At 55.9% G+C, this 115,343-nt stretch carries 95 protein-coding genes, 2 tRNA genes and 1 pseudogene (2 of these 98 cut by a window edge); 24 read left to right on the plus strand and 74 right to left on the minus strand.

The features are described from left to right. Positions 1 to 801: the 3' portion of a citrate synthase gene (gene gltA, locus G565_RS0103900; RefSeq protein ID WP_028669788.1), read on the plus strand. Its footprint begins 477 nt before the window's first position; 801 of the gene's 1,278 nt are visible here — the last part of the coding sequence; its start codon lies beyond the left edge, outside the window; its stop codon occupies positions 799 to 801. Positions 802 to 911: 110 nt separating this feature from the next. On the opposite strand, the gene topA is transcribed toward gltA, so the two are convergent. Further along, the gene (topA, locus tag G565_RS0103905; protein WP_028669789.1) at positions 912 to 3,560 is read right to left on the minus strand and encodes a type I DNA topoisomerase; all 2,649 of its coding nucleotides are present in this window, start codon (positions 3,558 to 3,560) and stop codon (positions 912 to 914) included. A gap of 220 nt (positions 3,561 to 3,780) precedes the next feature. Here topA and G565_RS0103910 point away from each other — a divergent pair, with 220 nt between their 5' ends. Beyond that, positions 3,781 to 4,563, plus strand: coding sequence for a hypothetical protein (locus G565_RS0103910; RefSeq protein WP_157599993.1), 783 nt, complete (start codon positions 3,781 to 3,783; stop codon positions 4,561 to 4,563). Here G565_RS0103910 and G565_RS26285 read toward each other — a convergent pair. Beyond that, a complete protein-coding gene (locus G565_RS26285) occupies positions 4,494 to 4,769 on the minus strand; it encodes a DUF1653 domain-containing protein (protein ID WP_084649212.1) in 276 nt (91 codons plus the stop codon). The genes G565_RS0103910 and G565_RS26285 overlap by 70 nt on opposite strands. A 218-nt stretch (positions 4,770 to 4,987) precedes the next feature. Between G565_RS26285 and G565_RS25770 the strand changes: the two genes are divergently transcribed. Beyond that, positions 4,988 to 5,656 (plus strand): COG3904 family protein, encoded by a 669-nt coding sequence (locus tag G565_RS25770; RefSeq protein WP_157599994.1) that lies wholly within the window; start codon positions 4,988 to 4,990, stop codon positions 5,654 to 5,656. Between the two features lie 121 nt (positions 5,657 to 5,777). Here the strand turns inward: G565_RS25770 and fadA are convergent, their stop codons facing one another. The 5 genes from fadA to G565_RS0103945 all read right to left on the minus strand — a co-directional run bounded on the left by fadA (position 5,778) and on the right by G565_RS0103945 (position 12,509). Beyond that, entirely contained in the window at positions 5,778 to 6,953 is a 1,176-nt protein-coding gene (fadA, locus tag G565_RS0103925) for an acetyl-CoA C-acyltransferase FadA (RefSeq protein ID WP_028669792.1), read from the minus strand. Between the two features lie 18 nt (positions 6,954 to 6,971). Beyond that, complete coding sequence (gene fadB / locus G565_RS0103930; protein WP_028669793.1) at positions 6,972 to 9,116, minus strand: fatty acid oxidation complex subunit alpha FadB; 2,145 nt, start codon at positions 9,114 to 9,116, stop codon at positions 6,972 to 6,974. Between the two features lie 202 nt (positions 9,117 to 9,318). Further along, complete coding sequence (locus tag G565_RS0103935) at positions 9,319 to 9,816, minus strand: hypothetical protein (protein WP_028669794.1); 498 nt, start codon at positions 9,814 to 9,816, stop codon at positions 9,319 to 9,321. Then, positions 9,806 to 10,534 carry a DUF6901 family protein gene (locus tag G565_RS0103940; RefSeq protein WP_028669795.1) on the minus strand — a complete coding sequence of 243 codons (729 nt, stop codon included), beginning with the start codon at positions 10,532 to 10,534 and terminating at the stop codon, positions 9,806 to 9,808. Before G565_RS0103940 ends, G565_RS0103935 begins: the two co-directional genes overlap by 11 nt. A 73-nt stretch (positions 10,535 to 10,607) precedes the next feature. Beyond that, complete coding sequence (locus G565_RS0103945; RefSeq protein ID WP_028669796.1) at positions 10,608 to 12,509, minus strand: ATP-binding cassette domain-containing protein; 1,902 nt, start codon at positions 12,507 to 12,509, stop codon at positions 10,608 to 10,610. A 124-nt stretch (positions 12,510 to 12,633) separates the two neighbouring features. Between G565_RS0103945 and G565_RS22875 the strand changes: the two genes are divergently transcribed. The 3 genes from G565_RS22875 (at position 12,634) to G565_RS0103960 (ending at position 19,133) form a co-directional block, all read left to right on the plus strand. Continuing rightward, the gene (locus G565_RS22875) at positions 12,634 to 13,728 is read left to right on the plus strand and encodes an efflux RND transporter periplasmic adaptor subunit (RefSeq protein WP_157599995.1); all 1,095 of its coding nucleotides are present in this window, start codon (positions 12,634 to 12,636) and stop codon (positions 13,726 to 13,728) included. A 12-nt stretch (positions 13,729 to 13,740) separates the two neighbouring features. Continuing rightward, positions 13,741 to 16,920, plus strand: coding sequence for an efflux RND transporter permease subunit (locus G565_RS22880; protein ID WP_084649213.1), 3,180 nt, complete (start codon positions 13,741 to 13,743; stop codon positions 16,918 to 16,920). Positions 16,921 to 17,207: 287 nt separating this feature from the next. Continuing rightward, positions 17,208 to 19,133, plus strand: a complete 1,926-nt coding sequence (locus G565_RS0103960; protein ID WP_028669797.1) for a lytic transglycosylase domain-containing protein — start codon at positions 17,208 to 17,210, stop codon at positions 19,131 to 19,133. 165 nt (positions 19,134 to 19,298) lie between these two features. Here the strand turns inward: G565_RS0103960 and G565_RS0103965 are convergent, their stop codons facing one another. From G565_RS0103965 to G565_RS0103990, 6 genes are all read right to left on the minus strand, one after another. Further along, positions 19,299 to 20,111: an MOSC domain-containing protein gene (locus G565_RS0103965; protein ID WP_028669798.1), complete on the minus strand. Its 813-nt coding sequence runs from the start codon at positions 20,109 to 20,111 to the stop codon at positions 19,299 to 19,301. A 48-nt stretch (positions 20,112 to 20,159) separates the two neighbouring features. Beyond that, positions 20,160 to 21,092 carry a chemotaxis protein gene (locus tag G565_RS0103970; RefSeq protein WP_028669799.1) on the minus strand — a complete coding sequence of 311 codons (933 nt, stop codon included), beginning with the start codon at positions 21,090 to 21,092 and terminating at the stop codon, positions 20,160 to 20,162. A 78-nt stretch (positions 21,093 to 21,170) separates the two neighbouring features. Beyond that, the gene (locus tag G565_RS0103975) at positions 21,171 to 21,749 is read right to left on the minus strand and encodes a DUF6436 domain-containing protein (protein WP_028669800.1); all 579 of its coding nucleotides are present in this window, start codon (positions 21,747 to 21,749) and stop codon (positions 21,171 to 21,173) included. A 7-nt stretch (positions 21,750 to 21,756) separates the two neighbouring features. Further along, positions 21,757 to 22,461 carry a hypothetical protein gene (locus G565_RS0103980; protein ID WP_028669801.1) on the minus strand — a complete coding sequence of 235 codons (705 nt, stop codon included), beginning with the start codon at positions 22,459 to 22,461 and terminating at the stop codon, positions 21,757 to 21,759. 145 nt (positions 22,462 to 22,606) lie between these two features. Next, on the minus strand, positions 22,607 to 22,873 hold the full coding sequence (locus G565_RS0103985) for a glutaredoxin family protein (RefSeq protein WP_051207280.1): 267 nt from the start codon (positions 22,871 to 22,873) through the stop codon (positions 22,607 to 22,609). Between the two features lie 121 nt (positions 22,874 to 22,994). Further along, positions 22,995 to 24,083, minus strand: a complete 1,089-nt coding sequence (locus tag G565_RS0103990) for a DUF5610 domain-containing protein (RefSeq protein ID WP_028669803.1) — start codon at positions 24,081 to 24,083, stop codon at positions 22,995 to 22,997. A gap of 277 nt (positions 24,084 to 24,360) precedes the next feature. On the opposite strand from G565_RS0103990, the gene G565_RS0103995 reads away from it, so the two are divergent. Beyond that, a complete protein-coding gene (locus G565_RS0103995; RefSeq protein WP_028669804.1) occupies positions 24,361 to 25,269 on the plus strand; it encodes a LysR family transcriptional regulator in 909 nt (302 codons plus the stop codon). 65 nt (positions 25,270 to 25,334) lie between these two features. Here the strand turns inward: G565_RS0103995 and G565_RS0104000 are convergent, their stop codons facing one another. Both G565_RS0104000 and yaaA read right to left on the minus strand, forming a co-directional pair. Next, positions 25,335 to 25,919 (minus strand): YajG family lipoprotein, encoded by a 585-nt coding sequence (locus tag G565_RS0104000; RefSeq protein ID WP_028669805.1) that lies wholly within the window; start codon positions 25,917 to 25,919, stop codon positions 25,335 to 25,337. Between the two features lie 45 nt (positions 25,920 to 25,964). Beyond that, complete coding sequence (yaaA, locus tag G565_RS0104005) at positions 25,965 to 26,759, minus strand: peroxide stress protein YaaA (RefSeq protein ID WP_342662966.1); 795 nt, start codon at positions 26,757 to 26,759, stop codon at positions 25,965 to 25,967. 179 nt (positions 26,760 to 26,938) lie between these two features. Here yaaA and G565_RS0104010 point away from each other — a divergent pair, with 179 nt between their 5' ends. Both G565_RS0104010 and G565_RS0104015 read left to right on the plus strand, forming a co-directional pair. Next, entirely contained in the window at positions 26,939 to 27,712 is a 774-nt protein-coding gene (locus G565_RS0104010) for an MBL fold metallo-hydrolase (RefSeq protein ID WP_028669807.1), read from the plus strand. Then, a complete protein-coding gene (locus tag G565_RS0104015; RefSeq protein WP_028669808.1) occupies positions 27,709 to 27,981 on the plus strand; it encodes a PilZ domain-containing protein in 273 nt (90 codons plus the stop codon). The genes G565_RS0104010 and G565_RS0104015 overlap by 4 nt, the downstream gene beginning before the upstream one ends. Before the next feature lie 92 nt (positions 27,982 to 28,073). Here G565_RS0104015 and G565_RS0104020 read toward each other — a convergent pair whose 3' ends face one another. Further along, a complete protein-coding gene (locus G565_RS0104020; protein WP_028669809.1) occupies positions 28,074 to 29,111 on the minus strand; it encodes an NADP(H)-dependent aldo-keto reductase in 1,038 nt (345 codons plus the stop codon). Positions 29,112 to 29,193: 82 nt separating this feature from the next. On the opposite strand from G565_RS0104020, the gene G565_RS0104025 reads away from it, so the two are divergent. From G565_RS0104025 to G565_RS0104035, 3 genes are read left to right on the plus strand one after another with little or no spacing between them, the layout of a single operon-like run. Beyond that, positions 29,194 to 29,535, plus strand: a complete 342-nt coding sequence (locus G565_RS0104025) for a hypothetical protein (protein ID WP_028669810.1) — start codon at positions 29,194 to 29,196, stop codon at positions 29,533 to 29,535. Between the two features lie 3 nt (positions 29,536 to 29,538). Next, positions 29,539 to 30,105, plus strand: coding sequence for a hypothetical protein (locus tag G565_RS0104030; protein WP_028669811.1), 567 nt, complete (start codon positions 29,539 to 29,541; stop codon positions 30,103 to 30,105). After that, positions 30,102 to 30,845 carry a heparan-alpha-glucosaminide N-acetyltransferase gene (locus tag G565_RS0104035; RefSeq protein WP_157599996.1) on the plus strand — a complete coding sequence of 248 codons (744 nt, stop codon included), beginning with the start codon at positions 30,102 to 30,104 and terminating at the stop codon, positions 30,843 to 30,845. Before G565_RS0104030 ends, G565_RS0104035 begins: the two co-directional genes overlap by 4 nt. Before the next feature lie 8 nt (positions 30,846 to 30,853). Here G565_RS0104035 and G565_RS0104040 read toward each other — a convergent pair whose 3' ends face one another. Further along, positions 30,854 to 31,135: a hypothetical protein gene (locus G565_RS0104040; RefSeq protein ID WP_028669813.1), complete on the minus strand. Its 282-nt coding sequence runs from the start codon at positions 31,133 to 31,135 to the stop codon at positions 30,854 to 30,856. 263 nt (positions 31,136 to 31,398) lie between these two features. Continuing rightward, entirely contained in the window at positions 31,399 to 33,075 is a 1,677-nt protein-coding gene (locus G565_RS0104045; RefSeq protein WP_028669814.1) for an AMP-binding protein, read from the minus strand. Between the two features lie 268 nt (positions 33,076 to 33,343). Between G565_RS0104045 and G565_RS25775 the strand changes: the two genes are divergently transcribed. Beyond that, positions 33,344 to 34,339: an OmpA/MotB family protein gene (locus G565_RS25775; protein WP_051207283.1), complete on the plus strand. Its 996-nt coding sequence runs from the start codon at positions 33,344 to 33,346 to the stop codon at positions 34,337 to 34,339. Between the two features lie 182 nt (positions 34,340 to 34,521). On the opposite strand, the gene G565_RS0104055 is transcribed toward G565_RS25775, so the two are convergent. The 5 genes from G565_RS0104055 to G565_RS0104075 form a co-directional block, all read right to left on the minus strand. Then, a tRNA-Ala gene (locus tag G565_RS0104055) sits at positions 34,522 to 34,597 on the minus strand. A gap of 113 nt (positions 34,598 to 34,710) precedes the next feature. Next, a complete protein-coding gene (pepN, locus tag G565_RS0104060) occupies positions 34,711 to 37,344 on the minus strand; it encodes an aminopeptidase N (protein ID WP_028669815.1) in 2,634 nt (877 codons plus the stop codon). Between the two features lie 138 nt (positions 37,345 to 37,482). Continuing rightward, the gene (locus tag G565_RS0104065; RefSeq protein ID WP_051207285.1) at positions 37,483 to 38,343 is read right to left on the minus strand and encodes a DUF2797 domain-containing protein; all 861 of its coding nucleotides are present in this window, start codon (positions 38,341 to 38,343) and stop codon (positions 37,483 to 37,485) included. Continuing rightward, complete coding sequence (locus tag G565_RS22890; RefSeq protein WP_084649216.1) at positions 38,340 to 38,618, minus strand: YeaC family protein; 279 nt, start codon at positions 38,616 to 38,618, stop codon at positions 38,340 to 38,342. The genes G565_RS0104065 and G565_RS22890 overlap by 4 nt, the downstream gene beginning before the upstream one ends. A 75-nt stretch (positions 38,619 to 38,693) precedes the next feature. Then, positions 38,694 to 39,593, minus strand: a complete 900-nt coding sequence (locus G565_RS0104075) for an NAD(+) kinase (protein ID WP_028669817.1) — start codon at positions 39,591 to 39,593, stop codon at positions 38,694 to 38,696. A gap of 54 nt (positions 39,594 to 39,647) precedes the next feature. Here G565_RS0104075 and G565_RS25780 point away from each other — a divergent pair, with 54 nt between their 5' ends. From G565_RS25780 to G565_RS22900, 3 genes are read left to right on the plus strand one after another with little or no spacing between them, the layout of a single operon-like run. Continuing rightward, positions 39,648 to 40,541 (plus strand): DUF1853 family protein, encoded by an 894-nt coding sequence (locus G565_RS25780; protein WP_028669818.1) that lies wholly within the window; start codon positions 39,648 to 39,650, stop codon positions 40,539 to 40,541. Continuing rightward, positions 40,538 to 41,428 carry a D-hexose-6-phosphate mutarotase gene (locus tag G565_RS0104085; protein ID WP_051207287.1) on the plus strand — a complete coding sequence of 297 codons (891 nt, stop codon included), beginning with the start codon at positions 40,538 to 40,540 and terminating at the stop codon, positions 41,426 to 41,428. Before G565_RS25780 ends, G565_RS0104085 begins: the two co-directional genes overlap by 4 nt. 1 nt (position 41,429) lies before the next feature. Further along, complete coding sequence (locus tag G565_RS22900) at positions 41,430 to 42,014, plus strand: DNA-J related domain-containing protein (protein WP_169579610.1); 585 nt, start codon at positions 41,430 to 41,432, stop codon at positions 42,012 to 42,014. 93 nt (positions 42,015 to 42,107) lie between these two features. On the opposite strand, the gene nfuA is transcribed toward G565_RS22900, so the two are convergent. Then, complete coding sequence (nfuA, locus tag G565_RS0104095; protein WP_028669820.1) at positions 42,108 to 42,698, minus strand: Fe-S biogenesis protein NfuA; 591 nt, start codon at positions 42,696 to 42,698, stop codon at positions 42,108 to 42,110. A 695-nt stretch (positions 42,699 to 43,393) separates the two neighbouring features. Here nfuA and metH point away from each other — a divergent pair. Together metH and G565_RS0104110 are read left to right on the plus strand one after the other, a co-directional pair. Then, positions 43,394 to 47,129, plus strand: a pseudogene (gene metH / locus G565_RS0104105) (methionine synthase). A 69-nt stretch (positions 47,130 to 47,198) separates the two neighbouring features. Continuing rightward, the gene (locus G565_RS0104110) at positions 47,199 to 48,521 is read left to right on the plus strand and encodes a YihY/virulence factor BrkB family protein (RefSeq protein WP_028669823.1); all 1,323 of its coding nucleotides are present in this window, start codon (positions 47,199 to 47,201) and stop codon (positions 48,519 to 48,521) included. 7 nt (positions 48,522 to 48,528) lie between these two features. On the opposite strand, the gene G565_RS0104115 is transcribed toward G565_RS0104110, so the two are convergent. From G565_RS0104115 to G565_RS22935, 23 genes are all read right to left on the minus strand, one after another. After that, positions 48,529 to 49,737, minus strand: coding sequence for an EAL and HDOD domain-containing protein (locus G565_RS0104115; protein WP_028669824.1), 1,209 nt, complete (start codon positions 49,735 to 49,737; stop codon positions 48,529 to 48,531). A 107-nt stretch (positions 49,738 to 49,844) separates the two neighbouring features. Further along, complete coding sequence (locus tag G565_RS0104120; RefSeq protein ID WP_028669825.1) at positions 49,845 to 50,987, minus strand: trans-sulfuration enzyme family protein; 1,143 nt, start codon at positions 50,985 to 50,987, stop codon at positions 49,845 to 49,847. Between the two features lie 55 nt (positions 50,988 to 51,042). Then, positions 51,043 to 51,738, minus strand: coding sequence for a putative 2OG-Fe(II) oxygenase (locus tag G565_RS0104125; protein WP_028669826.1), 696 nt, complete (start codon positions 51,736 to 51,738; stop codon positions 51,043 to 51,045). Positions 51,739 to 51,762: 24 nt separating this feature from the next. Beyond that, positions 51,763 to 52,173, minus strand: a complete 411-nt coding sequence (gene sufU, locus G565_RS22905) for a Fe-S cluster assembly sulfur transfer protein SufU (RefSeq protein ID WP_169579611.1) — start codon at positions 52,171 to 52,173, stop codon at positions 51,763 to 51,765. A 14-nt stretch (positions 52,174 to 52,187) separates the two neighbouring features. After that, on the minus strand, positions 52,188 to 53,414 hold the full coding sequence (locus G565_RS0104135; protein WP_037337636.1) for an aminotransferase class V-fold PLP-dependent enzyme: 1,227 nt from the start codon (positions 53,412 to 53,414) through the stop codon (positions 52,188 to 52,190). Beyond that, entirely contained in the window at positions 53,411 to 54,262 is an 852-nt protein-coding gene (locus G565_RS22910) for an XdhC family protein (RefSeq protein WP_051207295.1), read from the minus strand. Before G565_RS22910 ends, G565_RS0104135 begins: the two co-directional genes overlap by 4 nt. Beyond that, a complete protein-coding gene (locus G565_RS22915) occupies positions 54,243 to 54,917 on the minus strand; it encodes a nucleotidyltransferase family protein (RefSeq protein ID WP_051207298.1) in 675 nt (224 codons plus the stop codon). Before G565_RS22915 ends, G565_RS22910 begins: the two co-directional genes overlap by 20 nt. After that, entirely contained in the window at positions 54,917 to 55,918 is a 1,002-nt protein-coding gene (locus tag G565_RS22920) for an XdhC family protein (RefSeq protein ID WP_051207302.1), read from the minus strand. The genes G565_RS22915 and G565_RS22920 overlap by 1 nt, the downstream gene beginning before the upstream one ends. 74 nt (positions 55,919 to 55,992) lie before the next feature. Then, entirely contained in the window at positions 55,993 to 57,171 is a 1,179-nt protein-coding gene (locus G565_RS22925) for a vWA domain-containing protein (protein ID WP_037337639.1), read from the minus strand. Continuing rightward, positions 57,171 to 58,058: an AAA family ATPase gene (locus G565_RS0104160; protein WP_051207304.1), complete on the minus strand. Its 888-nt coding sequence runs from the start codon at positions 58,056 to 58,058 to the stop codon at positions 57,171 to 57,173. Before G565_RS0104160 ends, G565_RS22925 begins: the two co-directional genes overlap by 1 nt. 24 nt (positions 58,059 to 58,082) lie before the next feature. Continuing rightward, positions 58,083 to 58,667, minus strand: coding sequence for an SRPBCC family protein (locus G565_RS0104165; protein WP_028669829.1), 585 nt, complete (start codon positions 58,665 to 58,667; stop codon positions 58,083 to 58,085). A gap of 123 nt (positions 58,668 to 58,790) precedes the next feature. Further along, positions 58,791 to 61,190 (minus strand): aerobic carbon-monoxide dehydrogenase large subunit, encoded by a 2,400-nt coding sequence (locus G565_RS0104170; protein WP_028669830.1) that lies wholly within the window; start codon positions 61,188 to 61,190, stop codon positions 58,791 to 58,793. A gap of 14 nt (positions 61,191 to 61,204) precedes the next feature. After that, positions 61,205 to 61,681 (minus strand): (2Fe-2S)-binding protein, encoded by a 477-nt coding sequence (locus tag G565_RS0104175; RefSeq protein ID WP_028669831.1) that lies wholly within the window; start codon positions 61,679 to 61,681, stop codon positions 61,205 to 61,207. Between the two features lie 2 nt (positions 61,682 to 61,683). Next, entirely contained in the window at positions 61,684 to 62,556 is an 873-nt protein-coding gene (locus G565_RS0104180; RefSeq protein ID WP_028669832.1) for an FAD binding domain-containing protein, read from the minus strand. Positions 62,557 to 62,855: 299 nt separating this feature from the next. After that, positions 62,856 to 63,581, minus strand: a complete 726-nt coding sequence (locus G565_RS0104190; RefSeq protein ID WP_028669833.1) for a LytTR family DNA-binding domain-containing protein — start codon at positions 63,579 to 63,581, stop codon at positions 62,856 to 62,858. A 376-nt stretch (positions 63,582 to 63,957) separates the two neighbouring features. Beyond that, positions 63,958 to 65,928, minus strand: a complete 1,971-nt coding sequence (locus G565_RS0104195; RefSeq protein WP_051207306.1) for a hypothetical protein — start codon at positions 65,926 to 65,928, stop codon at positions 63,958 to 63,960. 145 nt (positions 65,929 to 66,073) lie between these two features. Beyond that, a complete protein-coding gene (locus G565_RS0104200; RefSeq protein ID WP_028669835.1) occupies positions 66,074 to 67,300 on the minus strand; it encodes a carboxylate--amine ligase in 1,227 nt (408 codons plus the stop codon). Between the two features lie 256 nt (positions 67,301 to 67,556). Beyond that, positions 67,557 to 68,363 carry an ABC transporter permease gene (locus tag G565_RS0104205; RefSeq protein WP_028669836.1) on the minus strand — a complete coding sequence of 269 codons (807 nt, stop codon included), beginning with the start codon at positions 68,361 to 68,363 and terminating at the stop codon, positions 67,557 to 67,559. Beyond that, the gene (locus G565_RS0104210) at positions 68,360 to 69,247 is read right to left on the minus strand and encodes an ABC transporter permease (protein ID WP_028669837.1); all 888 of its coding nucleotides are present in this window, start codon (positions 69,245 to 69,247) and stop codon (positions 68,360 to 68,362) included. Before G565_RS0104210 ends, G565_RS0104205 begins: the two co-directional genes overlap by 4 nt. Beyond that, positions 69,240 to 70,340, minus strand: a complete 1,101-nt coding sequence (locus tag G565_RS0104215) for an ABC transporter ATP-binding protein (protein ID WP_028669838.1) — start codon at positions 70,338 to 70,340, stop codon at positions 69,240 to 69,242. The genes G565_RS0104210 and G565_RS0104215 overlap by 8 nt, the downstream gene beginning before the upstream one ends. A 128-nt stretch (positions 70,341 to 70,468) precedes the next feature. Further along, positions 70,469 to 71,581 (minus strand): extracellular solute-binding protein, encoded by a 1,113-nt coding sequence (locus tag G565_RS0104220; RefSeq protein WP_028669839.1) that lies wholly within the window; start codon positions 71,579 to 71,581, stop codon positions 70,469 to 70,471. 267 nt (positions 71,582 to 71,848) lie between these two features. Beyond that, the gene (locus G565_RS26290; RefSeq protein WP_084649219.1) at positions 71,849 to 73,750 is read right to left on the minus strand and encodes a patatin-like phospholipase family protein; all 1,902 of its coding nucleotides are present in this window, start codon (positions 73,748 to 73,750) and stop codon (positions 71,849 to 71,851) included. 355 nt (positions 73,751 to 74,105) lie between these two features. After that, positions 74,106 to 74,945 carry a hypothetical protein gene (locus G565_RS22935; RefSeq protein ID WP_037337643.1) on the minus strand — a complete coding sequence of 280 codons (840 nt, stop codon included), beginning with the start codon at positions 74,943 to 74,945 and terminating at the stop codon, positions 74,106 to 74,108. Positions 74,946 to 75,107: 162 nt separating this feature from the next. Here G565_RS22935 and G565_RS0104235 point away from each other — a divergent pair, with 162 nt between their 5' ends. Beyond that, the gene (locus G565_RS0104235) at positions 75,108 to 76,913 is read left to right on the plus strand and encodes a glycerophosphodiester phosphodiesterase family protein (protein WP_037337646.1); all 1,806 of its coding nucleotides are present in this window, start codon (positions 75,108 to 75,110) and stop codon (positions 76,911 to 76,913) included. A 640-nt stretch (positions 76,914 to 77,553) separates the two neighbouring features. Here G565_RS0104235 and G565_RS0104240 read toward each other — a convergent pair. Further along, positions 77,554 to 77,629: transfer RNA gene (locus tag G565_RS0104240), tRNA-Ala, on the minus strand. A gap of 117 nt (positions 77,630 to 77,746) precedes the next feature. Continuing rightward, on the minus strand, positions 77,747 to 79,228 hold the full coding sequence (gene gltX, locus G565_RS0104245; RefSeq protein ID WP_028669841.1) for a glutamate--tRNA ligase: 1,482 nt from the start codon (positions 79,226 to 79,228) through the stop codon (positions 77,747 to 77,749). 172 nt (positions 79,229 to 79,400) lie between these two features. Here gltX and G565_RS22940 point away from each other — a divergent pair, with 172 nt between their 5' ends. After that, on the plus strand, positions 79,401 to 82,085 hold the full coding sequence (locus G565_RS22940; protein ID WP_051207308.1) for a DUF2339 domain-containing protein: 2,685 nt from the start codon (positions 79,401 to 79,403) through the stop codon (positions 82,083 to 82,085). 134 nt (positions 82,086 to 82,219) lie between these two features. Here the strand turns inward: G565_RS22940 and G565_RS0104255 are convergent, their stop codons facing one another. Beyond that, complete coding sequence (locus G565_RS0104255) at positions 82,220 to 83,680, minus strand: glyceraldehyde-3-phosphate dehydrogenase (protein ID WP_028669842.1); 1,461 nt, start codon at positions 83,678 to 83,680, stop codon at positions 82,220 to 82,222. Positions 83,681 to 84,220: 540 nt separating this feature from the next. On the opposite strand from G565_RS0104255, the gene G565_RS0104260 reads away from it, so the two are divergent. Continuing rightward, positions 84,221 to 85,144, plus strand: a complete 924-nt coding sequence (locus G565_RS0104260; RefSeq protein ID WP_028669843.1) for a DegV family protein — start codon at positions 84,221 to 84,223, stop codon at positions 85,142 to 85,144. Between the two features lie 32 nt (positions 85,145 to 85,176). Here G565_RS0104260 and G565_RS0104265 read toward each other — a convergent pair whose 3' ends face one another. The 19 genes from G565_RS0104265 to leuC all read right to left on the minus strand — a co-directional run bounded on the left by G565_RS0104265 (position 85,177) and on the right by leuC (position 108,459). Next, entirely contained in the window at positions 85,177 to 86,784 is a 1,608-nt protein-coding gene (locus G565_RS0104265) for a GGDEF domain-containing response regulator (protein ID WP_028669844.1), read from the minus strand. 135 nt (positions 86,785 to 86,919) lie between these two features. After that, positions 86,920 to 88,905, minus strand: coding sequence for a transglutaminase TgpA family protein (locus tag G565_RS0104270; RefSeq protein ID WP_028669845.1), 1,986 nt, complete (start codon positions 88,903 to 88,905; stop codon positions 86,920 to 86,922). After that, on the minus strand, positions 88,902 to 89,861 hold the full coding sequence (locus G565_RS0104275; protein WP_028669846.1) for a DUF58 domain-containing protein: 960 nt from the start codon (positions 89,859 to 89,861) through the stop codon (positions 88,902 to 88,904). The genes G565_RS0104270 and G565_RS0104275 overlap by 4 nt, the downstream gene beginning before the upstream one ends. 12 nt (positions 89,862 to 89,873) lie before the next feature. Then, a complete protein-coding gene (locus G565_RS0104280) occupies positions 89,874 to 90,797 on the minus strand; it encodes an AAA family ATPase (protein ID WP_051207310.1) in 924 nt (307 codons plus the stop codon). Positions 90,798 to 90,914: 117 nt separating this feature from the next. Next, on the minus strand, positions 90,915 to 92,129 hold the full coding sequence (locus G565_RS0104285) for an O-succinylhomoserine sulfhydrylase (protein WP_051207315.1): 1,215 nt from the start codon (positions 92,127 to 92,129) through the stop codon (positions 90,915 to 90,917). Between the two features lie 95 nt (positions 92,130 to 92,224). Then, entirely contained in the window at positions 92,225 to 93,745 is a 1,521-nt protein-coding gene (gene purF, locus G565_RS0104290) for an amidophosphoribosyltransferase (protein ID WP_028669849.1), read from the minus strand. Positions 93,746 to 93,748: 3 nt separating this feature from the next. Then, entirely contained in the window at positions 93,749 to 94,240 is a 492-nt protein-coding gene (locus G565_RS0104295; RefSeq protein ID WP_028669850.1) for a CvpA family protein, read from the minus strand. A 90-nt stretch (positions 94,241 to 94,330) separates the two neighbouring features. Then, entirely contained in the window at positions 94,331 to 94,897 is a 567-nt protein-coding gene (locus tag G565_RS0104300; RefSeq protein WP_028669851.1) for an SPOR domain-containing protein, read from the minus strand. 28 nt (positions 94,898 to 94,925) lie between these two features. Further along, positions 94,926 to 96,197 carry a bifunctional tetrahydrofolate synthase/dihydrofolate synthase gene (folC, locus tag G565_RS0104305; RefSeq protein ID WP_028669852.1) on the minus strand — a complete coding sequence of 424 codons (1,272 nt, stop codon included), beginning with the start codon at positions 96,195 to 96,197 and terminating at the stop codon, positions 94,926 to 94,928. Continuing rightward, a complete protein-coding gene (gene accD, locus G565_RS0104310; RefSeq protein WP_028669853.1) occupies positions 96,181 to 97,044 on the minus strand; it encodes an acetyl-CoA carboxylase, carboxyltransferase subunit beta in 864 nt (287 codons plus the stop codon). Before accD ends, folC begins: the two co-directional genes overlap by 17 nt. 33 nt (positions 97,045 to 97,077) lie before the next feature. Further along, positions 97,078 to 97,887, minus strand: a complete 810-nt coding sequence (gene trpA / locus G565_RS0104315; RefSeq protein WP_028669854.1) for a tryptophan synthase subunit alpha — start codon at positions 97,885 to 97,887, stop codon at positions 97,078 to 97,080. 59 nt (positions 97,888 to 97,946) lie between these two features. Continuing rightward, the gene (gene trpB / locus G565_RS0104320) at positions 97,947 to 99,161 is read right to left on the minus strand and encodes a tryptophan synthase subunit beta (protein WP_028669855.1); all 1,215 of its coding nucleotides are present in this window, start codon (positions 99,159 to 99,161) and stop codon (positions 97,947 to 97,949) included. Continuing rightward, the gene (locus G565_RS0104325) at positions 99,158 to 99,832 is read right to left on the minus strand and encodes a phosphoribosylanthranilate isomerase (protein WP_051207317.1); all 675 of its coding nucleotides are present in this window, start codon (positions 99,830 to 99,832) and stop codon (positions 99,158 to 99,160) included. The genes trpB and G565_RS0104325 overlap by 4 nt, the downstream gene beginning before the upstream one ends. Before the next feature lie 165 nt (positions 99,833 to 99,997). After that, positions 99,998 to 100,843 (minus strand): tRNA pseudouridine(38-40) synthase TruA, encoded by an 846-nt coding sequence (truA, locus tag G565_RS0104330; RefSeq protein WP_028669857.1) that lies wholly within the window; start codon positions 100,841 to 100,843, stop codon positions 99,998 to 100,000. 81 nt (positions 100,844 to 100,924) lie between these two features. Continuing rightward, entirely contained in the window at positions 100,925 to 103,669 is a 2,745-nt protein-coding gene (locus G565_RS0104335; RefSeq protein WP_028669858.1) for a motility hub landmark protein FimV, read from the minus strand. Between the two features lie 371 nt (positions 103,670 to 104,040). Next, positions 104,041 to 105,153, minus strand: coding sequence for an aspartate-semialdehyde dehydrogenase (gene asd / locus G565_RS0104340; RefSeq protein WP_028669859.1), 1,113 nt, complete (start codon positions 105,151 to 105,153; stop codon positions 104,041 to 104,043). Positions 105,154 to 105,277: 124 nt separating this feature from the next. Next, positions 105,278 to 106,372 (minus strand): 3-isopropylmalate dehydrogenase, encoded by a 1,095-nt coding sequence (gene leuB, locus G565_RS0104345; protein WP_028669860.1) that lies wholly within the window; start codon positions 106,370 to 106,372, stop codon positions 105,278 to 105,280. Positions 106,373 to 106,381: 9 nt separating this feature from the next. Beyond that, on the minus strand, positions 106,382 to 107,029 hold the full coding sequence (gene leuD / locus G565_RS0104350; protein ID WP_028669861.1) for a 3-isopropylmalate dehydratase small subunit: 648 nt from the start codon (positions 107,027 to 107,029) through the stop codon (positions 106,382 to 106,384). Beyond that, positions 107,026 to 108,459: a 3-isopropylmalate dehydratase large subunit gene (leuC, locus tag G565_RS0104355; RefSeq protein ID WP_028669862.1), complete on the minus strand. Its 1,434-nt coding sequence runs from the start codon at positions 108,457 to 108,459 to the stop codon at positions 107,026 to 107,028. The genes leuD and leuC overlap by 4 nt, the downstream gene beginning before the upstream one ends. 351 nt (positions 108,460 to 108,810) lie before the next feature. Between leuC and G565_RS0104360 the strand changes: the two genes are divergently transcribed. Continuing rightward, complete coding sequence (locus G565_RS0104360; RefSeq protein ID WP_028669863.1) at positions 108,811 to 109,704, plus strand: LysR family transcriptional regulator; 894 nt, start codon at positions 108,811 to 108,813, stop codon at positions 109,702 to 109,704. Here G565_RS0104360 and rrtA read toward each other — a convergent pair. Beyond that, entirely contained in the window at positions 109,654 to 110,262 is a 609-nt protein-coding gene (gene rrtA / locus G565_RS0104365; RefSeq protein WP_028669864.1) for a rhombosortase, read from the minus strand. The genes G565_RS0104360 and rrtA overlap by 51 nt on opposite strands. Positions 110,263 to 110,399: 137 nt before the next feature. Between rrtA and G565_RS0104370 the strand changes: the two genes are divergently transcribed. After that, on the plus strand, positions 110,400 to 111,287 hold the full coding sequence (locus G565_RS0104370; protein ID WP_028669865.1) for a recombination-associated protein RdgC: 888 nt from the start codon (positions 110,400 to 110,402) through the stop codon (positions 111,285 to 111,287). A 398-nt stretch (positions 111,288 to 111,685) separates the two neighbouring features. Beyond that, a complete protein-coding gene (locus G565_RS0104375) occupies positions 111,686 to 112,162 on the plus strand; it encodes a DUF11 domain-containing protein (RefSeq protein WP_169579612.1) in 477 nt (158 codons plus the stop codon). An 80-nt stretch (positions 112,163 to 112,242) separates the two neighbouring features. Here the strand turns inward: G565_RS0104375 and G565_RS25785 are convergent, their stop codons facing one another. The 4 genes from G565_RS25785 to ligA form a co-directional block, all read right to left on the minus strand. Beyond that, a complete protein-coding gene (locus tag G565_RS25785) occupies positions 112,243 to 112,722 on the minus strand; it encodes a DUF2489 domain-containing protein (protein WP_051207319.1) in 480 nt (159 codons plus the stop codon). An 89-nt stretch (positions 112,723 to 112,811) separates the two neighbouring features. Further along, entirely contained in the window at positions 112,812 to 113,108 is a 297-nt protein-coding gene (locus G565_RS22950) for a YheU family protein (RefSeq protein WP_051207321.1), read from the minus strand. Next, positions 113,105 to 113,542: a hypothetical protein gene (locus G565_RS0104390; protein ID WP_028669867.1), complete on the minus strand. Its 438-nt coding sequence runs from the start codon at positions 113,540 to 113,542 to the stop codon at positions 113,105 to 113,107. Before G565_RS0104390 ends, G565_RS22950 begins: the two co-directional genes overlap by 4 nt. A gap of 51 nt (positions 113,543 to 113,593) precedes the next feature. Next, on the minus strand, positions 113,594 to 115,343 hold the 3' portion of the coding sequence (gene ligA / locus G565_RS0104395) for an NAD-dependent DNA ligase LigA (protein WP_028669868.1). Its footprint extends 290 nt past the window's final position; only the last 1,750 of its 2,040 coding nucleotides appear in the window; its start codon lies off the right edge, out of view; its stop codon occupies positions 113,594 to 113,596.

The raw sequence follows: 115,343 nt of genomic DNA on the forward strand, positions 1-115,343 counted from the left end.
GTCGCAGCCCACCGTCTGATCTCCAAAATGCCGACCCTGGCTGCCATGACCTATAAGTACTCAATGGGTCAGCCCTTCATGTACCCGCGGAACGATCTGTCCTACGGTGGCAACTTCCTGCACATGATGTTCAGCACCCCGGCCGAGGAATATACGGTTAATCCGGTGCTGGCACGTGCCATGGACAAGATTTTCACGCTCCATGCCGACCACGAACAGAACGCGTCCACGTCGACTGTTCGGCTGGCGGGCTCTTCGGGCGCCAACCCCTTTGCTTGCATTGCAGCCGGCATAGCGGCTCTGTGGGGCCCCGCTCATGGCGGCGCCAACGAAGCCGTACTGAACATGCTGGAAGAAATCGGTGACGAAGCCAATATCGAAGAGTTCATCAAGCGCGCCAAGGACAAGGACGATCCGTTCCGGCTGATGGGCTTTGGCCACCGCGTTTATAAGAACTACGACCCGCGCGCCAAGGTGATGAAAGCCACGTGCGATGAAGTACTGGGCGAGTTGGGCATCAACAACGATCCGTTGCTGAAAATCGCCATGCGACTGGAAAAAATCGCGCTTGAAGACCCCTACTTCGTCGAGAAAAAGCTGTATCCCAACGTCGATTTCTATTCAGGCATTATCTTCAAGGCGCTCGGCATCCCGAACGACATGTTTACCGTTCTGTTCGCCGTCGGCCGCACGCCGGGCTGGATCGCCCACTGGAAAGAAATGATCAGCGGCAGCTACCGCATCGGCCGGCCACGCCAGCTCTATAAGGGTCACACCCAGCGGGACTTCCCCAGCAACTGAATGTTCCCTCAGTGGAACACAGCGATAAAAAAACCGGCAACTGCCGGTTTTTTTTTGGATTACTTGAAGTCCTGCAACCCAGCCACTCAAGGCCGGGTTGAGGGCCCGATTCAGGCCTTGGCCGCTTTGCCAGCCTTTTCTTCAACCACCCAGCGCTTACCCTGGTAAAAAGCCTTCCACCCAGAGGCCTTGCCATCCTCATTTTCAGTCATGACATACTGCTCTTTGGTCTTGCGACTGAAACGAATAACCGTGGATCGGCCTTCCCCGTCCTTTTTCGGGGCTTTGGTCAGATAGGCGTATTTCTCCGGCAATTCATCAGCATGGGCAACCAACTCTTTCACCAGTGGCGGTCGGGTTTCCCGGTTTTTCGGAAATTGACTCGCCGCCAGAAACAACCCTGCAGCGCCATCACGCAGCACATAGGTATCATCCACTTTCAGGCACTTCAATTCCGGCATCGGAATCGGATCCATCTTCGGTGGCGCGGCTTCACCATTGCGCAGTAACTTGCGGGTGTTTTTGCAGTCTTCGTTGGTGCAACCGAAGTATTTACCGAAACGACCACTTTTTAGCTGCATTTCCGAGCCACACTTGTCGCATTCCAGTGTGGGGCCATCGTACCCTTTAATCTTGTACTGGCCTTTTTCGACCTTAAAGCCGGTACAGTCCGGGTTATTGCCACAAATATGCAGCTTGCGCCCCTCATCGATCAGATAACTGTCCATGGCGGTGCCGCATTTATCACATCGCTCTTTGTGGCGCAGTGCCTGAGCTTCGGCTTCATCGTCATCTTCCAGATCAAGCACTTCTTCGCCGGGAATCAGGTTCAGCGTACCCTTGCAACGTTCCTTGGGGGGCAGGCTGTAGCCTGAACAGCCAAGAAACACGCCCGTGGTTCCGGTACGAATCATCATGGGACGACCACATTTGGGGCATTCAATGTCCGTCAGGGTCGGTTCATTGGACCGCATTCCGTCCTGATCAGACTCGGCCTGATCCAGTTGACGGGTAAAATCGTCATAAAAACTGTCAAGTACCTGCTTCCAGGTACGCTCACCGGTGGCAATATCGTCCAGGTACTCTTCCAGACGTGCCGTGAACTGATACTGCATCAGATCCTTGAACGACTCAGTCAACCGATCGGTCACAATGTCGCCAATCTTTTCTGCAAAGAAACGGCGACTGACCAGGCGCACATACCCGCGTTCCTGGATCGTTGAAATAATGGACGCATAGGTGGATGGTCGGCCAATACCCTGCTTCTCAAGCTCTTTGACCAGCGATGCTTCCGTGAAGCGCGCAGGGGGCTTGGTAAAGTGCTGCCGGGGTTCCAGCGCAATCAGCGCCAATGCATCGTTTACCTTCAAATCCGGCAGCTCAATGGCGTCATCACCCTTGGTGACCTGAGTCATGACCCGGGTATAGCCGTCGAATACCAGCACCCTGCCCTTGGCTCTGAGCTCATAGTCACCTGTAGCGACTGTTAACACCGTGCTCTTGTACTTGGCCGGCATCATCTGGCAAGCCACAAAACGTTGCCAGATCAACTCATAGAGCCGCTGAGCGTCGCGTTCCATATCAGACAGGTCAGCACTCTTGCGAGCCACATAGGACGGTCGAATCGCTTCGTGCGCTTCCTGAGCGCCTTCACGACTGCCATAGGTTACGGGCTTTTCAGGCAAATACTGTTCGCCATACTGATCCGCGATGTAATCGCGTGCCGACGCGACCGCCTCCTGACTCAGGTTGGTGGAGTCGGTACGCATGTAGGTAATGTGTCCGGCTTCATAGAGACGCTGCGCCATCGTCATCGTCTTTTTCACCGTATAACCCAGGCGCGTACTGGCCGCTTGCTGCAACGTTGAGGTTATAAAGGGCGGAGCTGCTTTCGACGATGTCGGCTTGTCTTCCCGGTCGGTGATGCGCAGCGCTGCATCGCGCAAGCGCTCAACGTGCTCATCGCTCTGGCTTTTGTTGACCGGGCGGTACTTGTCGCCCAAATAACGGGCCACTTCAAAGCGAACCTCAGCGTCGTTGGCAGACCGGGTCTGAACGTGCAGATCCCAGAACTCTTCCGGGTTAAACGCCCGAATTTCCCGTTCCCGCTCAACAATCAGACGCACCGCAACCGACTGAACCCGACCTGCGCTCAGGCCTCTCGCTACCTTGGCCCAAAGCAGGGGCGACACCATAAAACCCACGACGCGATCGAGAAAGCGTCGTGCCTGTTGCGCGTTAACGCGATTCAGGTCGAGCTCGCCCGGGCGCTCAAAGGCCTCATTAATGGCTTTTTTGGTGATTTCGTTAAAAACCACACGACGGTATTTTTCAGGAGCCAGACCGATACTTTCCTGCAAATGCCAGGCGATGGCCTCCCCCTCGCGGTCCAAATCCGTCGCGAGATAGACGGTATCGGCGGTTTTGGCCAGCCGGCGCAGTTCGTCAACGACCTTTTCCTTACCAGGAAGCACCTGATACTGAGCAGCCCAGCCGTTACCCGGATCGATGCCCATGCGAGCGACAAGTTGCTCTTTGGCTTTCTGTTTTTTATGTATCGCTTTCTTTTCAGGCGACATTTTGCGTGTTTCAGCTGCCTGACGGGCACGCGCCTTGGCGTCTACCGGCTTGGCCTGGCCACTGGTGGGCAGGTCACGGATGTGCCCGACCGAGGACTTGACGATAAAGTCATTTCCCAGATATTTATTGATCGTTTTGGCTTTTGCGGGTGATTCGACAATGACCAGAGATTTACCCATGCGCTATAATTCCGCCTGTTGCTTCCTTTTATATACTTAGCTTACGAACCCGGGGGAACGCAAGCGGCGCAGACGTATAAACTGTTTGACCCCTTAAGGTCAAGTCTCAGCTGCGCAGCGAGGAACCGGTGCCTGCAGGGTTCACCAGGTGAACTCCACTGCCCATTCAGCGCCGTACTATGCACGAAGCCGGCCACAGCGTACAGGCCGGAAAGTGTCATTGACCGTTGTCATTCGACCACAGTATACCGTTCAGGAGCGTTTCAGAGTGTCGTTATTCGCCGTATTATTCATGCTACTGATGATCGCACTGATCGTTGGTGGCCTGTACATGAGCCGGGTTGCTACCCAGAGAGAACAGGAAGCTCTGGCAATAAAAGCTCGACTTCGTCAACTTCGCGCCCAGCAAACGCAGTATGAAGAACTCTTTTCAACGCTGATGATCTATGATCGCGACCCGGATTTACTGTACCTGATCCAACAGAACCTGGCGGAGGAGTCGGAGAATCTGCTGGCTATAGACCCTACCAATCAGGACTCTCAGAGAGACGTGGCCTATTACCAGTCGCTGGCTGAGGACATCGGTAGCCTGGGCGACAAAGCTCATCAGCCGGAAATTCCGTCCAGCGACCGGCAAATCAACCTGATGAAACGACACTTTGGCAGGGCAATGAAATGGGTCAGAACGTTGAATGCCCGCGGATTGATTTCCGAGATCGACAGTCATGAACATCTGGCTCGTCTGAACCGAAACAGCCTGATGTTGGAGGTAGAAGCCTATAAACGCCAGGGGCTAGAGGCCCGTGATCAAAACGACCTGTCCGCCGCATCGTCCTTCTACAAACACGCAAAGGACTTGCTGATCCACAGCGACATTCAGATCAACGACAAATCACAGCAGATCAAAAAGATCTCCCGGTTAATCTCAGGCCTTTACGATTCAACAATGGGGGAAGACACTTCCGCAGCCAGTGACAGCCAGTCGGCCTCAACCAGGGATTGAATCCGCTCAAAACGTGGCAACTCTTCGCCATCGATCGTAACGGTTTCCAAAAACATCGCCAACGGTCGCACCCAGAGACTGTGGTCTCCGTATAAACACTGGTAGACCACAAGATGTTCATCGGTTTCACTGTGCCGGCTTACACCGATAACGCGATAGCGGTTACCCTTGTAGTGCCGATAGATGCCCGCTGTGGGGTATTTCATTGTGCTCTCCTGCTGGTGGCAGACGCAAAAGACGACCGGGCCGACAAGCAACCAGCGTTGCCTTGCGCGTCGGCCACATCTTTTCTATATTTCCATCAGACTGATAATCGTTTCAAATCAGACACTCACTGGCTACCGACTGTTCAATGATTGCATTCATTCAGGCCCTGGCGACACAGTCAGTGTACCGCGGTCGCCATCCAACCAGGTGGATTCTCATGAACGACCGCCCCTGGCAAGACAATCGACTTCACTGGCTGGTAATACCCATCGTCACCACCCTGGTCGGCCTGGTATGTTTCGCGTTGCTGGCCGCCGTCGCTGCCAACGCCCTCAAAGGCAACTCGCCCGATGACGAGCGGCTTCCCAGATATGACCTGGCGTTGTCGCACAGCGGCAAACTCATCCACCTGACAGGGTACATAGATTTTGGCGTCACTCAAGCGCTCGCCACCCTCCTGGCACAAGAGGATCAGGCCACGCACCTTCGATTGCAAAGCCAGGGCGGGCTAATTGCCGAGGCAAGAGGCCTGGTCAGGCTTGTTGAAGAATTCGGTCTGACTACCTCGGCTTCCGGTGATTGCGCGTCAGCGTGCACCCTGGTCTTCATCGCAGGCCAAACACGATATCTGGAGCCTGAAGCCCGCCTTGGCTTTCACCGGTACGCACAGCAGTCACCGGTCATGGAGTTCCTGATGAAACAAGACCCGGTAGTGGAGCAGCAAAGAGATCTGAATCTGTTTCGGCGCGTTGACGTGGACGAAGCGTTTCTGGCTCGAATCATGGAAACCTCACACCAGCAAATGTGGTATCCGACCATCAGTGAGCTGTTTTCTTCGGGCGTTGTCAATGCTCTCGGATTGCCCGATGCGACGCTGGGCCCCTAACCGGTTAAACCACAATCACAAAAAAACCGGCTTGATTTTCACCAAGCCGGCTCTTAACACATCAGCGTCAGTTACCTCGACCTGCCCGTCAACAAAGCGACGACAGGCTTCAGACGTTTACTTAGACGCGTTCAATGACCGTACTGATACCCTGCCCCAGACCAATACACATGGTCGACAAGCCAAACTGACCATCGTTCTGTTCCATCACGTTCAGCAAGGTGCCGGTAATACGCGCACCGGAACAACCGAACGGGTGACCCAGCGCGATCGCACCACCGTGTAAGTTGACTTTGTCATCCATTTTCTCGAGCAGTTTCAGGTCTTTCAGGACCGGCAATGCCTGGGCGGCAAAGGCTTCATTGAGCTCGACATAATCAATGTCTTCAATGGTCATGCCCAGTTTCTTCAACACTTTCTTGGTTGCCGGTACCGGTCCGTAACCCATGATCGACGGATCCACACCGGCCAGGCTCATGCCCCGGACCACGGCTCGCGGCTTAAGCCCCAATGCCTTGGCTTTGCGATAAGACATCACCACCATTGCAGACGCACCATCAGTGATCTGGCTCGAAGTACCCGCAGTCACTGTCCCTGCTTTGGGATCAAAAGCCGGGCGCAATGATGCCAAGCCTTCCAGTGTTGTCTCCGGACGAATGGTTTCATCATGCTTCATCAGGTAGGGGTTGCCATCGGCATCGTGCGCTGTGCGGGCCAGGATTTCATTGTCGAAATTGCCCGCCTGGGTAGCTTCGTGCGCCTTCATGTGCGACCGCAGACCAAACTGGTCCTGCTGTTCACGGCCGATGCCATGCATCTTTGACAGCAATTCGGCGGTTAGCCCCATCATGCCTGATGCCTTTGCCGCTTTTTGCGACAACATCGGGTTAGGGTCAACACCGTGCATCATGTCGACGTGGCCCATGTGCTCAACACCACCGATGACATAGATGTCGCCGTTGTCAGACTGGATATTGGCCGTCGCAATGTGCAACGCCGACATCGATGACCCACACAAACGACTGACCGTTTGCGCCGGTACCGTATGCGGAATATCGGTCAGCAATTGCATCATGCGGGCCACGTTCCAGCCCTGCTCTTTGGTCTGGTTCACACAGCCCCAGATAATGTCATCGATGTCGGCCGGGTTAAGGGCTTCATTGCGCGCAAGCAAACCGTTTACCAGATCGGCACTCAGGTTTTCCGCACGGGTAAAACGGTGACTGCCACCTTTGCTACGGCCCATGGGGGTGCGCGCGAAGTCGACGATTACTGCATCATTGTCTCGAATAGTCATGGTTGCTGTTCTCCCGTCTTAACCGTAAAAGGTCTGGCCATTTTTAGCCATGTCGCGCAGTTTGTCAGTCGGCTCGTAGAGCTTGCCCAAGTCCGAATAGCGATCACACATTTCAACAAAAGCGGCGACACCGATGTCATCAATGTATTGCAAGGCGCCGCCGCGGAACGGTGGGAAACCAATACCGTAAACCAAGCCCATATCCGCCTCAGCGGCGGTATTGACGATACCATCTTCAAGGCATCGCACCGTTTCCAGACACATCGGTATCATCAACCGGTTAATCATGTCGTCTTCCGAAATATCATTCTCGGAGGCACGCACACTGGCCACCAGTTCATGGGCTTTTTCGTCTGAGACTTTCTTCGGCTTGCCTTTCTTGTCGATTTCGTAGCGGTAAAAACCAACGCCGTTTTTCTGACCAAAACGCTCTTCGGCGTACATAACATCCATGGCCGACTTGAAGTCCTGCTTCATGCGTTCCGGGAAGCCATCGGCCATCACGGCCTGGGCGTGAACACCGGTGTCAATACCAACGACGTCCATCAGATAAGCCGGGCCCATCGGCCAGCCGAACTTTTCCATGACCTTATCGACGTCTTCAAAATTCGCACCGTCACGCAGCATCATGGCAAAACCGCCGAAATACGGAAACAGAATGCGGTTTACCAGAAAGCCCGGGCAGTCATTAACGACAATGGGGGTTTTGCCCATCTTTTGCGCGTAAGCGACAACCGTCGCAATGGTCTCATCGCTGGTCTTTTCACCGCGAATCACCTCAACCAGTGGCATACGATGCACCGGGTTGAAAAAGTGCATACCGCAAAACTGTTCCGGCTTTTTCAGTGCGGTTGCCAATTCGGTAATGGAGATGGTCGATGTGTTCGACGCGAGAATGGCATCATCCCGCAATTGACCTTCTGCCTCCGCAAGTACCGCTTTTTTGACCTTGACGTTTTCGACGACCGCTTCAACAACAACATCAACGTCACCGAAATCACCGTATGACAAGGTCGGACGAATGCGATTGAGCGTCTGCGCCATTCCCCGGACATCCAGCTTCTTGCGCTCCACCTGCTTGCTGAGCAGTTTGGCGGCCTCATCAAGACCCAGCTGAAGACCAGACTCGGCGATGTCTTTCATCATAATCGGAGTGCCTTTACTGGCGCTCTGATAGGCAATACCACCGCCCATGATACCTGCGCCCAGAACACCGGCCTTGCTGACGTCCTTGGACTGTTTAATATGGTCTTTGGCGATCTTCTTGATTTTCTGATCGTTCAAAAACAAGCCGATCAGGTTTTTGGCCACTGGCGTTTTTGCCATCTTGGCAAACCCTTTTGCCTCAATGGCAATGGCCTTGTCGCGGTCAAAATTGGCGTGCTTCTGGATGGTCTTCACAGCTTCAACCGGTGCCGGATAATGTCGACCGGCCTTGCCAGCGATAAAGCCTTTGGCCGTTTCAAACACCATCATGCTCTCGATGTTATTCAACTGCAGCTTGCCTTGTTTGGCCTGGCGACGGTTCTGGTAATCGACCTCACCAGAGATCAGGCGTTCAAGCAGTGCCAGGGCGGTATCGTGCAGGGCATCCGGCTCGGTGACGACATCTACCGCTCCATCAGTCAATGCTGCATCCGGGCGTTTTTCACTGCCTGATGCGATCCACTCAATGGCGTTATCGGCACCGATGATCCGCGACAGTCGAACCGTACCGCCAAATCCCGGGAAAATACCGAGTTTGACTTCTGGCAGGCCGACCTTGGCTTTGGTCGACATGACGCGATAATCCGCCGACAAACACATTTCAAAGCCGCCACCGAGCGCGAGGCCGTTAATGGCCACAACGGTGGGCATAGCCAGGTCTTCAAAGGCACTGAAAATCTCATTTGCGGCAAGAATGTCGCCGATAATGCCGTCTTCGTCCTTATCGAACCATTGCAGGAATTCGGTGATGTCTGCACCAACGATAAAGCTGTCTTTGGCACTGCTGACCAAGACCCCTTTGGCATCACTGGCGGCAATGGCAGCGGTCGCCTCAGCCAGTTCCTTTAACGTGGCCTGATCGAACTTGTTGACCGACTCACCCTGCAAATCGAAGACGAGTTCGGCGACGCCGTTCTGCAATGCCTCGACGGTTATGCCTTTACCCTGATAAATCATGGAAGCTCTCCGTTTTTTGTCTCGAATAGGGCCAAAAACCCACCCGTATCGCTGTCTACTGTATTTGAATTATGGGCCTGAATCGCTTGAATCAAACACAAGTTTCAAACGACTGTTTGATTGTGGCTCATACGATAGACACTGGCGACAAGATGTCAACTGGCAACGTTAGCGACCCGGGCTGATGAGAGGATTATTGCGCTCAGACAGAGAGTTGTGCGATCAGGCGCTCCAGCGTTTCCCGAATCGCAGGTAATGCAGAGGCATCGGCGCGTTCATCCCAGACCAGGCCGACACCGTCTGGCTGGGCATCCAGGACCAGGTAGGCTTCCGGCAGGGTTAGGAGCAGGTCGTGTAAAACCTGTGTAACGGCCTCGCCGGGACGATACTGGTCGGCCCACTTCCAGCCATCGGGCAAAAAAGCACTCGACACTCCGGTTGTACGCTGCACAGTGAACCGGGGCGCCTTAGCTTTATCGAAACGGTGCAACTGTCGGTAAAGAGTGATCAGTGTCGACTTCTCAGCCAACCGACCTTCTATGCTGGTATCGGGTATGCGGATGCTATCGAGTTTGAAACCGGCCGAGAGGGCGGCCGTACGCAAAGTGTTGAGGTGACGGTCCCGGGGCGAAGGCTTTAACCACATAAAAGCGCCTGCCAAAATCAGTATTGCGCCAATCAGTGCGATATTAGCGAACATGGGTATTAGTCTCACTCTGTTCAAAGGGTTGCAGACTGCCGGTATCAGCCATAAAGGCCGGACGCAGCTTGAGCAACTGACTTTCCAGCGAGTATGACACGCTCGACGACAGTGTGAAGAAGCTAAGCAGAGCCTTCAGGTTAGAGTCACCTTCACAGGCTGTGTGCACCCGTTGCCACAGCGCCTGGTTGACCATTTGAAGCTCCCGGTTGAGAGTCACCAGGCCTTCCAGATCCCAGTCCCCTTCGTCGCCATCGTGGCTTTTGTAATACTGACGCAGTAAATAGGTGCCCACGGAACGGACGATAAACTCCTCCTGGGTGGCAAATGGCAAATGCGTGTAAGCCATGGGCTTCAGATTCTTTAATATCGGGCACTGGCTGTTGGCCATAACCAGGCCCATCAACGAACGTAACCCCTCTTCCAGCCCGGTCGTTTTGCGGTACTGACGCTCCTGGGTAGTGACCACAACATCGGCTTTTTTGAATCCCGGGAGGCTGCGAAAATCCTCGACAATCGGCTGCATGTCAACGGCGGCCGGGCAGTACTCGACCTCTTTTTTGGACAATGGACAATTTGAACACTGACAATAGTCAAGCCGCGTCCAGCTTGCGTTCTTTTGGGTACTGGCATCGGCTACCCTGTCCCGGGTGGCCTGAGTCTCGACGATCAGTTGTGTCCCGTCTTCCGGAAAATTAAACTCGTACCGAATGCTCATGGTCTGCGTCCTGTTTCTTTATTGGGCAAAGGCGGGAAGATCCCTAGCGCAGAATCTACCCGCAACATTGTTATCAATTGTGTTTTTCTTCCAGCTCGGCCCAACGCTCAAATCGTACTTCCAGTGATTGCTGCGCTGTCGTCAAAGCCTGCAACACCGGCTGGGTTTTGTCTGAAGGTTGTTCATAAAACCCGGGTTGATTGATGTCAGCTTCCAATCGTCCAATCTCTTGCTCCAGGGCTTCGATATCGGCCGGTAACTGATCAAACTCGCGCTGCTCTTTGAACGACAGTTTTTTCGCGGGTTTGTTAACTGATCCGGGGGTGCTTACAGCCGGTTCTTTGCTCTGCTGCCCCGGTGCTGCCTTAGGCGTCTGCTGGCTAGTATCTGGCCACTGACCTCCCTGTATTTTCCAATCCTCATAGCCACCGGCGTATTGGCGCAGGGCGCCATTGCCTTCGAATGCCCAGGTTCGGGTCGCCAGTTGATCAATGAAGTAGCGGTCGTGACTGACCAACAACAAGGTGCCGTCAAACTCACTGAGCCGGTCCACCAGCATCTCCAGCGTTTCGATATCAAGGTCGTTGGTTGGCTCATCGAGCACCAGAAAGTTGGCAGGCTGACTGAATAGCCGCGCCAGCAACAATCTATTGGTTTCGCCACCGGATAGCTGCTTCACCTTCATACGAGCTCGCTCAGGGGCGAACAGAAAATCCTCAAGGTAGCTGATCACATGGCGCCGACGCCCCCCCAGCTCGAGGAATTCACGACCTTCGGCGACCGCATCCATAACGGTTTTTTCCGGGTCCATGCGGGCTCTGGCCTGATCGAAATAAGCCACTTCCAGCTTGGTGCCCTGCTCCACTACCCCCTGAGTCGGCTTAATCTGTTGCAACATCAACTGGATAAGGGTGCTCTTACCGATCCCGTTCGGACCGAGCAACGCAATGCGATCGCCCCGGTTGATCAGGCCAGTGAAATTATCGACTAGCCGGTTGTCACCATAACCAAAGGTCACGTGTTCAAGCACAACGACCTGCTTGCCACTGCGATCGGCCGCTTCAATGTCAAAGTCACTCTGACCGGTCTGCCCACGCCGCTGACTGACTTCCTTACGCAATGCCTGCAAGGCTCTAACCCGGCCCTCATTGCGGGTACGACGCGCCTTAATGCCCTGACGAATCCACACCTCTTCATCGGCCAGCTTTTTATCCATATGACGCCGATGAATTTCCTCTTCAGCCAGACGCGCGTCTTTGGCCTCCAGATAGGCATCATAGGGCGCCGGAAAGGTGTTCAGGTGACCCCGGTCCAGCTCGACGATGCGGGTGGCGACCCGGTCGATGAAGCGCCGATCGTGTGACACGAATACGATGGCGCCGGGGTAGTCCAGCAGAAACCCTTCAAGCCATTCCACCATGGCGATATCAAGGTGGTTGGTCGGTTCGTCGAGTATCAGGATATCGGGGCGGCTGATAAGAGCCCTCGCCAATAGCACACGCCGGCGCCAGCCACCCGACAATGTCTTAAATGCGACCTCGCCATCAAGCTTCAATCGAGTCAGTATCGCAGCCAGCGTCGCGTGTATTTGCCAGCCGTCGCCCAGTTCAATGGTGTGTTGCAGGGATTCCAGACGAGACAGGTTGGGGTCGGGTTGCAGACTTTCGTGATCATAGGCTGCCAGCGCGCGACCCAGCTCTCCCAGGCCTTCAAGCACCACGTCACTGACCAGGCGATCGTCCCCTTCGGGCAGATCTTGTTGAAGTTGCGCCAGGGTAACACCCTGACGCACCCGAATCTGACCGTCATCGGGTGTGCGCTGCCCGTTCAGCAAACTCAGCAGTGTCGATTTACCGGCACCGTTCTTGCCTACCAGACAGAGACGTTCACCTGGCTCTATAATCAGCGACGCTTCATCCAGCAACGGCGCAGCACCCAGTGCGAAGGTAACGCGGTCAAAAACAACCAGACTCATTCATGATCCTTATTAACAGTAGGGGCGTAGAGTAGCGCCTGACCGGTGCCGACTTACTTTTGGCACTGTCAGGGCTATTGCGACTCTTCTATGGTGGGCGAGATTTTCCCAGAGGTATACATTCGTGGCAAAACATATTCCAACCGGCCCTATTATCGCAGTTCTTATGGTGATTGGCGCGGGGGCATGGCTATATACCGGCAACAGTGACGAGGTCGCTGCCGAAACTCCAGAACAATCGGCAACGGAGCGCAGTCTGGTGCCCAAAGTTCAGGCCACCGTTCTGAACGAGGCGGAGGTGCGGCGCACACTGCAACTCAACGGGGTAACCCAGCCGGCCCGCACCGTTTCGGTAACCAGTGAGGCTACCGGGCGGGTTATTGAAGTCCTCAAGGCCAAAGGAGATCGGGTAAGCGCTAATGAAGTCATTGCCCGGCTTGATCCGCAAGACCTGGAAGCCCGCCTGCGTCAGGCCCGGGCTTATCAGGAGCAAACCCGACTTGAATATGAAGGCGCCCAGCGTCTGCGCAACGAAGGCCTGCAAAACCGGGCTCAGGCCGCGGCCACCCTGACTCAATATGAGCAGGCCCGGGCTGAGCTTGAATCGCTGGAACGTTCGTTCGCCAACACCTCTATTCGCGCGCCCTTTGCTGGCATTATGGACAGCAGCGGCATCGAGATTGGCACCTACGTGCGCCCGGGTGATGCCATTGCCGAACTCTATGATTTTTCTGAACTGAAAGTCATCGGCAATGTTCCGGAAGCCGATGTCGGCCCGCTTCGTCTTGGTCAGGAAGCGACTGTGACGTTGCTCACCGGTGAAACCATGAATGGCACCATCGACTACATCGGGGCCGTCGCGAACCCCGCGACTCGAACTTTCAAGGTAGAAATCGTCATTGAAGAAAGCCCGAAGCAGGTTGCTGGCGCAACCGCTACGGCCATCGTCAGTCTGGATCAGGTACCCGCACACTACATCAGTCCGGCCCTGCTCAATATCAATGAAGCCGGGAGGCTGGGTGTGAAAACACTGGCGGAAAACAACATCGTGCAATTCAGTGAGTTGAGCATAGTGCGCTCTGATACCGGCGGCGTCTGGGTATCCGGCATTCCCGACCAGGCCAGACTGATCGTTGTCGGGCAAGGCTTTGTCAATATCGGCGAACAGGTCGACCCGGTCATGGTCGAACAGGAAGACAATCTGGCTGCGGGCCTGTAACAGGAGAACACCATGCTCAGCATCATCCATGCAGCGCTGAACCGGGTTCGGACCGTTCTGCTGTTTTTTGCCCTGATTTTCATTGCCGGGCTGGTCGCGTTACAAACCATTCCGAAAGAAGCTCAGCCCGACGTGACCATCCCTTATGTCTACGTCGGCACAGGCCTGGAAGGTATTTCTCCGGAAGACGCCGACCGATTGCTGGTCAGACCCCTGGAGCAAGAGCTTCAGGGCCTGGAAGGCATGAAAGAACTGGTCAGCACTGCCAGTGAAGGCCGCGCTACCCTGACCCTGGAATTCGACATAGGCGTCGATATCGATGAAGCCCTCACCGATGTACGCGACCGCGTCGACAAGGCGAAAAACAACCTGCCCGGTGAAGCCGACGAGCCCTCGGTTCAGGAGATCAACCTGTCCCTGTTTCCCGTCATCAATGTGTCTCTGTCCGGCGATGTTGATGAGCGCATTCTGTTTACGGTCGCGGAAGATCTGAAAGACCGGATCGAAGCGGTTCGTGGGGTGCTGGAATCGCCCATCAGCGGTAAACGTGAAGAAGTGGCGGAAATCATCATCGACCCGGCGCTTATGGCCAGCTACAACATCTCTCACGGGGAGCTGGCTCAACTGGTCAGCCGCAACAACCAGCTTATTGCCGCCGGAAACCTCGATACAGGTGCCGGTCGTTTTTCCGTGAAAGTTCCAGGTCTGATAGAGACCGAAGAGGACATTCTGAACCTGCCGGTCAAGGTAGACGGTGACACCGTCGTGCGTTTTCGCGACATCGCCGTTGGTCAGCGCACCTATAAGGACGCTGACAATATTTCTCGGGTAAACGGTCAACCGGCCGTAACACTGGAAGTAACCAAGCGTGCCGGCGAAAACATCATTGAGACCATTGCTCAGGTCAAGTCAGTTATTGATGAGGTTCGGCCAAACTGGCCAGAAGGCATTCAGGTCAACTATACCCAGGATCAGTCAGTAATGATCATTCAGCAGTTGGATGATCTGTTCAACTCGGTTCTACTGGCCACCTTGCTGGTATTTGTGGTGATCGTCTGGGCTCTGGGCGTACGCAGCGCAATCCTGGTTGGCCTGGCGATTCCGTCAAGCTTCCTGGCCGCCATTCTCGTGCTGAATATGCTGGGCATCACGCTGAACATTGTAGTGCTGTTCGCATTAATCCTCAGTGTCGGCATGCTGGTCGATGGCGCCATTGTCGTCACCGAGTACGCCGACCGGCGCATGTCAGAGGGCGCCAACCGCCGCAGTGCCTACCGTGAAGCCGCTACCCGCATGGCGTGGCCGATTACAGCCTCAACCGCCACCACCCTGGCGGTGTTCATGCCATTGTTGTTCTGGCCGGGTATTGCAGGCGAGTTCATGGGCTACCTGCCCAAAACCGTCCTGATCACGCTGACCGCGTCACTGGTTATGGCGCTGATCGCGGTTCCAGCCTTTGGCACCTTATTTGGCAAACCAGCCCGAGTCTCGGAAAGCAAGCGACTGGCCATGGATGCCATTGACCATGGCAAACTGGATGACATACGAGGGGGCCTGGGCGTCTACATTCGATTCCTGAAACCCTTGCTGGTTCGGCCCTGGCTGGCTCTGGTGCTCATTGGCATTATTATCGCCGTGATCGTCACCCTGTTCTCGGCACGCTCGACCAATGTCGAATTCTTCCCTGAAGTTGATTCGGACTTCGGCAGCCTGGTCGTTCGGGCCCGAGGCAACCTGTCGCTGCAGGAACGCAATGCGCTGGTACGACAGGTGGAAGAGCGGCTGGTTGAGCAGGATGCCATCAAGACGGTGACGTCCAAGGTCACCGCTATTCCCCTTCGCGATTATCCGGAAGACGCCATCGGCGTGCTGATGCTGGAGTTCGTTGACTGGACCCTGCGGCCGGGATCCGACACCGTGATGAACCAGGCGGTTAACGTCGCTTCAGACATCCCCGGTATTTTGGTAGAGGCCCAGCAGGCGCAGATGGGGCCAACCACAGGCATCGACATTCAACTGCAATTCTTCTCCGACAACATGGAAGCCCTGTACGCTACTGTTGAACAGGTTGTCGGTCAGATTCGGCAGTATGACCAGATCCAGGACGTCAGTGATAACCGCCCACTGCCCGGTCTTGAATGGCTGGTGCAAGTCGACCGGGAGCAAGCCAGCCGCTTTGGCGTGGACCTGGGTACTGTCGGATCGTCCATCCAGATGATCACCAATGGCCTGAATGTCGGCAGTTATCGCCCCAACGATGCAGATGACGAACTCGATATTCGTATTCGCTACCCCTTCGACGGTCGCGAACTGGATCAGATCGACCGGCTGACAGTCACGTCCCGAGGCGAACAGGTGCCCATTAGCAACTTTATAGAGCGCTCGGCGCAAAACAAACAAGGTGACATTTTCCGAACCGACGGCAAGCTGACCCTTAGTGTAGAAGCCAATGTCAACCCGGGCGAACGGGTTGACCTCACTATCGCCGCCATTGAGGAACAGCTGGAGGCTGCTTACGCCTCGGGCGAACTGCCGTCTGTGGTGTCTTACCGGTTCGTCGGCGACCAGCAGGAACAGGCGGAAACGATGGCGTTCCTGGGTAAAGCGTTTGGGGTCGCGATCTTCATTATGGTCATCATCCTGGTCACTCAGTTCAACAGCTTTCTGCAAACCGGGTTGATTCTAACGGCAATCGTATTATCAACAGTTGGGGTGATGGTGGGCATCATCATCACCGGTGCCAGCTTCGGCATTGTGATGAGCGGGGTGGGTATCATTGCGCTGGCCGGCATAGTGGTGAACAACAACATCGTATTGATTGACACTTACAATATGATCCGCTCTCAGGGCGTACCGCCGATCGATGCAGCGCTGACAACCTGTGCGCAGCGCTTACGGCCGGTTTTGCTGACGACCATCACCACCATTCTCGGGCTTCTGCCGATGGTGTACCAGCTCACCATCGACCTGTTCGACCGCCAATGGTCGATCGGTGCACCTTCTTCACAGTGGTGGACACAGCTGTCAACGACCATTGCCGGGGGGCTGATTTTTGCTACCCTGTTAACGTTGATTTTCACCCCTGCCATGCTGATTCTGATCGAACAAGCTAGAACCCTGGGCGGTAACCTGAAACGGCGCCTGTCGCGGCCATCGAAACGCAAAGCGCGACTGAGCGAATCAGACGCCTGATGCATTCACCACAAGAACCCCGGCACATGCCGGGGTTTTTATATTGAACGCATTTGAGTTCGCGACAACCTAAGTATCGGTTGTTGGGTTCGCCTTCCCGTCACCCGGGAAAGACTCCCGACTGCATTAAAAACTGTGCACTGAAACCCAGGTTGCCCCGGACCAAAACCGCCCCCCTTTACACTCCATGCCTTGCGTTACCCGTGCGTTTGGTTAGCCTTTGGTAAGGCGGCTTTCCTTTCCGCAGACGCTCCCTCGTCCTGTCCACTGCAAAGGCTTTCTATAGCATGCGAAACCGGTTTAGTTGCTCCCTGATCGTCGGGTTGTGTCTGGCGCCCTGGGTGGCAGTCAACGCCCAAACAAATGACGTCAATGCCATGGCTTATGCATCCTGGCTAAGCAGCATTGAGGAAAACGCATTCTCGTTTGCCCAGTTGCAACAACAGCAGGGACACCCGCTTTACCCTCACCTGGCGACTCACTGGGTCGAACACAATCTTGAACAAACCGATGCTGCATGGTTTCAGGGGTTCCTGACAGAACCCGAGCATCAACCAGCGGCCTGGACGACGCGTCGTCCCTGGTTGAATGAACTGGCCCGCCGGGAAGCCTGGTCACCCTATCTGAACACACTGGCAGCGAGTGGTGAAACTGGCTCTAATTGCCAGCCCTGGCGCGCGCGCGAAGCATTGGGAGACAGAGTCCCGGTCGCTGAAATCAGGACAGCCTGGCTTGTGGGCTACGGCCTTGCCGATGCATGCAGTCCCTTTCTTGACCGACTGCCCGAGCTCGATGATTTCAACGAGCTGGTCTGGCAACGCCAACTGCTGGCCTTTGCGGCACGCAGCGGCAATCTGATTGGCTACCTGAACACACGGTACACCGAGCCGGAATGGCAAGCTCGTGGCGACTGGCTGGTAGAGGTCTACAATGACCCGACGCGCATTGCCTCCCAGCTTTACCACCCGGAAAAAGCCTGGCATCGGGACCTGGCGCTGGCAGCGGTAGACCGAATGGCCTACCTGAATCCCGAAAACACCTCAAACCTCTGGGTTGACCTGATACGCAGCACCCCATCTTTCTCCCAGGCACAGGTTCGGGACGTCTCCGAACACCTGGGCATCGCCATGGCAAAACTGGCTTTGCCCCAGGCAGATTACTGGCTGACCATTGCCGACCCGCGTCGCCAATCCAACGAGGTGCAGCACTGGCGTCTGCAACTGGCGCTGGCAAGGAGCGACTGGCAAGGGGTCCTGGATCTGCATCAGGCGTTGCCGGATTCCCTGAAGAACAGAGACCAATGGCAATACTGGTCGGCTAAGGCGCTGTACCATACCGAAGAAAAAACAGCCGCCCGGTTGCGGTTCGAGACACTATCACAGCAACGCTCTTACTATGGGTTCCTGGCAGCCAGCCAGATAGGACGCCCTGCCGCCCTGAACCCCGCCAACAGCGTGCGCCTGGACGACATAGAAGATCAGCTGTCTGAAATGCCTGCCTTGCAGCGTGCCAGACTGTTGTTTTTAGCCGGAGACATTGAACGAGCGCAAATCGAATGGAACCTGGCCGTTAGGCCTATGGAGCCAGACCAGCACTTTGCTGCCGCGCATCTGGCGGCTGAATGGCAATGGCACCACAAGGCATCGCAAACCGTCGGCTGGAGTGGCCGCTTTGACGAACTGGACCTGCGCTACCCCACGCCCTGGAATGACCTTGTAACCCGGGTATCAGAACAGCATCAGGTACCGCCCTACTGGATCTATGGCGTTATACGACAGGAAAGTGGTTACATGACCCGGGCTGTATCATCGGCCGGTGCCATGGGTCTTATGCAACTGATGCCCTATACCGCACAACATTTGTCAGACACCGATGGACTGGGTCTGACGGTGTCGTCGGACATTACGGAACCGATCATCAATCTGGATCTGGGCACGCGGTATCTCGCTCGTATGATGGTCCGCTACGACAATCCGGTTTATGCCACAGCCGCTTACAATGCCGGGCCGTCACGGGTGGATCGATGGAAGGAGCGCTACCCCAGTGATCTCAGCATTTGGATTGAATCGATTCCATTTGATGAAACACGGGGCTATGTCAAATCGGTACTGACCTACGCCCAGATATACGCAGACCGGGATCAGCAAGACTGGACACTGGCGCGGTGGTTGCAACCTGAGCAGCTCGCTGATCTTGGTAGTTCTGGACACTAACAGGCAGCTGACACTCCAAGAACTTCAGTTGCCTGTTACCACCGGAATATGGGCGGTCCTTAAACATTGTTGACTGCTAAGCCATTGATTTTTCGAGGTAACGAATAATCAGATGTTTGGGTTATCGTGTGTTGAAAAAGACCGGAAGCCTTTTTCAACAACCGGCTACAGTGGAACCCAGCGGCCGGTGTCGCCCGGTCGCAGGCTGCGGACGCCTCGAGCAACGGCGTTGACCCCAAAGACTGTACGCCCATCAAAGCGACAGGCCGATTTCAGCTGGGCCGCCGTCGCTTTCTGGTATTGTCCGGACTCTGGGTCGATCGCCGGAATGTTGCAGCGCTCACAGACTTTAAGCAGCACCAGGGTACCCTCCTTGAAATGCCATTCGCCCAGGGCAAGCTCCTGATCCGGCGGCAACCCGTCCACCACTACATTGGGTCGGAAGCGACGCTGTTCGAGCTCTATACCGGTAGTATCAACGAGTTTGTCGATACTGGCCTGGTTGCACACCAGCAACGGATAACCATCGGCAAACCCCACACGCTCAGAGTCACTGGCCCTGGCATCTGACACGCGGCGCTCACTGGCATTACCCAGCCAGACCAGTCGCACCGGCATACCAAGCTCGACTGAAAACCATTCGGAAGCGTCGCGGTCTACCTCATAGCCGGTCAGCTCATCTTTCCAGACGGTGACGGTTATTTCCGGGTACAACTGCAAAGACTGGGGTTCAGGCAACAATAACGTGCGTCCGCTGGGAGCGATTATTTGAATACGTCCATCGAGCTCGGTTAGGCGATACCGGGCCATCGACATCTGACTGCGCTGGGTTACAAAACGACCGCGCTCATCAACGAGCATCCAACGTCGGTCCCCCACGGGACCGCTGGCGTCAAATTGAAGTGCTTCGACCCGAAGACCAGCCAATGATTTGACAGGATAAACCCATAGTTCCCTGACGGATACCTGATAAGACATGGACGCTGCTCCTGAACACTGATTGGTTCTATTGGAGCAGAGACGGCCTCACTCTTCCAGCGCTTCAATGCGTTCTTTCACCAGATTGGCTAACTGCTCGGGATGAAATTTTGACAGAAAGGCGTCACAGCCGACTTTTTCGACCATGGCCTTGTTGAATTGCCCACTCAGGGAGGTGTGCAGTGCTATATAGAGATTTTTCAATTTTGGATCGCTGCGAATTTCAGTCGTCATCCGATAGCCGTCCATGCGGGGCATTTCCGCATCGGTTACCAGCATCAACAACCGTTTTTCCAGCGGTGTATCGGATTCATCGGCCAGACGCCGCAGCAAGGCCAACCCTTCGACCCCATCCATCGCCCGGTGAACAATCAAACCCAATGATTCAAACGTCGTCGATGCCTGAGTAAGCGCCGTATGAGAATCATCGACCATGACGATCTCGCGACCCTGAGCTTTAGCGACAAAGGCTCCCTGCATAATTTCATCAGGCAATTTGGCATTCATAGGCGCAATTTCAGCCAGCACTTTTTCCACGTCGATGATTTCTACAATGCGGTCTTCATGGTGGGTAATGGCGGTTAGATAATGATGACGCCCCGCCCCTGACGGCGGCGGCAGAATTTCTTCCCAGTTCAGGTTTACTATGCGATCGATCTGACCGACCAGGAACGCCTGAACGGTACTGTTGTATTCAGTAACGATGATCGTCGAATCTTCCGTTTCCGGCGTGGCCCGCATACCGATCGCAAGACTCAGGTCCATAACCGGAATAGCGCGTCCGCGCAAATAGACCACGCCGATAACAGCACGATGACGCTGGGGCATGCGCGTTACCCTGGGCAGTGCCATCACTTCCTGAACTTTGAACACGTTTATCGCGTAGGTTTGCTGTCCGTTCAAACGAAACATCAGGATTTCAAGACGGTTTTGTCCGACCAGATTGGTGCGACTATCGACACTGCTGAGTACACCCGCCATCTGACTCTCCCGGCTTAGTAAAAGGCTACTGCTCCTGTATCGGCTCAGTTTAGTAGAGCTGGAGCGAAAACACGATGATTAACCACCGGCCGCTGCAGGCGCAAAGCCTGAGCACTGGCAGCTATTGGCGTCTACTTGCAATACCTGGCCCAACCGAGTCAACGGCAGCCAGTCGTCAACCAGGCTATTAGCCGTGGTACAGCGCAACCCATCGCTGTATGGCCCCAGATAACGAATCTGCCCGTCTACACCTGTCAAAGCCAGCATAGGGCCCGGGGATTGGGGGAATGAACGGGTGTGTAATGGAACGGCGAGTGCTTCGGAGAGGAAATTATCCCCGGCCTGATAGCGATGGTAGCCTAGGGTGTCAGCCCGGGCACTGAGTTCGGCGGCGTGCCCGGCTGTAAAAAACCGACACAGACACCCACCCGGCATCAGATGAACCAATGCCGGGTGCTCTATGGGTTGCTGGTCCAGCCAATCCTGCCAGTCGGCACCCCAGTTAGCGACATTGGAAACCGACTCGCCAAACCAGCCAAGATAGTGCGCTCGAAATCCCAGCGTAACCGCTGCCAGAATCAACCCGGCAGCCACTAGCCCGCCTACCGACAACCACACCCGACTGTGGTGCCGTTCACGCACACGCCCCGACATCATCTCTGGTCTATCGACGGGTATCGCACCGCCCCCACTCACATTGCATCAATACATAGCTGCTGTCGCTGCAAACGGCGTCATAGACTTCCAGCGGCCATTCATTACGCAGTATGGAAATCTGCGGCTGGTTACACCCTTGCGCCTGAAGTTTTTGTTCAACAACGAACAAAGATCGACCGTAGCGACGGTAACGGGCGTTAATAACCCGAGCCTGATCAACATCAGCCATTTGTTGTTTTTCATCATTTTGCAATGCTACCAGCGTTTCAAAATGATCGGAATTACGACTCAGGTCGCGTTCACCATTCTGGAAAGCAGCCAGTTCCCTGGCACAATTGCGCTCCGGCCGGTCGTCCAGCCAGTTCGCGACTTGCTCACGGGCGTCCGCCTGAACCATTTCGATGACCTGCATCGACAGGTAAGCCCGCTGATCTTCTATCGGTGCTGTCTCCTGTTCCCAGTTTAATTGCAGCAAGCCATAGTCGGCCGCACTGACAGCTGCACCATTGCGACGCCACCAGTCACGTTGCGTCTGGCTAGCCTGAGAGTCAAGCTGTGGGCTAAGCGATTGGCACTGGCTTGCCAGTTCACGCAGACTGGCATCGGTTGTCATCGCATAGTGAATCGCTTCACTGCGTGGGGTGGGCAGGCTGGCACAGCCTGCCAAAACAGTGGCAGCGACGGCTACCAGGGTGCAGGTTCGAACGACCATCTATAACTCCAAAACACTATGAATCAACACTGAGGGCGCGAGTATAACGCCCGGCATTGCCGACGTCTCGACTGAAGCAAGCGTCACGTTTAAAAAACAACGTTTAAACGGCATAAAAAGGGGTTATCTGTCTGATTTCCGCTGGTTAGGTAGGATGAGCCAGCGTCTTGAATTGTGCGAGGTAATGAAGTACATCATCAGCGGAAAATGGCCAGCCTACATCGTAGTCCGCACCCTCGAGTCTAATTACCGGAATGCGAATACCATAGCGCTCTATCAGGTCATCCTGACTGGCAATGTCCACTTTTTTCCAGGTCAGTTCTGGCTCCGTTAGTACGACGTCTTCTAGAACCGTTTCAGCGTATTCACACAAATGGCATCCATCGGTCGTATACATCGTCAGGTTCAACACACTAAGCTCCCGCTCTGATTGAACCTTTATTGTAGAAGTGCACGCGACCAATACCAGTGAGAATGTCCGAATTATGTGATCCGATCAACCGGATTAATAAACACCGGTATCCACGGGCAGCTCACTCACCTCCAAGCAAGGATCGCGTGAACGCTTCAAGACGGCCGTCATTCAACGGATGATTTTTCATGACCTCCGGCAAAGCACCCCGCCTGTTGAAGCTGTCGATCCATTGCTGTTGAGCTGCCATCATGTCCCGGGCATAGTCACGAAGCGACTCAAGACCCCGCGGCAGTTGTGTATCGGTATTGGCCGACTGATAGGCCGCCACCCCCTTCGCCTCCACTTCCCGCATGCGCAAATCCATTGAGGCGAGGCTGGTTCCATCGATGCTCAGGGCCTGGGCTTGCTCCCATGCCAGCGCCATATCGCCATCGTAAAACTCATTGGCCAAATCGTTTACATCGGCCAGCAAAGCATTCAGATCGGCTCGCTCAGTATCATTCAAGTCACCTTCAATGCTCAGTTGGAAATCATTGCTGCTTGAGCGCCCCCAACTCAGAGACTCACCGCCCCCATTACGTTGAAAATCGGCACCGGCTTCCTGGGTGTTACGTACCTGAATTCGAATCGAATCGCCCTCAACGGTTTTGAGGTTAAGCGAGAAAGACTGCTCCTGATACTGATACAAGCTGATGCGCCGATTCTCAGAGGATGTTGCTTCACGCTCAGGTGACTCAGTAACCGGCGCTTGCGCAGATACATCCCGGGCTTCCAGGATATCGGTCAACCCCTGAAAAGCGCTGTCGATTTTGGCGTCCAGATTTTCATCCATCTTGTTCATGGCCTGGAGTACTTCCCGGGCTTCTCCAAAACCTTGCTTCAGCCCTTTTTCCGCAGCTTGCCACATTTTCTCCATCTCAGCATCAGATGCACCCGACGCCTCAGCCTGAGCCAACCGCCCCTGCATGAAACTCCACAGGTTTTTAACCAGCCCATCGACATCAAATTGTTTGTCCGTGGCCGGTGCTGCCTGGTCAGACCGTTCAACACCGCGATTCTGACCAGGTGCAGTCGCAAGCCCCTCACCAACCCCTCGCCCGGGTCCATCAAACCCAGAGCGGGCCGACTGGCCGCCCTCCTGAGACGGACGACTTTGGCTGGACAGTGATTGTGGTAGCGGACTCCATTGACCAATGGCGCTGTTCATAATGTTCCCCTGACGATTCGGTAATGCGGTGACTGATTACGGCATCTCATTGACGTTAACGGCGCACCATCGTGCATCTTTAATCGCTTTACCCGATTAATTGAATAGTAAAGTTACGGATTGCAACCCGATGTAACGACCATCAGAAATGGGAGTGGGATTATCAAAATTTAATCATCAATACGGTTGGATTATTGATGAAGTGCGATTATTATCACTTTCAGCGCGCTAATACGGCGTATAAACACCGTTTCATGAAACCAAGCAGGGTAATGCCATGGCACGACTCGACTCACTGATCATTTTTACCACCGTCGTGAAAGCCAACAACTTCACTAACGCTGCGCACCAGTTGGGCCTGACTCCCTCGGCGGTGAGCAAGCAAATCAGCTTGCTGGAAGACAAGCTCGGCGTGCGGTTGCTCAACCGGACCACCCGCTCGGTCAGCCCCACCGAGGCAGGCCAGTTGTTCTTCAACCGTTGCAGCAGGATCCTCGAAGACCTCGAAGAAGCCGAGCACATGGTCAAGGACCTGGAAACATCTCCCCGGGGCACCCTCAGAATCACGGCCACCCCTACCTTCGGCCGCTCCATGCTGATGAAGATTTTCTCCAAGTTTCTGGAACAATACCCCCACGTGAATTTTGATCTCATTCTGGCTGACAAAGGCCTGGATCTGGTTCGTGAAGGGATCGACCTGGCCATTCATCTGGGCTCGCTGCAAGATAGCCGCCTGGTCGCCAGACCCGTAGCCAAGCAAAAGGTGATTCTGACCGGCACTCGCAAATACCTGGATGAGCACGGTCACCCGAAAAAGCTCGGTGATTTGTACGAACACCATATCCTGATGGTATCAGGCATCGATTTTGCCGAACCACGCTGGATTAAACGCTTTCTCAAAGAAGCCGGACTTCAAAACAAAGACCGGCGCTTTACCGTGAACGACCTCGACACCCTGTGCGAAGCGACCATGAACGACATGGGGATTACTGCCCTGCCCTACTATATGGTGCGTGATGAATTAGCCAGTGGGAAAATGGTGCACTTACTGCCGGAAATCATTTTCCCCAGTCGCACGATTCATGTTGTTTATCCGGAGAATCGGTATCTGTCGGCAAAGAGCCGGGCTTTTGTTGATTTCATGGCGGCCTATTTCGAGGAGCACGATCTCGATAAAACCGGTTGAGCAATAAAAAAGGCCGCTTCTACTAGTTAGTAGTAGCGGCCTGCCAAGTCCCTGACCAAACGACCCTATTGCTGGTTAAGGAAAGATTCCAAACCCGGGTCTGCATACATCCGCTCCAGAGCAGCATCGAAAACGTAGTTCATAAGGTCGGCGTTTTCCTCTTCGCTCGGGTAACGTAGCGTCTCTATCATTCGCTGCGCCCGAAAGCTGTTGGAGTATACCGCCCCATCGGCTACCGCCTGAACCGAGAAGCGTGCGGCACCCGTCGCTTCTTTGCGTGCAGCATCAACGCTGGTCACCCGATAGGTCAGCTCTTCCAGAGCAAAGGTCAATTCCACATCAGCATCCATTTCAACCAACTGATAGCCAGCCTGAGTCATGACTTTTTCAGACAGTTGTTGCAAATCAGCACGCAAATCGCCACGAGCGGAAATAACGCTGCTGTCAGTATAAGCTCCCCCTCGCACCCCGATCTGATTGCTGGAGCGCCGATCTTCGGTAAACACGTAGACCGACGCCCCGTTTCCGGATGGCAGGCTGCCAGCATCAAGCGACGGCTGAAATTGAATTTGTTGCGGTGAGAACTGGGCGCAACCTGCCAATAGCAAGGCCGCACTGCCCAGCCAGAGTCCGCGAATAGTTGTCGACATGACACACTCCTGAATCCATGGGTAAATTGACTGTCAAAGCAAGCATCAGCTCCCTTCCGGTACCTCATCGCGCAAAAACTGCCAGCGATCGGTGGTAGAGCGTTCAGCATCGAACCGGTAGCCCGCCCAATTGAACGCCTTGAGGTCTTCAACCGAGTCCACATCGTGTTCAAGCATGTACCGGACCATCAATCCGCGAGCCTTTTTGGCGTAGAACGAGATGATTTTATACTGCCCGTTTTTGAGATCCCGAAATTCTGGCGTCACTACCGGTACCGGCAACTGTTTAGGCCTGACCGCTTTAAAGTATTCGTTTGAAGCCAGATTGACCAGTGTTTTGGCACCGGATTTACGAACGTCATTGGCCAGAGCACTGGTCAGTGAGTCACCCCACCAATCGTACAGTGTTCGCCCGCGGGCATTAGACAGCCGGGTACCCATTTCCAGCCGATAAGGCAATATCCGGTCAAGCGGCCTTAGCAGACCGTACAGGCCCGAGAGGATGCGCAGTTGCGCTTGCGCTCGCTCAACTTGCAATGGTGTGAGCGTTGTCGCTTCAAGGCCCTGGTACACGTCCCCGACAAACGCATACATCGCTTGCTTGCTCTGAGCCGGGTCCATCGGTAACTGCCATCGGCTGAACCGGTCAACATTGAGGCTCGCCAGTGATTCGCTGAGTGACATCAGGCCCTGCAAATCGCCCACAGTACAGGTGCGCAATACATCGACCAGTTCGGCTGCATCCTGGTTGAAACGCCCTTCAGTCACCGTATTGACCGGTGCGGGCGTTTCGAAATCCAGTTTCTTGGCGGGTGAAATGACCGACATCACGGCTGGCATCGTTAACGGTTCCTCCTAAATTGATCGTTTGCAGCGACTTACCTGGCTCACAGAGCTGGTTCGAATGCACACTGACGGGCCATGGCTCTGCCTGACAAGCAGAGAATTCCATGACAACATCATTGTTTCAAACGGGATTTTTGCATAGGGTTAATAGAAATAATGCCAGTGAGTATACCATGAGAGTCATTCGAACATTTGTTCCAAACTCTTTACAGAACTTCAACCATTTGGTGGTGTGCGAACACAGCCAGGCTACAGCCGCCGTGGACCCTTACGATGCAGAGCACTTGCTGGCCCTCGCTGAAGAACAAGGGTTGCGCATAACCGACATCTGGATCACCCATGAACACGGCGACCACATTCGACACCTGGAACAACTGAAAGCCAAAACCGGCGCCCGGGTCAGAGCTCCGGCGTCGTGTCAGGGGCGCTTCCAGGCTGATCACTGGTTGCAGGACTGCGATGAACTGACTCTGGGCCAGTCGACAGCGCAATTCTGGGCATCACCCGGCCATACACCAGGCCACGGTGTGTTTTACCTGTCTGAGCCGGAGCCAGCGCTGATCTGTGGCGACACGCTGTTCAACGCGGGGGTCGGCAACACGCGCTCTGGCAATACCGACACACTGTTTCACACCATTGAGCAATTGCGCCAGCGAGCGGATCCGAACACACGCATTTACCCTGGGCACGACTACCTGCCAACCAACCTGGCCTTTACGCTGAGCATTTTGCCCGGTCATCCGGCCGCTGAAACCATGAAAGCCACCAGTGATCAACAAACACCGGATACCCGCATGACGACAACGCTGGCCGATGAAGCCCAAATCAACCTTTTCTTTCGACTTGACGACGATGCACTGGCCCAGGCACTCCAAGACCGCGGCTTCAATACAGAGACGGCCCAGGCCCGCTTTACGGCACTGCGTCAGTTGCGGGACACGTGGTGAGCCAGGACCAGCGGGGATACCCGCGTACCCGGTTTGAAGTGACCATCGAGCTGGTCACCCGTAACGGCTATCGCACGGAAGCAAAGACCTGGAACATCTCGGATGGAGGCACCTTTGTTGAGCTAACGCCCGCCCAGAAACAACACTTCAATCTGGGCACACAGGTGCACAGCCAGGTTCAGGGTCTGCCAATGCCCGCCCCGGTGGTTTTGATGCGAGTGGTTCGACACGCGCCCTCAGGCATCGGCTTGAAAATCATCGACAGCTGACGACCTGGCCATCATTCATCAATGTCGCCGGAACGTCCATGTTCCGGACTCGGGTAGCCAGCATTCAGCGAAACCCTACTGACCATAGGCACTCAGGGGCAGGGGTTGGGCTGACGCTGATGCACCGCCTCGATATCGGCCAAGACACTGTCTGACAACTCCAGACGCTCACTGTCGATGTTACTTTTCAGTTGCTCGATGGTTGTCGCGCCAATGATGTTACTGGTGACAAATTGACGACTGGTCACATAGGCCAGTGCCATCTGTGCCGGGTCGAGCCCATGGTCACGGGCAACCTGAACGTAGTCGGCCGTTGCCGCAATGCCCTGGGGGTTATTATACCGCTGGAAACGCTCGAACAGCGTCAGGCGACCATTCTTCGGGCGCTGTCCATCCAGGTACTTGCCGGCCAGCATGCCAAATGCCAACGGCGAATAGGCCAGTAACCCAACCTGCTCGCGGCAGGCAAACTCGGCCAGTCCTACCTCGAAGCTGCGGTTAAGCAGATTGTAGGGGTTCTGAATACTGTCTATGCGTGGCAAGCCGTCAGCATCACTGAGACGCAAATATTCAGCGACGCCCCAGGGCGTTTCATTCGAAATACCGATTCGACGAACCTTGCCCTCCTGCACCAGCTCATTCAACGCAGACAGGCTCTCAGCGATACTCACCGCATCTTCACTGGCATTCAGCCCCTGAAACCCCAGCTTGCCAAAGAAGTTAGTGCTCCGGTCCGGCCAGTGCAATTGATACAGATCGATATAATCTGTCTGCAAGCGCCGCAAACTGGCCTCACAGGCCTGCTTAATATGCTCACGTGACAAGGTCGGGCCACCGCGGATGTACTCGAAATCCCCCCTTGAGATCGCCTTTGTTGCCAGAACTACACGGTCACGCTGGCCGCGCTGTTTAAACCAGGTACCAATGTATTCTTCGGTTCGGCCATAGGTCTCAGCCTTGGGTGGCACCGGGTACATTTCAGCCGCGTCAAAGAAATTGATATCACGCTCGACTGCGTAATCCATCTGTGCGTGCGCTTCTGCTTCCGTATTCTGCTGTCCCCAGGTCATGGTCCCCAGTGCAATGCTGGAAACCTTGATCCCGGATCGACCTAATTCTCTGTATTCCATGAAATACCCTATTATGTGCATTTAGATTCGCTTGTAAGCGTCTATAATAGGGGCACATTCAACCCAATTCGATGGGAAAAGCATGTCACGCAGAAAAAAGAGTCGCTCACTGAAAGACCGGCTCGGAGTAAAGACCGGGTCCAAGAAAACCTTTATCAGCCAAGGCGACAAGGGCAAGATCCCCAGCAAAAACCGCCTGGCCAAGCATAAAAACCGCAGCAAGTCGGCCTATGCGAAGTTCCTGGAAGAAAACAGGGGCAAAGATACCAGCGCCGGTCAGGGACCGGCAAAGCCACAAAAAACAGGGGTTTCAGACGATCCCTCAGAGAATCGTTCCGAGCCTGAACCTCAGGATGAACTGGACACCGCTGACTTTGACGAATTGAGTGGCGACGAACTGCTCGAACGCTTTGAGCGGAGCTAACCCATGACGCGCTTCAAACGATTATCACTGTGGTTCACCTTGCTGGTCGGCACGTCAGTGGCGATCGCTGAAGACTTTGGCGTGGCCCAGTGGGGTGATAGCGCAATGTCAGTGCGTGATCAGGAGCAACGGCCCAACCTGACCCCGCTGGCAGAACCGGACTACCTGGTGTATCAGGCCAGCTTGCCGGGTATTGAGAGCACCCGACTGGTGTATCAGTTTAAAGACGGCCGGCTCGAAACCGGACGTTTCATCTTCCGAGCCGACCCCACCCGCCCTACTGAAGCCTGGCTGACCCAGTTTGAAACGGTTCGCGCACTGATCAGCCAGCAATACGGCACCCCGGTGCAGCAGCAAATTCTTCAGCCGCCCGGCGCCGGTACCATCGCTGCGGACACGAGGGCCAGCGCACTGGAAAGGGATGCGGTCATCCTGAAAACCCAGTGGCTTGCCGATCAAACACTGATTACCCAACAACTGGCCTGGAACGGAAGTCGCCCGCATCACCAGATCATTTATCAACCGGTCAATGGCGAAGACCTGTCGGGCGCGGGAGCAAGCCCGTTTTGACCACCGCCATTCGTTCAGACCTAGCTACATGGGCACAACCGCGAGAAGCCCGACTGGTCAGCATAGATCAGATGCGAGCCCTCGCTCTGGTGCTAATGGCCGTGTTTCACTTCGGATATGACCTCAGCGTCTTCGGCTACTTGAGTTTCGACGCAACAGCTCCCTTCTGGGCCGTTTTTCGCAGCATTATCGTCACCCTTTTCTTTCTCAGCGTTGGGGCAAGTCTGTCACTGGCAAACGCCACAGGCATTCGCTGGGGTGCGTTCTGGACACGGGAACTCAAAATAGTGGCCGGTGCGCTGACCTTTTCGGTCGCTACCTGGTTCTTATATCCGGGCAACTGGATCTGGTTTGGTGTGCTGCATTTCATTGCCGTCGCCAGCGTTTTGGCACTGCCTCTGCTGCGCACCCCACGGCTTGCATTGATCGCCGGCATCTCCATTCTTACTCTGTTCAATCTAACTGACTGGTTTACTCTGGCGCCTCTTTATCAGTTCTTACGTGAACCCCTGGCACTGCCCGACCGGACCATGGACCTGACACGGCTGATTCCCTGGCTGGGAATGGTCTATATTGGGGTATATCTGGGACACCAGCGCCTGTTCGGGATCCGGCAACTGCCTTTCCTGCCCGCACAGGGCCTTTTTATTTGGCTCAGCCGACACAGCCTTGGTTTCTACTTGATCCATCAAATCCCGCTCTACGGCCTCGCCTGGCTTATCTACCTCGTAATTGGATGAAGCAGTGCTCAAGCCATAACCTGTCCGCGATACACCCGATGTGGCTGCCCGGTAACCGATACCGTAGGTTTGTCCCAATCGCTCAGATCAAAAGGCGCGCGCGCTTCAAAGTCCGACAGCAACGCATTCAGTTTAGCGTCCTTGTCATTGCGATAACGCGTCAGAATGGCCAGGTCTTGCGTTGACGTAATGCGAATATCATCGCCATAAATTGCGCGTATCCGTTTGCGAATATTCTGCAGAGCCCGATAATTTTCAGGCTTGATCAACCAGTGTTGTTGTTCTGACATACTCGACTCCTCAGCTGAGAGTGCATTCGCATGAACGAATGTGTAGCGGTTGCCAGTGAACTGGATGCAATAATCTTGCCTGTATTATCTGAGCAAACCACTGGTATCGAGTGATTAGCCACCTCAAAACGACCCAAATTGACGCATCACTCACCTGCATTGCGCCACTTTGATGCCTGCTTTCCCATTCATCAACGGCTCCATATAGCTTAAAAAAAAAGCCCGGCGATTGGCCGGGCTCATTGTTGGGTTTCTTGTCTCTACTAACCCTTAGTGGTCTCATCTTCCCAAAACACTTTGCCGGAGGACACATTAGCCAGTCGATCCTGATATTGTTGTTCCAGATCAGCGCGTTTCAATTTAAGTGTGGGTGTCAGCAAGCCGTTCTCGATACTCCACAGATCATCCGCTACCAGAATACCATCAAGACGCTGGTGCGATTCCAGAGCGGAGTTTACGGCTGACAGTGTATGTTGAAGTGACGCTCGCAACGGCTCACGAGCAGACTTGCGCAAATGCTCGGCTAACACCACAACCGCAACCGGCTGCGTGCGCCCACTGCCCATCAGACAGACCTGTTCGATGTCAGGGTTACCGGCTAACTGGCTTTCAATCGGCACTGGAGCAACATACTTGCCTTTTGCTGTTTTGAATTCCTCTTTTAAACGCCCCACGATGGTGTAGGACCCATCCGGGTTTTTAATGGCTTTGTCACCCGTTTTGAACCAGCCGTCTTCAAACGAATCGGCCGTCGCCTCCGGGTTCTTGTAATAAGTCTCAAATACGGTGTCACCGCGAACCTGCATTTCGCCCTGCTCGCTCAAACGAATCTCCAGGCAATCGATGGGTATCCCTATAGTGCCCAGACGATCTTCCCGGAAAGGCATGTTGGTGGTTGAAAGACCGGCGGTTTCGGTCATACCCCAGGCCTCACAGATAGGAATGCCAAGCCGGAAATACCAATGAAGGGTGCTTGGTGAAATCGGTGCCGAACCCGAACCGAATATTCGAACTGAATTCAAGCCCAGACCCTGTCGGATTTTCTTCGCAACCAGTTTACCAAGCAACGGAATGCGCAACAGTTTCTGCAGTTTTTGTTCCGGCATTTTCTCGTGAACACCGGCCTGAAATCGTACCCAGAGCCTTGGTACTGACAGGAACGCCGTAGGTTGGGCAACTTTCAAATCATCAACAAAGGTATCCAGTGATTCAACAAAGTAAACCGGCCCTCCGGCATACAGTGAGGTTCCCTGAATCACCGTTCGTTCAGTGATGTGTGCCAGTGGCAGATAGGAAACGGTGCGGTCATCTGGCCGCAACCCGATTACGCTTCGGTTGGCCGTTGCGGCTGCCGCATACTGCCGGAATTTCAGCACAACGCCCTTCGGGTTGCCTGTGCTGCCCGAGGTGTAAACGATGGACATGATTTCTTCTAACCCTACATTGGCGACCTCTGCCAAAGGCGTCTGTTGACTGATCCAGTCTTGCCAGCGGATATCATGTTCCACCGTATCGTAAGGGAAGCCTATGCGTGGAATCGAGCCATCGAACACCTTCGAGCCTGCGGTTTTGTCGTCCAGCTTGCCCACGAAAATTGCTTTGGCTTCACTGTGATCGAGAATGTACTGCAGTGTTGACTCGCCTGCCGTAGCATAGATGGGCACGCTGACCATTCCAGCCATCATGATCGCCCAGTCGGCAATGAACCATTCCGCACTGTTCTTGGCAAAAATCGCAACCCGATCACCCGGGTTCAGCCCAAGAGATTTCAAGCCCTGAGCGATTTTACGAGCATCTTCATCCACTTGTTTCCAGGTCCACACCTTTAATTGCCGATTGACCGGCTGATGCAGATAGGCTTCAGCGCCACGTTCCCGCACATGACGAGCCAGTTCCTGCAGAGGCGTTTGATAATGTCGGTCTTTATTTGTGTGGTTCATGTTGTTTCCATTGTTTTTGTTGTAGGAGGTTTCCAGTATCTGCCGGGCATTGCAAGCCACCAACAAACGGACAAGAACCGTTCTAGTATTGACCAGTGTCCCGACAAACGCACGGTTATTGGCCCGGAACGTGATCTGATTGGCTGTTTTTCAAATTGCCGGAAACAGGTGTGCCGTTCAAAGCGGGATTGGTGACGAAAGACTGTCGACACCTACCGGGGTTTTGGGTCATGCTTGACACATCACTGACATAGGACAGGACCCTGCCATGCCAAGATCGACCCTCTGGGCACTGTTTGCCGCCCTGCTACTCGCGCTTTTCACGGCTTACGTTCTGTGGGACAACCAGCAATTGACGCAAGCCTCGCGCACGCTTGAACAGCAGGTCAGCGACCAATCTGCCGACCTTCTCGATGCCCGAACCCGAGCACAGAACCTTATCGCCACCAACCGCGAGCTCGAACAAAGACTCACCCAGTTCACCAGCCAACAAACTGACTTGTCGGACATCGTGACGGAACTGCAGGTCCGGTTGACCGAGGTTACCGAGGAATACACCAACCTGGTGGCCACACAACAGCAGTCTCAGCAGCAGCTCGAAGCCGCCTCCAACCGTCAACAGGCGCTGGCCAGACTGGAGTCAGAGGCCGAAGCCCGAGCCCAGGCCAATCAGGCACTGACTGAACGGTTGGATCAGCAGATTCGCTTGAACGAGCGCTATCAGCAACAACTGCAGGCAGCTAACACCGCACTAACCGGTCGCCAGGAAGAAGTGGCTGATCTGGAAAGCCGGTTGTCACGCGAACAGCAGGCCATCGACGCACTGGAGCAGCAACTGACAGCCCTGAGTGACGATCGCAGCCAGGCAATCGAACAGAGGGCAGATGGCTCTACCGTGATACAGCTACCGGAGGCCATTCTGTTCGATTCCGGCTCAGCTCAATTGAACAACCAGTCGGTCGCTGTACTCGAAGATGTCGCCCGGGCCATCGAAAGTTTTGAGCAATACAACATCAGAGTGATCGGCCACAGCGACAGCCTGCCCGTGGTCTCAATGAGACGGACCTATCCGACAAACTGGGAACTCAGCTCAGCCCGAGCCAGCGCCGCCGTCCGGCGCCTGACCGAGCTGGGAGTTACCCCACAACGCCTGAGCGCAACCGGTGTTGCAGACACCCAGCCTCAGGTAGAGGAGACCGATGACGGCAGTCGCCAGCGGAACCGGCGAATTGAAATTGTTCTGGAGCCATTGCCCCAGCGGTGAATGCCACCCATAAAAAAACCGGTCACAATGACCGGTTCTTTTAAGTATTTGGTGGAGCTATGCGGGATCGAAGTCGTGCGCGACCCCGGCGATACCTCCTGCATACCATGCAGGCGCTCTCCTTGCCGCTTATTACTCTCCCATAAAAAAACCGGTCACAAGGACCGGTTCTTTTAAGTATTTGGTGGAGCTATGCGGGATCGAACCGCAGACCTCCTGCATGCCATGCAGGCGCTCTCCCAGCTGAGCTATAGCCCCAAGTGGGTGCCGGACTTGCGTCTGACACCGCTGACGTATTCTACTGGCGCCGAACCGGCTGTCAATACTTTGTGTTGTATTTCAAGCAGTTATGCGCACAGCACAGACCAAACTCAGTCTTTCAGGGCACGTTGCGCCATCTCGAACACATTGGACGACAACGACTGGGTAGCCAAAATGGTTTCCAGCGCCTTAGCCATCATTTTGCCCCGGGTCGCGTCATAGCGTTTCCAGTCAGACAACAAGGTGACCAGTCGGGCAGCCAATTGAGGGTTCAGTGCATTCAACTGTTGAACCACGCTGGCGAGCAATGCATACCCTTCCCCATCGTCATCGTGAAACGACTCGGTGTTCATGGCAAAACCGACGATGACACTGCGCACCTTGTTCGGGTTTTTAATGTCGAACGCCGGGTGCTGCATCAGAGTCTCAATGTCAGACACCGTCGTTCCGGGCGTCCCGGCCTGCATGGTCAGCCATTGCTCAACCATTTGAGTATCCGACTGCCAATGGTCATAGAAGTCACTCAACAAAGATTGCTGCAAGGCTTCGGCATCGCCTGCCAGAACCGCTCGCAACGCATTACTGCGATCGGTTTGGTTGGTGGCGCCGGCATAGAGTTGCGCGGCGAAATCGAAAGCCGCCTGGTCACCCGCCTTTAACCAATACCAGAGACTCAGACCCTGCAGCTGTCGACGGCCAGACTCTTCGGCATTGAATTCATAGGGCGCATGACTGCTCAACTTCTCTGTCAGTGAACGCCAGATATCCCGGTAGCGAGTAGCGAGCGTTTTGACCAGATGCTTGCGGGCCGCTATCAAGTCTTCAATATAAACAACGTCAACCGCGTCTTTGAGAATGGCATAACCGGGCAAGGTCAGCATACTGGCGCGTATGGCGTGCGACAGCGTTGCATCGCCCGCTACGTTGGCTACCGTTTCAACCAGCACCGATGGTGCCGTCAGAGTTCGACCCGCCCTGCGATCTGTCGCCAGGCTGAGAATAGCCCTGATATACAGTTGCTGAAGCGCATCCCAGCGGTTGAATCCGTTGGCATCGTTTGCGGCCAGAAACGCCAGTTGCTCATCGCTGTACCCGAACGACCATTTCACTGGCGCTGAAAAATCCCGTAGCAAGCTGGGCACAGGCCGCTCAGTGAGCCCCGTGAACACGACATCGGTCACTTCATCGGTAAGCGTCAGCACTTCGGTTTCGGCGCTGTAGTTGGCCCGGGTTTTAATCGCCAGGTCCTGACCATCGGTGCCCAGCAAGCCCAGCTTAACCGGAATTACGAAGGGTGATTTTTCAGGCTGGCCAGGTGTGGCCGGACAGGCCTGTTTGAACGTCAGGGTATAGTTACCGTTGTCAGCATCAAATTCATCGGTCACCGCCAGCCTTGGTGTTCCGGCCTGGCTGTACCAGCGCTTGAACTGGGTCAGATCAAGACCGGAGACTTGCTCCATACAGGCAACAAAATCGTCAGTCGTGACCGCCTGACCATCAAAACGTTCGAAATACAGATCCGAACCGCGACGGAAATCTTCAGCACCAACCAGGGTATGAATCATTCTGACGACCTCGGCCCCTTTTTCATAAACCGTGGCGGTGTAGAAATTATTGATTTCGATGTAGGAATCCGGCCGCACCGGATGGGCCATCGGGCCGCTGTCTTCCGGGAACTGGACGGCACGCAGCCCAGCCACGGTCTCTATACGCTTTACCGCGCGGTCGTGCATGTCGGAACTGAACTCAGTATCGCGAAAAACAGTAAACCCTTCTTTGAGCGATAGCTGGAACCAGTCCCGACACGTCACCCGGTTACCGCTCCAGTTGTGGAAATACTCGTGGGCGACGATGCCCTCTATGCGTTCAAAACGCTGATCATTCGAGGTGTCAGGCGACGCCAGAACGGCTGCGCTGTTGAAAATATTCAATCCCTTGTTTTCCATGGCGCCCATGTTAAAGAAGTCGGAAGCGACGATCATGAATAAATCCAGATCGTACTCACGCCCATAGACATCCTCATCCCATTGCATGGCTTTTTTAAGAGAGGCCAGCGCAAAATCCACTTTGTGTGCATTCTGTGGCTCAACAAAAATCCTCAGCGTGACTTCACGACCACTGCGCGTCGTAAAACGATCATCCTTGCCGGCCAAATCACCGGCGACCAGTGCAAAAAGGTAGCTCGGCTTTGGAAATGGGTCTTCCCAGACGGCAAAATGCCGCCCGTCGTCGAGTGTTCCGCTATCAACCGGGTTGCCGTTGGATAACAACACCGGAAATCGTTTGGCATCGGCTTCGATCCGGGTCGTAAAGGTCGCCATAACATCGGGCCGGTCCGGATAAAAGGTGATTTTACGAAACCCCTCTGCTTCGCACTGGGTGCACAGCATGGATCCGGATTGATAGAGCCCTTCAAGTGACGTGTTGTTTTGGGGGTCTATGCGGGTAACAGCGCGGAACCGCGCTGTATCGGTCGCACAATTCAAAGTAAGCAGACCACCCGAATACTGGTAATCGGTTTCGGTCAGCTGGGCATCGTTCAAGTGCAGGGATTGTATTTTCTGATCGACACCGTTGAGGACCAACTCTCGACTGGCAACGGTCGGATTCTTCCTCAGGCTCAGCTCTGAAGTGACTTCGGTATAGCCGTCAAACACCTTCACTGTCAGATGAATGTGGTCTACCCAGAAAGCGGGCTGCTGGTATTCCTTGAGGTAAATGGTTTTCGGATCCTGTGTTCTCATCAGTGTCTCACTCTTGCCCTTGAGGGAATGCCCTTGTGGGGTGGCTTGTGGGATGGCTTGTAGGATGGATAGGGCCGTGCGCAACAACCCTGGCCATGACCGGGTATCAGTTCCAGGTAAGGGACTGACGCCCGGGACTTATCGCAACACCACCTGGTAGCCGGTGTGGCGACGAATGTTGATAACGCCCGTATCGAGAATCCAGTACTGACCCTTAATACCAAGCAAGGTTCCTTCAACGACGGGCTGTTTGTCGAGCGTCAGGCTGGTGACTTTTTCCGGATATTGTTCAACCGGATAATCCAGCGACCGCACATCGGCATGGTTAATCAACTGTATCGCCTGCAAGCCATATTCGGCGATCAGTGCTTCCAGTTCCGGGCGGCATTCAGCCACCAGTTGATCACGCGCTGCGGGCAATTCGATCGGTTCCGACGTGCCTTTGAGCATGGTGCGCCAGTTGGTCTTGTCAGCCACATGCTGTTTGAACACCACTTCCAGCAAACCAGCCAATTTGCGTGAGGTGACTCGTGCGATGATCATCGCCTGAGTTGCACCCTGGTCGACCCATCGAGTCGGAACCTGACCACCACGGGTAATACCGACCTTGATGCCACTGGCGTTGGCCAGATAAACATAGTGTGACTGCATGCAGGTCACTTCGGCCCACTCGGGCTCGCGGCAGGTGCCCTGATCGAAATGGCATTTTTCCGGGCTCATCATGCAGCTGTCACACTGGGCCAGAGACATGAAATGCTCGTAGCAATAACCTTGACCGAAACTTTTGTTGGTGACCTTATTGCAATAGACGCAATGAATCTCACCCAGGTATTCCAACCGGATTGGCGTACCGATGCGGGCATTCATGTCTATGTCGCGGTCACCCAGGCGCAGCCTGTAACGCACCGGGGATGTCGCGTCGCTGATCATTTTCTCCAGCCCGCCACGACCGAGCTCTACTGAATCTTCAACTGACGGGCTGAATAGGTCGAGATTCATTGCAGGGTATCTCCGCTGCCAGGTAGATTGACTACTTGGATATCCGCCAGCTTTTCAGCTTTGCGCCTGACCGATTCTGGCCGGTCAATGTAGCCCGTACGAGCCTGCTCGGGCACACCGTTATTGATTTCGTACTTAAGACAAGCTTCCAGGCACAACGCTTTCTGCTCTTTGGTCAGCGCTACGCCGTTGGGCCATTTGCCCAGTTCAATGGCTTGTTTCAGCCGACTGTAGACTTCAGGAGACAAACTCCCGGCTACGGCGTCAAAATTCATAGCGTTACCCTCTTTCACCCTGCTTTGTTCCCATGTGCGGTCAAACCGGCCAGACACAAGGGAGTTTGGTGGTGATTAATCTTCAAGTCGATTGCCCCAGCCTAGCTTGGTGCGGCAAATCTCATAATAGTTGTGATCTTCCGGGTGCAACAGGCGCAAGGCCTGCGGAAACCGGCTGATGCGCAGTTCATCGCCCGGCGCAATGGGAATATGGTGCTGGGCATCAAAGCTGATCTGCGGCTCGAAGCCGTGATCTTCCCCCAACTGAATGCTCAGTTGGGCATCCGCACCCACCACTAAAGGCCGATTATTCAGGCTGTGCGGGAACATGGGTACCAAAATCATGGTATCGAGGCTCGGATGCACAAGTGGCCCGCCTGCAGACAGGGCATAGGCGGTAGACCCGGTTGGTGTTGAAACAATCAGGCCGTCCGAACGCTGGCTATAAACGAACTGTCCGTTGATGTAGAGCTCGAATTCAATCATTCGAATGCTTTGCCCGGAGTGGAGCACAACATCATTCAATGCCCGACCGGTTTCCAGCACCTCGCCATTACGAACAATGCTCGCCTGCAGCAGAAAGCGGTTTTCAATGACGTATCGTCCAGAAAACACATCCCGTACTTTCTGCTCCATGTCTACCGGCATAATGTCAGTCAGAAAACCCAGGCGACCGCGGTTGATGCCCAGCAGTGGTACATTGAATTCAGCCAGATCGCGGGCGGCGCCGAGCAAGGTGCCATCCCCCCCGACGACGATGATAAGGTCGGCCCAGAGCCCAAGACCCCGGCGATCCAGAGCCTCACAACTGAGCCCTGGTATGGCTTCGGCGAGCGGCAAGTCGATACGACAGGTCCGTTTTAGCTCGCTTAACAGATGCGTCAGCCGGCGGACAGAGTGCACCACGCTGTCACTATCAAGCCGGCCAACAATGCCAATCCGGTTAAACGATTGGGTGTGCTCGGGTTTGGTCATTCAGGTCGCTTCAGTTATCGTCAACGGTTCCGAAGCATACCAGAAGGGACCCTAATGGACGAAGCAGTCGGCGCTCAATTGCGTCAGGATCTGACCTGGGTCCTTCATGCACCGGCTCTGTTGCCTGCGCCAGAGTTGAGCTGGAACCCCCGCGATGCCTTATCCGATGCCCTGATCGAACCGGCACTCGAAGCACATTGGCCCGCATTGGAGCAAGCCCGGCACGGCAAGTTGGGGCATTATTTCGAAGCCCTGGTTCAAACCTTGTTCGCAGTCTCGCCCGACTATGGGATTCTGGCCAGCAACTGCATTGTTCGCAGCCCAACACGGACACTGGGGGAACTCGACCTTCTGGTGGAAGACCGCCGCCAGGGAGCCATCGTTCACTTGGAACTGGCGCTCAAGTTCTACCTGCTGATTCCGGCAGCGCAGGGTATAGATCCACAATGCCGATGGATCGGATCGGGCCTTAAAGACTTCATGACACTGAAATCGAACCGCTTGTTGTCCCACCAACTGAGCCTGCCAGAACGCGCTCGCCAGGAAAACGTGTGGCCGAAGCACCTGCCCCGGCCAGACCGGTCTCTGGGGTGGGTCACCGGTCGCGGCTTTGTACCCCTTTTACCGGAACAAACCCTGATGCCAAAAGACAATGCATGGCCGCTGATTGCACCCCAGGCATTGATTCGGCCCTGGCTGACCGAATCGGCAGCCCGGGAACGGGCATTGACCGGACACTGGATCAACAAAAGCCAGTGGCTTTCACCGCATCTGGGACCAAAAGAGAGGCGCAAACACCAACCGCCTGCACAGTGGCTGGGCCGACTGCCAGGGGAGTCGCAGGATGGACACTGGTTCATCGTCCCTGATGACTGGCCAGCGCGTGCCCGGGACAGTATGCTGCGGCGCTTTGCGCCTGCGAACGGCCCGACAGGAACGCCACTGTGACGACATCAGACAACCGGACGGTATTACACCGCATTTCTCGTGACACCTCTGCGAATGGACTGCAACGCCTGCTGATCACCAATCAGACTGCGCAGGCCACACTCTATCTCCAAGGGGCCCATCTGACGTCGTTTGTTCCCCGCGAACACCCCGATATGCTGTGGGTGTCTGCTGCCGAGCCGTACCAGCCTGGCCAGGCTATTCGTGGGGGTATCCCAATCTGCTGGCCCTGGTTCGGGCCGCACCCGAGTGATTCAGGGCACCCGTCTCACGGACTGGTGAGAACACAGATCTGGGACTGGGAAATCGTGAACGACCAACCGGACATGAGCCAGGTTCGGCTCTGGCTGGAAACCGATGGCGAAAACCCGGCGTTCGGGCACCGCGCCCGCGTGGAACTGGTGGTAACAGTGGCGGCGTCGCTGACTCTGTCTCTCACCACCACCAATCTTGACGATAAAGCTTTCAGGTTGAGCCAGGCACTGCACAGCTACCTGCCCATTTCGTCCCCTGCTGACGTGCGGATAACTGGTTTGACCGGGTACCCCTACATGGACAAACTGACCGGAGAACACCAGGTCTGGCCGGACCGTTTTACCCTCGACCGGGAGGTCGATCGCATTGTTCAAGATGCAGGGCAGCCGGTTTTCCTGAACGAACCGGGTCGAATGCGCCGGTTCGTCAGGCGTGAAGGCAGCCAGTCACTGATTGTCTGGAACCCCTGGGTCGACAAGAGTCGCACCCTGTCCAGCTTCAACCATGATGACTACCAATCCATGTTGTGTCTGGAAGCAGCCAACGCGGGTGATGATCACAGAACGTTATTGCCCGGAGAGCACCACTGTCTAACCACTGAACTTGGGATAGTGACCACGAACGATGCGTGATGTGAATTTGCCCCCCGGCCTGATGCATGCCATCGATGCTCTTTTGACCGAGGCACCAGCAGGCTTGTCTGAGTACGAATTGATACAGGCGCTGGACCGGCACCACCCCGACCTCTTCCCCAAGCCGAACCTCAGTGACCCGCTGTTGTTGTTTCAGCACCATTTTGTCCTGATGCATGTGCTGTATCGTTTACAGCAAGACAGTCATCAGTCTGACCGGCGCCTGTCGATCAGCCCGCTGCGCGTTCAGTGGCAAGCGGCTGTAAGCGACGCCAGTCAATCCGTGAGCGTGAATCCGTCGCTGGCGGCGTATTACCTGGATTTTGGGAATCTGACCAAAGAGGATGGCTTCAGCGTTGAACAGCTGTTGCAAGGGTTCTGGCGTCGGCTTCTGGGGGAACAGGGCGCGCCCGACGCGCTGGCGACGCTGGGTCTGAAATCAACCGCGACGTTTGCCGATGTGAAAAGCCGGTACCGGCAACTGGCTAACACGCACCACCCGGACAAGGGCGGCGATTCCGCTGAATTTGGCCGCATTCAAGAGGCCTACGACACCCTGAAAAGTCAGCGGAAGTTCAATTCTTAACGAGACAGAATGCCATTATGAAAGATTGGCGCATGATTGTTCACAATGCATGCGCCGATAGAAACTGACCTTATTGGCCGACAGTGATCGGGCTTATTGATAGTAGGCGTTTTCCGTCACGGTATGGTCGGTGACATCGCGAATGCCCTTCAAGCCCGGAACTTTTTCCAGCAACGTCGCTTCAACGCCATTTTTCAGGGTAATGTCGACCGCTGAACAGCCCTGGCAGCCACCACCAAACTTCAACACAGCCACATCTTCGGGAGTGAGCTCTTCAAGACTGACCTCACCGCCGTGTGATGCCAAACCCGGGTTTATCTCCGTAAACAGGATGTAATTGACCTGGTCCTGAAGCGGGCTGTCAGCATTCACCTTGGGCATTTTGGCATTGGGTGCCTTGATCGTCAGTTGCCCACCCATCTTGTCTTCAGCGTAATCGACCACGGCTTCATCGAGGTACAGTAAGCTGTTCTTTTCGAGGTAAACCCTGAACTGGGTCAGCTCAATGACCTCATCGTTTTCTTTCTCTTCACCGGGGCGGCAGTAGGCAAGGCACGTTTCTGCGAACTTGGTGCCAGGCTGGGTTACAAACATTCGCACGGAAACGCCGTCGGTGCTTTGCTTTGCCAACAGACCCGCCAGATAGTTCTGAGCGGAATCGGTAATGTTCATCTGAATATCCATGCCACAGACTCCGTAGTTGGACCGTTAATCGGGAAATTTGAATTGGCGACTATTCTAACGAACTTTGGCCCCCAACTGAATACCTGAGTGTTTTACTTGGTTATACAGATGCGGACGACCCGACTGGAATTCAAGCCACCGCTGTATACGGGAAGCGAGTGCTTGAGCCCCACGCTCACCATTCCTGAACACCACTAGACGCGCAACATCTGTCGGGAAACAGTGACATCGCACTAGATAACGGTATAAATACTATATCAATACTTTTTGATATAGATTGAAAAAATGCCCTGTTTAGTGTTTCATAGGCTCCCTTCACGATGGCACTAGGAGGCTGTCGGACTTAGGGGGGATCAAAGTGAGGGAGTGGGACGGCGAGACCAAACTTTCGCAAATTTCGTGTGCATAGTGGGCCTATATGCTCGAAATTTGCGGATATTTGGGCCGTCGTCCCGCTTCCGCAGCCAATTCATCCTAGGTCCGAAAGCCTCCTAGGAGTCGGTCGGACTTAGGGGGATTGAAGCGAGGGAGTGGGATGGCGAGACCAAATTTTCGCAAATTTCGTGTGCATAGTGGGCCTATGTGCTCGAAATTTGCGGATATTTGGGCCGTCGTCCCGCTTCCGCAGCCAATTCATCCTAAGTCCGACAGACTCCTTGGGCCCTCTGACACAGCCAACCAAACTGGAAGAGACAATGACTCGCTCAGTCGCGGATGAACTCCGCCATACGCTCCAACACCGCATTATGGTATTGGACGGTGCCATGGGCACCTCCATCCAGGGATACCCGCTCGAAGAGGCCGACTTTCGCAAGGGGCACTTTGAAGACCATCCGAGCCCGCTCAAAGGCAACAATGACCTGCTGTCGCTCACCCGACCCGAAATCATCGAAGAAATACACGACTCCTTCTTCGCCATCGGTGCTGACTTCGCCTGCACCAACGCTTTCAGTGCGACCACGGTTGCCCAGGCCGACTATCATCTGGAACACGCGGTTTACGACATCAACTACGCTGCTGCCCAATGTGCCCGGCGCAGCGCAGACAAATGGTCCGCAAAAACACCGGATCAGAAACGCTACGTCGTTGGCTGCCTCGGCCCAACCAACCGCACCGCCTCAATGTCACCCGACGTCAACGACCCGGGTAAGCGGCTGGTCTCTTTCGATGACCTGGTAAAAGCCTATAAAGAAGCCTCGATCGCACTGATCGATGGCGGCGTCGACCTGATCATGGTTGAAACTGTGTTCGATACTCTCAACGCCAAAGCTGCCGTCTTTGCCGTGCTGGAACTGAAACAGGAGCGTGACCTGGACATTCCGCTGATGGTCTCCGGTACCATCACCGACGCCAGCGGCCGCACCCTGTCTGGCCAGACGCCGGAAGCGTTCTGGGTCTCACTTGAACATGGCGAGCTGTTCAGTATCGGTCTCAATTGCGCTCTGGGCGCGAAAGACATGCTGCCGCACATCAAGGCGCTCGACAAACACGCCACCTGCCTGATTTCCGCTCACCCCAACGCTGGCTTGCCCAATGAGTTCGGGGAGTATGATCAGTCAGCTGAACAAATGGCTGAACAAGTACGGCCCTTTCTGAGTGAAGGCCACGTCAACATCATCGGTGGTTGTTGCGGCACCACGCCGGAACACATAGCACAGTTAAGAAAGCTGGCCGATGAATACTCGCCGCGCCCACTGCGCGATCAGGCAACGGAGGTTACCGATGAACTCTGAGCAGCGCACCCTGCCCGACATGGTCCTCAGTGGTCTCGAGCCCCTGGTCGTCAATGAGACCACCGGCTTCGTCAACGTCGGCGAGCGCTCCAACGTAGCCGGTTCTGCCAAATTCGCCCGCCTGATTCAGGAAGAGCAATACGAGGAAGCGGTCGACATCGCCCGCACCCAGGTTGACGACGGCGCCCAGATCATCGACATCAACATGGACGACGCCATGCTCGACGGCGAAGCGGCCATGGTGCGTTATCTAAACCTGTTGCAGGCCGAACCCGATGTCGCCCGGGTGCCATTCATGATCGACTCCTCCAAATGGAGCATCATTGAAGCGGGCCTGAAATGCGTTCAGGGTAAGTCGATCGTCAACTCCATTTCGCTGAAAGAAGGCGAAGATCAGTTCATTCAGCAGGCACGCCGAATTAAACTCTACGGTGCCGCTGTGGTAGTCATGGCGTTCGATGAAAAAGGCCAGGCCGATACCTACCAGCGTCGAATCGACATCTGCAAACGTTCCTACGACATTCTGGTCGACGTGGTGAAGTTCAATCCGCAGGACATCGTCTTCGATCCGAACATCTTTCCGGTCGCCACCGGCATTCCCGATCACGACAACTACTGCGTCGACTTTTTCAAAGCGACGTCCTGGATCAAGGATAACCTGCCCGGCGCCAAGATTTCCGGCGGAGTCTCGAACATGTCGTTTTCCTTCCGGGGCAACAACACGGTTCGTGAAGCGATGCATTCGGTGTTTCTGTACCACGCCATCAAGCACGGCATGGATATGGGCATTGTCAACGCGGGCATGCTGACGATTTACGACGATATCCCCAAAGACTTGCTCGAACGCGTCGAAGATGTGGTTCTGAATCGCCGTGACGACGCTGCCGAGCGACTGGTCGATTTCGCCGAAAGCGTTAAGGGCCAGAGCGCTGACGTCAAAGAAAGCGACAAACTCAAGTGGCGCGAAGGCGACTTGCAGGATCGTATTACCCACGCCCTGATCAAAGGCATTACCGAGTTCATTGAAGCAGATGCCGAAGAAGCACGTCAGCAAGCAGACAAACCCATCGAGGTCATTGAAGGCCCGCTCATGGTTGGCATGAACGTGGTCGGCGATCTGTTCGGTGCCGGCAAAATGTTTTTGCCGCAAGTGGTTAAAAGCGCCCGTGTCATGAAAAAAGCCGTGGCCTATCTGCTGCCCTACATCGAAGAGGAAAAACGGCTCTCTGGCCGCGAAGCCGAAAACAACGGCGTAATCATCATGGCCACGGTGAAAGGCGATGTGCATGACATTGGCAAGAACATCGTGGGTGTTGTGTTGTCGTGCAACAATTATGAAGTGATCGATCTTGGCGTTATGGTGCCAGCCGAAGACATTCTGGATGCGGCCGAAAAAAACAATGCCGATGTGATTGGCCTGTCGGGTCTGATCACTCCATCGCTGGACGAAATGGTCACAGTCGCACAATTGATGGAACAGCGCGGCATGAACAAGCCGTTGTTGATTGGTGGTGCAACCACGTCGAAAATCCATACCGCTGTGAAGGTGGAGCCAAAATATTCAGCCCCGGTCGTTCATGTCCTTGATGCCTCCAAGTCGGTGCCAGTGGTCAGTCAGTTGCTGTCTTCCAACAAGGATGCCTACGTCAGTGAACTGCGCGATGCGTATCAGCAACTGCGCGAAGGCAATGCCCGCAAGCGTGGCCAGAAAGAATTTGCCAGTCTGGAATTTGCGCGGGCCAATGCTTATCAGCCAAACTGGGCTGATTACCAGCCAACGACGCCTTCTTTCATTGGCAATCGAACCTTTACCGATTACCCACTGGCCGAGATTAAAGAGCGGTTCGACTGGACACCCTTTTTCAAAACCTGGGAATTGCATGGCAAGTACCCGAAAATTCTGACCGATAAAATCGTTGGCGTAGAAGCCAGCAAACTTTTTAAAGACGCTACCGCCATGCTGGACCAAATCGTCACCGAGGGCTGGCTGCAATGCAACGGTGTCGTTGGCCTCTACCCGGCAGCGGGCATAGCGGGTGATCAAACCGAAGTCTATGCCGACGATGATCGCACCCAACCGCTGGTGACACTGAACCACCTGCGCCAACAGGCCGAGCGGCCCGAGGGTCGCGCCTTCCGGTCACTGGCTGACTTTGTTGCCCCCAAAACCAGCGGCGTTAACGACTACATGGGTGCCTTCGTCGTCACCTGCCATGGCGCCGACGAACGCGCAAAAGCCTACGAAGCCGACCATGATGACTACAATGCGATCATGATCAAGGCGTTGGCCGACCGCTTTGCCGAGGCCTTTGCGGAAGTTCTGCACGAAAAAGTGCGCCAGGAACTCTGGGGCTACGTTGGTGAAGAGCGGTTGGACAACGAAGCGATCATCGCAGAGAAATATCAGGGCATTCGCCCGGCACCGGGTTACCCGGCATGCCCGGAACACAGCGAAAAAGCGACTTTGTTCAGGCTGCTTGATGCGGAACAGGCAACCGGCTGTTCACTGACCGACAGTTTTGCCATGTGGCCGGCATCTGCCGTCAGTGGCTGGTATTTTGCGCACCCGGAAAGCCGCTATTTCGGCTTGGGTAAGATCGACCGTGACCAGGTTGAAGACTATGCCCGTCGCAAAAGCTGGGATCTGACCACAGCCGAGCGCTGGTTGCGCCCGACCCTGGGCTACGACGAGCTCTGAGGGGCAACCGGTTGTCAGTCACGACGATTTGCTGTGATACTGAACTTTATTGAATCGAGGGAAAAGTACGTGGCTGACAGCAAACCATCCAACTGGCTTACCCGGGCGCAAGACTGGCTCTGGCACCCCAACCTTTCCCGACTGCCCGGTCCCGGCCGGCTGGGCATCCGGATCGCGCGCGTCGCCTTTGCCGTGATCAAAGACCTAGCGCAAGGCTACACCAACCTGCACGCCATGAGCCTGGTGTACACGACGCTGTTGTCGATCGTCCCCTTTCTGGCCCTGAGTTTCTCCGTGCTTAAAGGGTTTGGCGTTCATAATCAGCTGGAACCCTTGCTGCAAAACCTGTTGATGGCCCCGCTGGGAGAACGCAGCCAGGAAATCACCAGCAATGTACTCAACTTCGTCGATAACATTCGCGTCGGGGTGCTCGGTGCGGTGGGACTTGGCATCTTGGTTTACACCGTCATTTCTCTGGTGCAAAAAGTAGAGCGGGCGTTTAATCAGGTATGGCGGGTCAGCCAGATACGGCCTCTGGCGCAACGCTTCAGTAATTACCTCAGTGTTATCCTGATCGGTCCGCTGCTGGCGTTTTCAACCCTGGGCGCGACTGCGGCCCTGGTCAGTTCCGATACCGTCGGCAGCCTGCTGTCCGTTGCACCTCTGGGCTGGGTTTTCGGCCTGTTGTCCAGGCTGGCGCCTTATGCGGTCATTATTATCCTGTTCACTTTCCTGTATTTCTTCATTCCCAACACCCGTGTGAAGATTCGCCATGCCTTCATCGGTGGCGCTGTGGCCGGGTTTATGTGGCAGAGCCTGGGCTATCTGTTCACTTTGTTTGTCACCAGTTCAACCCAATACACCGCCATTTACTCGGGTTTTGCCGTTGGTATTCTGCTGTTGGTCTGGATCTACCTTTCCTGGCTGGTATTGCTTACCGGGGCGACCGTTGCCTACTACAGCCAGAATTTCCGGTTCATCCGTCAGCGTCAGAACGTACTGCCCAGTGCCGAAACTGACGAAGCCGTCGGCCTGACTCTGATGTACCGCATTGCCTGGCGCTTTGACCGCCAGAAGGCGGGCATCAGAGCCATAACGCTTAGCACGGAATTAAACGCAGACGCTACTGTGATCGACCGGTTGATCAACAAATTACTGCAGTCACAACTCATTGTGCGCAGTGAAGATCACCTGTTAACACCGGCCCGACCGCTGGACCAGATCACCCTCGCAGAGCTGCTGCATGTCATACGGGCGGCAGACTCCGCACTGGCAATGCCTCCCTATACGGCAACCCTGCAGGCCCGGGTTAAGCGGGCACTGGAGACTGCGCTGGACAATGAAACGCTGGAAGACTGGGTACGCCAGAGTGATGAGCCAGTCACCGATTAACAGGTAGTTAAGGGGCTATCACAGCCATGCTGTCATCCGCCCATTTAACCGCTTCCAAATACGCCGTTGCCCACTGCGCTGGCGACACAGGCGACTCATCCAGAGACGCAAAGTCCATCTGTTCATAGGCCAGCACCTTCTGGAATACCTCACCAGCCAGGCCCTCCTGGTCGAGCAATGCCAGCTTAACCGGCATGGTGAGAATGATGGTATCGAGCAACTCAACCATAGGCTGGTCCATCAAAGCGTCGAGCACCGAGAACAACCCCACGATAAACATCTGATGACGCACCTCGGGATACCACTGGTCCGCTATCCGCTCGCACAACCGCGCCCGAACCAGCGCAGTCGTAATCAATTCCCACGGTTTGCTGTCATCCATTCGGGTCATCAGAATCAGAGCGAGCCAATGCTTCACGTTATCGATGCCCAGCAGGACGATGGCCTCTTTGATCGAATCAACTTCGCGTCGCAACGAGAAGGCGGCACTGTTGATGTATCGCAGCAGTTTGTAACTCAGGGTGATGTCGTGGGCGAGCAATGCTTCCAATTCATCAAAACCCACCTCGGGTTGCTGCAGCTTGCCGAGTAAATCAAAGACCACAGCCTTGTTTGCCGCCACACTTTTACGCATAACCACTTGCGGGCGACAATAGAAATAGCCCTGAAAACAATCAAACCCCAGCTCTTCACACACCTGCTTCATGGCCTGGGTTTCCACTTTCTCAGCGATGATCTGTACCGGATAGCGCCGCAACTGAGTCAGCAGAGCTGCGAGCTCTTCTCGGTCCCGGCCCAGCACATCAACTTTGACGTAGTGTGCCCAGCGCAACAGAGGGCGTGTTTCAGGCGTCAGTTCAAAGTCATCCAGCGCCAGCTTAAACCCCTGTTGAGACAACCGCTCCAGACCGAGCAGCACATCGGGTGTCGCGGTAATGTCCTCCAGCACCTCCAGCACGCACTGATCCCGAAACATGGGTGTCAGCGCCTCGTTGGTAATAAAGGCTTTGGGCAAATTGATGAACACCAGGCCACTGCCGGTGAGAGTGTCAATACCGATGTGAATAAAGGAGTTGAGGATGGCGTCACTGGAAGCGCGTTCAGGATCATCGAACCGAGCCGAATCCACATCACTGTCGCGATACAGCAATTCATAGCCAATGACTTTGAGAGACCGATCGTAGATAGGCTGTCGAGCAATGAAAAACTGCGCCATGGAGGCCCTTCCTGCTGGCTGATCTTGCGGGTTATGGATTTACACCAGCCGCTTGGGCGCGTCCGGCCAAGCGGCTTTTGTTCAACTATTGCACAGCCGGTCCGGGTCTACAACTGGTTCAAAGCGGCGTCGAAATCAGCGATCAAATCGGTCACCGCTTCAATACCAACAGACAGTCGCAGCAGATCATCCGGTACGGGCGTGCCCTCGCCTTCAATGCTGGCCCGGTGTTCAACCAGGCTTTCGACACCACCCAGCGAGGTGGCGCGTTTCCAAACCTTCAATGTCGCCGCCACCTGTATGGCCGCTTCTGCCCCGCCCTTAATGCGCACCGACAGCATGCCACCAAAGCCGTTGCGCATTTGCCGGACAGCCACGTCGTGCCCGGCAAAGCCCGGCAAACCGGGATACAACACCTGCTCCACACTCGGGTGGTCTTGCAGGTGCTCAGCCAGGCGTTGGGCATTGGCTGAGCATTCGCGCACCCGAATGGCCAGCGTGCGCATGCCACGCAACAGTAAAGCCGCTTCAAATGGCCCCAATACAGCGCCACCCTGGGCTCTTTGCCTGATCAGTCGCTGCCAGAATTCGTCGTCACGAGCAGTGACCAGCGCACCGGCAATGACATCGGAGTGGCCGTTCAGATACTTGGTTGCCGAATGCATGACAAGATCAGCCCCCAGTACCAGTGGCTGGGTGTGAATAGGCGTCGCGACGGTAGAATCGACCACCACCCGCGCACCGGCGTCATGAGCGAGGCCGCAGATCGCTTCAATATCCGCGACGGTCCAAAGCGGGTTGCCCGGCGTTTCCAGCCAGACCAACTCGGTTTTTCCGGGCCTTAGCGCCGCAGCCACGGCACCGGTATCGCTGGTGTCGACAAAACTGACCTCAATCTGCCATTGTTGAGAAAATTGCTTAAGCCAGTTACGCAGCGACCAGTACATCACTACCGGCGCAATCACATGCACACCAGGCTGCAAGGCCTGAAACACCGCGACCGACGCAGCCATGCCAGACGCAAATACCAGGGCATCCGCCCCCTGTTCAAGTTCGGTTAGAACACGCTCTACCGGTTCATATCCCGGGTTGTCTGCACGCGAATAAATACGCCCCCGGCTATACTGATTATCGGGGTCTCTCTGGTAGGTTGTGCTGTTATGTATGGCAGGGATCAGCGCCCCGGTAGTGGCGTCGATATCGCCGAAGGCTTGAGCCACCAGAGTTTGTGTCTGGTACGGGTATGGCATAGGGTCAATCTCTCATAAACACCATGATGGCCTTCAGTGTAACACCACCGACCAATCAGCCCATACTGAATGCCAGCACGCCGTCACCCTGATCACCATGAACCTGAGCATTAAACGACAAGATGATGCGGTCTTTCTGACCCTGGTACGGCAGGGCCATGTGCTTCAGATGAGAAGGAAACACACACAATACCCCGGGTTCAGGCAGAGAGTCCCAGCTATTGCGCTGAAGATACAGATTGCCGGAATCCATATAAGCCCCGGCAATCTGTTCCGTTTGCGGGCCATAAAAACGCGTGACCCCATTCAGTGCACCGTATACAGGATGCTCTCGTCTCACTTCATCGTCATCGGCCTGAACGTAATACACACCGGACCAGGAACAGTTGCCATGACTGTGCACATCGTGAAATGCACCGCCGTTTTGAATCTGAAACCAGGCACCCACAACGTTCATGTTCATTCTCAAGGAAGGGCTTTGTTGCCAGAGATCGCCATTCAGTTCAGCGGCCAACTCGAAGACGGTCTGGGAAATAAACTGAAACAGTTGTTTAAGAACCGGGTCATCGTAGCGAATCAGCAAGTCATCTGAACTGCTAAACACGGATGCATCGCCCGCACCTGCGGATAGCCTTTCCTGCTGAAACAGGGCAGCCAATACCGGATTTATCGACTGGGCGTCAACATAACGAACTCTCCTGATGGGGGTCGCCCAAAGACTGTCCAGTCCGGATAACGCTTTATAGGTCAACGACGACTCCTTCGGGGACATTCATTAAGACACCGCATCAGCCAGGGCCACCCAGCTGAGTAAAACACATCGCTGACGAGCCGAATGCTTTCGAACTGCGTCAAGAGGTTGCAGCAGCTCAGCCGGCACCTGATCAGTTTGCCCCAGCGTCCAGGCATTCATGCGATCACACAGTTCCCGAACGGCTTGCCGACTTTGCCCGGTCACCACTTCAGTCATCATGGACGCCGAAGCCATACATACCGAGCAACCGCGACCGTGGAAACAAACCCGCCTTAGGGTATCACCCGCAAAGCAAACACCAATTTCCAGGTCATCTCCACAGCGGGGGTTACTGCCACGCCGAACCAAATCAGCGTTGCTAAGGTCGCCTTTGTTTCTGGGATGCCGGTAGTGATCCATCAGGACTTCACGGTAAAGCGATGTATCAGTCATAGCCATGGTCCTCCTCAGGCAAACATCATTCGGGCGCGTTCAACAGCACCGACCAGTGCTTCGACGTCGTCAAGCGTGTTGTAGGGTGCAAAACTGGCCCGGGCAGTTGCGGCCACATTGAAATGCTGCATCAACGGCTGGCAGCAATGGTGTCCGGCTCTAATAGCGACGCCCTCCTCGCCGGCAATTTGCCCCAAATCGTGAGGGTGAACACCGTCAATATTGAACGACACGATGCCGGTACCCTCACGGGACAATGCAGACGAATAAACACTCACCCCAGGCAGGCGCTGTAAGCGATCGATGGCCGCATTCGCCAAACCTTGTGAATGAGCGTGCAAGTCCTTCAGTTCAAATTCGTTTAGAAACCGAATGGCAGCCGCCAGGCCGACCGCGCCCGCCAGATTGGGAGACCCTGCTTCCAATTTCGCCGGTAACCCGGACCATTGACTGTGCCGCTCGCCCACCCAATCGACCATGCCTCCTCCAAGCAATAAAGGATCGGTCTGTTCAAGCAAGGCAGTGCGACCATACAAAACCCCGATACCGGTCGGCCCGTAGAGTTTGTGACCCGACATCACCAAAAAATCACAATCCAGCTGTGCCACATCCAATTCGATGTGGCCGGCTGCCTGGCAGGCATCAACCAATACCACAATGCCGTGCCGGTGAGCGCGTTTGATCAGGTCCGCAACGGGTTGAATGCTGCCCGTCACATTCGACACCAGACTGATCGCAATTAACCCGGTCTCATCACTGAACAGCGATTCACAGGCGTTCAAATCGAGCGCACCATCGGCTTGCAATTCAATGATCCCCAAGCGAGCACCCTGCTCATTGCAGACGGCTTGCCAGGGCAAATAGTTGGAATGATGTTCCAGCCGACTGACCCAGGCTGCCTTGGCCGGACCCAGCTGATGGCTGGCCCAGCCACGGGCAACCAGGTTAATTGACTCGGTGGCTGAGCGGGTGAAAATAATCTCACGCGGGGTGTCGGCTCCGATGAAAGCAGCAACCGTCTCACGGGCTTGCTCATAGAGGTCACTGGCGGCCTCAGCCAGTGGATACAGCCCCCGGTGCACCGGGCCATAGGTCTTCCGGTAGCAGTCCGTCATGGCATCGATAACGACTTCCGGCTTCTGCGTGGTCGCCGCATTGTCGAGATAATGCAGATTGGCGGGCTCTGCACACACTAGCGGAAACGCCTGCATAAACTCCGCCACACCCAACTTCGCTGTCATGGCCGCCGACTCAACTTAACCGGTTCCGACGCAGCCCGGGTAGCGGCTTCAGCATCTTCCAACGCCAGTTTCTGCTTCATGGGCAGCCCGGTTCCCCGACGCCGGATCATGACGATTTCAGAGACAACGCACAGCGCAATTTCCTCTGGTAGCCGGGGGCCCAAGTCCAAACCGGAAGGCGCGATGACCCGCTCCAGCTCGTCATCGGAAAATCCTTCCTGGCGCAAGTAGTCCATCACCAATCGTGACCGTTTGCGACTGGCGATCAGGGCTATGTAGGTAGCTTTCGATGCCAGGGCGCGCTTCATCGATTCGTGATCACCCTTGTGCTGGGTGGCAATGACTACGAAGTCGTTTTCAGCAGGTGTCAACTGATCATAATCCAGATCATCGGTGATCAACTGATGCGCATTCGGGTATCGCTCCCAGTCAACGATGGGGTCGTTGACCACCACATCGAGCCCCATCAGATCGCCCAGTATGCACAGGGTTTCCGCCACCCGGCCATGGCCCATGATCCACAGCCTGGGTTTGGGCAACACCGGCTCGACATAGACCCGCATATGACCACCACAAGGCATGCCGGCGCCGAGCATTTCATCATCGAGGTCAATGTCGATGATCTGGGAGTCGCCATTGCTCAGACAGTTCAGCGCCACATCACAGGCCGTAGACTCGGCACAGCCGCCCCCAACCCAGCCGGCGATGACCCGCCCGCTGGCATCGATAACAGCCTTTGATCCGGTTTTGGCAGAAACCGAGCCCCGTGTTTCAACCACGGTCGCCACAGCGTGTGCCTCGCCTTTTGTTCGCAACTGGTTCAGTACCTCAAGTATTTCCTGAGCCATTTCGGTTACCTTTTTCCCAAGCCGGTGTTGATTCCGGGTTTGCTGGTACTGTGTCTGCCCGGTGAAGGCGGCTACAGACTTGTTCGTAAGCTTCGGGTGTATCCATATCAACGACGACATGGTCGTTCGACATCGCCAGCGTGCTGATCTGTTCCGGGTGCTTTTCGAGCAATCGCCGGCACCCGAGGTTGGTCTCACCCTTTACTATGGTTTCGCAGTGCTCACTGGCCAGCAGAATCGGATTACCACGCTGGCCCTGCCAGGTCGGCACCAGAATTGAACCCCGGGTGCGGTTTGCAAAGCCATCGATCAGCTCATTGAGATCCTGTGGTGTCAGCAATGGCTGGTCGGTCAGGCAAATCATCACGCCGTCGCACGCCCCGGTAATCGCGCTGAGCCCGGCATGCACCGAGGTCATTTGCCCGACCTGATAATCGGGGTTGTATACGGTTTCTACCGCCAGACCAGACAGTACTTCCCGGGCCTTGTCGGCTTCATGGCCGAGCACCACAATCAGTCTGCTGACGTCAGCGCCCTGCACGGTCTCCACCGTGCGGCGCAGCAGTGGCTTACCCTGCATCGGCAACAGTAGCTTGTTGCGATCCCCCATGCGCCGCGATTCACCGGCCGCCAACACAATGGCCACAATGCGCATTACACGGCCTCGGAGGTCATGTAATCAGCGGGCGAGGTATCAAACTTGCGCTGGCAGCCGGCACAACAGAAATAATAGGGTTCGCCCCGGTACTCACTGCGATACCGGGCACCGTCCAAATCAACCGTCATACCGCAAATCGGATCGATCGCAACCGCCCCGGATTCAGCCGGTGCGCCTGCCGTCGCCGCTGCAACCGGCAGGTCAATCTCGCCGCTGCGGCGCGCCTGAACCAGCGCTGCCAATACAGACAGGGCTATTTCCTCCGGTGTTCTGGCGCCAATCTCAATACCGGCGGGTGATCGAATGGCGGTAACCGCGGCTGTATTCTGGCCACGGTCGAGCAGATAGTCCCGCATCCGCTGTGCCTTTTTCTCGCTGGCGACAAACGCCAGCCACTGAGTACCGGTAGCCAGGGCTGCCTCGAGGCCTGCCTCGTCTTTTTTGCCCTGTGTCGCCACCACAACATACTGGCTGGCTGCCGCCGACAAGGCCGACAAATCCAGGCTGTCCAGTTGCCGGGCCGCACCGGCTACCGGTTCGGAATAACCGTCCGGTCGGGCCAGTGTGACCGAAAAACCAACGCGGCTGGCCAGATCCACCAGCGCCTGCGCCACCGGTGAAACTCCAATGACGAGCAAACCCGGCCGGGCGACGACCGGCTCAATGAAGATATCCAGAACGCCACCGCTGTAGCAGCTCATCCCGAAAACCTGAACGCCCTCCTCAGCTTGAGCCTCCTTATCGGGCGCGATTCGAATCAGCCGGGCCTCGCCATCGGCCAGTGCCTGTCTGACTGTTTTTAACACGGCCGGTTGGGCACAGCCTCCGCCCACCCAGCCCTGAATGGTCCCGTCGGCCTGCACAATCGCTTTTGCCCCCGCTTTGGCTGAGGTGGATTGTTCGGTGCGCACGACAGTCGCCAGCGCAAAAGGCACACCTGCCGCCTTCAATTCACTGGCTTTTTGCAGTATCTGTTCGGAATCCATAACACCGCTCATGGTGTGTACTCCTTAGGGTTGGAGAGATCTGCTGGCACCCTGGGCACGATATCCGGCCTCCCCTGATTGTTTGACTAACTCAGTAACTCGGTTTCAAGCGCCAGCAAACTCTGTAGATTGTGGGCCGGTGCAAAGACATCCAGAAATGGCAACGCCGCCTGCATGCCAGTGGCGACCGGTAAATAGCTGTCACGCCCCAGCAAGGGGTTCAGCCAGATCACCTTTTGGGCACGACGCTGAATCTGGCGCAGCGACTGTGCGAGCACCCCGGGTTCGCCGGTGTCATAGCCGTCGCTGACAATCATCACCTGGGTTCGGCGACTGATTAGCCGGCGCCCATAGCGCTGGTTGAATTCAACCAGGCAATCACCGATTCGAGTGCCGCCCGACCAGCCCTGGGACATCAGCGCCAGCTTCTCGCGCATGCGCACTGAATCCGATTCGATCAGCGCCCGGGTGACGTGCACCAGTTGGGTATGCACCACAAATACCTCAGCCTGTTTGAACGCCCCGGTCAGACACCGTGCAAACCGCAAAAAAAAGGTGCTGTACAGACTCATCGAGCGACTGACATCCAGAATCACCACCATGCGCGGTAACATCCGTTTTGACTGCTGATAAGACAGGTCCAGCGGCATACCGCCATACTTCAAACTGTTGCGCAGCGTCCGTCGCATATGCAAGCGCCGCCCCTGACGCGACACCCGCTGGCGTCGCGACTGTACCCGACGCATGCGCCGCGCCATGCGTTGAATCAACTGTTCCATCTCGCGTTGCTGATCGTCATGCACCAAAAACCGAAAATCAGTCGTGGCGTTGATGGCCTGACGGCTAGCGCCGCCTTTGCTGCCGCCACCGGGCAGATCATTGTCTTCGCCCTCACCCGCCTGCTCTGCCGCCTGGGGAGTCGACCCACCCGGGCCCCCTGAACCGCTGGTTTCGCTCTGGCGATCAATCTTCCGACTGGCGCTGGCACGGACCTCAACCTTGCGATTGGCTTTTCGCCAGTAGGCATCGAACAGGTCGTCAAAGCGTCGCCAGTCTGTCGCCCCACTGCACAACAGAGCGCGCAAGCCCCAGCGCAGGCGGCGCGGTTCCATCAACAGGCCCTGCCTGGCCAGCCGCAGGGCGTCCAGCTCTTCGGGCACACCAATGTGAAAATCATTGGCGTTGAGGAAGCGCAAAAATCCGACCAGACGATGAACCACTGCTTCACCGCCTGTATCCGTTGAGGGCGACCCGAGCGTTTGCATCAACCGGCTCTCGCCACCAGCCGGGCGGATACCACAGCATCGACAGCCGCCCGGTCTTCACGCGTTTTCAGCAAGCAGACCAGGGAATCCATGATTCGTTCCGGGTCATCCTGTAAATCGCTGACGTCCAGACTGACCAGTGCTGCCGCCCAGTCGAGTGTCTCGGCGATACCCGGGTTCTTGCGCAATTCGAGGGTGCGCAACTGCTGTACGTATTCGACGATCTGGCCAGCCAGATGCTGCCCAATGTCCGGCAGCCGGCTGTTGATGATGCGCAGTTCCTTGTCAAAACTCGGATAGTCGCAAAAGTGGTAAAGACACCGTCGGCGCAACGCATCGCTTAATTCGCGAGTGCCGTTTGAGGTCAGAATCACATGGGGAATCGTGGTCGCTGTAATGGTGCCCAACTCTGGAATACTGATTTGAAAGTCTGATAGGACTTCCAGCAAGAAGGCTTCAAACTCTTCGTCAGCACGGTCGATTTCATCGACCAGTAACACCGGCGAAACCGGCTGGGTGATGGCTTGCAGCAAGGGGCGCTTCAGCAAATAGCGTTCACTGAAAATGTGTTGCTCCGCTTCGGTGGCTGAGCGCTGCTGGTTTTCGGCCATTTTCATCGCCAGTAACTGATGCTGATAATTCCACTCGTAAATGGCGGTGTTGACGTCCAGGCCTTCATAACATTGCAAGCGGATCAGCGGGCACTGGTATACCGTCGCCAACGCCTTGGCGACTTCGGTTTTGCCAACACCTGCATCACCTTCCAGCAACAACGGGCGTTGCAGCGTGGACATCAGCAACAGACTCGCCGCCAGGTCGGAGTCGCCAATGTAGCCAACCTGTTTCAATTGCTGCTGAAACCGGACGACCTCTGACACCTCACTCATAGCATTGCTCCTGCCTCAGGCGGCCTACTTGCTGCCACCGAACACTTTGCGCAGATTGTTCATCAACAAAGACCAGATAAACGCAAAACCGTTGAGTTCCTTTGGCTGTTGGGCGGCTTTTTCCGCGGCCGCTTCGGCTGCTTCACCCTCGCCCATCGCGAGCACCTGGTTGGCGAAATTATCACCAAACTGGTTCAGAATCTGATCGGAAACCTGGTTCATCATCCGGCCACCCAGACTCGCCATCTTGCCGGTCACCGACACCTCGGCATACCCGACCAGTTCACAGCCGCCGCCTTCCAGTTCACGCACGCTTGCGGTCAGATCCATGGTGGCGCTGGAGGTACCTTTCACATCGCCACCCTTGCCGACCATCTGAATCTGCTGTTTGGACGCGTCAATAGACTTGATGTTGATATCGCCTTTGAAATTTGCCGTTGCCGGTCCGATTTTGACTTTAACCGTGCCCTTATAGTTGGCATCGTCAACCTGTTCGGTAATCTCCGCTCCGGGCAGACAGCGGGCTACCGCCGGAATATCCTGCAGGAAAGTCCAGGCGTTGCTGGCCGGACCGCTGAGTTTGAATACCTTGTCCAGATTCACTTGCATAATTGACGTCTCTTCTTGTTAGGCAATCTTGAATTGAGTGGTACCGCCGGGACATCGCCCGGCAGAGTGAACAGGGATCGCCTCTGGCACCAAACCCGGACAACCCCTCAGACGAGCTGCGGGCTATTGCTTATCGAGGCCCAACTCGTGAATGGCTTTCCAGTTTCGCCAGGCGTTGTGTGGCATGTTCACGTGACTGGCTCCAAACTGCATGAAGGCATCGTTCACCGCATTCGAAATGCACGGGATACCGCCCACGTGAGGTGACTCGGCCACCCCCTTGGCGCCCATCGGATGGTGCGGCGATGGGGTCACGGTGTAGTCCAGTTCCCACACCGGTGTTTCCACCATGGTGGGCCAGAAATAATCCATAAAGGTGTTGCCCAGCAGGTTGCCCTGTTCGTCGTAAGGCAGTTCCTGACCGGTGGCTACTGCGAAAGCTTCGTTCAGCCCGCCGTGCACCTGACCTTCAATAATCATCGGGTTAATGCGGGTTCCGCAGTCATCCAGGGCGTAAAAACGGCGTACCTTCAATTCGCCGGTAAACCGGTCGATGTCGACTACGCACAGATAGGCGCCAAACGGATAGGTGAAATTGGGCGGGTCGTAGTAGTCGACTGACTCCAGACCCATTTCCATGCCTTCCGGCACGTTGTTGTAGGCCGCCCAGGCGATGTCTTTCATGGTTTTGAACTGTTCGTGGTTGCCAGCGACGCGAAAGCGGTCGACATCCCACTCAAGATCGTTCTCGCTGACTTCCATCAGGTGGGCGGCAATCTTGCGGGCTTTTTCCCGAATCTTGCGAGCCGCCATGACCGTGGCCGCACCGCCAACCGGAGTGGAGCGGGAACCGTAAGTACCCAGACCATAAGGCGCCGTGCTGGTATCGCCTTCTTCGATCTGAATGTCTTCCGATGACAACCCCAGTTCCGTGGCGATGATCTGTGCGTAGGTGGTCTGGTGGCCCTGCCCCTGGGTGATGGTTCCCATGCGGGCTATGACGCTGCCGGTCGGATGCACCCGAATCTCGGCACTGTCAAACATGCCAACCCCCAGAATATCGCAGGACTTGCTCGGACCTGCGCCCACAACTTCGGTAAAGGTACACAGGCCAATGCCCATGATCTCTCCCCGAGCTTTTTTCTCGGCCTGTTCTTTGCGCAGACCCGCATAGTCGACCGCTTCCATGACTTTTTTCAAAGCCGTTGGATAATCGCCGCTGTCGTACTCCCAGCCAAGCGCCGAGTGATAGGGGAACTGCTCGGGCTGAATGAAGTTCTTCATGCGCAGTTCTGCCGGGTCCATCTCCAGCTTGTGCGCCAGCACGTCGATCATTCGCTCGACCACATACACCGCCTCCGTCACCCGGAAAGAACAACGATACGCGACCCCGCCCGGTGCTTTATTGGTGTACACCCCTTTGACTTTGGCGTAAGCGGTCGGAATGTCATATGAACCGGTACAAATACTGAAAAAACCCGCTGGCCACTTGGTCGGTTGGGCATGAGCGTTAAAGGCACCATGATCGGCCAGAACGTTAACGCGCAGTCCCTTGATCTTGCCGTCTTTCGTCGCCGCCAACTCACCGATCATGTGATAATCGCGGGCAAAGGCCGTAGTCGACAGGTTTTCGATCCGGTCTTCGATCCATTTCACCGGGCGCCCCAGTACAATGGACGCCACGATAGAAACCACGTACCCCGGATAGATCCCCACCTTGTTGCCAAACCCCCCGCCTATGTCAGGCGAGACCACTCGCACCTTGCTTTCGGGAATGCCCGATAACATCGTCACCACAGTACGAACCACATGCGGTGCCTGAGACGTCAGATACAGCGTCAGTTCGCCCCGAACCTTGTCGAATGAGGCTACGCAGCCGCAGGTCTCCAGCGGACTCGGGTGAACACGCTGGTTCAGCATTTCCTGTGAGACCACGACGTCTGCGTTTTCAAACGCCCGATCCGTCATCGCCTCATCACCAACATCCCAGGTAAAGATGTGATTCGGGTGAGTGCGCTGGCCTTGTCCCACTTCGTCGGCACCGGCCGCATCTTCACGGATGATGGGTGCATCAGGCAGCAGGGCTTTATGCGGGTCGACCAATGGCGGCAGTTCTTCGTACTCGACTTCAACCAGCTCGGTCGCATCGGCCGCGATGTAACGATCGTCAGCAATGACCATCGCCACTTCCTGATACTGAAAGCACACCTTTTCATCGGCCAATACGGCCTGTTTGTCGCCGGCCAGAGTCGGCATCCAATGCAGGTTCAGCGGTTTGAGATCGTCGGCGGTTAGCACCGCATGCACACCCGGCAATGCCAGGGCCGCTTCCTTGTTGATCGACTTGATACGGGCATGAGCATAGGGGCTGCGCACGAAATCACCGTACAGCATGCCCGGCAGTTTAATGTCGTCGACGTAGTTGCCCTTGCCCTGAATGAAACGGGGGTCTTCTTTGCGCTTGCGCGAACAACCGACACCCTGCAATTTGTCCTGGCGGTCCAGGCTTTCTGCTGTGGTCATGGTCTCTACTCCCCTCACTCGGCCTGCAACGTGCGTGACGCAGTCTGAACCGCTTTAATGATGTTCTGATAACCGGTGCAACGGCACAGGTTGCCAGACATGCCCCAACGAATGTCTTCCTCGGTGGGGGTCGGGTTTTCTTTCAGGAACCGGTAGGCACGCAACAGCATTCCCGGCGTGCAAAAACCGCATTGCAGGCCGTGTTCGTCCACGAACGCCTGTTGCACGGCATGCAATTCACCATTGGCCGCCAGGCCTTCAACCGAAAGAATGTCCGCACCGTCGGCCTGAACCGCCAGCATGGTGCAAGCCTTGACCGACTCGTTATCAATATCGATGGTGCAAGCACCGCAATGGCTGGTCTCACAGCCGATGTGTGCTCCGGTTTGCATCAATTGTTCGCGCAGAACGTGAATCAACAATTCACGCGGGTGCACCAGTGCTTCAACGGCCTGACCGTTAAGCGTGAAAGTAATGTGTTGTTTAGCCATGGTTATGCACCCCCTTTTGCACGTGCCAGAGCCTGACGAAGCGCGCGACGGCACATCTCCCCGGCCATATGAGTTTTGTATTCGACGTCACCGCGCAAATCCTCGGCCGGGTCGGTCATGGCCATGGCTTTCTCGGCCGCTGTCAGTATCAGCGCCTCGGTGATCACCTGCCCCCGCAACACATCCTCGGCCTCGGTTGCTTTGATCGCACAGGCACCCACGTTGGTCAGCCCGATGTTAATGCTGTCACAGACATCGCCGTTCAGCGTCAGTTGCACCGCCGCACCGGCGGTCGCGTAATCCCCGGTTTTGCGTTTCAACTTGGCATACCCATGGCCAGTGCTCGCCGTGACCGGCGGCACCAGAATTTCCTTGAGGATTTCGCCTTCTTCCAGGCCGGTCCAGTAGGTACCGAGGAAGAAACCATCGGCAGCAACTGTGCGTTCACCAGCGGGTCCCGCCAGAACAAAAGACGCTCCGACGGCCAGCATGACGGCGGGGTGGTCATTACCCGGATCGCCGTGGGCGATATCACCACCGATGGTGCCCCGGTTGCGTACCTGAGGGTCGGCTACCAGTCGGGCCGCTTCCGGTATCAGCGGGCATTTCTGCGCCAGCAAATCAGAGGCAATGAGCTGATTTTCAGTGGTCATGGCACCAATACGAACCATGCCATTGGCTTCGCTGATGCCGCGCAGCTCGTTGATTTTATTGAGGTCGATCAGGTAGGCAGGCTCGGCGAAGCGCAGCTTCATCATTGGCAGCAAGCTGTGCCCACCTGCCAGCACCTTGGCTTCGTCGCCATACTGAGCCAGCAACGCGATAGCATCGGCCATGGTGGTTGGCGCGTGGTAGTCAAAAACACCCGGGATCATGTGCGATCTCCTTTGTTGTTGTAATTGTTTGTCTGAACGACGGCCGCTAGCAGACACCGGCAATCATCCATAACGTGCAGGAGGTGTTAAACGTCGCAAATCAGACTAGAGGGGAAGTGACCGGAGGTGCAATTGCCAAAACCTGAATGGCCGGAAATGGCACATGAATGGCGGGATAGTGTCCTGAATGCAGGTCGCTGTCCGACCCGGCAGGCCCTACGTTTTAACCCGGAATCAGATCACTTTGCCGCGCCAGAAATGGTCGGTTCGAACCCGGGTATTACCTTGAGCCTGGTTCCTTAAACCAGCCCCAGACTCTCTTTCAACACTTTTACGTTGCTGCGACTGACCGGCACTTTGGCCTGATCGGCGCAATCCATAAAGACGAAGCTCTGCTCGTCCTGTTTTTCAAAGCCGCTGGCGTATTGCAAGTTGATCATATGGCTGCGATGCACCCGCATGTACTTGCCATCGGCCATACGATCTTCGAGGTCGGAGAGCGATAAATTGCACAGATAATGATCTTTGTGGGTGTAAACCGTGGTGTAGTGACCTTCGGCCTTAAGATGAACCACCTCATCAAGATCCACCAGCAGAATGCGGTTGTTGATGTAGACCGGTAACTTGAACAGTTGCCGTGGCCGGCCCTGATCGCTGTTCGGGGTCAGCGGTGTTGTAGTCAGTTCGGTCAGGTCGTAGAAAATCATGCAGGTGCCTGCGCCCATATCGCCTTCGATACCCAGCATTTTGGAGACTTTAATCAGCAGAACACGATCCGGGATATTGATCATCATCGTAACCGGGGGTGGCGACTCCACCGGACAGGCCGCCGATTCGAGCAGAAAGGCCACTTTGCCCCGACTCTTTTCCGGATGAAACTGAAGAATCTCCTGACCGATGGCACGATCGGCTGCCGGGCCCAGGACCCGGCGCGCTACATCGTTCAGTGCCGAAACACGATTACTGCCATCGAGCCAGATGATACCCGGGTCGAACTTCTGCAACTGATGCTGAAAAGTCTCCAATACGAACCCACCTTATGAATGTTTGTTTTGGGGGTATTACGCATGATCTGGCGCCACAGGGTCGCCCGCGAAACCGACTCAACTGATCCCTGATTGGACGGCAACTAACCGGTAAAGGTACCCGGCCAATGGTGAGAATCTTTGGGTCTCGCTGTACCAAGCTACTCCAGCAGGGCAGGCCTGAACAACCTGATTCGTCACTGCGCTTTCAGTGGCGAACACGGACAGATGTACCAGACTACGCCGACTATACGCAGCTTAAGGGCTTTTCAGATTGATGATAGCACCAGAAAGAAAGGTAGAACGCCGCGTTTTGTCTCATGGACGTTCGACCTGAAGATAGCAAGTAGCTCAGGTTAAGAGGTGACAGGTGGACTCAATCCTGCCCCGGGTCAGCCTGAAGTTCCCCGGCAGGAACGCGGTCTGCCCCCCAACTGCGATGAATGTAGCCCACTACGTCGTCCAGTTCGTCACGGGTGATCAGTGCAAGTTCGCCCCGTTCGAGCGGGTCAAAGTGAAAGATATACAGCCGCGATGCAAACTGAGCAAACGGCAGTGAAGCTTCGCCGTAACGCTCACCCTTGCCAGCGGTACTGACCTCAACCCCATCACCCCAGTCCTGACCGCTGTCGTTGTTGGGGTTATAAAAGTACACCCGCATCACCTGGTCGGGGTCCGTGGCCACGCGCAGAATGGTGATCGCGTGCCAGCCAATAAAGCGCGCTGCCCGGTCCGTCACGGCAATGCCAGCCGGTTGTGGATGAATCATCGGCTGATTGCCGTTGTAGTATGGGTGGTAGGAGGCGTAGAAATGGCGCAGAAAATCCTCAAGATTGTTCAGTGCGCCTGTCGCCACATCGACGTTGATGTTAAACCCGCGACCAGACCACCAACCGTGAAATTCCGGGTTAACCCAGCGATGTGGATCCCCTTCACGGCCAATACAGCGACGGCCCATCTCGGCATAAATGCGGTCCAGATGGGGCACCACCAGTAACGACACGGCATCCAGATCCATCGGCAAGCTGCTGGCAACACCCGACTGACTCTCGCAGGAGGAAATCGACTGTCCCTCGAAATGCATGATGATCTCGTCATCCCGCGCTGCCCAGGCGACCATTTGCAGCAAATAGTCGGGGTCATTGTAGGCCCACATCGACAAGGCCCGTGCTGACTGGCAGGTCGGGTTATTACCCTGCCCGACGCCCAGTGGTTGCCCCAGCATACAGAGCACCCCTTCCAGCAAACGTGAACGTGGCTCGATGGCATCACCAAACGCCATCGACAATCGACTGCGTGACCACTCCGACAAAATCAGCGCCAACTGGCGCCACAGAGCCGGCGCGACCGAGGGGTGGTACAGAATGCCCCGTTCCAGTGTCAGTGACAGCCCATATATGGCCTGCGGGGTTTGTGGATGCACCGCTTCCCTGATCAGGGCATACACGAGTTCCCGATAGCACAGCAAGCAGTCCCGGCCTGTGGTTGACAAGCCCAGCGCTTCCGGTAACAGATGATCATCGGTTTCCAGCAAATGACGCAACAGGGTGGAGTGGTAGGGAGACACCAAACCGGTATCGTGCATGGCACGGGCAAAGCCGGTGGCTTCTTTCAACAAAGCGCTGGAATCCATGGAATCCAGATTATGCTGATAGGCGTCCACCCCCGGATCGTCACGGCATGCCTGAGTCGGGCCGTACAGACTACTCACCAGGCGATCTGCGCCCTGCCCGCTGCTGCCCAGATCAATCTCCGGGTCAGCCTGACAAATGGCGATCTGGGTGATCATCTGTTTGATGGAATCAACCTGGATCGGCCGCTGGTTCAGAATTCGCCAGATTTCTTCAATCAGCTGATCGATAATCTGATCGTATCCGACCCGCTCTGCCAGGTGTGTCAGCAACTTGCGCGGAATCTGAGCGAGCCGTCCCTGCGTCTCACGTTCCGCTTCACTGGGCGGGGTAAACAACATGGACAGATTCGCAGCCAGCACCTGGGTCAGAAAATGACTGGCTTGTTCCGCAGACAGCTCGCTGTGCTCATATATACCTCGCGCAACCGCCAGAAAACGCAATTCGCTGAGCGCTTCAATCACCACAGTTTCCGCCACCGGACTTTGCAGTGAATAACGGGACAAGGTCGGGAGCAGAATGGTCGGTTTCGCCCAGTCCGAGCCCCAGAACACGCCAGACGCCTCAAGTGCCTGAATGCGCGTTTCCAGAGCAGCGCACCCGCCATCCTGCAACATGACTCGCCTGGCGGTATCGAACACCCGGCCTACCTTGGCCGGCTTGGAAAAGGCAGGCGCTTGCGCCAGCTTCTCGATTGCGTCATCCATTTGGCTCATCAGGCCGTCCAGTCTGGAACCTTCTGATGGCGTTGTGGTATCCGGATTCACCGAATGTCTCCTTTAAAGCTCACACTGTTTCTCCTGTAGAGAGACTGCCGTGCATTACCAGAGTACCTTACCCGACCACCGCCTTATTGCCAGATCAGACGTAAAAATCAAGGTCTTGCTGACGCTCCAGCAGACGGTGCATCTCTTTCGGATCCTTGCCCACAAAGAACAGCAAGCCCCAATGCGTACCAAAGGCCGTTCGCTTGGTCACGATCTCTTCCTGAGGCGTGGTCAGCTCGTGGGATTCAAAATACGGATGATCTTCCGTCTCTTCCGGAATCTCCAGCCGACTGACGACACGACGGCGCGGGTAAACCCCGAAACAACCGGCATGGGCTTTGGCGTCGGTGACTGCATTCGGGAAGTAGGCTTCAACCTCTTCTTCAGTCGATTTCGGGTCGAACACCAACATGGAGGCCTGATAGGCATTAAAGCCTTCATAAACCCGCTCAAGCAACTCGAACACCTTGAAACCCGGCGGACGGTAGGCTACTTCGCCAAAGTACATGGTGCCATCGCTGGTCACAAAGTACTCGGGGTGAATCAGCCCGAATTCGATGTCAAACGTCTTGATCAACAGCTCAATCTGCCGAGTGATTTTCTCGCGATACGCTTCCAGCTCCGGAGAGGCCGGCACATAGACGGAATAGCCAAGTTTGACGTACTCGGAGATGTTCAGGAAGCGGATTTTGCCGTTATGAATCCAGGCTTCAACCGCAAACTCCCAGCCATCCAGATGCGATTCCATCAACGACGGGAACTCTTCGTCCGGAATGCTGTCGACTTCATCCGGCGTACGAATCACCCGGTGCCCCAGACAACCAGCCTTATCAAAAGCCTTTACGTGAATCGGATCGTTCGGGTCACCATCGAGCTTCAACAACGTCTGGTTTACCCGCTTCAAAAAGCGAATGACGTCATCCCGATCGTGAGCTTCCTCGAAAATACCGACCCGAATACCACCGAGTTGCGCACGCCGCTTCATCAGCGATTTATCACGCATCAGCATGGCCTGCCCTAACAGACGGGGGTTATCGAGCAATACGGAGTTAATCGCACCGGCCCACTCAACCGTTTCCTCAAATAGGGGAATGGAAACATCGACGCCCATTTCTTTAAGCGTCTGGGCAATTTCCATCGACCGGTCGTTCAGCCGTTCGAAATTCCAGGGCACATAGGGAATATTGTGTTCAAGGCAATATTCTTCGGCCCAGTCAGGTGCGACAACGACGTAGCGTCTGTCGAATGCTTCTGCAGCCTCAATCGCGTTAAGGCTCCAGCCCAGCAATGCTATGTAACCCTTGTTTGGATCTTTCTTCATAAGAGAAGCCTCTTTGATTGATAGATGGATCCAACCTCTTTAGCGAGATCTGGTAATGCCCACCATACGCCAGTGAGCCGCGCAGGTACACCGAACACCGGGTGCAGTCATCGTTACGTCCGGTTGAAGAGGGCTCTGGAATGGGCATCGGAGGATGTTTGAATTTTTTTAAACCGGGGTAAAAAATAGAGGCAAAACGCGGTAATCGCCAGTGCATTAATGCGCGATTACCGCGTGTCGAGGCGTTCAAACAGACTCAGTCGAGTGCGTCTTTCTTTTTCTGTTCGCGACGACGTAACACTTCATAAGCCACCGCCAGAATCACCGTAACCAGAATCATAATCAAGCCAAGTGCGTTGACCGCTGGCGTCAAACCGGTACGGACTTTGGTCGCGATATAGACCGTCAGTGTCGTATCGAATCCTCGAACAAACAGCGTGGTGTTATAGTTCTCGAACGATTGCAGAAAGGCGATGACCGCCGCGGAGATAATGGCCGGCTTCAGGTAGGGCAGCAACACCCGGCGCACAACCTGAGTATGGGTTGCCCCCAGACTGTAGGCGGCTCGCTCAAGGGTTCGGTCAAAGCGTTGCAGGCGCGCCAGCACCATCAACATGACATAGGCGGCGATGAAGGTGGTTTGCGCGATAACCGTCAAGCCAATTCCCCCGCTAACCCCCAGGTTACGCCAGAAAATCAGGGTTGAAATGCCAATAATCACGCCCGGCGTCAGCAGCGGTGACAACATCAGACTGTAGTAGAAATTCTTCGCCTTCCCTTCATAGGTCGACAAAAACAAACCCGCCGATACACCAATCGGGACGGCCAACGCCAGGACGCCCAGGCCCACGATGAAGCTGTTTAACAGGGCTTCCCACATGGCACCGTCGTTGGCCAGTTCGCCGAACCATCGCCAGGTCGTTTCCCGCCAGGGCCAGATCGTTGGAAAGCGACTGTCGTTGAACGTAGCGACCGACATGATCACCAGCGGCGTGAACAAATAGATGAAGAACACCACCAGATAAAAACGAATGCTCCAATACATGAGTCGTTGCGAGGTCATTTTCCAATATCCCCCAGGCCTATGCGGAATACTTTCATGATCGCGGCTATAAACCCGATGCACAAAATCAACAATACAAAGGCGTAAGCCGCCCCCATGTTCCAGTTACCGCCTTCAAAGAACCAGTTGTAGATGATCTGAGTGAACCAGCGACTGCCCGGAGAGCCCAGCAGAGCGGGCACCGCGTAACTGCCCGCAGCCAGCATAAACACCATGATACAGCCGGTGGCGATGCCGGGTTTTGCATGTGGAATGACAATGCGCCAGTGAATGCGAATTAGCCCGGCTCCAAGGTTCCGGGCCGCCCTGACCTGATTGTTGTCCAGGCTTTCAATCGCATTGTAGAGCGGAAATACCATGAACAGAATGTAGGCGTACACCATGCCGATCAGCACCCCGCCATCACCGGATAAAAAGCGAATGGGCCGGTCGATGAACCCCATCCCCAGTAACAGGGCATTCAGAGGCCCCTGAAACGACAGAATCAGGTACCAGGAAAAGGTTCGCAGAATCTCGTTGATCCAATAGGGAATCACCAGCAACAGTGCGATCAGCATCACCTGTTTGGCGGTTGCCAGTTGCGCCAGAAAATACGCAACCGGGTAAGAAACCATCAGCGTCAGCAGGGTCACCAGAATGCTGGACCAGATGGTCTTGAAAAAAATGGTCCGGTGAATGTCATTACCAACCAGGGTCTGATAATTACCCAGCGTATACACATCCTCCGGGCCCCCTAGCTGGCTCGGGATCAAGTTGGGTTTGAACGAGTAGTCGATCATGATCAGTTGCGGCAACAGCACCAGAACAATCAGCCAGAACCACAACAACAGCAGAACCACCAGCGTCATTGGCCCGCCAAATCGGGCGGTCAGTTGCTTAATCATGGATTGTCTCCAAAGGACCGTCCTCTGGCAGCACCACGGTTTCCTCTGTTTTAAAACCCAGTGAAAGGTTAGCTCCCTGCTCTACCTGGCCGCCATAAGCACGCTGATCGGCCTGGACGTGCACCATTGACGTCAATTGCGCGTGGCGCGTTTCCAGAGTCAGATGGGCACCTTCAAAATTAACGGTTTCAACACTGACATCCAGACGGTTCGTGTCCTGATCGGTCGCCGCTTTCAGACTCTCGGGCCGCACATAAAGGCCGCACGGCTGGCCGGGTTCCAGTTGGCCACCCAGTTGACCTCTGAATTGCCCCGCTGCGCCGCAATCGACAAGCACCTGGTCACCGTCGACGGCAACGACTTTACCCGGCAACCGGTTATTCTCGCCCACAAACTCGGCGACGAAGGCGGTTTTGGGTTTGCGATAGAGCTCGATAGGGGTATCTACCTGCTGCAAGCGACCAGCAGACATGACCGCAACCCGGTCAGACATGGTCAGCGCTTCGCCCTGATCGTGAGTAATGTAGATAAAGGTAATTTCCGTGCGCCGCTGAATTTCTTTCAGTTCGGTACGCATATGCTGGCGCAGTTTAAGGTCCAGCGCCGACAAGGGCTCATCCAACAGCAACACCTTGGGTTCGACTGCCAACGCCCGGGCAATGGCTACCCGTTGCTTCTGCCCGCCAGACAGATCATCAATCCGGTACTGGCCACTGTGTGGCAAATCCACCAGCTCCAGCAACCGATCCGAGACTTTACGCCGCTCGGCTTTGCTGACGCCCCGTACCTCAAGGCCAAACTCGATGTTCTCTGCCACGCTCATGAGCGGAAACAACGCCAGATTCTGGAAAATCATGGACGTGGGTCGCTTGTTGGCGGGCACGGCCCCCATGGGTTCATTGCCAATGCTGATCGACCCGGTGGTGGGCTCCAGAAAGCCACTGACGATGTTCAATAACGTCGTTTTACCGCAGCCCGAAGGGCCCAGAAAACTGAAAAATTCGCCGGACTGAATGTCCAGGTCCAGCGGGTGTACGGCTGTAAAATCGCCGAATTTCATAGAAATGTTGTCAAGATGGACTCGACTGTCCATAACCGTTACTTCCTGTCTAAGCGTCCCTGGTGCTTACAAGAATCAGGCCTTCCATCCCGGAACGACCAAAGCCCCGCACGGGCGGGGCTGTATTGAATCCGCTGGAACAGCGGGTCTGTTCAGATCAATCAGGCTGACAGGTAGCGGTCCTGGTACTCGTTGCGGATCGACACATACCAGGGCTCCTGGATGGGCCACCACCACAGGTTAGCCAGATCCTGAGCCGTGTAGGAATTGGTAAAGAAGTCCTTGGTCGCTTGCGGCAACAAGGCTTCGGCACCCCGTGCCGTCGAGTTATAGCCGGTAGCTTTCACAAACATGGCACCCGCTTCGGGGGTGTAGTACCAGTTGATGAATTCGTAGACCGCATCGACGTTCTGGGCGTTCTTGGGAATAACAAAGCCTTCCATCCAGGCCAGTGCGCCCTCTTTCGGCGCCGCATAAGCGATCGGCTGACCTTCCTGGATCAGGTTGAAGGCGGTGCTGTCCCAGGTTTGACCAGCTACCGCACCGTTTGTGCGGAACGCGCCCTGGGCTTCGTTTTCTGTGTTCCAGAACTGGGCAATCATGCTCTTGTGCTCAACGGCCACTTTGACGATTTCCTCAAAGTTGGCACGCGCAGCGGCTTCTGTTTGGAACATGTCGAGCAAGGGGAATGGCAGCTTACCCTGCTGTTCGAGCCACAGGCCGATGCCGATCAGGGCCGAGTGGCCGCGCACGGTAACACCGGTTCCATGATCAGGGTTCCACAGATCCCCGTAGCTCAAATTGTTGCGATCGATGCTGGAGTAGTCGGTGTGGTAGGCAATCGCCTCGGTGCCCCAGTCTGATGGTGCAAAATAACGCTGGCCATCGACAACACCACCCACTTCTGAGCCTTCGATCGAGCTTTCAAGCGCGCCATCCCAATTAATGCGGCTGGTATCCAGTGCCTGGACCAGATCAAAATCGACATAACCCGGAACCCGGTCGACTGTCGGCATGATGATGTCGAAGCCTGAGCCGTCGGTAGCCCGCAAGCTGTTCATCAATTCATCGTTGGTGCCATAGGGGGTGAAAGTCGCATTGATACCCGTTTTTTCACGGAAATCATTCAGCATTTCGTCGGTGATATACCCCGCCCAGGCGTAGATTCGCAGTTCCTGGCTCTCGGCCAGTGCCCGGTTGATGTAGAAGGGGCTGGCAGCCATTGCACCAGCTGCCATGGATGTTTTTATAAACTTCCGTCTTGTAAATGTCATGGTCCCACTCCTGTTGTCTTTCTCGAGAATTCTTTACACACGTACTGGTCAGTCTCAGTGTGTGAACAGCGCTGAATAAACTGAGCGCGCTTTTTTGAACAAGCGTTCAATATAGAATCTAATATAAATATGACAAGAATGTGATGTTTTTATGTCATTTTTTTGTTTTTCCTCCGTTCATTGGTGAATCCGGGCCACCGCTAGACGCCCTCAGCCTCCCATTGATGAATAGCAGTGACAGAAAATACTTACAACACAAAAGAATGATCACGTCGATTCCAGGCCCCGGCGCCATAGATTCGCCTCTGCCTGACGTCGCTTGACCAGCCCGGAACCCGACCCCCAAAGTCGCTTCATGGCCACAATTTCATCCTCCACGCCAATCAGAATGGCGTGCCAGCGTTGCGTGTCTGCCGAGGCCTGCTCCGCTTGCACCAGCAACGTCTGAATGGCTTTCATTTCACGTCGGGTATCGCCACGCAGCGACGCCCCCCGATTGAATACAAGGCTGACCAGAACGGCACGACACAGCGGCGGCAACCGGTCCAGTGATGGGTAGATACTCTGCGTCAGTTGGTAATAACGTGGCAGCGTTGTGGCGGTATACACCTGCCAGGCCAGATTGAACGGAACATCAATACCCACCGCTTTTAATGCCCTGGCCCGCTTTTTGGTGCCGGCTTTGCCGATGTCCAGTGCCAGCACCTTGAACACAGCCGGTGGCAACACCGACGCCCAGTCCCGTTTGAAATCTTCAAGAGTGTTCATGCGCAGGTCGTAACCCAGCCCAATGGTAATGCCGCTGGCTTCTCCCGGGTAATGCGGCCAGCGGGTGTGATCCTGATAAAAGGCCAGGCCACCAGTCTCTTCCCGGGCAATAAAGGCGACACCTTCTGTTGGCAGCGGTGGAAACGGTTCTGGCAGGGCCTCCAGCCACTGCCACAATGCCTCATCCACCACGCCCGACTGAGGCTGATCGGCCCAAGCCTGACAATGAGTGACCGCCTGTTCGGTACCTGGGCCGAAGGCACCGTCCGGCACCAGCATTGTCCCGGCCCGGTTCATCAGTGCCTGAAGCGTTACAACGGCTTCCCCTGTGGCGCCGCGCTGCAACAACACACGCGGCACTCGTGCTTCGGGTAACCGGTTTGGCGGCGCGTTTGCCGGGTCTTCAAACCAGCCAAGAAACGTCTCCGCACCCTCTATGCCCTGCTCTATCAACGCCAGCTTCTTAGAGCCAGACAAGCCAAAATCAGTCGTTTCGACATCAAGCGTGTCTATGTAGAGCGTTCTCTTCCAATCATCGCCATGCAGGTGCTGGTTTTCCTGCACACGCAGCAGTGATCGGACCAGGCTTTTAGCGTAGCCACCAAAATCGGTTACCGGTTCACTGCGTGGTGCTTCGTCGTAACGAAAAATCCCGATGTCCTCCCGGGTTTCCAACCGTAGGCCCAGTGTTTGGCGGTTGTAGACGTAAGGGCTGCGCCCGGGACGCTCCAGAAGAAACCGGTGGTTTTCGTGTTCGTAATAGTCTGCCCGGCGGGCGGCTTCCGGCTCATTAGCCATATCGATATAGCGTTCACGGTCAAAGAGCTTGACCGGGTAGTTGAGCAGAACGCCGCCATCAACGTAGACGTCATCACGTGGGCCAAAGCGCACTGCCCGGTAAAACAAGGGAATCGACATGCTGATGCGTACCGCCTCTGCCAACGGCATATCAGCGTGTCGCTCGCGGGAAAATACTTCGCTATAGCCAGTCGACAAATTGGTGCCAACCACAAACAGATCGGGTTGCCCGGCCGCTGCCAGATCGGCAAAGGTGGCCCGGGCATCGCCCAGTTGCTGTTTGATGTAGCCACCCACCCAGTCGGCAAAATAGTCGCCCCTGTTCCAGCCAAACTCCGTCCAGAGGCGCTTCATATCGCGAATGAACAGAAAGGAGTTATCCATAAAAGCGTTGAAGTCAGCTGAGTTGATGATCGACCGCTGGGTCTTGATGTCATAGCCGAGCGCAAACATCAGCGCATTGATGGCCCCGGCGCTGGTTCCACCCACGCGGGTGATGTGATCCAGGTAGCCCCGACGGGCAAGCACCTGCATGGCGCCGACATAGGCGATGCCCTTAACACCCCCGCCCTCGAACACAAGATTTCTGAATTGTGCCGTCACTGTGATCTCCCGTTTGCGACAATGGTTAACGACTCACGTTTCGCAGTTCGCCGAACAAACGAGCGACGGCTGCCGGGTGTGTCCCTGTGGGGTAGTCCGCAGCAGGGATGCTGCGGCCTAGGCTCCATGGACGGATTTACGCCGACCCCACAGGGACACACCCGGTGGCCGTCGCGGGCCAGAGCCGCCTGGCCAAACCGAACTGCGAAACGTGAGTTAAACAATATAAGTGGGAGTCGTACTGCGAGGCATGTCTGCTCGAATCCCTGAACAGCTCAGACACTCGATTTGGACGAGTCTGTCTGAATCGTGATCAAGTATAGAAGGCAATTTGAAAATTTCAGGCAAGGTTGGATCAATTGACCGTGTCAGGTTCCCGATAAGTGTCCAAACGGTTCAGCCAGCCCGGCAGCCAGCGGTCGCGTTCAATCGGGTCATCCGCATTGGCGGCACGCCGGGTCAGCACTTCAGCGGCGGCTTCCCGGAATCTTTGCAGGGTGGTTTTATCCGGGTGCCAGGCCATCTGTTGCAGTACTTGCAACAAACCCCAGCCCTGGCCGTTGTAGGTTTCACCGGGCGTCAGGCCCTCGCCCTTGAAGTTGACGTAGTCGATCAGCGTGTAGCTGCCGCCCGGGGTGGCCGCCAGCGCAGTCAGTCGTTGTTGCATAACGGTTTGTTCATCTTCTGGTGCGGCCGCAACCACCCGGGCCAAAGACGACTGGGCTCGCTCAAGAATGTAGGCGATTTGCAGCCCCTGATTGCTGCCCAGCCAACGTCGCAGCGATTCAACTTCAGCGCTGCCTGCTTCAGCCACAAATCGTTCCCGGTCCGGCCAGGGCGCATCCATCGGGTTTAATGCAGCCAACCATTGGGGTACCGGTTCGTCCTGCTCAAGCACATAGCGGACAAAGCCCGGGAAGCTCTCGACAAAACGACCGTTAACGCCCGCGGGGTACCAGATGAAGTGACCGATACCCAGCGAGGGAAATGCCTCCCCCTCGTTCCAGTGCACCAGGCATTGCGGACTACTGGCGCATTCGTTGTGATAGATGCGCTCGCCAACCCAGCGCAACTGCTCATCGTTCAGTAGCAGTCCGGACGCGTTAACAGCGGGTACGCTCAGCGGGGTAATAGCCAGCAATACACTGACAAACACGCCGTAAAAAGCCTTTCTAACGGGGCTGACCCAATGCATTCAATTCACTTTTATGGCCGTATCCGGAATACGCAAATCCTACCACTTACACGCAATGGTCGAGACGTTTTTACCTCAATCAGGTATGCTCTGACTGGATAGACCCGCCACTACATCACCACAACCAATAACCTGCACTGACTGAACGCTGTCCCGGAGGCCATGGTTACCAATCGACATCTGTTTCGCCACGCCCTGGCCGCTCTGCGCTACCACCGGCGCCCACTGCTGGCGTTTCACGTCTATTTCATCATTCTGGCGTTCAGTCTGCTGTCGCCGGTGTCGGGCTGGCTATTGTCCGTGCTGGTCAACCTCGCCGACGCCTCGCTGATCAGCAACGTTGATCTGGCCCGGTTCCTGATCTCACCGGCCGGCCTGCTGTGGATACTGGTGTCCGGGACCCTAGCGATCATGGCCATCTTCCTGCAACACGCTGGCATGATGTTGATTGTCTCTCACGGCCGGGACAATCGGTTCCATACCGCCGCCAGCGCACTCTGGCGAGTCGCCCACCGCTTACCCAGACTGCTCCGACTGGCAGGCATTCAGGTATTCGTGCAATTGCTGGTCGCGGCACCCTTTATTGCCCTGGTCATTTTCGCCTTCAACCGCCTGTTAACCGACTATGACCTGTACTATGTGATCACCGAACAACCGCCCGCTTACTGGGGGTTTCTGGCCATTATGGGCGCTGCATCGGTCGTTATCGCCGTCGTGAATGGCAGTCTTTATCTGCGTTGGGTCCTGGCGTTGCCGATCCTGCTGCTGGAAGAACGGTCACCACGACAGGCACTGAAGCGCAGTGCGCAACTGAGCAAAGGCGCCCGTCTGAACATTGGCGCCCTACTGATCAGCGCCGGTATCGGTGTTGCCTTGCTGCCCATACTGCTGGCACTGGTGTTTGAATGGCTGGCCAAGGGTTTGCTGGCCATATTGCCCGAATTTTACAGCCTGCTGATCCCGGTGATGGTGTTGCTGATCATCACCTACGCGGTGCTTGCTGTGGCGGTTGGTTTCATGGGTGTCAGCCTGAACAGCCTGGTCATCCTGAAGTTGTATCTGCGGGGACAGGGGCGCCATGTCGGCCTGCCCCCGGACCCGGAGCCCCGCCAGGTAGGCGCCATGGCCTGGGGCATTGAGGTGATTGTTGTCGTACTGGCGCTGGCCCAGGTCGGCTATGTCGTCAACAGTTGGAACACACCCGAAAACATCGCCATCACTGCTCACCGTGGCAGTTCGTTGAAGGCCCCGGACAATTCACTGGCGGCGATCCAGTATGCCATCGAAGACGGTGCCGACTACATCGAACTGGACGTACGGCAAACCGCCGACGGCCATCTGGTGTTGCTGCACGACAAAGACCTGCTGCGCCTCGCCGGGGACCCCAGAGATGTGTGGAACCTCACCCTGGCGGACATTCGGGCGCTGGACTCCGGCCGCCGGTTCAGTCCCGACTACGAAGGGTCCCGTATCCCCACTCTTATCGAAGCGATTGATCTGATGCGCGGTCGGGCAAAACTCTATCTGGAAGTAAAAACCAGTCCGCAAAGCCCCGGGCTGGTGCGTCGGGTCGTAGAGACACTGAAACAGCAAGACATGATTAACCAAACCCTCTTCGCCGCACTGGAACCCTCAGTGCTGCGCGAAGCACAGCGACTGGCGCCCGAGATGCGAACCAGCCTGCTGGTGCACTCGGTCATCGGCTCAATTGACGGCCAACCCTTCGATGTACTCGCCCTGCGTGATGTGCTGATCAGCCCGGCCCGAATCAGCAATGTCCGCCGGCAAAACCAGGAAATCCACGTCTGGACCGTCAACGACCGCCGCACCATGTCGAGAATGATCGACCAGGGCGTCGACAACATCATCACCGACCGGCCGGAACTGCTCGCTGCCTTGCTCGCCGAACGCGCGGAATTGTCAGAACCCGAACGGTTGCTGCTCAGGTTGCGAAATTGGATGTGGTGAGTTTCAGTGCCTTTGGTTAGCTTTTTTGAGCTCTATTCTGAGGTTGCGGTAGAGCCACCGGGGTGGGTCTGTTTGGGGTCGCTGTAAATACATCCATGTAAGCTTGGCTTCGGGATATGAATCCCATCCCTGGGATTCACCCTTCGGGCTCGCTGCGCTCGTGCTAAAACGCTCCCGGCGTTTTAGTCCATGCCTCAGACAACCCCGAAAAGACCCAACCCGGCGACTCGCCCTCTGCACACCATCGACTCTGTCAATTACATACCAGAAGCAGTCTTGAAGTAGCGTAATAAGCCTATGGCACAGGCGAAGGCAGTGGGCCGGGTTAGCCTCTGACGGGGTAGTCCGCAGCATGGATGCTGCGGTCTAGGCTCCATGGATGGGTTGAGTGGGCGGCATCCCGCCCGACCCCGACAGAGGCTAACCCGGTCCACTGCCTTGACCCAAGCCACAGTAAAAAACCAGCCCATAAAAAAACCGGTCGCAAGGACCGGTTTTTTAAAAGAATTTGGTGGAGCTATGCGGGATCGAAGTCGGACGCGACCCCGGCGATACCTCCTGCATGCCATGCAGGCGCTCTCCCAGCCTATATTCAATTTCCCATAAAAAAACCGGATGCGAGGTCCGGTTTTTAATAATTTGGTGGAGCTATGCGGGATCGAACCGCAGACCTCCTGCATGCCATGCAGGCGCTCTCCCAGCTGAGCTATAGCCCCGATTTCTCGGCGAATTAGAGACGATGCCTCGAATTGCGCGCAATAATAGGAAGCGGCCGCTCGGGTGTCAAGCTGTTTTTGCTTTTAATTCAACAACTTGCACCCGAAGGTTAAGGGTTAACCGATAACCGCCAGTTCCTTTTCGAGACTTTTCAGTTTCTTCTTACCCAGGCCGCCCAATACCTCGATGGCGTGACGCAGCCGACCCCGGGTCATATCCGGACCCAGGATGTTCATGGCATCCAACACCGAGACCGAGGCAGCCGAACCGGTAATGGCAATGAACAACGGTGCCATGACATCGCGCATCTTAAGTTCCAGGTGATCAGCGACCGCTTTCACATCGGCCATGATGTTGTCTTTGCCCCAGTGACGCTCTGCTTCCAGTTTCCAGAGGATCAGTTGCAAGGTTTTCTTGAGGGTATCTTCCTCCAGTTTCACAGACTCAAAACTGGCCGGGGTCAACGTCGGCATTCCCTGAAAAAAGAACTGTGCCAGTGGCGCTACATCGCTCAGACGCTCAATGCGCTGTTGCACCAGCGGCATGACACGGCTGACGTAGTCGGCATTGAATTTCCAATCCAGCAATCGCTGCAGCAATTGCTCCGGCGTGAGATCTTCGCGCAGGTACCGACCGTTCAGCCAATCGAGTTTTTCCGGGTCAAACACCGGGCCACCGAGAGAAATACGCGACACATCGAAGTTGGCAATCATGTCATCGAGCGTGAACTTCTCTTCGCCATTGGGCATGGTCCAGCCCATCATGCCAAGGAAGTTAATCAGGGCTTCCGGCAAAATACCCAGGCTGTGGTAATAATCGATAGACGTCGGGTTCTTGCGCTTGCTCAGTTTGGATTTATCGGCATTGCGCAGCAACGGCAGGTGACAGAAAACCGGTGGCTCCCAGCCAAAATACTGATACAGCAGAATTTGCTTCGGGGTTGAGGAAATCCACTCTTCACCGCGCAATACATGACTGATTTCCATAAGGTGGTCATCAACCACGCAGGCCAGGTGGTAGGTCGGCATGCCGTCGGATTTGAGCAGTACTTGCATGTCAATTTGCGACCATTCGATCTCGATCGGGTCACGCAACAGATCCGCCACCTCACATTGACCGGATTCGGGAATCTTCATTCGCACCACGCATGGCTCATTCGTCTTTATGCGTGCTTGAACCTCTTCCTCGCTCAGGCTCAGGCAATGACCGTCGTAGCCCGACAACCCCTGCTCCTGTTGCTGCTTGCGCATGGCGTCAAGGCGTTCAGCGGTGCAAAAACACCGGAAGGCGTGACCTTTGTTGAGCAATGTCTGGGCGTGATCCTGATAGATCGCCTTGCGATCGCTCTGCCGGTATGGCCCGTGCGGCCCGCCACAGTCGGGGCCTTCATCCCAGCTCAGGCCAAGCCAGTTCAGCGAGTGAAGTATCGCCGCTTCGGACTCCAGTGTTGAACGCACCTGGTCGGTATCCTCAATGCGCAGAATAAATTCACCGCCCTGGCTCTTGGCGAAGGCACGGTTAAACAGGGCGATGTAGGCCGTGCCAACGTGCGGGTCGCCTGTGGGCGACGGAGCGATACGGGTGCGAATCTTAGTCATAGCCATGGTGTCTCTTATGCCTTGAGAAAAGGCGGCAGTATACCGGGTCCGGGCATCCGTAACCAAGCACCACAACGCAGAGCGCTTGTCACTGGCCACCATTCAACTTCCTATGGGTCTGCCCAATGTTATAGGATGCGGTTTTGCACCGAACCAAAGGGAAACGTCGGTTATGGGTTTATGGGTGTTGCTGATCGCCGGGCTGGTGTATCTACTGGTTCGAATTCGTCGGCTCGAAAAAACGGTCAGGTCACTGGAGCTGCGGCTGCAGATCAGCCCGGACGAAAGCCCCACCTCAGCCATCGAGAGGGAGAACACGACTCAGTCGTCCCCGCAATCTGAATCCGTTTCAGAGTCGGCCGAAGTAGCCTGGCAGGCTGTGGCGGCTACCGATACACCATCAGAGCCGGCCATTCGCGCTGACCAACCTCAACCTTCTGCCGAGAGCCCGGCGCTGGAGCCAGAAGACCACTCCTGGCAGCCTGCTCCGCCTCGCCCACGTGAGCCTTCCTTCCTGGATACGGCGTTCGACCGGATAAAACGCTATTTCACCGAAGGCAACCTGATCGTTCGAGTCGGCATTATCGTGTTATTTTTCGGGGTTGCCTTTTTATTGCGCTACGCCAATGCCCAGGGCGCACTGCCAATGGGGTTGAAGGTGTTTTTTGTCGCTGCGCTCGGCGTTATTCTGCTCGGTATCGGCTGGAGATTGCGCCAGTCCAGAGGCATATACGCGCTGGTACTTCAGGGCGGCGGCATGGGCATTCTCTACATTACCGCATTCACGGCCCTGCGCCTGTTTCAGTTGGTTCCAGCGAGTGTCGGTTTTGCGCTGTTACTGGTTATGGTCGTTCTGGCTGCCGCTCTGGCGGTGATGCAAAACGCCCCTGCATTGGCCATTATGGCCGTAACGGGCGGTTTTCTTGCGCCGGTTCTGGCCTCGACCGGACAAGGCAGTCACATCGCTCTGTTCAGTTACTATGCCCTGCTCAATGCTGGCATCCTGGGTGTCGCCTGGTTTAAAGCCTGGCGCGTGCTGAACCTCCTCGGTTTTCTATTTACCTTCGTTATTGGCACTCTCTGGGGGGTACTGAGGTACACGCCGGATCAGCTGCCCGGCGCCCAGGCTTTCCTGATTCTCTTTTTCCTTTTTTACGTACTGATTGCCCTGCTATTTGCCAGCCGACAACCGCCCAAGCTTAAAGGTTACGTGGATGGAACCCTGGTGTTTGGCGTGCCTTTGGTCGGGTTTGGGCTGCAGGCGGGCCTGGTCCAGTCCCACGAATATGGCCTGGCCATCTCTGCTTTGGTGGTGGGTGTGTTCTACAGCCTGTTGAGAGTCGCCTGTCGCCGCCTCGGGGGTGCCCCTTACGCGCTGTTGAGCGAGGCCTATTTAGCGTTGGCTCTGGTCTTCGTCTCGCTGTCGATCCCCTTTGCACTGGACGGTGAATGGGTGGCTACGGCCTGGGCTCTGGAGGGGGCCGCGATTCTTTGGATCAGTCTGCGCCAGCACCGGCCTTTGGGCGCGCTGTTCGCACTGGGGCTTCAAATCGGCGCCGGTGTCTTGTTTTATCCGGAGGTGCTCGACCGCCATGCGGACTGGATGGTGCTCAATGCTGTCTTCATTGGCGGAGTCTTTGTGGCGGTCGCCGGGCTATTCAGTAGCTATCGCCTGAGCCACGCAAACGGGATTGCGTTACCGCTGCCCGCCCACTACCTGGCAATACCCATGCTGGTATGGGGCTTGGCGTGGTGGTTTGCCAATGGGCTGGCAGAGATTCTTTATTACGTTGACCCGGACCTGCAATGGGTCATCACCCTAAGCTTTCTGGCCACCTCGGCCGCCGCCCTGGGTTGGCTGGAGTGGAGGCTGAAGTGGCGCGCTTTACGCCACACACCGGTTGGGCTGCTAACTTTGATGGTGCTTGCGGCAATTGCTGCACTCGAATGGCTGCCCCGCCCGCTCGATCAGCTTGGGTGGCTAGGCTGGCCGTTGTTGTTCGCAGCTTTTTACGGTTTGTTGTGGCTTAGGGATCGCTGCCATCCCGTAGCGCCTCAAGTGTTGATCGGACTGCACCTGACAGGCGCGTTACTGCTAATCACCTTGATCGGAAACGAACTGGTCTGGTGGACAGTTACACTGACGGGCCCATACACCGACTGGCCTGTCATCGCGCAGATTATGGTGGTGGTACCGGTTTACTGGCTGGCATTGCGAGGTCAGCGATGGCCGTTCAACGCCCACCGTGGCGTCTATACGGTTTGGCTCGGCACACCCTTATTACTCGCTCTGGCCAGTTGGACAGTGCTGTCCAGTGCCGTCAGTCCCGGCTATTTTGCGCCCTTGCCTTACCTGCCGCTGCTAAACCCGCTGGATCTAACGCAGATACTGGTTCTGGCAACCGGCTATTTTGGCTGCAAAGCACTGTGCACCGAATCGGATCGGCCAGTCACCTGGCAGCAGGGCCTGGTTGGTTTGTCGGTGTTGGCTTTTCTGTGGCTGAACGCTGTGCTGCTAAGAACCCTGCACCACTGGACCGGTCTCGCCTGGGACCTGGAAGCAATACTGGCATCCAGCCTGGCACAGGCTGCCGTGTCAGTGTTCTGGACGCTGTCGGGATTGGCTGTGATGGTGCTGGCCACGCGCCGTGGCTGGAGGCCGGTTTGGATGGCGGCGGCAGGGTTGCTGGGTATCGTGGTAGCGAAACTCTTTTTTGTGGACATGGGCGACGCCAATACGCTAGAAGGCATCATTGCGTTTATTGTTGTTGGTTTGCTGTTGCTGGTGGTGGGTTATGTGTCGCCATTGCCACCCAAAGCACCGGGCACACCTGAACCGACTTCCGATCAGGCCTAACGGCCTATCTGTTCGACCGACTGGAACACGGGAGTCGACATTGCCAGCATCCGGACAGGAAAATCCGGTTGCTGACAATCGAACGATGACCCGCGCCGGTGTATCTAAACGGACGAGGGATTTTTCAGTCGTTTCTACACCGTTTTCGGGTAAATCTGATACTGAATGCCCGCCATATCGTGGATAGTGCGCACGACCTGTGCGCTGTATCCTGCTTCGTTATCGTACCAGACATAGATCACAGCCCGCTTGCCGGTCACAATGGTCGCGCCGCTGTCGACGATGCCGGTTTTACGATTGCCGACGAAATCAGAGGATACCGCTTCCGGTGAATTGGTGTAGTCGATCTGTTTGTTCAAGTCAGAATACAGTGCCACGTGACGCAAATAATCGTTCAGGTCGTCGCGTGTGGTTTCCTTTTCCAGATTCAGATTCAAAATAGCCATCGACACATTGGGTGTTGGCACCCGGATCGCGTTGCCGGTCAACTTCCCTTCGAGTACTGGCAACGCCTTCGCGACCGCTTTGGCAGCACCCGTTTCGGTCAGCACCATGTTCAACGGCGCACTGCGACCGCGGCGCTCACCCTTGTGGAAGTTATCGATCAGATTCTGGTCATTGGTATAACTGTGAACGGTTTCAACGTGCCCGTTTTCTATACCGAATTCGTCGTTAAGGGCTTTCAAAACCGGCGTAATGGCGTTGGTGGTGCAAGAGGCGGCAGACACAATGGTATCAGCCTCGCTCAGCGACGCATCATTAATGCCGTGGACGATGTTCTTGATGTCCCCCTTGCCCGGTGCGGTCAGCAGTACGCGGCTGGCGCCCGGGCAGTTCAGGTGCTGGCCAAGACCATCGCGGTCTCGCCACATGCCGGTGTTGTCGACGACGATGGCATCACGAATGCCGTATTGAGTGTAATCGACTTCAGCCGGTGTTTTGGCGTAAATGATTTGCACGGCAGTACCATTGACCACCAGAGTATTGTGTTCTGCATCGACGGTGATCGTCCCTTCAAAACTGCCATGCACCGAGTCACGGCGCAGCAGACTGGCCCGTTTAACCAGATCATCGTCGGTGCCACCCGGGCGAACAACGATGGCTCGCAACCGTAACGGTGACCCACCGGCTTTTTCGATCAGAATGCGCGCCAGCAAGCGCCCAATGCGGCCAAAACCATACAACACCACGTCTTTGGCCGGTGTCTGATAGCGGGCATTGGCGTCGTACCCGTTTTTCAGGTCAGCCAGTTCGTCTTCCAAAAAGTGGCGCAGCGGCGTGCCCATCGCCTGTGACTTATGCTTGAGCGCCAGTTTGCCGATGTCTATGTGCGCCGGTGCGAGGTTCATTTCATCAATGATTTCCAGAACGCCGAGGGTCTCATTGACCGACAGTTCATGGCCTTCTACCTGGCGCACAAAGCGATGGGATTTCAGCAACTGTATAACAGACTGATTAATAATCTGACGGCCATAGATCGAAGTAATCACATTGTTTTTGCGATACAGACGCCCGATGATCGGGATCATGGCCTCGGCCATGGCTTCCTTTTCCTGCCAGCGCAGCAGGGTCTGATCTATGGCAGCTTGATTCACACTCAGTCCTCTTTCCAGGTGATTGGGTCGTTGAGTCCGGACAACCATCCAGGGTTGCCTCAGTTATTCGGTAGTATTAAATCCCGATATCATCCGGGTTAGGTACAATTCTAGAGAAGGTCGACAGGGTATTCGAGTCACATTGTCAGAAAATATTTGACAACTAACCCAGAAGAAACCCGCTTTGAAAGTTTATTACCACAAAGTGTCGATTGGCTTGCTCGCCCAATGGGTGGAACGGATACCAAATCCGGTCAGGCTGATTGAATAACTCGTCACAAGGCCTGCAACCACCAGCAAACGTTCGAGAAGACCCTGCCGGAGCGCCCCTGGTCGAACGCGACAATGTGAAAGAGAATTACGGAATTTTAATACTTCCGGGCGGTCATAATAATTTGAAAAAAACGCCCGACTCATCAGTTAATGAGTCAGCGTGTGTGATTAAGCCAGTTATGGCCACGGTCTTCTTTTGTATCAGCGCAGTAATGGCTCTATAGTGCAGTTAGGAAAAGCGACTATAAAAACGGAGAAACTCTCTTAATGAGCACCACCCTGTTTGTTGATTCTGCCTGCGATTTGCCTCAGTCGTTCCTCACCAAATACGACGTCAAAGTGCTGCCGGCGACCATTCTGTATGATGGGCATTCCATGCCCGATTACCGCAACACCGAAAAAACCATCGCGCTCTATGAGAGTGGCGTGCTCGATAAAGGCCACCAAAGCGACACAGCGCCCACGTCAGCCCAGACCATCCAAACTTTGGTTGAAAAAGCCATCAAACAAGGCCATCAGGAGATTCTGATTCAGACGGTCAGCCGCATGCGCAGCCCGACCTTCGAACATGCAACAGAAGCAGCTAACCGGGCGCAAAAGACGGCGGCAAAAAATCAGAAAACCGTCTCAATTCGGGTACAAGACAGCCGCACGGTATTTGCCGGCCAGGGCGTGCTGGCGGCACATACCGTTGCGTTATTGCGCAAAGGGGTCAATGGAACAGCGCTGCGCCGCAAGGTTGATCGACTCAGTTCCCGGGTGCATGCCTATCAGGTACCGGCCGATGTGTTTTATCTGCGAGAGCGTGCCCGGCGCAAAGGCGATAATAGTATTTCCTGGCTGGGAGCCATCGTTGGCCGTACGCTTAACATTGCCCCCATTGTGCTGGCGCTGGATGACAAAACCTTCCCGATCAAGAAAATTCGCGGTCACGACCTGGCGATCAAAACATTACTCGAGCATACGACCGATAAAATTCAGCACGGCCTGTTGTCGCCATTTGTCTGTGTCAGCTACGCCGGGCATCTGGATGACATCACTGCCCTGCCCGAGTTTCAGCGTATGCAAGCTGTCGCCAGAGAACACAAGAACCACGTCATCGTGACACCCATGTCACTCTCTGGCGGGGTGAATCTTGGGCCACGTACCTTGTCAGTAGCGTTTGCCTGCGAACATTACACCTGGCACTGACACTCTACTTCAGGGGCACTATCATCACCCGATCAGGCCCGACGCACTGTGTTACGACCGTCACGCTTGGCCTGATACAGGGCCTGATCGGCCGCCTGACTTAAATCGGAGGCATCCATCCCTGCTTCGTAGGCGGCAACACCGCCGCTAAAGGTAGTCTTCAACGGCCTCGCACCGGCATCGTGGTCGATGCGGGCAAAACCGGCACAGACCTCGTTGAGCAATCGCTCGGCATCGTCCAGCCGTGTGTTGGGTAATACCAGGGCGAACTCCTCACCACCATAGCGACCTACACTGTCGGTAGCCCGGAATCGCTGGCGTAAATACAACGCCAGCGACCTGATTACCCGGTCGCCGACCGGATGCCCGTAATTATCATTCACCGCCTTGAAGTGATCGATATCAATCATCGCAAAACACAAGGGCTGTTGCTTTTGCTGTGTCTCGGTGATGCCCTGTTTGAGCGCGTCGAGAATGGTGTTGTGGTCCAGCAACCCGGTCAGACTATCCCGAATCATCTGATCTTTCAGGCTACGATGACGAATGCAGCGATGCCTCACCGTAGCGATCAGGACATCGCTGGCCACTGGTTTGGTCAGGAAATCATCGCCACCCTGATCCATCGCGTCCATCTGCTTGCCGACATCCTGCTCTGCCGACAGGTACAGTATCGGCAGGGTGTTGTAGATTTGTTGCTGACGAATGATGCGAGCGACTTCAATGCCGGTACAACCGGGCATGTACATATCCATCAGCACGGCATCGGGCTTGAACTCCTGCAGTGCGTCCAGAACCGTCATGGGGTCATTGACCGATCGGGTGATCATGCCAGCCTGGTTCAGCGTGCGCTCTGTATACAGGCTTTGCGAGCGGGAGTCGTCGACCACCAATACCCGATAAGGCCGCTCCGCCCGGAAGTTGTACACCTTGCTCAGCCCCTGAACCAGCAAGCCGATGTCGAGCGAACCTTCCTGAAAATAGACCGCATTGGCCCGGGTCGCCTCCAGCCGCATGCCGATATCGGGTTCACTGGGCGACTGGAAAAAAACAGGAATGGGCGTACTTAACAGACTCTGGGCGGCCCGTGCGGACTGAATGCCGTCGCCAGCAAATTCAGTACCCATGATCAGCGCAGCAGGCAAACGATGGTGCATAACGTGATTCAGTGCTTCGTCATCGGTAATCGCCTGTGCGGGAATTCCAAAAAACTGCAGCTGTTCGCCCAACGCCGTCGCCAGCGCCTGGTCAGCAAAACAAACATAGACGGGTTTACGACCGCCAAGCGACTGTCGACCGTCGTCGCTGTCACCGTCACTGCGTCGGGCGCTGTGCTCAATCAGCAGATGGACGTTGTCGCTGAGTATTTGCAACCGCTCACTGTTGGGGGGCTTATTGGGCTGGGTGTCAGCCAGACAAGCAATCAACTGCGCTGCAGTCTGTTGCAATCCATCCAGCTCGTAACGCGACGCCAGCGTCGTCAATTTGGTGCAATGCTGCACAAACTCTTGATGCCAGTCAGGGTTCCACAGCACGTCGTCCAGCGATTGCCAGGTCTGTATGACCAGACGGGCCTGGTCCATGACCCGGCGACCGAAGTGGCGTTTTATCTCAGCGAGCTTTTCTGCTTTTTTGTCGGCCATTGGGATTCAACGTTGTGAAATTGAGACAGAAGTAACATGACGTATTCACCTGGAATCCCTTCAGATCCAGGCCCTTAGCAGGCCCTGCGGAGCCCATGTGCAAATTCTCCCCGGGACAGTTGCTCATGGGCTCCCTCATTGCGCCAGGCATGCCTCAACTCGTTGTTTGAGGTCCCGACGCCGTGATGCATCGAGCGTTGCCTGTGGATCGTAGGCCAAAGTATCTATCAGTTGTGCCAATCGTGCCAGCGCTTCCCGTTGGCCGGGATAGTCATACGCCAGTCGAGCCAGGTAATCCCTGGCGGTCTCGCCGGGATGGCGGGCCCCATACCGGCGCTCCACACGACCCAGGCTGGCCCAGGGCTCTGGCGATCGTCGTGGCAGGTACAGCAGCCCGGTAAACCAGGCCATCAGGAGCCCCAGCACCGCCAAAAATGCAGCCATAAAAGCCGCTGCGTGCCAGGGGTTGATGCGACCAAAACGAGCTTCGAGCAAACCCAGGGCGTTGCTCTGCTGATAATTCAGGATCGTCACCTGCCACTGATACTGGACGGAATCCCACCAAAACCCCAGACCGTCAAGCATCCCGAAATTTCGACCAAACCGCACCCCGAACGGCAAATCCGAGGGATTGTCTTCACTGAGCCAGTCATCCAGGTTGAGATCAATACGACCCGGGGCGACGGCTGCGGTGGGGTCAACCCGTTGCCACCGATCATTCAGCCAGACCTCTACCCAGGCGTGAGCCTCCATTTGCCGAACCTGAATAAAATCGCCGCTTTGGTTATAGGTTCCACCCAGGTACCCACCCACCAGTCGCGACGGAATGCCGGCCACACGAGCGAGATACGCCACTGCACTGGCATAATGTGAACAAAAGCCAAGCCGGCTATCAAACCAAAAATCACTCAGACTATCGGCCGACGGATACAGCGGAGGTTGCAAGGTGTACCTGAACGGCTCAGAGCGAATGTGCTCCAGAATCGCGGCAATGTACTGCGCATCCGATCCGACGTCCTGACGCAGTTCAAGCCCCCACTGGCGCAATGCTTCATTACCCTGCCCCGGCAAACGCTGGTACCGCTGCAACCCCGCCTCACTTTGCCAGTTCACCGAGGTCGCCGACTGCGCTTCGTAACGATACGTTTGGCTCAAGCTGTTGCGTCGGGCCGCTCGGCCGTCGGGTAACACATACACGTCCTGTCCGCGTATCTGCGTTGGCCAATCCAGAAAATACAACCAGTGCTGCTGGGTGGCCTCCAGCACGACCGAGTAATCAAATTGATCCGCGTCAGACACGGCCAAGGGTAACTGACCGCGGGGCCATTGAAAGCGATTTCGATCACGAAATTGCGCACGCCACACCCGGCCATCAAATTCGCCCAGAGTCGTGCCGCGCCAGTACCATTGCTGACGCGGTGGGGTATCGCCGTCAAACTGAACCCTGAAGGCAGGCGCAGTGCTTTGCGCCAGTGAGGCGATACTGCCAGGGTCGACCTGGTCGGACATACCGGTCTGAGCACCTCGCTCGTCATTGGGGATAGACCACAACGGCGGCAAACGCGGAAAAAACAAGAAACCGGCAATCATAATGGGCAGAGCAGCAACCATCAGCGCCAGGCTCAGTTTCGTCCCCCGTTTCCAGCGAAACGTCTGGTCTGCGGTCACTGCGTGCAACGCCAGAGTATTCGCCAGCACCATGATAATGGCGATCAGAGCGCCAACCGGGGTGTAGTTATACAGCAGAAAAATCCCGGTCAGGAAATACCCGAGATAGGCCTGAAAGATGCCATCCCGGCGGCGCATGACCTCCAGAGACTTCAGCAAATACCCCAGGACACACAGTGCCACGGCGCTGTCCAGATTGTAGGCTCTGAGTCCGCTGAGCAACAAACCTCCAATGCCTACCATAATAGAGAGAATGATCAGACTGCGCGGTGCCTGCCGCATTTCTCCGTGGGTCACCCGCCACCGCCATATGAGCACCAGAGCAAACACCGCCCCCAACCATAGCGGCATGTAAAACAGAAACGGCAACACCATAATGCCCTGCACCAGCAGCAGCACCCACAACACGGATAGCGGCATCACCCGACGCATGATTGGTACATACTGGGTCATATTACCTCACCGTATTCGGCCAGTGCCCGACGGCAGCGCTCCAGATGCTGCGGCCCCTTGTCCGGGATGATTTCCTGGCCCGGCAGCCGCAAACCGAAGGGCCGGTCCTGTTGCTGACAGCGAAGCATGTGCCAGGCCAGGGCCGACAACCGCAATTCACTGGCGACGCCCGGCAAAGCATCCCAATCCAGCCATTGATCAGCAGCCTGGTAATCGACAAAGTGTTTGACCACCAGTTCGTCCCGTGAAAAAGAAGGCCAGTGCATGCGATGCACCGAGTCACCTGCCTGATACTCACGTAGCGAGTGAAAATCCTCGGTTCCGGTTTGCACAAAGTGATCGTTGCTGATATCGCCTTCCGGTTCGGTGCCCACAGGCTGCAATGCCTGCTCAATCGGTTCGGGATAGGCCCAGGCATCCAGATCCATCTTGATGTAGGACCAGGCGACCACCAGCCCAAAGGGATACCGGCTTTCCAGTCGAAACCTTGGCAGCGACTGGCGCCCGCGCCGCTGTGTTGGCCGGCTTAGCGTGATTTGCGTATCCCGTCCGTCCATTTCCACGACAACCTGGCCCCAGTCTTCATGGCGCAGCTCAAGCGGGCCACGATAGCGAGTTCGCGGTGAACTAAGCATCAGTGAGTAGGTCGCATTTTCACCAGCCTCCACCAGCCCGGCCGTCTCCGCTTGCACGACCAGCCCGGAGAGGTTTCGGTAAGTCAGGTGCACTGCCGCCCAAAGCATGGCAATGAGCCAGAAACCCAGCGCGTAATTGAGCGAACTTTCAAAGTTGATTGCCACTAATAAGACAACCATCGCCAGCCCCAGCATTAACAGGCCCTGGCGAGTGGGCACAATGAAGATCCGGGACTGATTCAGCGTCACCTGCCGGCCAGGTGGCAACCGGCGGCTCACCCAGGCATCCAGGCGGCGCTGCAGGGGGGCTGGCCAGCGCATCAATGCTTCAACTCAGGCTGCAATGACATCCACTTCGTCCAACAGTTGCTTCACCAGTATGGTCGTATCGTGCTCACGCTGGCCCTGTATTCGATGCCCGGCCACTGCGGGGAAGACTCGTTGTACGTCATCCGGCATCACATAGCGACGCCCTTCCACCAGAGCCATCGCACGTGCGGCAGTCATCAGGGCCAGGGCACCACGTGGCGACAACCCCAGACGGCACAGCCCCGACTCGCGCGAGCTGTGAACCAGCCGCATGACGTAGCTCAGCACCGCATCCGACACCTTAACGGTGCCAACATCTGCTTTGAGGCTTTGCAACTCGTCTGCCGTCAACACCGGCTTGAGTTCCGTCAGTAAAGCCCGACCGCGTGTTCCGCTCAACAGAGCTTTCTCTGAATCCAGGTCGGGATAGCCCAGACTCAGCCGCATGAAAAAACGGTCCAGCTGAGACTCTGGCAACGGGTAGGTCCCAGCCTGACTTTGGGGGTTTTGGGTAGCGATCACATGAAAGGGTACCGGCAAGGCATGGGTCACTCCATCCGAACTGACCTGCCCTTCTTCCATGGCTTCCAGCAGAGCACTTTGGGCTTTCGGCGTAGCCCGGTTTAGCTCGTCGGCCAGCAATAGTTGGGTAAACACCGGACCCGGATGAAACTGAAAGGCTTCCTGATCGCGACGATATACCTGAGCGCCAATGACATCCGCAGGCAGCAGGTCTGAGGTAAACTGGACCCGCTGATAATCCAGCGACAACAGACGCCCAAGCGTCTGCGCCAGCGATGTCTTGCCAACGCCGGGCAGGTCTTCCAGAAGCACATGACCGTCACTCAGTATCGCCACCCAGGCCAGCCTCACTACCTCATCTTTTCCTGAAACCACTTTTCCAGCCTGGGCCAGCAATTGTTGAGTTACCGTGGCAATATCGGTCATTCAGGGCGATCCTTAATTCAAAGTGATTGAGCAGCCGAACCGGGCTTCACACCCCTAATTTGGGCGCAACGTTCATAACTGCTGGCGTCGGCATACTGCACAGAAGCGCGCGGCCCCTTATACTTGAGCGTCTGTCACCAGGGCATTGAGGCCACGCGCCAGATCGTCTTTCATGTCTTCGACGTCTTCAAGACCCACCGCGATGCGAATCAGCCCGGGTACAATGCCTGCGCTTTCCTTGGTTGCTTCGTCTACCCGCCCGTGGGTTGTTGTGTAGGGGTGGGTGATGGTGGTTTTGGTATCACCCAGGTTGGCCGTAATCGACAGAATGCGCGTCGCATCAATAACCGACCACGCTGCTGCCTGCCCGCCCTGGACCACAAAACTGAGTACGCCACCAAAACCAGACTGCTGACGCTTGGCCAGGTCATGCTGCGGGTGAGCAGGCAACCCCAGATAATGTACCCGGGTCACGACGGGCTGCTGTTCCAGCCATTCGGCCAGGGCCTGGGCATTGGCGCAGTGTTGTTTCATACGCAACTCAAGGGTTTCCAGACCTTTCAGGAAGATCCAGGCATTGAACGGACTCATGCTCGGGCCCGCACTGCGCAAGAACCCGACGATTTCATTAATCTGTTCCTCGCGACCCACCACAGCGCCGCCCAGTGCACGGCCCTGGCCATCAATAAACTTGGTCGCTGAATGAATCACCAGATCAGCGCCCTGCTCCAGCGGTCGTTGCAACGCGGGCGTGCAAAAGCAATTGTCCACGACCAGCAGTGCGTTCGCCTTGCGAGCTATAGCCCCCACAGCCTCGAGGTCGGTCACTTCAGACAGTGGGTTCGACGGTGTTTCCAGGAACAACAGGCGGGTATTGGGCTGTATAGCCGCCCGCCAGGCTTCCACGTCTTTGGGGTCTACGTAGGTTGTCGTAACACCAAAACGTTCCAGGTAGCGGTTGAACACCACGTTGGTTGAGCCAAAAATGCTGCGCGAGGAGACCAGATGGTCTCCACTTTTGAGAAAGGCCATACAGACGCTGAAAATAGCGGCCATGCCCGAACTGGTAGCCGCACAGGCTTCGCCGCCTTCAAGCAGTGCCAGTCGCGCTTCGAATGCCTGAACCGTGGGGTTGGTATAGCGAGAATAAACATTTCCTTCCTGATCGCCAGCAAAGGTAGCCGCTGCATCTGCTGCGCTTTCAAACACATAGGATGATGTCATGAACAACGCTTCGGAATGCTCCATCTCAGCCGTGTGCCGATAACCGCCGCGCACTGCACGCGTTGCGGGACGGGCCTGGTTGATAGCATCTTCACGCGATTTGTTCATGTGGATTCCTGGTGTTGAAAAAGAGTCGCCCTGGCGGGTTCAAAAGCCGGGCTGCCCGGCGACTGGCCAGGAATGCCGGCCAGTCACTCCGACTGTCAGGTGTCGTTATGCAGATCGACCATGGGTGTTTCATCATCGGTGCTGCGTCGCTCGCCCTGTGACGCATCGTTACGCAATGCTTCCAGCGCGGCGAGATAGTCGCCATCAATGTCGCCGGTCACGTATTGACCGTCGAAAACCGAGCAATCAAAGGTGTGAACGTCTGCCTTGTGAGATTGCACGGCCTGGCGTAAATCTTCAAGATCCTGGTAAATCAGCTTATCGGCACCGATCATCGTGCGGATTTCTTCGTTATTACGGCCGTGCGCAATCAATTCATGGGCCGCCGGCATATCGATCCCGTAAACATTAGGGTAGCGCACTTCCGGCGCTGCCGAGGCGAAGTACACCTTTTTGGCACCGGCATCCCGGGCCATTTCGATAATCTCATTGCAAGTCGTGCCGCGTACAATGGAATCGTCGACCAGCAGCACATTCTTGCCCTGAAACTCCAGTCCAATGGCATTAAGCTTTTGCCGAACCGATTTCTGGCGCTGCTTTTGCCCCGGCATGATGAAGGTACGCCCGATATAACGGTTCTTCATAAAACCTTCCCGATAATGCACGCCGAGCCGGTTAGCCAATTGCAGTGCACTGGTACGGCTGGTGTCCGGTATGGGAATGACCACGTCAATGTCGTTGTCTGGCCAGTCTCGGGAAATCTTGTCTGCCAGAGCGTCGCCCATGCGCAGACGCGCCTTGTAGACAGAAATGCCGTCGATGATGGAATCCGGGCGCGCAAAGTACACAAACTCAAACATGCAGGGTGACAACTGCGGATGATCAGCGCACTGACGCGTGTGCAAATGCCCCTCGGGGTCGATGTAGACAGCTTCACCCGGGTGCACGTCACGCATCAGCTTGTAGCCAAGAACGTCCAGCGCCACACTCTCGGAAGCAATCATGTACTCGGTACGCCCGGCTTCGCTGGTGCGCTGACCGATGACCAGCGGACGAATGCCGAATGGGTCGCGAAACGCGACCAGGCCGTAACCGGAAATCATGGCAACGGCGGCGTAGCCTCCCCGACAGCGGCGATGCACGGCAGCGACGGCGGCAAAGATATCGTCTGCGCCCGGTTGCAGCTTGCCCTGCAGCTGCAGTTCGTGCGCAAAGACATTAAGCAATACCTCGGAATCCGATGTGGTATTCACATGGCGCAGATCAGATTGATACAAAGCCTTGTTCAGTTCACCGGAGTTGGTCAGATTGCCATTGTGAGCGAGCACAATACCGTAGGGTGAATTGACGTAAAAAGGCTGGCTTTCCGCTGTACTGGACGACCCCGCCGTCGGATACCGCACATGGCCGATACCGGTGTGGCCGGTCAGGCGTTGCATGTGGTCGTTGCGAAATACGTCCCGGACCAATCCATTGCTTTTACGCAGATAAAAGCGCCCTGCGTCTTCGGTAACGATACCTGCGGCATCCTGCCCCCGGTGCTGCAATACCGTTAAGGCATCGTACAGCTGTTGATTAACGGCAGAATCACTAACGATGCCCACTATACCGCACATGGCTTACTCACCTCCGACCGACAAAATGGCATTGGATGCTTTGTTGATGTACTCACCGGTCCAACTGATCACCGGCTCGAAGAAAGGTACCAGCAGGGAATCCTGCCAGAATTGGTCAAGAGCAAACAGCCGCCCCAGTGCCAGCAAGGCAACGACCACAACCAGGCCGCGCAGCAGGCCGAAAACCATACCCAGCACCCGATCGGTGCCCGTCAGGCCGGTCATGCGAACGAATTCACCGAGCAAATGGTTGACCAGGGCGCCAACGATCAATGTGGCGACAAAAAGGATGGCGAACGCAGCGGTGTAACGCCAGGCGTCAGATTGAATCAAACTGGCCAGAACGACTGCCAGTTTATCGCTGAACAAGCGTGCAATGACCAGCGCCACAATCCAGGTAGCCAGCGACAACGCCTCCTTGGTAAAGCCGCGTTTAAGGCTGATCAGGGACGATACGATAAGAATGACCAGAATGGTCCAGTCGATGGCTGTCATAGTGATCCTAATTCGAAATCGCGGGCATTCTAACAGACCCGCATCGATTGTGAACCGCGGCGGCTACTGCAAACTCAGCGCAACGACCTGTCATGGTTGAAAGCGGACCACCAGCCCCTGAAGACCCGTTTGCTCAAGAATGTTCTGCTGCATGTCGCGAACCCGTTCCAGGTCACCATCCGGTCCGACCAGCACCTGGGTGAAGACAGACCCGTCAGATAACAACACTTCATTCACATAGGTGGAGTAATCCTGGTCGCGCAATCGATCCCGCAACTCAGCGGCCTTGGAACTGTCCCGAAAACTGGCTACCTGTACACTCCAGGCCCGGCCAGTGGGCGTCGCCACCGGATCGTCCTGCTCCACAGCTGAAGTTTCGGCTTCAACCGGTGATGCAGGTTCGGCTGCGGCTGGCTCCGGTATGGGCGCTGTCGACTCCGGCTCAGCAGCGGGCGGATCAGGCAAGGCGGGCAATACATCAGCAGCCGGTTCCGCCACCCGGATATGCGACACATCCGGCCGTTTGGGTTTGGGGGGAATCTGAGTTATTTTCTCCGGGATGCGACCGTTCCCGTCGAGTACGACCGGGGCAATCAAGAACACCAGAGCCAGTATGACCAGCGCCCCGACCAGGCGCTGTTGAATTCGAACGTCCAAACCTTGCTCCAATAGACACTGCGATGTATCAGACGCCGGCGGTATTCGGCTGTTTTGCCAGCAGACTCAACGCATCGGCGACGGTAAAAAAGGAGCCGCACACTAAGATCGGCAACCCCTGAGCATCTTCCGGCGCAGCCGCCACCGCTGCGGCTACCGAATCATAGCACCGGGCCGGGCTGACTGTCGCCCTGGCGTTCAGTTCAGTGGCCGTTAGACCGCGTGGCACTGACAACGATGCCAGCGACCAGCTTGCCGCCAAAGGTGCCAGCGCGCGGGTTACTGCTTCAACATCCTTGTCAGCCAACATGCCCAGCAAAACATGCCAACGACGGTCGCCAAGCCGTCGAGCCAGATAACGGGCTGCGTGAGGATTATGGCCGACATCCAGAACCCAGTCGCACTCCATCGCATGAAGCCGCTGGAGACGACCGGCCGGAACCACGGCATTAAAGGCCGCCAGCGTCTGCCCATCGGTTACCTTAAAGGGTGACCGGGCAAATGCCTGACGCGCCGAGATCAGATTGTCGGGCGGCACGGTTGTGGTCAGTCCAGTGCCCTCTAGTCGATGCACACCATCGGCATCGGTCCACCAGAGTCCCTCTTGATCGACGCCATGAGTGATACCCAGAGGCCATACAGGTGCGTCCAGAGCGTTGGCGCTGTCCACAACCGTGTGCGGCAAGTCGTCGCTGCCCAGCACAGCATCCGTGCCCGGTCTGAATATTCCGGCTTTTTCAATGCCGATCTGATCTCGATCCGTACCCAGAAAGGCAGCATGATCAAGATCAATGGTCGTCACCAGTGCCACATCCGGGTCCACCAGATTCACCGCATCCAGTCGACCGCCGAGACCCACTTCAAGCACCCAGACATCCAGGTCTGCCGCCTGAAACACCACAAAGGCAGCCAGGGTGGTGAATTCAAAGTACGTCAGGGTGACATCACCCCGGGCCAGTTCAACCTGCTCGGAGGCGGCAATCAGATTGGCATCGGTGACCGGGTTCGCATCGATCTGTACACGTTCATTGAAGCGATGCAGATGGGGAGAGGTATAAAGCCCAACCCGACACCCTGCCAACAGACTGAGTTGGCGCAGGGTATCGCAGGTTGAGCCCTTGCCATTCGTGCCCGCGACGGTAAACACATAGGGGCGCTGGCGACCCGCTGACGCCAATGGCAAGTCCAGACGTGACGCGACCGCCCGGAGGCGGTCGAGTCCCATATCAATGGCCTGGCTGTGCAGGTGTTCGAGATACGTCAGCCAGTCATCGAGCGTAGCATCAGGCTGCGGTCGCATGGGTCAGCTTCTTCAGCAGGCCTGCCAGCCGGTCGCGTTGCTCGTGGCGATGCAAAATCATATCAATTGCGCCTTTTTCAAGCAGAAACTCACTGCGCTGAAAGCCTTCTGGCAGTTGTTCGCGTACGGTCTGCTCGATAACGCGAGGTCCGGCAAAACCGATCAGAGCATTGGGCTCGGCAACATTCACGTCGCCAAGCAGCGCCAGGGAAGCCGAGACACCGCCAAAGCACGGATCCAGCATGACCGAAATATAGGGCACGCCCGCTTCACGCAATTTTTCGATGGCTGCACTGGTTTTGGCCATTTGCATGAGCGAGAACAAGGCTTCCTGCATGCGTGCACCACCCGAGGTGGCAAAGCAAATCAGTGGCCTGCGCTCTTCAAGCGCCACCTTGGCGGCCTGGGCGAATTTCTCGCCAACCACGGCCCCCATGGACCCCCCCATAAAGTTGAAGTCGAAGGCCGCCACGACCACAGGTAACCCTTCCAGAGTCCCCTTCACGGTAACCATGGCATCGTTCTCACCCGTCGCCTTTTGCGCTGCGATCAGACGGTCTTTGTAGCGTTTACCGTCCCGAAACTTGAGCCGGTCACGCGGCATGACGTCCGTCGCGAACTCTTCCCGGTCGGCTTCGTCGAGAAACAGGTCGATGCGACGCCTTGCGCCAATACGCATGTGATGCTCACATTTGGGGCAAACATCCTGATTCCGCTCCAGCTCCGGGCGATACAGAACAGCGCTGCATTTCGGGCACTTCTTCCACAACCCTTCCGGTACGCTGGAGCGTTGACTCGCGCCCGACCGAATCAGTGACGGTACAATTTTGTCCAGCCAGCTACTCATCGCTTCCTCATCATTCGATGTTCGAATTCAGTATTATGCGCGATCCATGGCGACCCGCATATCACCCAACAACTTAGACACTTGTGACGAAATTTCAACGGCTGATTCAGATTCCAGCCGCTCTATCGCATTTACCAGCACTGAGCCGACGATCACACCGCTGCAGACTTTCGCCACCCGAGCCGCCGTTTCACCGTCCCGAATACCGAAGCCAACGCAGACCGGAACATCGGTATGCTGCTCAATCCAGCTCATGCGTTCGGCCACTTCATCGACATTCAGGGTGTTGGCCCCGGTGATGCCTTTCAGTGAAACATAGTAGATCCAACCGGTGCTGCGCTTGCAAATGATGTCGAAACGCTCGTTGGTCGTGGTCGGGGTCACCAGGTAAATCAGATCCAGGCCTACGGCCCGGGCGTGCTCGACAATACCACCGCCCTCTTCCGGCGGCATATCAACCATCAGCAAGCCATCAACGCCGGCATTGTGCGCGGCTTTAACGAAGGTCTCGTAGCCCATCCACTCAACCGGATTCAGGTAACCCATTAATACCACAGGCGTGTCCTGATTGGTCTTGCGAAATTCAGCCACAATGTCCAGCGTCTTGCGCAACGACATGCCATTGGCCAGCGCGCGTTCATTGGCACGCTGAATTGCCGGACCATCAGCCATGGGGTCGGAAAAGGGCATGCCCAGTTCAATGATATTGGCGCCCTGCTCCACCAGTGCATGCATTAGCGGCAGCGTGACGTCGGGACGTGGGTCTCCGGCGGTCACGAAGGGAATCAGGGCTTTTCGACCCTCGTTTTTCAGGCGCTCAAAAGTAGCAGCAATACGACTCATAACAATTCCTTGATGGGATAACGGAACCGGGCTCTGGTGACAGAGCCCAAATCCGATCCTTAAATTGACAAACCATCCAGTGCCGCCACGGTGTGAACGTCTTTATCACCCCGTCCGGACAGATTCACAATGATGCGCTTGCCTTTACCCAGCTGTTTCGCGAGTTTCTTGGCATAAGCGACCGCGTGGGCGCTTTCCAGTGCTGGCATAATGCCCTCGGTACGGGTCAGTTCGCGAAACGCGTCCAGTGCCTCATCATCAGTGATGGCCACATAGTGGGCACGATTCGAGTCTTTCAACCAGGCATGCTCGGGCCCAACACCCGGGTAATCGAGACCGGCAGAAACCGAGTGCGTAGCGCTGATCTGGCCATCTTCATTGGCCATGATATAGGTACGGTTACCGTGCAGCACACCCGGGCGCCCCTTGCTTAGCGGCGCGGCGTGATCATCCCCGTCGAGGCCGTGGCCACCAGCTTCGACGCCGTATATTTCAACGCTTTTGTCGTTCAGAAATTCCCAGAACAGACCAATGGCGTTGGATCCGCCACCCACGCAGGCGACCAGCGCATCCGGCAATTCACCGGTTTGATCCAATATCTGACGACGGGCCTCACGGCCGATAATGGCGTTAAAGTCTCGCACCAGCGTCGGGTAAGGGTGTGGCCCGGCTACCGTACCAATGATGTAGTAGGTATCGTCGACATTGGTGACCCAGTCGCGCATGGCTTCGTTCATCGCGTCTTTGAGTGTGCGTGAGCCGGACGTTACCGACACCACCTCAGCACCGAGCAGACGCATGCGGTAAACGTTCAGTTTCTGGCGCTCAACGTCTTCTGCACCCATGTAAACAACGCACTTCAGACCCAGGCGCGCCGCCACAGTAGCCGTCGCCACCCCATGCTGGCCGGCACCGGTTTCTGCAATCACCCGCGGCTTGCCGCTGTATTTGGCCAGCAACGCCTGGCCAACGGTGTTGTTTATTTTGTGCGCGCCGGTGTGGTTCAAATCTTCCCGTTTCAGGTAGATGTCTGCCCCACCCCAGTTCTTGGTCAGACGTTCCGCCAGGTACAACGGTGACGGACGACCCACGTACTGGGCCAGGTCTTTATCAAACTGGCGACGAAAATCGGGATCGTCTTTCAGCTTGGTGTACATGGCGGACAGTTCGTCCAGCGCATCCATCAGGGTTTCAGAGGCAAAACGCCCGCCATAGGGCCCAAAGTGACCCGTCGCGTCCGGATGGGCGTGATAATCTTCTGTGTGTGTTGTCATCGGTGATCTCTTCCTGCATCGGCCAGGGTTACCTGGCGCATAAATTCGGTCATCTTGTCCGGCGATTTCAAGCCTTTCTCAGCCTCAATTCCGCCGCTGACGTCTACGCCCTGCGGTCTGATCGCACGAACCGCCTCATTCACATTGGCCGGCGTGAGCCCCCCGGCCAAGACTATACGGCGTCGCCATCGTTCAGGGATGAGTGTCCATTGAAAGATCTCACCGGTCCCTCCCGGCACGCCTGCTTTAAACGCGTCGAGTATCAAGCCATCGGCATTTTGGTAGCGGTCGAGTGCGCGCTCAAGTGATTGCGCATCCTGCACACGCAGCGCCTTGATCCAGGGCCGGTCAAACCCGGCGCAGAATTCTGGAGGCTCATCACCGTGAAACTGCAGCACGTCGAGCGGCACCTGACTCAGCGTTTCCCGCACATCTGCTTCGGTAGGATTAACAAACAACCCGACCCGACTGCAAAAAATACCGGCCGCTTTGGCCAGAGGCGCTGCCTGTGAGGGAGTAACGGCTCGCGGGCTGGGTGGATAGAAAACCAGACCAATGGCATCAACACCCAAGTGATCAGCGTATTCCACATCACTGAGGCGCGTCATGCCGCAATATTTGATACGGGTCCGCGGGTGCGGCCCTGGGTGGGACGTATTTTCCGGGCTCATGGTCCGTTCCTGACGTTATTAACCCCAGTCTACCAAAGCCGGGGGCCAGTCCCAATGCCCTTCACCACAAAGAGTGACGGCAATCGACGCCACACGGTTTAAGAATAGCCGCCTGAACAGTACCAAAGCAGTGCGCCGACTGAACCCGACCTACGAAAACAACGCCTAGACCGCATTCAGCCCGGTAAATCCGTCCAGAATGGCCGGTCCGGCTTCGCGCTCGGGCAGATCACCCCGGTCGTAACGAGCTCGCACGAAATACAACCCGGCCGCTGGCGCGGTGATGCCGCCCCGATTCCGGTCTCTGCCCTCTAGCACTTCCAGAGCCCATTCGACCGGTCTGTCACCACGACCAATGGCCAGCAACACACCCATGATGTTTCGCACCATGTGATAGAGGAAGCCGTTTGCACGGGCCTGGAGCACGATCAGTCGCCCCTGACGAACCAGCCTGAGTTCGCGAACGTCCTTAACCGGTGAATGGGCCTGGCAGTTGGCGGCGCGAAAGGATGAAAAATCGTGCTCACCCAACAACAGATCGGCGGCGGCCTGCATGCGCTCAAGGTCCAGAGGACGACGCTCCCAGGTCATGCCGTCTCGCAAGATGCCGCTGGGCATGGGAGCACAGTAGACAATGTAACGATACGCCCGCTCACGCGCCGAGAAACGGGCGTGAAAATCTATATCTACCGGCTGCGTCCACTGCACGCTAATGTCGTTGGGCAACAAGGTATTAGCGCCAGAGGTCCAGCCATAGTCTTTTCGGTAACTGGCGGTATCAAAGTGGAGAATCTGGTTACTGGCATGAACACCCGCATCGGTCCGACCCGCGACAATCAGGTCAACCGGTTCGTTGGCTACCTTTGAAATGGCCTTTGTCAGCTCGGCCTGAACGGTTCTAACACCCGTCTTCTGGATCTGCCAGCCGTAATAGTCAGTGCCCCGGTACTCTACGCACATGGCAACCCGGTACCGGTGTTCGGGCCGTAAAAAAGGAAATTGGTCTGTCATGAGTCCAAAAAAAACGCCGCTCAGGGAGCGGCGCAGTTTACAGCATTCGGGTCTGTTTGAAAGACCCGTCAGGCTCTTGAATCAGAGCTGGTCCATCAACTCCTTGGCCAAACTCTTTTGCTCGTCGGTACCCTCATGAGCGACCTCTTCGAGGATGTCACGGGCGCCATCCTTGTCGTCCATCTCGATGTAGGCGCGTGCCAGATCAAGCTTGGTGCTCGCTTCGTCGTTGCCCGACAGAAAATCAAACTCGTCATCGTCAAGTTCTGCTTCGCCTGGCAAGGCATCCGCAAGATCCTGCAAAGCGTCCGAGCTCTCCGGAACATCAACAGCGCGCTCTTCGGTAGTACTGCTGTCCAGGCTCAGACTGTCATCTGTCGGTAACTCATCGGGCAGTGCGGACTCAAGCGTGCTGTCATCATCCAATGCGGCAATCTCCGCATCAAAATCGATGTCGTCATCATCCTCCAGCTTCGGCAGTTCCGGCTCGGGTTCAACGGAGGTTTCATCCAGACTGAAATCAAGATCAGAAGAAAGCTCACCTTCGTCGGTATCGTCAAAGTCGAAATCAAGCTCGGATGAAGCCGGTTTCGGTTTCTCAGCGGCAGGCTCTTCGTCGTCCAAACCCAATTCTTGCAAATCGAAATCAAGACCGTCGTCGTCACCTTCGCTTTCTGGCAATTCCAGGTCATCAAGGTCCAGGCTGAAATCCAAATCGCTGCTGGCTTCACTACCCGGCGAGTCAAGCGTCAGACCAGAACCTTTGGAGTCGCCGGATAACGAACGCTCTTCAGACTCCGCTGTGTATTCAATATCGTCCGATTCAGACTCGTCTTCCAGCGACGACAAGTCATCACTGTCGGCACTGAAATTACCAAAATCCAGATCGTCATCGTCGAGTTCAGAACTCATCGACTCATTCGAACCCAACAATGGCATCCGGTTGCGGTACTCATCGACCTGTGACTTTTGCTCGGCTGATAAGCTCAACTTCTTCTCAAGTTCGCCAAAGGCAGCGCTGTTTCCGGTTTCGGCGTAAACCTCAAGTAACTTCAAGCCAATATCAGACCGATTTGGCTGCTCGGCAAACGCAGACTTGAGCTTTTCTTCGGCCTGATCGTACTTCTGATAGGCCATGTACATCTCTGCTTCCATGACAGCATCGCTGGTCGCGTCACTCTCTTCGGCGGCAAGGTCGTCAAAATCATCTTCGCCATCAAACCCGTCGATCATGTCTTCTTCGAAATGCTCGTCGAAACCAGGATCGATATCAGCCGTATCGGTGTCATCCAGATCGACCAGGCTTTCTTCCTCTTTATTGTTCCGGCGACTGCGCAGGTAGAATGGCAATAACAGGACGACCAACAAGGCTGCCGCTGCCGCAACCATATTGGTTACGCTGGCCATAACCCAGTTGATCGCAGGCTGGGTGTATTGCTGGACAAACCCCATAACACCCGGCTCTGGCGCTGGCGGAACAACCGGCTGGGGTTGCGGCGCTGGCTGAGGTTCGGGCTCGGCTGCGACCTCGGGTTCGGGCTGTGCAGGTTCACTGGCCGCTGCCTGGTCGGCTGGCGCTGCAGTCGAGCTGTCAGAGCCGTCGATTGGTGCATCAGCGCTTTCGGTCACATCGGCTTGCGCAGCCTGTTCTTCGGCTTGCCCGGCAAGTTCAGCCTGGAATGCAGCCGCATCACCACTTTGCAGATTGATCATCCGCTCCATGATGGCGAGTTGCTCCTCAAGTTCGGATACCCGACCTTGAAGCTGATCCCGCTCACGTTCGAACTGGTCGTTTAATTCACCGGCTATCGCCAGTTCATTCTCAAGACGCTCCAGTTCATTCTGATCAACCGATTCGCCACCGGCACTGGTCCCTTCGGCACCATCGGCCGACACTTCCAAATACCCGTCCGGGTCACGTTCACCGTCTTGCTCCGGCAATGCCGAGCTGGTCGATTCGGTTGCCGATAGCTGGACTTCGGCGGCTTCGGAAGAAGCGGTTGTCGGCCTTGCTGAGGCAGCCCGGCCCTGGTTCTGATTCTCAACTTCCCGAATAGCTTCCTGAACGCTGCGGCGACCCATTTGCTCAGCCGTCGGGAACGTCAGGACGCTGCCGGCTTTGAGTCGGTTGATGTTGTCGTTCAGGAAGGCTTCCGGGTTTACATCCTGCAATGCCAGCATAACCTGCTGCATATTGTAGCCATCACGACCTGGCACCTGCATGGCGATTTCCCACAGGGTGTCGTTGCGCTGCACCCGGTACTCATCGCCGGCCAGGTTGTCCTGACGAGGTTCAGTGGCAGCTGGCACCGGAGTTGTCTCTTCACTGCTCTGCGCGACCGTCGTGGTGGTGCTGATCTCACGGCTGGGCGCTGGCGCCTGCTGGGCAGCAGGGTCAATCACCAGAGACTCACCGACTACGCCCGTATCGAACACGGGCGGGTCGAGAAGCAGAGTGTACTCTTTCAACAACCGGCCACCCGGCCAGTTCACTTCGACCAGAAAGTTAAGAAAGGGCTCTCGAACTGGCTGTCGTGTCTCCAGTACGATAATCAGGTCACCCGCTTCGTTTTCCTCGAGAGAAAACTGGATATTGGACAGGAAGAAACTGCGCTCGATACCAGCACGCACGAAAGCATCATTGCTGGCCAGGGTGGGGATGATTTCACCCGCTGTCAGGCCGCGCAATTGCGTCAATTCTATGTCCGCGTCAAGCGGTTCATTCAAGTTCGAATTGAGTTCTATATCACCCAATCCAAGCGCCTGCGCTACATTTGTAAACGCCAGCGCAGAAATAGCAAATACAAGCGCTTGTTTTTTGAACATCGTCCTTTTCCCTTCCCTCAACCCTGATATCAATACCACAACTGGCACCAATATATTGAAAAGGAGTTCGCTATTGTATGGTCAGGGCGCATTAATTCGAGAACTGGTTCTCAATTTTTATTGCAGACCCAAATTTACGGCTTTGAAAACTAGAAAGGACTTTCAAAACTTACGCTAAGTATTATTGATAAAAGGATTTTTCGCAACACAAGGGGTTTTTTGTTATCGCCCCGGTCACACTTTTTTTACCGGTCAAACGCAAAAGAGCGATGTGTCACCATCGCTTTGTCATAAATAAGCACTTGAAATTAAACGAAAAACACGGCTTAAGCGTCTCTATGCCCACTTTACCGTGCTCTCCATTTTTGCCACTAGATTTTGTGGTTCAAAATGGCCAGCATTCGCCGAATCGGCTCTGCAGCCCCCCACAGTAGCTGGTCACCCACGGTAAAGGCGCCTAAATAATCGTCACCCATGGCCAATTTGCGCAGGCGGCCAACGGGTACGGACATTGTGCCGGTCACTTTAGCCGGTGTCAGACCTTGCATGGTCGCCTCACGCTCGTTGGGAACCACGCTAACCCAATCGTTAGCGCTGGCCAGAATCGACTCCACGTCGCTCAGGGGGACATCGTTGCGCAATTTGATCGTCATCGCCTGGCTGTGTGAGCGCATCGCACCGACTCGCACACACAAACCGTCGATAGGAATCGGGGAGTCGCTGCGACCGAGAATCTTATTGGCCTCAACCTGAGCCTTCCACTCTTCCTTGCTCTGCCCGGAAGGCAACGCCGAGTCGATCCAGGGAATCAGGCTGCCAGCTAACGGCACACCGAATTGATCACAGGGGTACTGGTCACTGCGGATGAATTCCGAGACGGTTTTATCCAACTCCAGAATGGCAGAAGCCGGGTCAGCCAGGTAAGACTCGGATACTTTATGCACCGCACCCATCTGTTGCAGCAACTCGCGCATGTGTTTTGCACCGGAGCCGGATGCGGCCTGATAGGTCATCGGCGAGACCCATTCAATCAGGTTTTCACGGAACAGTCCGCCCAACCCCATCAACATCAGGCTAACGGTGCAGTTGCCACCGACGAAGGTTTTGGTGCCGGCATCAACCGCACGATCGATCACGTCACGATTGACCGGGTCGAGTACGATGACGGAGTCGTCAGCCATGCGCAGCGTTGATGCTGCGTCCAGCCAATACCCCTGCCAGCCCGTTTTGCGCAGCGGCTCATAGACTTCCGAGGTGTAATCACCGCCCTGACAGGTGATGATGACATCGCATGCTGTCAGCGCATCGATGTCGGTCGCTTTTTCCAGCACTGCCGGGCCCTGACCTACATCGGGTGCGGCCTGCCCTGCCTGGCTGGTGGTAAAGAATATTGGCTCAATGCCTGCAAAATCGTTTTCTTCGCGCATGCGTTGCATCAGGACTGAGCCCACCATGCCACGCCAACCTACAAAACCGACTTTCATTGTAATCCTCTCAGTGTTCACGCCCCGCACAGTGTGGAGGCGTCACCTGTATTTGCGCTGATCGCCTGTCGGCTCATCAGCGAGGCCCGGCTCATCCGGGCCATTCATCATCCGAATCGGGCGATTAGTGGTTCGCCAGTGCCGCAACAACGGCATCGCCCATGGCGTCTGTTGTCACAGCGGCTTTGCCAGCCGCCGCAATATCTGCAGTGCGCAGCCCCTGGTCGAGCACATCACTGACCGCCCGTTCAATGGCGTCAGCCGCAGCAGCCTGACCAAGCGAATAGCGCAACATCATAGCTACCGACAGTATGGTCGCCAGCGGGTTGGCAATGCCCTTTCCGGCAATGTCCGGAGCGCTGCCGTGAATCGGCTCATACATGCCCTTGCCGTTCACGTCGAGCGAAGCTGAGGGCAACATGCCAATCGAACCGGTTAACATCGCCGCGCAATCGGACAAAATATCACCAAACATGTTGCCCGTGACCATCACATCAAATTGCTTCGGTGCCCTTACCAGTTGCATTGCGGCATTGTCGACATACATGTGCGACAACTCGACATCCGGGTATTCGGATGACAGTTCCTTCATAATATTGCGCCACAATACCGTAACTTCAAGGACATTTGCCTTATCGACCGAGCACAGCCGCTTGCCACGCTTGCGCGCCGCCTCAAAGGCCACACGACCAATGCGGCGAATTTCAGTCTCGTTATAACGGTAGGTGTTATACCCCTCGCGCTCGCCTTTTTCGTTGAGATGTTCGCCACGCGGTTGCCCAAAATAGATACCACCAGTGAGCTCGCGAACGATCAGGATATCAAGTCCGGCTACGATCTCAGGCTTGAGCGAACTGGCACTGGCCAGTTGCGGATACAGAATCGCAGGCCGCAAATTGCCGAACAGGGCCAATTCGGAGCGCAGCCCCAGCAGTCCCTTTTCAGGGCGAATCGCCATATCGAGGGCATCCCACTGCGGCCCTCCGACGGCCCCGAGTAAAATGGCATCGGCAGACCGGGCCTTGGCCAGGGTCTCGTCGGGCAGCGGCTTGCCCGTGGCCTCGATAGCCGCACCACCCACCAGGGCGTGATCGAGCGTCACACTTAGCCCTTCGCGCTCGGCGACAGCGTTCAGGACACGCTCGGCCTGGCTGACAATCTCAGGGCCTATGCCATCACCGGGCAATATCAGAATGGAAGCGTTGTTGTTTGCAGTCATGTCGTTTCCTTAACGAATGTGTCCAAATACCCAGGGCGTTTCCTGTTCACGGCGTGTTTCATAGGCGCGAATGGCGTCTGCGTCCTGCAGGGTCAGGCCTATGTCATCCAGACCATTGATCAGGCAATGCTTGCGAAAGGCGTTCACTTCAAATTCAAAGACCTCTCCCCCGGGCGTGATGACCTGCTGGTTCTCAAGGTCAACGGTCAGTGTATAGCCTTCAGTGTTGGCGACCGCCTGGAACAGACGATCGACAATATCTTCCGCCAGTACGATGGGCAGCAGGCCGTTCTTGAAGCAGTTGTTGTAGAAAATATCAGCAAAACTGGGCGCGATAATGGCCCGGAACCCATAGTCCTCAAGCGCCCAGGGGGCATGCTCGCGACTGGAGCCACAACCAAAATTCTTGCGTGCCAGTAACACCTGAGCACCCGCATAGCGCGGCTTGTTCAGCTCAAAATCCGGATTCAGCGGACGCTGGCTGTTGTCCATTCCCGGCTGCCCTTCATCCAGATAGCGAACCTCATCAAACAGATTCGGACCAAAACCACTGCGCTTGATCGATTTCAGGAACTGCTTGGGAATGATCATGTCGGTATCCACATTGCTGCGATCCATGGGGGCAGCCAGGCCGGTTACGGTGGTAAATGGTTTCATGCGGCACCCTCCTGCCAGGTCCGGATATCGACGAAATGCCCTTTAATAGCCGCAGCGGCGGCCATGGCCGGGCTAACCAGATGCGTTCGACCACCAAAACCCTGGCGGCCTTCAAAGTTACGGTTCGAAGTCGAGGCACAATGCTCGCCCTGGCCGAGTTTATCGGCGTTCATAGCCAGACACATGGAGCAACCGGGCTCGCGCCACTGAAAACCGGCGGCCCGGAAAATAACATCCAGACCTTCCGCTTCAGCCTGCTGCTTCACCAGCCCGGAACCCGGCACGACCATCGCCTGTTTGACACTGCTGGCAACGCTGTAACCTTTAACCACAGCGGCAGCCGCGCGCAAATCTTCGATGCGCGAATTGGTGCAGGAACCGATGAAGATACGATCAAGGCGGATCGACTCAATCGGCTGATCAGCCTGCAGGCCCATGTATTCCAGTGCCCTGACCACACCTTTGCGGCTGTCTTCATCAGCCACGCTTTGCGGGTTGGGCACGTTGGCGGTAACGCCGACCACCATTTCCGGCGACGTTCCCCACGATACCTGAGGTTCGATATCGGCCGCCTGCAAGACAATTTCTTTGTCGAACACCGCGTCGTCATCACTGACCAGGGTACGCCAGTAGTCGGCCGCGCGATCCCACATGTCGCCTTTGGGCGCGAATGGGCGACCCTTGAAGTACTCAATGGTGGTTTCATCTACGGCGACCATGCCAGCGCGAGCGCCGGCTTCAATTGCCATATTGCAGACCGTCATCCGACCCTCCATCGACAAGGAGCGCAAGGCCGACCCGGCAAACTCGATGGCATAACCGGTACCACCGGCCGTACCGATCTGGCCAATGATGTAAAGCACCACGTCTTTGGCAGTAATGCCAGCGGGCAAGTCACCCTCGACCCGAATGCGCAGATTCTTCATCTTGCGCTGAATCAGGCACTGAGTGGCCAGCACATGCTCGACTTCCGAGGTTCCAATACCAAAAGCCAGTGAGCCCATGGCACCGTGAGTGGAGGTGTGGGAATCACCACAGACGATGGTCATACCCGGCAGGGTCGCGCCCTGTTCCGGCCCGACCACGTGGACGATGCCCTGATTAATGTCGTTCATGCTGAATTCACGCACACCAAAGGCGGTGCAGTTATCGTCGAGCGTTGTCACCTGAATACGCGATATCTCGTCGCGAATACCGGACACACCCGCCTGACGCTCGGCTAAATCGGTAGAGACGTTGTGATCGGGCGTCGCCAGGTTGGTATCGAGCCGCCACGGCTTGCGACCCGCCAGTCGCAAACCTTCAAAGGCCTGCGGTGACGTCACTTCGTGCAGTAATTGCCGGTCGATGTAAATCAAAGCGGTGCCATCTTCACGCTCGGATATCTTATGGGCATCCCATAACTTGTCGTACAAGGTCTTACCGGCCATGCCGTCCCCTCCTGTCCTGAAACTGCGCTCGGCGCCTGAGAATTGTCGTTAACACGCCGGTTGCATCGAGCCACAACCTTCGGAGTTGGGTCTGGCAACATCGCCAGAAATCCGTGCAAGGGGCCGGGTATGCCTCTCCGAGGTCGGCGTAAACCCGTCCATGGGGCCTAGACCGCAACATCCATGTTGCGGACTACCCCGGAGAGACATACCCAACCCCTTGCACTCAACTGGTCGTCAACTCCAAAAGTTGCAATATCACGGTATTTGTCTGTGTTGCACAGTCTATGTAGACTGATGAATAATACAAATTTATTATTTTTATCTTTTCCATAACAAAATGGAATACGAATGGATCACCACAGTCTGGAAGCCTTCCTTGCCGTTGCCGAAACCGGCTCTTTCAGCCGAGCGGCCGAGCGGCTGTTTTTGACTCAGCCGGCCATTTCGAAGCGGGTTGCCAATCTGGAGCAATCACTGGGCGTGCCGTTATTTGACCGGATTGGTCGGGATGTCTACCTGACTGAGAGCGGGCGCCTGCTGGTTGAACGCGCCAGCCGGATACTGGAAGACATTCGCGATGCACGCCTGGCGGTCAGCCAGGCCGGTAGCGACCAGGTCGGGCAGTTGAGCATTGCTAGCAGTCACCACATTGGTTTGCATTACCTGGGCCCGTTACTGCGGTCGCTGACCGATCAGTTTCCCGAAGCTCACCTGGACGTTCAGTTTCTGGAATCGGAACAGACGCTGCAGGCCATCGCCCGGCGCGACCTTGAACTGGCGTTCATTACCCTGCCCACCACCCTGCCCCGTGAATTGCGCAAGGAAACCCTGTGGACCGACGTCCTTGAATTTGTTGTCAGCCCGGATCACCCCCTGACCCAGCGCAAAGGCAAGATTCGCCTAAACGAACTGGTGCACTTCAGAGCCATTCTGCCAGACGCGCAAACCACCACCTATCGGCTAATCGAACAGACCTTTCAGCGCCACCACCTGCCGCTGTCACGCACCCTGGCGGTCAACTACCTGGAAACCATTCGTGCCCTGGTCGCCAGTGGGCTCGGCTGGAGCCTGCTGCCCCACCGCCTGATCGACGACAGTGTGCGCGTATTGACCGTAGATCAGGTGCAATTGAAGCGACATCTGGGCGTGATCTGGCATCAGGGTCGCACCCTGAGCCGAGGGGCCGAAGCGTTAATGGCGATTGCGCGCGCGACGCCAACCCCAGGCGACCAGCACCGCTAACGCGCCAGCGATCAGCCCCGCCAGATGCGATTGAACCGCGATGTCCCCGCGAATAAAACCGGACACACCGCTGGCTCCGCCACTGTTAGGTCCGGAGAGGTTTTCGGAGATGACTTTGATCGCAAGAATCACCGCCACTGCCAGCCGGATCAGGCTGCTGTAATGCGGGCTGCGCCACAATGCCCAGAGCAACCAACCATAAAGCAGGCCGGAGAGCCCCGCATACTGATCATAAGGCCCGAAGGCCAGCCAGAGACTGGACAGCAACCAGACCCAGGCAAAGGCCCGGGTATCCTGTCGCTGCCAGTCACCCGGCAACAACAGAGCCAGCAACACCAGCCCACCCTGATTCACCAGCCAGTGCGCCGGGTTCAACTGAGCCATCCAGGCAGTAACCAGGCGCCATACCTCGCCATCGGCAACGGCAACGCGCTGATAGTCGAGCCAGTTAGTCACTCCAGCCAGGGAGCCCAGCAGACACAGGGCGGATATCGTCAGCAGTACCCTGATCGTCGGCGATGGGGTTTGAAGCCACCGGTGCCATGACATTGCAGCCATTATTGATTCCTGTTTAGCGGTCCATCACAGCATCAGGGTAAACCGTGGCCCGGATGTGGCAAAGTGGTTTTGCTGTCAGGGCGAACCCAGTACACTGCCCTCCTTTCGATTTCGACTGCCGATGGGAAGCTGGCTTAATGTGGTTTAAAAACGCACGTGTGTATCGTTTTACCGACGCCTGGTCCGGTTCTGAAGACCAGCTCAATGAACAACTGGCGCAAACGCCATTTACCGGCCTGACGGCGCTTCAGGAGAGTGCCTTCGGCTGGGTCGCGCCGTTCAAAGACAGCCAGATGCTGTGTGAAAAGGTCGGCGATCGCCTGTTCATCACCGCCCAGGTTCAGGAAAAAATCTTGCCGGCCAGCGTGCTTAATGAGCAGCTGGCGGAGAAAATAGACGCGGTGGAAGAAGCTGAGGGTCGTCGCCCGGGCCGGAAGGAAAAAGACGCCCTGAAAGAGCAATTGCGAGCTGAATTGCTGCCCCGGGCGTTCCATAAAACCCGCCGTACCAGCGCCTGGATCGACCTGAAACACCAGTGGCTGGTGATCAACGCCGCCAGTGAGAAAACGGCTGATGACCTGACTGCCAAATTGCGCGAAAGCATCGGCTCCCTGCCGGTCATTCCGGTGGGCAAGTCCGTTGCTGGCAGCACCATACTGACCGACTGGTTCCAACAGCCCGAACGGCGCCCTGAGGGAACTGAGTTGCTGGAAGATCTGGAGCTGGTCATGGCTGAAGATCCAACGATCAAGGCTCGCTATCGCAACCTGGATCTGGAAGCGCCGGAAATCACCCACTCGCTCGACAGCGGCATGCGCATTCGTCAAATGGGCATCGTGCTGAACGATAACTGTCAGGCGGTCATCGACGACAGCTTCACGCTGAAGCGCCTGAAGTTCACCGACACCCTGATCGAACAAAGCGGCGACTCGGATGACCCCCGTACCGATGCGTTACTGATGTCCGATGCCCTAACCGACTGGCTGGTCAAACTGGCCCCGCAATGGCGTGATACGGGTATCTAAATGACTCCCTTTGGTGTCACGAGTCAAAGATTCGCAGGGTAATTGACTGCATCGTCAACGCCCAATTGGATGCCAGGCGGAGCACCGCGCACACCTACTGAAGGCACGCCGTGAACCCATCCATGGGGGCTCGAAGACCGGATATGAACCCCATCCATGGGGTTCACCCTTCGGGCTCGCTACGCTCATGCTAAAACGCTCCTGGCGTTTTAGTCCATGCGGTCTCACGGCCTTCAGTAGGTGCACCCGGTGCTCCTCGGATTGCAAGTGGCTGATCAATAGCGAATTTTTGACTCGTGACACCAGCGCTCGTTGCATCCTATGGCAAACGGTGTAAAGAGGATCATATATGGATACTATGCGTTGAGATGCATCGCGCAGAATCTCGGGAGGGACTCATGAAGTGGACGCTTAACCGGACTCGCTACACCCGTTTGTGGCTGGTAAGCCTACTGTGCCTGATCAGTTTCGGCACTATTGCGGAAAGCCAGATCGAGGTGAAAGAAACCTTCTATCGACTGACCAAAGCAGAAGGTGACGCCAATTTCAATCGTGCTGAAATCATCGAAGCCCGGCCTGGCGATCTGCTGGAGCTGGAGGTCGAGGCGGTTAACACTGGCACCCAGACTCTCACTGATTTACTGCTGGTCAATACCGTTCCGACCGGTGGCGCTCAGTTGATTGAAGGCTCCTTCAAACTGGACGGTCGCGACGGTGAGTTCCGCCTGTCGCGTAATGGCAATACCTTCTTCCCGGCCGGTGTCGACATGCCAGCCAACGAAATTGGTTATATCCAATGGCTGATTTACAGCCTGCCTGCCGGGGAACGAGCGGTGCTGAGTTACCGGTTACGGGTGCCAAGAGCCGGTGAATAACTCAAGAATCGGGTTAGCACTGACTGGCACGGCACCACTGGCACGGCAGCGAACATTACCTCTGACTCTTGAGTAGTCAATTACTGAAGCGTCGCCCGGTTAATCTGTTGTAACCGGGAAAAACAGGCTTTCAAAGCGGCTTCGAACTCCGACTCTATCCTTTCCCGTTGCTGATCCTGTCTGTGACGCTCTGCGGGCGTCAGTTCCTTGCGGGACTGATGGGTATCGAAACCCTGCACCTGCTCAAATACCTGATCCAATACCTGATACGACTGGCGCTCCGCTTCCGGTAATTCCAGTGAATCCAGCAGAATTTTGCAGCGAATCGTCGCTTCGGTCAGGTTCAGATCTTCTTCCAGCACATTGGTTGATATGATTTCCAGGCTTTGCAGTACAAATGCCTGACGTTCCTCGGTTTTCTGATCGTAAGCGGCCTGGGCTTGCTCGCGCGCTTGTGCTTGCTGGCGAACCTGACGCTGCAAACGCCAGGCAATGACGGCCAGTACGGCGATGATAACAATGGCGGCTAACGCCAGGCTGTAGAGTATCCAGGAATTCATCGGAACGACCTCTGATTCAATTGGTGGTGATGAATGAAGAGCTGTGTGTTGATACGGCTTATAAGCGGTTTCAGGTCAGTGACTGAGTGTCAGGCATCGCCCGATTGATCCCTGTCATGCTCGTTAGTACCGCTGCCGGTCTGGTCTTCCCAGGCTTCTTTCTGATCGCTGCGGCGGACTTCGTCGCGGGGCATGATGTTCAGGGTCTCTTCGGTCTCGCTCCACAGAATCACCAGATCCCCGTCGAGCACACGAGCGCGCGCCTGTGGCACAGCCTCGTCCAGCCCCCCTTCTACCAGTCCCCAGTCTTCTCCCTGGCGCATCAGCCATTCGCGGACGATGCCATCCAGGGTTTCCGGCGCAAGCTGCTCGGGCGGTATGATCATGGTCTGGCCCGTCCAAACGACACTTCATGCTCCCATTCGCAGTGAACCGACAGGTCATCGCTCGGCGCGTGGTAGGCGCCAGGGCTGTCCCACTGGAAGGTATGGTTGCCGGACAGCTCGGTTTCAAGGTGCACCGTGGCCGAGACCCAGTACATTTTTTTCAGCAACTGTTCAAACTTGGCAATCCAGGCCTCCCAGTGGTATTCCACCGCCTGATAGGAAGCCGCGAAGTGGATGACCTGAGTCTGGTAGGTGCCCTGCTCCAGCTCCTCTGTTGGAATCGAGAACATGCTGGTGGTCAGATAGGGAAAACTGTCCAGATCGGTCAGGCTCAGGATGACGTCGCAATTGATCAGACGGCTGTTCAATAAAAAGCGCGTATCGTTGGAGGGGACGTCACGAATGACGCCGTATACCAGGGTTTCCTGATCCATGTCAGCGACACCTCCCTGGTAGCTGGCTTAACCAATGGGCTATCCCGGCTCCTATTGCCATAACCGGTGCTCCCTCAGTACATCCAGAAATGCGGCCTCATCCATGACTGGAACATCCAGGTCGGTGGCTTTTTTCAACTTGCTGCCAGCACCCGGGCCGGCCACCAGTTGACTGGTTTTGGCTGACACACTGCCCGCCACTTTAGCGCCCAGGCGTTGCAAATAATCTTTGGCTTCGTCGCGACTCAGGGCTTCAAGCTTGCCCGTCACTACCCAGGTCTGTCCCGACAGAGGCATTGACCCTGAAGCCGGAGCCGGGTCGGGCCAGGTAAGACCGAGGCCAACCAGTCTTTCTATCTCCAGACGATTGTTCGGTTCCTCAAAAAAGTGACGAACATGAGCAGCAACCTTAGGGCCGACGTCATCCACCTCGAGTAATGTCTCTTCGGTGGCACTCCAGAGTTTTTCCAGTCCGCCAAAATGCTGGGCCAGGTTGGCCGCCGTAGTCACGCCGACCTCGCGTATACCCAGCGCGTACAGAAACCGGGGCAACGTCGTCTGTTTGGCCGCATCGATGGCATTGATCACATTGTTGGCCGATTTTTCGCCCATGCGATCGAGCTCAACCAACTGGTCTGCGGTCAATTCAAACAAATCGCCGGGTGTGTGTAAGAGCCCTTTTTCGAGCAAGGTATCGATCAGCTTCTCACCCAGCCCTTCAATGTCCAGCGCCCGGCGCGACACAAAATGCTTGAGCGCTTCACGCCGTTGCGCGTCGCAATGAATGCCACCGGTGCAGCGTGACACCGCCTCACCTTCCACGCGCTCTACCGCAGAGCCACAAACCGGGCAGGCGGCAGGCAACTCAACCGCTTTGGCATCGACTGGGCGCTGATCGTCCACAACGCGAACCACTTGCGGAATCACATCCCCGGCCCGACGCACGATGACGGTATCGCCTATGTGAACACCGATTCGCTCGACCTCGTCCATGTTGTGCAAGGTGGCATTGCTGACCGTCACCCCACCGACAAAAACGGGCTCCAGTCGGGCGACCGGGGTCAGCGCGCCAGTACGACCTACCTGAAACTCGACATCAAGCAGCCGCGTCATCTCTTCCTGCGCCGGAAATTTGCGGGCAATGGCCCAGCGCGGCGCGCGCGAGACAAAGCCCAGACGCTGCTGCAATTGAAACCGGTTGATCTTATAGACGATGCCGTCAATTTCATAAGTCAGGTCGTCCCGACGCCCGAGCATACGCTGGTAATACGCCAGCATGTCGTCGAGCCCGGTCACGACCCGACTCTCGTCGTTTATCTTCAACCCCCAGCCGGCGAGCGCGTTCAGGGTGTCATAATGTGTCTCAGGCAAGCTCCCGCCCTCGACCCGGCCAACCGAATAGCAACACATCTCCAGTGGCCGCTTTGCCGTCAATTGCGGGTCAAGCTGTCGCAAACTTCCGGAGGCGGCGTTACGCGGGTTAACGAAGACCTTCTCGCCCTGCTCCAACGCCTGGGCATTCATTCGTTCAAAGCCTTGGCGGGGCATGTATATTTCACCACGCACTTCCAGCACTTTGGGCCAGCCATCGCCACGCAAACTCAACGGAATACTGCGAATGGTGCGCACGTTCGCGGTGATGTCTTCACCGGTGGTGCCATCCCCCCGGGTTGCACCACGCACCAGCCGGCCGTCTTCGTACAACAAGCTGATGGCAATGCCATCCAGCTTCGGCTCACACGCCAGTTCCAGCGCGTCGGTCGTGTTCATCCGGTCTTGCAGGCGTTTATAAAAGGCCGCC

The organism is Saccharospirillum impatiens DSM 12546 (genome assembly GCF_000423605.1).
Taxonomy (GTDB): domain Bacteria; phylum Pseudomonadota; class Gammaproteobacteria; order Pseudomonadales; family Natronospirillaceae; genus Saccharospirillum; species Saccharospirillum impatiens.

Excerpts from the sequence above, each read along its gene's own strand:
- accD (WP_028669853.1), bottom strand. The coding sequence starts at position 97,044 with ATGAGTAGCTGGCTGGACAAAATTGTACCGTCACTGATTCGGTCGGGC.
- G565_RS26285 (WP_084649212.1), bottom strand. The coding sequence starts at position 4,769 with ATGAAATACCCCACAGCGGGCATCTATCGGCACTACAAGGGTAACCGC.
- G565_RS0104165 (WP_028669829.1), bottom strand. The coding sequence starts at position 58,667 with ATGCAAGTGAATCTGGACAAGGTATTCAAACTCAGCGGTCCGGCCAGC.
- G565_RS22915 (WP_051207298.1), bottom strand. The coding sequence starts at position 54,917 with ATGCGCATTGTGGCCATTGTGTTGGCGGCCGGTGAATCGCGGCGCATG.
- G565_RS0103945 (WP_028669796.1), bottom strand. The coding sequence starts at position 12,509 with ATGAGTCTGGTTGTTTTTGACCGCGTTACCTTCGCACTGGGTGCTGCG.
- G565_RS0104030 (WP_028669811.1), top strand. The coding sequence starts at position 29,539 with ATGACGCGCTTCAAACGATTATCACTGTGGTTCACCTTGCTGGTCGGC.
- leuD (WP_028669861.1), bottom strand. The coding sequence starts at position 107,029 with ATGAAACCATTTACCACCGTAACCGGCCTGGCTGCCCCCATGGATCGC.
- G565_RS0104370 (WP_028669865.1), top strand. The coding sequence starts at position 110,400 with ATGTGGTTTAAAAACGCACGTGTGTATCGTTTTACCGACGCCTGGTCC.
- G565_RS0103935 (WP_028669794.1), bottom strand. The coding sequence starts at position 9,816 with ATGTTCGCTAATATCGCACTGATTGGCGCAATACTGATTTTGGCAGGC.
- rrtA (WP_028669864.1), bottom strand. The coding sequence starts at position 110,262 with ATGGCTGCAATGTCATGGCACCGGTGGCTTCAAACCCCATCGCCGACG.
- G565_RS22940 (WP_051207308.1), top strand. The coding sequence starts at position 79,401 with ATGGGTTTATGGGTGTTGCTGATCGCCGGGCTGGTGTATCTACTGGTT.
- G565_RS0104075 (WP_028669817.1), bottom strand. The coding sequence starts at position 39,593 with ATGACCAAACCCGAGCACACCCAATCGTTTAACCGGATTGGCATTGTT.
- G565_RS0103940 (WP_028669795.1), bottom strand. The coding sequence starts at position 10,534 with ATGAGCATTCGGTACGAGTTTAATTTTCCGGAAGACGGGACACAACTG.
- G565_RS0104335 (WP_028669858.1), bottom strand. The coding sequence starts at position 103,669 with ATGTTCAAAAAACAAGCGCTTGTATTTGCTATTTCTGCGCTGGCGTTT.
- G565_RS25770 (WP_157599994.1), top strand. The coding sequence starts at position 4,988 with ATGAACGACCGCCCCTGGCAAGACAATCGACTTCACTGGCTGGTAATA.
- G565_RS0103980 (WP_028669801.1), bottom strand. The coding sequence starts at position 22,461 with ATGGTCGTTCGAACCTGCACCCTGGTAGCCGTCGCTGCCACTGTTTTG.
- G565_RS0104025 (WP_028669810.1), top strand. The coding sequence starts at position 29,194 with ATGTCACGCAGAAAAAAGAGTCGCTCACTGAAAGACCGGCTCGGAGTA.
- G565_RS0104010 (WP_028669807.1), top strand. The coding sequence starts at position 26,939 with ATGAGAGTCATTCGAACATTTGTTCCAAACTCTTTACAGAACTTCAAC.
- G565_RS0104270 (WP_028669845.1), bottom strand. The coding sequence starts at position 88,905 with ATGACCCAGTATGTACCAATCATGCGTCGGGTGATGCCGCTATCCGTG.
- G565_RS0104220 (WP_028669839.1), bottom strand. The coding sequence starts at position 71,581 with ATGACATTTACAAGACGGAAGTTTATAAAAACATCCATGGCAGCTGGT.
- fadB (WP_028669793.1), bottom strand. The coding sequence starts at position 9,116 with ATGATTTATCAGGGTAAAGGCATAACCGTCGAGGCATTGCAGAACGGC.
- G565_RS0104205 (WP_028669836.1), bottom strand. The coding sequence starts at position 68,363 with ATGACCTCGCAACGACTCATGTATTGGAGCATTCGTTTTTATCTGGTG.
- asd (WP_028669859.1), bottom strand. The coding sequence starts at position 105,153 with ATGAAAGTCGGTTTTGTAGGTTGGCGTGGCATGGTGGGCTCAGTCCTG.
- G565_RS0103990 (WP_028669803.1), bottom strand. The coding sequence starts at position 24,083 with ATGAACAGCGCCATTGGTCAATGGAGTCCGCTACCACAATCACTGTCC.
- purF (WP_028669849.1), bottom strand. The coding sequence starts at position 93,745 with ATGTGCGGTATAGTGGGCATCGTTAGTGATTCTGCCGTTAATCAACAG.
- G565_RS0103995 (WP_028669804.1), top strand. The coding sequence starts at position 24,361 with ATGGCACGACTCGACTCACTGATCATTTTTACCACCGTCGTGAAAGCC.
- G565_RS0104170 (WP_028669830.1), bottom strand. The coding sequence starts at position 61,190 with ATGACCACAGCAGAAAGCCTGGACCGCCAGGACAAATTGCAGGGTGTC.
- G565_RS0103965 (WP_028669798.1), bottom strand. The coding sequence starts at position 20,111 with ATGTCTTATCAGGTATCCGTCAGGGAACTATGGGTTTATCCTGTCAAA.
- G565_RS0103975 (WP_028669800.1), bottom strand. The coding sequence starts at position 21,749 with ATGATGTCGGGGCGTGTGCGTGAACGGCACCACAGTCGGGTGTGGTTG.
- G565_RS0104210 (WP_028669837.1), bottom strand. The coding sequence starts at position 69,247 with ATGATTAAGCAACTGACCGCCCGATTTGGCGGGCCAATGACGCTGGTG.
- G565_RS25775 (WP_051207283.1), top strand. The coding sequence starts at position 33,344 with ATGCCAAGATCGACCCTCTGGGCACTGTTTGCCGCCCTGCTACTCGCG.
- G565_RS0104115 (WP_028669824.1), bottom strand. The coding sequence starts at position 49,737 with ATGGCGCAGTTTTTCATTGCTCGACAGCCTATCTACGATCGGTCTCTC.
- G565_RS0104260 (WP_028669843.1), top strand. The coding sequence starts at position 84,221 with ATGAGCACCACCCTGTTTGTTGATTCTGCCTGCGATTTGCCTCAGTCG.
- topA (WP_028669789.1), bottom strand. The coding sequence starts at position 3,560 with ATGGGTAAATCTCTGGTCATTGTCGAATCACCCGCAAAAGCCAAAACG.
- yaaA (WP_342662966.1), bottom strand. The coding sequence starts at position 26,759 with ATGCCAGCCGTGATGTCGGTCATTTCACCCGCCAAGAAACTGGATTTC.
- G565_RS0104275 (WP_028669846.1), bottom strand. The coding sequence starts at position 89,861 with ATGCGCTGGCCAGCCCCCCTGCAGCGCCGCCTGGATGCCTGGGTGAGC.
- sufU (WP_169579611.1), bottom strand. The coding sequence starts at position 52,173 with ATGACTGATACATCGCTTTACCGTGAAGTCCTGATGGATCACTACCGG.
- G565_RS25785 (WP_051207319.1), bottom strand. The coding sequence starts at position 112,722 with ATGAATTCCTGGATACTCTACAGCCTGGCGTTAGCCGCCATTGTTATC.
- G565_RS25780 (WP_028669818.1), top strand. The coding sequence starts at position 39,648 with ATGGACGAAGCAGTCGGCGCTCAATTGCGTCAGGATCTGACCTGGGTC.
- G565_RS0104215 (WP_028669838.1), bottom strand. The coding sequence starts at position 70,340 with ATGGACAGTCGAGTCCATCTTGACAACATTTCTATGAAATTCGGCGAT.
- G565_RS0104175 (WP_028669831.1), bottom strand. The coding sequence starts at position 61,681 with ATGGCTAAACAACACATTACTTTCACGCTTAACGGTCAGGCCGTTGAA.
- leuB (WP_028669860.1), bottom strand. The coding sequence starts at position 106,372 with ATGACTGCAAACAACAACGCTTCCATTCTGATATTGCCCGGTGATGGC.
- G565_RS0104235 (WP_037337646.1), top strand. The coding sequence starts at position 75,108 with ATGGTTACCAATCGACATCTGTTTCGCCACGCCCTGGCCGCTCTGCGC.
- G565_RS0104265 (WP_028669844.1), bottom strand. The coding sequence starts at position 86,784 with ATGGCCGACAAAAAAGCAGAAAAGCTCGCTGAGATAAAACGCCACTTC.
- truA (WP_028669857.1), bottom strand. The coding sequence starts at position 100,843 with ATGACAGACCAATTTCCTTTTTTACGGCCCGAACACCGGTACCGGGTT.
- G565_RS22910 (WP_051207295.1), bottom strand. The coding sequence starts at position 54,262 with ATGGCTCAGGAAATACTTGAGGTACTGAACCAGTTGCGAACAAAAGGC.
- G565_RS0104375 (WP_169579612.1), top strand. The coding sequence starts at position 111,686 with ATGAAGTGGACGCTTAACCGGACTCGCTACACCCGTTTGTGGCTGGTA.
- G565_RS0104020 (WP_028669809.1), bottom strand. The coding sequence starts at position 29,111 with ATGGAATACAGAGAATTAGGTCGATCCGGGATCAAGGTTTCCAGCATT.
- G565_RS0104360 (WP_028669863.1), top strand. The coding sequence starts at position 108,811 with ATGGATCACCACAGTCTGGAAGCCTTCCTTGCCGTTGCCGAAACCGGC.
- G565_RS22920 (WP_051207302.1), bottom strand. The coding sequence starts at position 55,918 with ATGAGCGGTGTTATGGATTCCGAACAGATACTGCAAAAAGCCAGTGAA.
- G565_RS0104160 (WP_051207304.1), bottom strand. The coding sequence starts at position 58,058 with ATGAGTGAGGTGTCAGAGGTCGTCCGGTTTCAGCAGCAATTGAAACAG.
- nfuA (WP_028669820.1), bottom strand. The coding sequence starts at position 42,698 with ATGGATATTCAGATGAACATTACCGATTCCGCTCAGAACTATCTGGCG.
- G565_RS0104325 (WP_051207317.1), bottom strand. The coding sequence starts at position 99,832 with ATGAGCCCGGAAAATACGTCCCACCCAGGGCCGCACCCGCGGACCCGT.
- G565_RS0104200 (WP_028669835.1), bottom strand. The coding sequence starts at position 67,300 with ATGAAGAAAGATCCAAACAAGGGTTACATAGCATTGCTGGGCTGGAGC.
- G565_RS0104120 (WP_028669825.1), bottom strand. The coding sequence starts at position 50,987 with ATGCCATACCCGTACCAGACACAAACTCTGGTGGCTCAAGCCTTCGGC.
- G565_RS0104390 (WP_028669867.1), bottom strand. The coding sequence starts at position 113,542 with ATGGATCAGGAAACCCTGGTATACGGCGTCATTCGTGACGTCCCCTCC.
- trpB (WP_028669855.1), bottom strand. The coding sequence starts at position 99,161 with ATGACAACACACACAGAAGATTATCACGCCCATCCGGACGCGACGGGT.
- G565_RS0104295 (WP_028669850.1), bottom strand. The coding sequence starts at position 94,240 with ATGACAGCCATCGACTGGACCATTCTGGTCATTCTTATCGTATCGTCC.
- G565_RS0104045 (WP_028669814.1), bottom strand. The coding sequence starts at position 33,075 with ATGAACCACACAAATAAAGACCGACATTATCAAACGCCTCTGCAGGAA.
- G565_RS0103970 (WP_028669799.1), bottom strand. The coding sequence starts at position 21,092 with ATGGCGGGTGTACTCAGCAGTGTCGATAGTCGCACCAATCTGGTCGGA.
- G565_RS0104135 (WP_037337636.1), bottom strand. The coding sequence starts at position 53,414 with ATGACAGCGAAGTTGGGTGTGGCGGAGTTTATGCAGGCGTTTCCGCTA.
- G565_RS0104195 (WP_051207306.1), bottom strand. The coding sequence starts at position 65,928 with ATGAGCCAAATGGATGACGCAATCGAGAAGCTGGCGCAAGCGCCTGCC.
- G565_RS0104180 (WP_028669832.1), bottom strand. The coding sequence starts at position 62,556 with ATGATCCCGGGTGTTTTTGACTACCACGCGCCAACCACCATGGCCGAT.
- G565_RS0103960 (WP_028669797.1), top strand. The coding sequence starts at position 17,208 with ATGCGAAACCGGTTTAGTTGCTCCCTGATCGTCGGGTTGTGTCTGGCG.
- pepN (WP_028669815.1), bottom strand. The coding sequence starts at position 37,344 with ATGAGAACACAGGATCCGAAAACCATTTACCTCAAGGAATACCAGCAG.
- G565_RS22935 (WP_037337643.1), bottom strand. The coding sequence starts at position 74,945 with ATGCATTGGGTCAGCCCCGTTAGAAAGGCTTTTTACGGCGTGTTTGTC.
- G565_RS22890 (WP_084649216.1), bottom strand. The coding sequence starts at position 38,618 with ATGAATTTTGACGCCGTAGCCGGGAGTTTGTCTCCTGAAGTCTACAGT.
- leuC (WP_028669862.1), bottom strand. The coding sequence starts at position 108,459 with ATGGCCGGTAAGACCTTGTACGACAAGTTATGGGATGCCCATAAGATA.
- G565_RS0104040 (WP_028669813.1), bottom strand. The coding sequence starts at position 31,135 with ATGTCAGAACAACAACACTGGTTGATCAAGCCTGAAAATTATCGGGCT.
- G565_RS22950 (WP_051207321.1), bottom strand. The coding sequence starts at position 113,108 with ATGATCATACCGCCCGAGCAGCTTGCGCCGGAAACCCTGGATGGCATC.
- folC (WP_028669852.1), bottom strand. The coding sequence starts at position 96,197 with ATGCGACCGCAGCCTGATGCTACGCTCGATGACTGGCTGACGTATCTC.
- G565_RS0104000 (WP_028669805.1), bottom strand. The coding sequence starts at position 25,919 with ATGTCGACAACTATTCGCGGACTCTGGCTGGGCAGTGCGGCCTTGCTA.
- fadA (WP_028669792.1), bottom strand. The coding sequence starts at position 6,953 with ATGACTATTCGAGACAATGATGCAGTAATCGTCGACTTCGCGCGCACC.
- G565_RS0104280 (WP_051207310.1), bottom strand. The coding sequence starts at position 90,797 with ATGACCGATATTGCCACGGTAACTCAACAATTGCTGGCCCAGGCTGGA.
- trpA (WP_028669854.1), bottom strand. The coding sequence starts at position 97,887 with ATGAGTCGTATTGCTGCTACTTTTGAGCGCCTGAAAAACGAGGGTCGA.
- gltX (WP_028669841.1), bottom strand. The coding sequence starts at position 79,228 with ATGACTAAGATTCGCACCCGTATCGCTCCGTCGCCCACAGGCGACCCG.
- G565_RS22880 (WP_084649213.1), top strand. The coding sequence starts at position 13,741 with ATGCTCAGCATCATCCATGCAGCGCTGAACCGGGTTCGGACCGTTCTG.
- G565_RS0104285 (WP_051207315.1), bottom strand. The coding sequence starts at position 92,129 with ATGAACAAATCGCGTGAAGATGCTATCAACCAGGCCCGTCCCGCAACG.
- G565_RS0104065 (WP_051207285.1), bottom strand. The coding sequence starts at position 38,343 with ATGAATCTCGACCTATTCAGCCCGTCAGTTGAAGATTCAGTAGAGCTC.
- G565_RS22925 (WP_037337639.1), bottom strand. The coding sequence starts at position 57,171 with ATGCAAACGCTCGGGTCGCCCTCAACGGATACAGGCGGTGAAGCAGTG.